This window comes from Enterococcus sp. AZ079, from assembly GCF_050547255.1.
Taxonomy (GTDB): Bacteria; Bacillota; Bacilli; order Lactobacillales; family Enterococcaceae; genus Enterococcus_D; species Enterococcus_D casseliflavus.
Genome location: NZ_CP172955.1, coordinates 1,896,198 through 2,011,540 on the forward strand (window position 1 = coordinate 1,896,198; position 115,343 = coordinate 2,011,540).

The window sequence follows — 115,343 nt, forward strand, 5'->3', positions numbered from 1 at the left end:
ACGATAAAGGATATCGCAGAATCTGTGAAGATCTCGTGAATGATTATGGCTTTCAAGTGAATGACAAGCGTATTCTTCGAATCTGTCGCAAACTTCAAATCCAATCAACCATCAAGCATTCAGGCAATAGTATCACTAAGGCATCCAAGACTCCGTATCATATTGCGAAAAATTATTTGAATCGAAAGTTCTATGCGGATCAACCGAATCAAAAATGGCTAACAGATGTGAGTGAATTCAAGTATTATGAAGGGGCCGAAGTGAAGAAAATCTATTTGAGCGCTATTCTCGATCTCGCCGATCGTCGCATTGTTTCATTTGTCATCAGCGACAAAAATGATAATAAATTAGTCTTTGATACCTTCGATCAAGCAGTCGCCGCCGAACCAACCGCTCATCCGCTATTTCATAGCGATCGCGGATTTCAATATACAAGTAAAGTTTTTTGCACAAAGCTAAAGAAAGCGAAAATGAAGCAGAGTATGTCTCGTGTCGCCCGTTGTACCGATAATGGTCCAATGGAAGGCTTCTGGGGAATGCTTAAGCGAAAAATATTATCGGCGAAAGTTTATCAGTAGAGAAAGTCTCGTTGAAATGATCGAGAAATACATGAACTATTACAACAATGGTCGCTATCAACGATGTTTGAAGAGCAAAACACCGAGCCAAGTTCATCAAGAATTATTAATGGCAGCTTAATCACTCCCCCTCTTGGACAAGCGAATAGAATAAATCCGCTTAACCAAGAAGGAGGCCAGTCGAGCAAAGTTGAGGTTAAACAAAGTAAAAAACATAAAAACTGCCTACCGAATTTCGGTAGACAGTCGTCAAAATAATTTTATTCTATTTCATTGTCCACTTGACGGGGAGCCCAGCATTCTTTCAGTTCCAGCTTTTTTTATTTAGAAACCTGCAACTGCAAGCTTCTTTTATTTCGTAATCAAAGCATCTAAACTAGCCACTGCCAGACTCATCTTCGCGATTTTATCCAACAAGGCAAAACGGTTGCGGCGAATTTGTTCATCTTCCACCATGACCATTGTTTGATCAAAATAAGCTTCGATCAATGGGCGCAATGCCACTAAGCTTTGGTAGTTTTCTTCCATCGTTTGATGTGGGAACTTGTCCTCTACTGTTAAGACCGCTTCATACAAGGCAGTTTCAGAGTCGTTTTCAAACAAGGCAGGATCAATTGCTGCTTGATCCAATTCAGCTTTCTTCGCTAAATTGATCACCCGTGTCAAAGCTTCCATCGAAGGTTTGAAGTCGGTGTCTTGCAGATGCTCCCTTAACATTTGAGCCGTTTCAAACAACGTACTGATGTCTGCTTGACGTGCGCCTAAGACAGCTTCGATGACATCATGACGCGTATTTTTGCTGAGTAAGAATTGACGCAGACGACCTTTCACAAAATCGGTCACTTGTTCTTGACCAGCGGCAAGTTGAATCCCAAAAACTTCTGGTTGGGCATTAACGGCTTCACGAATCTCTTCTTGCAACTGAGCAAATGGGAAGTACCAGCGCTTTTCAGCTAGGATGCGGATAATCCCGTAGGTTTGCCGACGAAGTGCATAAGGATCGTTTGAACCGCTTGGAACCATATCAACAGCGAAGAAAGCAAGTAAGCTGTCTAATTTATCCGCAATCGCTAAAACAGCCCCAATTTTCGATTGTGGCAGCTCGCCTTCTGCTGAAATCGGCATGTAGTGTTCACGAATCGCTTGGGCAACTGCTGGTTTTTCTCCTTGGATCAGGGCATATTTTTCCCCCATGATTCCTTGCAATTCAGGGAATTCCCCTACCATATTGGTCACTAAATCAAATTTATAGATTTGAGCTGCCCGTTGAAGGTCGGTCAGTTCTTCTTGTGTTAAACCAACGGTCTTCCCGATGATTTGCGCTGCTAGTCCGACACGCTGCATCTTTTCATACAAGCTGCCGATTTTTTCGTGGAAGGTGACTTGCTTAAGCTTTTCCACGCAATGGTCGATGGTTAGCTTTTTGTCTTCATTGTAGAAAAACTCAGCATCTTCTAGACGAGCGGTCAGGACTTTTTGATTTCCTTTGATGACATTATCGATCTTCACAGCATCCCCGTTGCGGGCAGAGATGAAGTGCGGCAGCAATTCTCCATCAAGGGTGCGGACATCAAAGTAACGTTGATGTTCTTTCATAGAAGTAACTAATACTTCTTCAGGGACAGAAAGATATTTTTCTTCAAAGTCCCCTACAAAGGCTGTTGGGTATTCAACCAGATTTGTCACTTCTTCTAGCAAGTCTTCATCTAAATCGATCCGCCAGTTGTTTTCTTGAGCGATCGCATTGATTTGTGCAGTGATCATTTGTTGACGTTCGCTTGGATCAGCAATGACAAACTGATGCTTCATTTTTTCCAAATACTCGTCCGCATGATCAAACGTGACTGCCTCACCTAAGAAACGATGACCTTTTGACTCGCGACCGGTAACAATATCAAGGATTTGGAAAGGAATGACTTGCTCACCAAAGAGTGCGACGATCCAATGAATTGGTCGGATATATTCAAAATCGTAGTCTGCCCAGTGCATCGTTACTGGGAACGTCAAACTCGTGATTACTTCCTGCAATCTTTTCAATACCTCAACGGTTGGTTGACCTTGGGTATGTTTTGTTACATAGACATACTCAACCCCTTTTAATTCACGGAAGGTGATGTCATCGGTTGTCAATCCTTGTCCACGAACAAACCCTTGAGCTGCTTTCGACCAATTGCCTGCATCATCTAACGCGATTTTTTTCGCTGGTCCTTTGACCTCTTCTTGCGTATCCGCTTGTTTTTCAGGAATACCGGTGACATAGACAGCCAAGCGGCGAGGTGTGGAATAGGCTTCGATCGTTGTATAAGGCAACGCATGAGCATCTAAGAAAGCTGCCGTTTTTTCTTGTAATTGTTTCATACTTGGGGTTACGACATTCGCAGGTAATTCCTCTAAGCCGATTTCTAATAATAGGTTTTGTGCCATCTTATTTTCCCTCCTCAATCAGTTTTTGCGCCACTTCTGGATCAAGCAATGGATAACCGAGGTTTTCCCGTTCTGTTACAAATAGTTTTGCTACTTGACGTGCCATGTTACGGATACGTGCGAGGTACCCAGCACGTTCAGTGACGGAGACTGCACCACGTGCATCCAACAAATTGAAGGTATGGCTGCATTTTAAGATATAGTCGTAAGCTGGATGAACTAAGCGTTCATCGATACAGCGTTTTGCTTCTTTTTCAAAACGATCGAAGTTCCCTAAAAGCAAATCTTGGTCACTGACTTCAAAGGAATATTTTGAATGTTCATACTCAGGTTGGCGGAAAATCTCACCATATTTGACACCTGCAGACCATTCAAGATCGTAGACACTTTCAACTTCTTGAATATAAGATGCTAGACGTTCTAAGCCGTAAGTGATCTCTGATGTCACTGGCTTACATGCTAAGCCGCCGACTTGTTGGAAGTAGGTAAACTGAGTGATCTCCATCCCGTCTAACCAAACTTCCCAACCAAGACCTGCACAACCCATTGAAGGATTTTCCCAGTTATCTTCGACAAAACGAATATCATGTTCTAATGGATCGATCCCTAAAAGACGCAGGCTTTCTAAATAAAGCTCTTGGATATTTTCAGGAGAAGGCTTCATCACGACTTGGAACTGGTGGTGCTGATACAAACGATTTGGGTTTTCCCCGTAGCGGCCATCAGCTGGACGGCGAGAAGGTTCTACGTAAGCGGCGTTCCATGGTTCTGGACCGATTGCACGTAAAAATGTATATGGGCTCATGGTTCCAGCCCCTTTTTCTGTATCATAGGCCTGCATCAGCATACAGCCGTTTTCGGACCAGAATTTTTGCAGGGTCAAAATCATCTCTTGCACAGTTAGTTTACTCATCTTTTTCTTCCTTTCTTATAACGCATTGACGACAGGATAAAATTCGACAACTGATCCAGGGATCAATTTCACTTCGACCACGACATCTGCTTCTAAAACATCCGATAAGTCGTAAAGCATTTGGTCTGGATTCGTTGTAAATTCATGTAAAAGCTGTTCATCCTTTAAAAGGCGAACTTGCAGTGGAATACTTGCTAATACTTTGAGCTTTTTTTCGGTAAACGCACTTGCTGGAATCGTCATATCAAATAACATAAAAACCCTCCTTTGTTTTTGGCTATTCTTGGTGTGAAACATAAAAAAGTCCCTATATCTATACAAAGTGTATAGATATAGGGACGATAAATTCGCGGTTCCACCCTACTTCCGACAAGTCGGCAGCTTCATTGATCATGCTCACGGACGCCTGCGAAATAAGGTTCCAACTTGGCTTTCACTCTCCCAAGTTCGCTTCATGGAATGGTCTTCTTTCTTTCTTCCGATCATAGCACGGATTCGATTACCCTTATGATAGTAGTTGAAGCTAGGGTTTGTCAATGATTAATTTGAACTTTTATGCTTCTGGGCCTAAATCCGCCTGATCATGAAAGACGATCTCATCAGCGATTTTCCCATCACTTTCAAAAACGATGATCTCATTCATTCCGATTTTTAAAAACGGTGCTGGGACGTACAAGCGCTGCTGCGGTCCTTTTTCCCAAAAACGGCCGATCGTATGACCATTGACTTGGACAAACCCTTTACCCCAGCCTGGCAATTCGATAAAGGTATCTGCACATTCATCAAAAACACATTCAAAGCGTGAGAAACTTGGTTGTCCTTTTTGCCATTTCCCTTGGAAATCAATGGCATGCAAATTATCCATCGGTAAGGGATAGATTTCCCAGTTGCTTTGGAAGGCGCCATTGATGATCACACCGTCTTTGATGCCTTTGTGCTGATGGTTCATTTTTACAGAATAATTGACCCGCCCCATATTCTCCACCAAGATCCCCAACTCGTTTTCTGATTCTGATAAATCGAAACTGTAGGTTTGACCGATTTCTTGATCGTAATCGATGCGCAAAAGTTCCTGGTTGATAAACGTATGGGCACGATCCATCGTATTGATCAGACGGTAGTCGGCAATCTTCCGAGCAGACCCAATCAGTGAGCGATAATAGATATAACCTGTCGCTTGATTGCAGGCTTCCATCGATAAGGGGTAATTACTTATGATCGGTTGACTGATTGTGTCGATCGTCGAAAACAAGGAGACTCGTTCTTTCACTGAGAATGTTCCATAAGCTTTTCGCTCAATTTCCATACTCAAGGGAAACTCTGGAATTTCCGTATAGTCAGCGATCACCTTTTTGAAAGCTTGGTATTTGGCAGTTGGTTCTCCCCATTCTGTCAACAAGGCATCGTAATCATAGCTAGTGACATCCGGCGCTAAGTGTTCATAATAATTTGACCCGTTCATAAAGCCAAAGTTGGTCCCGCCATGAAACATATAGATATTGACAGAACCTAATGCTAAACAATCCTGCAATTCCTTTACTGCATCTTGTGTTGAGGTCGTATGGTGCTGGTCGTCACCCCAGGCATCAAACCAGCCGATCCAAAATTCCATGACCATCAGTGGCCGTTTTTCTCCGTGAAATCTTCGAAGTTTTTCAAAGTTTTCCTTGATGTTGGAGCCGCAGTTGATCGTAGGCAATGCCAAGTCTTTGATACTGCCGTTTTCTAGCATATCGTGCCAAGGTCCGTCAGAGGTCACTAACGGCGTTTCTACACCATGCTGCCGCATCGCAGCCACCATTTTCCGCAAATACTCTTTATCATTGGCGTAGCTGCCGTATTCATTTTCTACTTGCATCATTATAATCGGACCGCCTTGGCTGATCTGCAAATCCCGCACTTGTGGAAACAAATGGGCGAAATAACGAGTGATTTTTTCCATAAATGGGGGATAATCAAACCGAAGCTTCATCATAGGATCTTGCAATAGCCAATAAGGCAACCCACCAAATTCCCACTCCGCACAAATATAAGGTGCTGGTCGCAAAATGACATAAAGCCCTACTTCTTGTGCCGTTTGGATAAATCGCCGCAAATCAAGGATCCCCTCAAATTGATAGACGCCTTCCTGTGCTTCATGGAGATTCCACGGAACATAGGTTTCCACGGTATTACAGCCCATCAAGCGTAGTTTCTCTAAACGATCTTGCCAATATTCAGGAACGACACGAAAATAATGGATCGCTCCAGAGATCACTTTAAACGGCTTGTTGTCTAAATAAAAGTCATCTTCAATAGCAAAAGTTCGCATCAGTTACGCTCCTCTTTGACGATATAGGTGGTGTATTGTGCCAGCATCATTTCTGAAGAAAGAACCTCGCCCGTCAGAAGATCCGTTTTTCCAACAAACATTTCTGGCAGCGGTTGTGCTTCTTCGTGGAAATTGATGATGACGAAAAATTTCGCCTCTGCATTTTCACGACAGGCAATTTCTAGTTTTGTTGCCTCCTCGATCACTGGGGTAATACCGGTTTCTTCGACAATCGTTTTGAAAAGCTGATCTTGCAGCTGAACTTCCAACTGTCCACCAAAGTAATAGACGGTTCCATCGCCAAATGTATTTTTGGTCACTGCCGGCATTCCTGCATAGAAATTGCTCGTGTAATGCGCTAGCGCTTCGGCGTTTTCTAAATGGATCAAATCGCTGACTAAATTACTTGTTCCTGTAAGTTCTTCATTGACTAACGAAACCCCGTTTGATTGTTCTGGGGCTAATGCATCGATTTCTTCCACCCAGATGCCAGCTAACTCCCGCAAGGGGCCAGGGTAACCGCCTAAGTGAACATTGTCTGATTGATCAACGATGCCGCTCATATACGTCGTAAGTAAGGCACCACCTTGCTTAACGAAATCAGTGAGCCGCTCTTGCATCCCTTCTTTGATCATGTAAAGAACCGGAGCTGCGACTAGCTTGTATTTTGATAAGTCAGCATCCACGGGAACCAAATCGACCGCTATATTTTGGTCGTAAAAATAGCGATAGTAGCGATGGATCTGTTCAACATATTTCAGATCAACGGTCGGACCACTCGTGTATTCTAATGCCCAATAATTGTCCCAATCGAAAATCACGGCAACCTGTGCTTGGGTTTGCGTGCCAATGATGTCTGAAAGCTGCGCTAATTCAGCCCCAAGAGCTGCTGTTTCTCGGAAAACCCGCGTATCTTCATGACCGACATGTTCGATGACTGCACCATGGAATTTCTCACAAGCACCAATGGAACGTCGCAATTGGAAGTATTGGATCGTATCTGCCCCATGAGCGATCGTTTGGTAGCTTTGCGCCCGCATCTGTCCTGGTTTTTTTAATGAGTTATAAGGCTGCCAGTTTTGTTGGGAAGGTGTTTGTTCCATCAGCATAAAGGGCTGCTGTTTTAACCCGCGCATTAGATCATGAGTCATGGCTACTAAACTCCATGGCGTATTGTACGATGGATAATTATCCCATGAAACCAAATCCATTTCCTTTGCCCACTTGAAATAATCCAGTCCTTTAAAGGTTCCCATCAAATTCGTTGTAATCGGTGTTGTGGAATCGATTTTCCGAATAGCGTCCCGCTCCATCATGTAGTTTTTTAAAAGACTATCCGAGTTGAACCGTCGGTAGTCAATAGAAATTCCTGCAAATGCCGTCTTGTCATATCCGATTCCTTCTGACAGCGCATTTGGCAGCACGATTTCATTCCATTCATACACGGTATGACCCCAAAATTCCATATTCCAGGCTTTATTCAGTGCTTCGATCGTATGATATTTATCCTTTAACCAGACACGAAACGCTTTTTCACAGTTGTCGCAATAACATTCGCCGCCGTATTCATTATTGATGTGCCAACAAGTCACTTGTGGATTTTCGCCGTAACGTTCGGCTAATTTCGTTGCCAAGCGTTCTGCGTATGTTTGATAAACCAAACTGTTGGGACAGGCATTGTGCCGTTGCCCAAACTTATGATGGCGTCCATCATAATCGGTGCGAGCGACTTCTGGATACTTCTTAAACATCCAAGCTGGCAAAGCAGCTGTGGAAGTGGCTAAGACGATGTCGAAACCTTCCGTACTTAATTTTTCGATGATTTGATCCAATTCCTCAAAATCATAACAATTTTCAGAGGGTTGGATCTTTGCCCATGAAAAAACATTGACGGTCGCGCTATTGATACTTGCTTTTTTAAAGATCCGAATGTCTTCTTCCCAAATCTCTTTCGGCCACTGATTTGGATTGTAATCGCCGCCAAATAGAATTCTATCAAAAAATTTTGTCATGTAAGTGAACGCTCCTTTAAAATAAAATGATTTCTACTCTCTTATTGTAAGGCTTTTCATTCTGTTGTAGTATAATACATGAAACACTATTTTATAACTTTTCGAAACACGGAGGTACACTATGCCTATCTACTTTTATCAAACCAATCAGCAGCTGCCTTTATCTCTGGAAAGCATCGGCAACGATTGGGCGCAAGATGACGTCGCTCGTCCTGATGGCTATCCCTACTTCCATTGGCTGCAAACCGAGCAAGGGGAAGGCCGAATCACATTTGGTCAGGAATCGTTTATCTTACGTCCGAATGAAGGCATTTTGATTTTTCCTTTTACGCCCCATCGCTATTATCCATTGACTAACTGGAAAACATCCTTCGCCACATTCCAAGGCCCTTTGGCAGCTGAGGTGTTAAAGCAGTACACGAATCAGCCCTATATATTAGCTGAAGAGTCAGAAACCTTTTCTTATGTCACCTGGATCAATCAACGGATCAAAGAAGACCAACAAATCAGTTGGGACCCGCTACGGGCTTCTAGCGAATGTTACCGCTTTTTATTGGCGATCATGCAAGAACGCTCAGGGAATCCAACAGAAAAACACCCGCTGTTCCAACAATATCTGGTTCCCGTTATACAAGAAATCGAAACGAATTACGATCAGGCGATCACGATCAAAGAACTAGCAGGGCTCGTCTATGTGTCACCACAGTATCTCTCACGTTTGTTCCAACGTTTTTTGGGGCAATCTACTGCACAATATTTATTGAACTACCGCATGACCCGAGCCAAAGAGCTTTTGGTGGCACAGCCAGATCTGCCCATTCAACAAGCTGCCTTCGCCGTGGGGTTTCAAGATGCAAGTCACTTTACTGCATTATTCAAAAAAAGAGTCGGCTTAACTCCATTGAAGTTTCGCCAACTCTATCATTGATTTTTCGGTTTTAAGACGTCTTGCCATTGCCCCATCTGATCGATAAACTTCTTACTTTTTAAATGAATGCCCACATATTCATCATATAACAAATCAATCACTCGTCGGATCGCGGCTTTCGTTTCTGGCTTTAATTTGATTGAAGCAATCTGCTCGTAGGATATTTGCGAAAATAAGCGAATAAAATGGATCGCACGAGAATCAGCATGATAACGACGTTCGTCCATCCCCCAGTGCTGTTCACATAAAATACCGCTATATTTTGAGGAATAGTCAAACCGACCGTCGGTTTTTCCGCAGATCGCACAATGGGTCCAATTCGGGGTGATCCCGAAACGGTGCAAAATCTGGATCTCAAAGATATTGGTGATGATCTCTGCGTCGTTTTCTTGATCCATTAATTGCAAGGCCTCATGTAAAAATTGGTATAGATGTGGGTCATAGACCCGATCATCAATAGCAGAATCAGCCAAATTCAATAAGTAGGTTGCATAACCAGCAATAAAAATATCACTTTGGATCGTACGAAAAGGATGGATGTCTTTGGCATTGTTTAAAAAGGACAAGCCTTCCGTTTTGATGGTTCCCATGTAGGTGGCTTCAGTATAGGAGAGCAGCGCTGGTGCCAAGGGGTTATTTTTCCGATGGGCACCCTTGACATAAAACATTTGCTTCCCAGCAGATTCCGTAAAGATTTTGACTAGCTTGTCTTTTTCTTTATGGTCTTTTGAAAAAAGTAAGATTCCTTTTGTTTCAACAAGATTCATCGTCGCACCCCATTTCTTTAAAAAAACTGATCCAGTTCGCTGACTGCATCAGTTTTTCCTCATTAAAACAGATCATGTTTTATCTGCATGTCATCAATACTCATCTTTGCGATAGCCATAGTCCGTTAAGAAGGTTTGCTTGTCGCGCCAATCTTTTTGCACTTTTACCCATAATTCCAAGAAGACTTTGTCATCTAACAAGTGTTCAATGTCTAAACGAGCTTTCGTACCGATCTGTTTCAGCATTTTTCCGCCTTTACCAATGATAATGCCTTTTTGACTGTCACGTTCGACAATGATCGTCGCTTGAATATGCACCTTGTCATTGTGGTCTCGTTTCATAGAGTCAACGACGACTGCTACTGAGTGAGGTACTTCATCTCTGGTCAGTAGCAAGACTTTTTCCCGCACCAATTCGGAGACGATAAAGTATTCTGGATGATCCGTGATTTGATCCTCTGGGAAGTACTGAGGTCCTTCTGGCATTTCATCGATCAGTAGCTTCATTAACGTTTCGAAATTATTGCCTTCTGTTGCGGAAATCGGTACGATCTCAGCAAAGTCCATTTGTGAGGAGTAGTCTTCAATAATTGCCAATAAGGCATCTGGATGGACTTTATCAATTTTATTGATCACGAGGAAAACCGGTGTCTGACTTTGGCGCAATCGTTCGATAATAAAATCATCGCCCTTGCCACGCTTTTGGTCCGCACTGATCATAAATAGCGTCACGTCAACTTCTCGCAGTGCACTATAGGCGGTTTCAACCATAAAATCGCCTAAACGGTGTTTGGGTTTATGGATCCCTGGTGTATCGATAAAGATCAGCTGTGCGTCATCCGTCGTGTAGACCCCTTGGATTTTGTTACGGGTCGTTTGCGCTTTGTCACTCATGATCGCGATTTTTTGTCCTACGACTCGATTTAGTAGTGTTGATTTCCCAACATTTGGCCGCCCGACGATCGCAACGAAGCCTGATTTGTGTGTTGTCATTGTTGTTCCCCTTTATCTTGTGTTTTGGTGCGCATCAGAAGAGCTGCAGCAATTTTGGCAAGAAGATGATCGCTGCGACGACTAACGCAAAAACTGCGGTCATCAGCACGGCACCAGCTGCCATATCTTTGATTTTTTTTCCGATAGGATGGAAATGGAAATCTGTAAACATATCTACGACGTTTTCAAAGACGGTGTTGATGATCTCAACGATCCAGACTAAGAAAACAGCTAGCAGCAACCAGAGCCATTCCATTTGACTCAAACGGAAAATAAAGCCTGCAATGATCGCAACGATTCCTAGTGCAACATGTTTACGCATATTGCGTTCCTCTTTAAAGACGGTTTTTATACCAGTGAAAGCAAATTCGATCGACGAAATAAATTGTTTGTTTTTCCCAATATTCTTATCTTTTGAGTCCATAGGCATCCAGTATTTCCTTTTGCAATCCAAACATTTCCTTTTCATCTTCAGGTGTCATATGATCATAGCCATTGATATGCAAGAAACCATGTAACGCCAAGAAACCTAGCTCCCGATCATAGGTGTGCCCGTATTCAGCAGCTTGTTCTTTCGCTCGTTCAATGGAGATCATAATATCTCCAAGATCACGCGGCAGCTCTTCAAGGGCTTCGTCAAAAATGATCGACAGCTCTTCGTCTGTTTCTTCTTCAAAGGCAAAACTGATGACATCCGTTGGTATATCTTTGCCGCGGTACTCCCGATTAATTTCTTGGATCGCCGCATTGTCCATAAATGTGACGGACATTTCAGTATCCTCTGGAAGTTCTAAATGTCCTGCAGCAAATTGCAGCAGTCCTTCGATCTCTTTGATCTTGGTTTCCCCCACTGAATTTGTCTCATCTAAAAAGGTAATCTCCATTAGCGCTCTCTTCTTTCTTGTTCTTCTTTCATTTTCTCTGCTTCCGACTTCATTTTTGGATATTTGATCCGTGAATGGAAGGTACTGCAAAGTCCGTTGACCAGTGATTTTTCAATCATTCGGATTTCTTTCAAAGTCAGGCCTGTTTCATCCAGTTGACCGTCTAAGATCCGATCATTGATGAGATTTGCAACAAATTCTTGAATCTTTTGATTTGTTGGATTTTCCATCGCTCGAACAGCTGCTTCACAACTATCCGCGATACTCACAACGCCAGCTTCTCGTGTTTGCGGTTTTGGACCAGGATAACGGAAATCTTCTTCCGTCACCTCGGGATTACGCTCTTTGGCTTTCACGTAGAAATAACGCATCAAGGTCGTGCCATGGTGTTGACGACAAATGTCGATCACCATGCGCGGCATTTTGGCTTCTTCGAGAATTTCCGCCCCATCGATCACGTGACCGAAGATGATTTGTTTGCTGTCTTCAGGCAACAAGAAATTATGCGGGTTTTCGGCACCAGCAGGTAGATTTTCTACGAAGAAATTGGCATGTTTGACCTTGCCGATATCATGGTAATAACAAGCCACACGAGTCAGTAAGCTTTGCCCGCCGATTTCGGCAACGGCATTGGCACTAAGATTAGCAACCATCATACTGTGATGATACGTTCCTGGCGCTTCTTCCAGCAACTGTTTTAACAATGGATGATTCGGGTTACTCAATTCATTTAACACGATCATACTCTCATCCGTCACCAACAATTCGATGTAAGGATGTAGTCCCATCGTTAGCAAATAGCTTAAGAGAGAGCCTGCTAAACCACAAATGATCGTGGTCCAAGTGTTCCCGCGAGCAAAATCCATTCCTTGGAAAATCACCAGCACAAAACTCAGTAAGAGCGGAAAGACGATCACCCACGCTACTGCCGTTTTCCCTTGACTAGCGATGCGGGCGCGCTTGATCATCGTTCCCATCAAGCCAGAGAACAAATAGGTGACTAAGACGGTCGTCAACAAGTTGGTTCCGCTAGAATCAAAGTAAATAAAGAGTGCACTGATTACTTGGAAAATCGCAGACAAAATCCCCAAACGACGGCTGGAGAAAATACTCAGGATCAACGGTGTAAACGCAGCTGGGAAAAACAGTGGGATAAAGGTCACTAATTCAGATTGGAAAAGTTGGAAAAACTTCATGATCAAAATACTGAATGCCATTGCCAAAATATAAAACGTGACCGCATTCATCCGTTTTTCCACGTCTTTCGTCTGTTTCGTGTAATAAAACACCATCAGCATCTGTAAGACTGTTGCTAACACTAAAGCGATCAATGGAAAAACAGAAAAGGTCTGATTAGTCATTCCTAAAAGCTGCAGCTTCTCTAGGGCATTAGCATCGATCTGCGAGCCCTCACGGACAATGATCTCTCCTTGATAAATCATCACTGGAGGAACAGCATCCATGGCGGTTTGCCGTGCTTCTTCTGTCCGTTTTTCATTTGGGATATCGTTCACGACGATTCCTTGATTGACTAAGAAACGTAAGACAGAAGCCATGTCTGAGCTAACATCTAAGAACTGGATCTTATCTTCCGCCTCAGAACGAAACGTACTTAATTCCGTTTGGCGGATCTGTTTCGCCATTTGTTCATCAACTAATTGTAGCGCATAGGTACGCACTGTATTTAATTCATCATCACTTAATGAGAACATCGTCGTCAAAAAATTATTGGTAAATGACTGATAAAAATCCAGTTCATCATCACTCATTTTTTCAAATTCTTGTTTTAAGGCTGCGATATATTCATCTGTACTAGGTTTAGGGATATTTTCATCCTCATCGGCCTCAGCCACTTTTTTTTCATGGGCTTCATCCACTGATTTTTTGACTGAAGCAACTAAGTCAAATAAATGATCGATACGATCATGCTGCGTTTGCGCCAGTGTATCCTGATACGTGTACTCTGGTGGTACAGCTTCGGCAGCCAGTTTACGCTTTTGTTCCGTCGCAGCGGTATTTTCGATCGTTTTATTGGCACGGATATTTTCTTCCGCCACTTGACCTTCGCTATAATCGACATTGTTTTGTTTGACGCTGGTGTACATGATACCAATCGAAAAAAGAAAGAAAAGGAACATCAAAACTGGTAGATAGAATTTCCCAAGTCTTTCTCTAAATTTCCGTAGTGGTTGAATGATCATAGTTCTCCTCCTAAAAGACGATCAGCGCTTGTCTTTAAGATCTGCTTCTTCATATGCGCGAATGATCTCGGCAACAACTGGATGCCGCACGACATCTCCTGCTTCAAAATTAGCAAAAGCAATTTTAGGGATCTCTTGTAACGTCCGTTCGGCGTGGATCAAGCCGCTTAAAGTCCCTTTTGGCAAATCGATCTGGCTGGTATCGCCATTGACGATCATTTTAGAGTTGAATCCTAAACGGGTCAAAAACATTTTCATTTGAGCGATCGTCGTATTTTGCGCTTCATCTAAAATGACAAAGGCATCTTCTAGCGTACGTCCACGCATATATGCCAATGGTGCGATCTCAATGACGCCTCGTTCCATGAGACGGTTCGTATGATCCATCCCAAAAATTTGATACAACGCATCATAAACGGGGCGTAAGTAAGGATCGACTTTTTCTTTCAAGTCTCCTGGTAGGAAACCAAGATTTTCTCCTGCTTCAACGGCGGGACGTGTCAAAATGATTTTTTGCACTTGGCCTTTCTTTAAAGCTGCAATTGCCATTACGACTGCTAAGAAGGTCTTTCCGGTTCCAGCGGGGCCGACACCAAACACTACATCATGTTTACGGACGGCTTCGATATATTTTTTTTGCCCAGCATTTTTCGCTCGGATCGGTTTGCCGTTACGGTCTTTGATGATCTCTTCTTCATACATATCTTTGAAATAATCAAGACTGCCCTTATTCACCATATTCAACGCAGTGATCACATCAGGGGTACTGATATTGATGCCTCGTTTGATCAACTCTTGCAAAGCCCGAATCACGGATTGTGCCTTTTCAGCGGCTTCAGTTTCTCCTACGATTTGGATCAGCTCACCACGAGTGTGAATGACCGTTTCTGTGGAGTCTTCAATAATTTTGATGTTCTTATCGTGGGCACCTAATAATAAACGAACGTCATCGTTTTCACTAAGTGTTATCTCGATCGTTATTGTTTTGTCTGTCAAATATGTTACAGCTCCTTTTTTGGCGTTCTTATTAATAATAACATAAGATGGAAAAAAGAAAAATTACTTATCAAGCACAACAGTCGTTTCCCCTTGTCCTTATGCTTTTTTTAAGTTTTCGAAATCAGAAAAAAAAGCCGCAAGCATGTCATCCATACTTGCGGCGTGAGCTTACATTTGATCCAATAATTCTTTAACGATCGCATTGACTTGATTGCCGTCTGCTTTGCCTTTAACTTGTGGCATTACAGCACCCATCACTTTTCCAAATTCTTTGGAAGAAGAAGCACCAGTCTTTTCAATCGCTCCAGCGACGATTTGGCGGATTTCCGCTTCATCGAGTTGTGCTGGCAAATATTTTTCAACAACTGCAATTTCAACTTTGACTTTCTCTGCTAGATCATTTCGGTCAGCTTTCTCAAACTCATTTAAAGAATCACGACGCTGTTTCATCTCACGAGACAAAACGGTCAACTCTTCTTCTTCATTCAAGTCAGAACCTTTTTTGATCTGCTCATTTTGAATTGATGCTTTCAACATGCGGATCACCTGCAAGGTTTCCTTGTCTTTGGCTTTCATCGCTGTCTTCATGTCATCATTCAGTGTACTTAGTAGTGTCACACTACCAGCTCCAATTCTCAAAACAGTAGAAAATTAGAATTTTTTGCGTTTTCTAGCTGCTTCAGATTTTTTCTTACGCTTTACGCTAGGTTTTTCGTAAAATTCACGTTTACGAGATTCCTGTAAAGTACCCGCTTTTGACACGGAACGTTTGAAGCGACGAAGAGCATCGTCAAGTGATTCGTTTTTGCGAACGACTGTTTTTGACATGTAAATTCCCTCCCTCCGAGCTTAAAAAGTAACCGTAGTTGTTATTGAAATAAAATCCCAAAAAACACGACTGTCCTTTAAAAATTATAGCTAACCCCTGAAAAAGTGTCAAGGCATTCTGTTAAAAAAGTCTTCGATCCCATCAAGTTTGTTTGGGTTTTCATTGACATTCTTCACAACGGCCCAAAATCTCGAAGCGATGTCCCTCGATCAAGCAGCCAGGAAGCTGTTCTTGGAAGAAGTCCATCGGGCAAATATGCAGTTCTTTTGTTTTGCCACAAACCGTGCAAATAAAGTGATGGTGATGATGGTCCTCTAATTCTGCACAGCAGTTATAGCGAAACTTCATCTCCCCGTTCAGCTCTGTTTCTTCTAAAATACCGATCTCAGAAAAATCATGCAGATTACGGTAGATCGTATCATAGCTCAAGCCAGGATACTTTTCTGACATGTATTCATGAATTTCCTTGGCTGGCAAATAGCGATTGCGTTTCACTAAATAGGTGATGATCGCTTCTCTTTTTTTGGTGTATTTAAAGCCATTTTCTTTCAATGTAGTCATGGCATGCTCAATAAGTGTTTGATTTTTCATCGTAGGCCCTCCTGATAAATCAAAATCATTCCGATTCTATCGATCTTAAGTATGGTATAATGAAATCAATAAAAAAGCAAGAGAGGATTTTTCTTATGAAGCCAACTGAACCTGAACAACCAGACTTGCAAGAAAAATTGCAAACCAGTGCCGCAGTGACGATGTTCGTGTTGTCGGACTCTGCCGGCGAAACGGCATCAAAGCTTGCACAAGCGACAATGGCCCAATACCCCAGCGTCGAATTTAACCTTTTTAGACGCACGTTTATCCACACAAAAGAGCATTTGATCAAAGCTTTGTCTGATGCAAAAAAACACAACGCCATTATTCTTCATACCTTGATCAAAGAAGAACTTGTGGATTTGACGAATCATTTTTGTGAAGAAGCTGACCTTTACCATTTCGACGTATTGACCCCTCCAGTAAGTGAAGTAGAACGACGAACTGGCGTAGCACCTTCACGAGAGCCAGGGGCTTTGCACCACTTAAACGAAAATTATTTCAAACGCATCAAAGCCATGGAATTTGCGGTTATGTACGATGATGGGAAAGACCCTCGTGGCTTCTTGGAAGCAGATGTCGTGTTACTAGGGGTTTCTCGGACGTCAAAAACGCCTTTGAGTCTATTTCTAGCAAACAAAAATTTAAAAGTTGCTAACCTGCCTTTAGTACCGCAAGCCCACATCCCAAAACAGCTCTGGGAAATCGATCCGAAAAAAATCGTCGGGCTAACAAACGATCCGAATGTGTTAAACAGTATTCGCAAAGAACGGATGCGCTCCTACGGCTTGAACCCAGATTCTGCGTATTCCGATATAGAAAAAATCAAAGCGGAGCTGACGTTTGCCAATGATCTTTACGAGAAACTAGGCTGTGTCGTGATCAATGTCGCTTCTCTTTCCATCGAAGAAACCGCCTCTATGATTTTAAATGCATTAAACTTAGAAGATCATAGTTATTACACGTCAGAAACGAAAGACTAACCTCGATGAAGCAATGAAAAACGGTGAGCAGAAAATCTTCTGCTCACCGTTTTTGGTCTGTGGCTCATTTATTATTCTCTTTTAGAACACTTGCAGCCCTTCACGATCGATTTGCAATTGTTCAATATACGCATTGCTCTCCAAGGCGTGCAAAAGTTTTGAGATTCGTTCTGCCCGTTCCTCTGGGACGATCGCTAAGACCGTAGGACCTGCGCCGCTTAAGAAACAGCCATAGCCGCCTTCTTCTTCGCAGATTTGGCGAATGGTCGACAAGTGCGGTACAAGCTTTTCCCGATAGGCTTCATGAAAACGATCCTGCTGCATCAATTTTCCTGCAAGAGGCAGATTGCCATTGATGACCGCTGCGATCATCACGTTGGCGATCGCACTGGCTTCGACAGCTTGCTCGTGAGAAAGGGTCTGCGGCAAGACTTGACGACTTGCTTCAGTCAACAGTTCTTCATGAGGAATATAGGCAATGATCTCGCACTCTGGAAAATGATGCTTGACTAAATACGTATGCTTGTGCTGATGGTCGTAAGCAGCAACCGCAAAATCTCCATAAATTGCTGGTCCAACGTTGTCAGGATGCCCTTCGATGGCAGTTGCGATCTCAAGCTTTTGTGCTGCACTCAGATTCATGTGGGCCATGCGGTTGGCTAGTTCAATCCCGGCGACGATCACCGAGGAACTGCTGCCTAAGCCTCGTGCCAAAGGAATGTCCGAACTCATACGAATCTTCAAAGGCTTCATGTTTGGTGCTAATTTCAATGCCACACGCAAAAGCAAGTTGGTTTCATCCGTTGGGATCTCTGAACCTAGCTCATGGATGATTTCCCACGTATCGTTTTCTTTTAAAACTTCAATGAACAAATACTTTGACAGGGCAATCCCGCAGGAATCAAAACCAGGCCCTAAGTTCGCACTGGTTGCAGGAACGCGGATCTTCATAGATTGGCAACTCCTTCACGAAGATGCTGACGCATTTCTTCTAAATCACTCATCTTATTGATGGTTACTTCTGTCGCTTTGATAGCTGTATTAGGATCCTTCAGACCATTTCCAGTAAAGACGGCAACGACAGTCTCACCTGGTTTGATTTTACCTGCTTTCACGTGCTGGATGACACCAGCCAGCGAGGCAGCTGAGCCTGGTTCAATAAACACACCATCTTGCGCAGCAATTTTACGGTAAGCATTCAAAATTTCCTCATCGGTTACTGCATCGATGTGTCCATTTGATTCATCACGAGCGGCTTCTGCCAACTGCCAGCTGGCTGGATTGCCGATCCGAATCGCTGTAGCAATCGTTTCTGGTTGTTCGATGACTTCACCACGGACGATCGCAGCAGCACCTTCAGCTTCAAACCCATGCATTCTTGGCAACGCGGTGCCTTTTTTCTCATGCCATTCTTTGAACCCTTTCCAATATGCCGAGATATTCCCTGCATTACCGACAGGAATCGCAAGAACATCCGGTGCTTGTCCTAATTGTTCGCATACTTCAAAGGCCGCTGTTTTTTGTCCTTCTAAACGATAAGGATTGACTGAGTTTACTAGCGCCACGGCTTCGGTTTCTGCAATATCTCGTACTGCTTTTAACGCTTCATCAAAGTTTCCTGGGATCGAAATGATGTCGGCTCCATAAACGATTGCTTGCGCCAATTTTCCCATAGCGATCTTGCCATCTGGAATAACAACATAGGCTTTGATCCCCGCTCTGGTCGCATAAGCTGCTGCTGCCGCACTGGTATTTCCTGTCGATGCACAGACGATTGCTTTGGCACCTTCTTCCACCGCTTTTGCCACCGCCATGACCATCCCTCGGTCTTTAAAAGAGCCTGTCGGATTCAGCCCTTCGTATTTTCCATACAATTGAATCCCTAATTCCTTGGAAAGGCTTGGTAAGGGAATCAACGGCGTGTTGCCTTCAGCCAGCGACAATACTGGTGTATTTTCGTTGACTGGCAGATATTCCTTGTATTGATGCAATAATCCTTGATACATGTTTATTCCTCCATCACTTTCATTATTTGTATGTCTTGTGCATCGGTATAAGTTGCGAGTTTTTCTGTTAACTCTTTTTCGCTCATTGGATTGGTGATTCCAGCTATTCGTTGGTCTGCTTCGTTGAACACCGTTTGCTCAAACGCAAACCATTCTGGAAGAGCGTTCCCTTTGATCTCTTGACTTGAAAAAGACACATAATGCTGGCTAGGGACTTCTTCTACAGCTGCTAATGCTGTTTCTTTTTCAAAAGTTAGAAAAGGTTCAACGATCCCAAAGCTTTTATTTTTTGCTAAAACGGTCAAATCCGCTACCACGCTGGTGGCCGTCGGTCGTGATCCTGCTCCTGGTCCATAAACCATTGATTGATCGATGCCTTCACTCTCGATAAAAATGCCATTAAACTCGTTTTGGATCGTCGCTAACGCATGGTTTTTCGGCACTAATACAGGTCCAACTGACACAGTAAGGGAACCGTCAACTGTCTTTTGTGCTGCACCGATCAACTTCACTTCATAACCAAAGGCTTGTGCCTGCTTAATATCTGCCACAGCTAAGCCGCGGATGCCTTTTGTTGCCACATCAGCAACATGGATCGTTTTTCCAAAAGCAAATTTGGTCAGGATCACCATTTTATAAGCCGCATCGATACCGTCAACATCATTAGTAGGATCTGATTCGGCAAAACCTTTTGCTTGTGCTTGTGACAAAGCATCTTCATAGGTCATGCCATCTTCCGTCATTTTCGTCAGCATATAATTGGTCGTCCCATTGACGATGCCAAAAATCCCTGTGATGGTATCAGGCAGATAGTGGGTGCTCAATGTACGCAAGATCGGAATGCCACCACCCACGCTGGCTTCATAATAAAGAGACACCCCGGCTTTTTCAGCGATTGCCAGCAGTTCAGGTCCATGGGTGGCAATCAAGTCTTTATTTGCCGTCACAACGTGCTTCTTATTTTCTAAAGCAGCTGAAATAAACGCTTTTGCCGGATCGATCTTCCCGATCAATTCCACAATTACGTCGATGGTCTCATCTTCAAACAACTCATTTGCCTCATTCGTCAACGCAAACCCGTACTTAGCCGCTAACGCAGACTTATCCTCGTAAGGCGAAGCTAATGCTTTCGTGATTTGCACACTGACTCCTGTGCGTGCCAGAATGGCTTCTTTTTGCTCTGCCAACACTTGGCATACCCCGCTGCCGACAACACCCATTCCTAATAATCCAATGTTCAATTGCTTACCCATAATGCCCCCTAACTGAAAACGTTATTAAAAACCGTTCATCTAATTTTAATATTTCCACTAGCATACCAAAAACAATAAGAAAAAACTAGGACTTTTGAGAAATTCTCGCCCTAGTTTTAACGGTGATGGATATGTTCGAATGTTTTTTGCAAAATATCCACAACATGTTTGTCATCAAGACTATAAAGGATGGTTTTTCCTTGTCTTTCCGACTTTACGATCCGATTATCTTTCAAAAGTTTCAGCTGATGAGAAACTGCTGATTGTTCCATATGTACTTGTTCTGCAATCGAAGTGACATTGCGCTCTCCTTCTTGAAGAGACAACAAAATTTTTAGTCTAGTGGGATCACTAAGCATTTTAAAAATCTGTGTTACTTGCTGAATTTCTTCTAGTTTCGGCGTAGTCATCGCGCCACATCCTCTCTTATTTCCTTTTGCATTTTAGCCCTTGATAGACAGCTTGTCAATCAATGCTCGACGATCAAGGAGAAGAAACGAGCTAAAAGACAAGAATAGATCCAAGCGTCAGAAAATTCCCTTTAGAAGCTTCGGTCCCTCAACACCTGTTTGCTGAGGGAAGCGAAAGCTTCTTTTTCTACCACTCGGATCATTCAGTCAATTGCAATTTTTTTGATTATGAAGACATCAGATGACTTTATTCACCTGTGATTTCTTCGATCGCTGCTTGCAGATCAGCAATTTTTTGTTCTGCTGCTTCTGCCGTATCGCCTTTTACACCAATATAAAACTTGATTTTAGGTTCGGTCCCAGAAGGACGAACAGCAATCCAGCTTTCATCTTCCAAGGTGTATTTCAAAACATCAGAAGGCGGTGTGGTCATTTTTTGTTGGTGACCATCTAAGCCCACACGAGTCAACAATTTAAAGTCTTCTGTTTGCACGACAGGGGTTCCTGCGAAGACGGAAGGTGCTTTTTCACGGAAAGTCTTCATCAAGGCAGCAATCTTAGTTGCCCCTTCCATGCCGCTCATCGTTACAGAAATCGTTTTTTCTGCATAGTAGCCGTACTCTTCAAAAATATCTTGCAGACCATCATACAATGTTTTGTCTGATTGTTTGTAAAAAGCAGCCACTTCTGCTAATAAAACGAGCGCTTGGATCGCGTCCTTGTCCCGTACAAATGGTTTAACTAAGTAGCCATAGCTTTCTTCAAAGCCAAACATGAAAGTTTGAGAATGGTCTTTTTCAAATTGTTGGATTTTTTCGGCAATAAATTTAAAGCCAGTTAAAACATTGATCATATCAACATCGTAGGCTTTAGCGATCGCTGTTGGCAATTCACTAGAAACGATCGATTTTAAGACTGCTGCATTTTCTGGCAATGTTCCAGCTGTTTTATGGGCTTCTAAAATGTAACGGATCATCAATGCACCTAACTGGTTACCTGTCAAGACTTGGTAGTTGCCATCTGGCATTCTTACTGCAGCCCCTAAGCGATCGGCATCTGGATCTGTTGCGATCAATAAGTCAGCACCTTCTTTTTCACCTAAAGCAATCGCATATTCAAAGGCAGAGTGCTCTTCTGGATTCGGTGATTTTACTGTGCTGAAGTTTGGATCAGCAACCGCTTGAGAGGGTTCAATAATGAATTGTTGGAAACCAGCTTGTTTCAACGCTTTCTCGCCAAGCATCCGCCCTGTTCCGTGAAGTGGTGTATAGACAAGTTTCAAATCTTTGCCCACCGTATCGATCAATTCTTGATCGATCGTGACTTCTTTGATTTCTTTCAGATAGGCAGTATCGATTTCTTCGCCAATAATAGAGATCAAGCCGCTGTTTTTGGCTTCTTCTTCACTTAATACAGGAATCTCCAACGGATTTTCAATTTCCCGAACAAATTTTGTCAATGCATCCGCATCTGCTGGTGGCATTTGCCCACCATCTTCCCCATATACTTTGTAGCCATTGTATTCGGCTGGATTGTGAGAAGCAGTGATCATGATTCCAGTAAAAGTTTTTAAGTAACGCACAGCAAAAGATAATTCTGGCGTCGGACGTAAGCTTTCAAAGACGAAGGCTGGAATATCATGTTTTGCCAATGTTTTTGCTGCTTCCATCGCGAACTCAGGTGAAAAATGACGGGAATCATAGGCAATCGCTACGCCACGACGTCTTGTTTCGGGATCTTGTGTATCCATAAAGCGAGCCAAGCCTTCCGTTGCTTGACGAATCGTATAAATGTTCATCCGATTGATACCAGGTCCTAAAATCCCTCGCATGCCAGCAGTCCCAAATTCCAAAGGCATATAAAAAGCGTCTTCTAACATCGCAGGATCTGCTTCTAATGCGGTCAATTGTTCTTTTAATTGTGGATCTAAGTGTTCACTGTTTTTCCATTGATTAAATGTTTGTTCCCATGCCATAAAATAACCTCTCCTTTTTCCGTTAAAATGCTCTAAAATTAGTATAACACTACTTACAGATTTCTCAAAGAATAACCAAACGAAAAATAAAAAAAGCTGCTATCAAAAGTGATTGACACTTTAAAAATAACAGCTAATTCCATTAGATTATTTTGTTAATTGCGCATCCTTTTGTGTTTCAATAAAATCAAACACTTGTTGACCAGCAATACTGCCATCGCCGACTGCCGTTGTGATTTGACGCAAGCCTTTTTCACGAACATCGCCAATCGCGTAAACACCAGGAATTGAAGTTTCCATCTGATCATTTGTTAAGATCCAGCCAGCATCATTCGTGATACCGCTAGCTTTGAATGGTTCTGTCAACGGATCTAAACCAACATAGATAAAGACACCGCCAGCAGCTTCTTCTGTCACTTCATCCGTTTTTACGTTTCTGATTTGCACGCCAGTTACGACCATTTCATTGCCTTTGATTTCTTCTACAACAGAATCCCAAATAAAAGAGATTTTCTCGTTGGCAAATGCGCGGTCTTGGATGATTTTTTGTGCTCGTAATTCGTCACGACGGTGAACGATCGATACTTCAGAAGCAAATTGCGTTAAGTAGATAGCTTCTTCGACTGCCGAGTCGCCTCCACCAACAACGATCAAGCGTTTGTTACGGAAAAAGGCACCGTCACAAACCGCACAGTATGAAACACCGCGTCCTGCGAATTCTTCTTCGCCTTTGACGCCTAACTTTCTATGTACACATCCTGTGGCAATGATGACTGTTTTCCCTTGATAGGTTTTGTCTTCGGTGGCAACTTCTTTGAACTCACCTTGATCCGTGATGCTTTGAACGATCCCATAGGCATTTTCAACACCAAATTTAATGGCACCTTCATACATTTTAAATGCTAATTCAGGGCCTAAGATTGATTCGAAGCCAGGATAGTTTTCAACCTCAGCCGTATTGTTCATTTGTCCGCCAGGTGCTCCTCGTTCAATCATTAGTACTGATAAATTCGATCTTGACGCATAAAGCGCTGCTGTCATCCCCGCAGGGCCTGCGCCGATGATAATTACATCATACATATATTTCCCTCCAATTTGGACTACCCATACTTTACTTTCAAAAGCAAATTCTTTCAACTCATCTGCTTACAAAAAATAATAAGATATTCCTGCTTTTACTTTTGAAAATTACATTGACTTTCTTTTCAATTTTTGTAAAATTTTCACGATACGTCTATTATATAGAAAATAAGGAGTCCTTACAATTGAATAAGAAAAAACTTTTAGGAAAATCAGACCGTGAACTGATTTTTCTCAGCTGGCCAATTTTTGTTGAGCTATTTTTGCGGGTCGTTATTGGGAATGTCAACGTTTGGATGATTTCTCATTACTCCGAGCCAGCAGTAGCGGCCGTCAGTGCTGCCAATCAACTATTGAATTTAACGGTCTTTATTTACGGTTTCATCACCGTGGGTACTCAGATCATTATCGCACAATTGATTGGTGCGAAAAAACGCGACCAGATACCGAAAGTCATCAATACCGCTCTTTTTGGGTCATTGTTCATCGGGATTTTGATCAGCTTGATGTTCCTTTTCGGCTCAACCTACCTTTTGCGATTCATGGGCTTAGATGCTGAATTAGTTGCTTTAGGTCATGGATACTTACAAGTGTATGGCGGAAGTCTGTTCCTTTCATCGATCACGGCGGTCATAATTGCTGTCATGCGTAGCCACAGTTTCACAAAACCTGCGTTATTGGTACCGATGTTTGCTAGTATCCTAGCCGTCATTGGCAATTACTTTGTCTTATACAGCCCCTTTGGTTTACCGAATTTCGGTGTGACTGGATTGGCATTTTCTAGCGTCTTTGGTAATTCGATCGGTTTACTAATTGCCGCCATGTTGCTGAAGAAACATGTGAATTTTTCTGTTTTATCTGCCCGTTTCTCGAATGTCTCTTGGGGCGTGATGAAAAACATTTTGACTTACGGATTGCCTTCTTCTGGCGAGTCTCTTTCCTATCAAGGAGCGCAAGTCGTGGTGACGATGATCGTGGCGCAACTTGGCGCAAGTGTCTTGATTGCAAAATCTTACGTAACAGCTATCACCCAATTTGTTTATTTGATCGCCTCCGCATTAAGTCAAGGAAACCAAATCATGATTGGCCGCAATGTCGGTGCGGGTGAATTCGATCGCGCGCATCAGCGAGGCATGCGCACGATGGTGATCGGGATCATCGCCTCGGTAACGATCTGCTTATTGACCTATCTATTTATTGAACCGATCATGGGGATCTTTACTTCCAATACCGAAGTAATCGAGATTGCTAAAGGTGTCTTTTTAGTAGAGATCGTCTTAGAAACAGCGCGTGCAGTCAATATGATCCTAGTTGGTTCATTAAATGCAAGTGGTGATGTGAAGTTCCCATTGATCTGCAGCCTAATTGTTCTATGGGTCATCAGCTTACCGTTTTCGTACTCACTTGCCATCGTCTTTAAATTTGGCTTGATCGGCGTTTGGATCGCTTATGCCATTGACGAAGCATTGCGCAGTGTCTTAATGATCTATCGCTGGCATTCTGGGGTATGGAAAACTAAATCTGTCGTTCATCCACAAGAAGCAGAACCTGAAGTCTTACCAGAAGCATAATAAGAGTCCAGTGGTCCCAATGGCCGCTGGATTTTTTGTTTTTTATAAGAAATAAAATGCACCAAGAAGTTCGCTTGGTTTTTTTGAAGACTTTGCTCTATACTTATCTCAGAAGCTATTGACTATGATTTACATTAAAAGGAGCGTTTGCTATGTCAATCTATGACTACCAAGCAACATTAGAAAACGGCGAAACTTATTCGCTAGCAAACTACGAAGGTCAACCGCTGGTGATCGTCAATACAGCTACAAAGTGCGGGTTGAGCCCGCAGTTCAAAGAATTACAAAGTCTTTATGAAACCTATAAAGACCAAGGGTTGGTCGTTCTAGGGTTTCCTTCTGACCAGTTCAAACAAGAAGTCGGCTCAGCCGAAGAAGCCGCAGCCGCTTGCCGAACCACCTATGGTGTTGATTTTCCGATGCACAAGTTAACGGTGATCAATGGCAAAGACGCCGATCCCTTGTTTCGCTATTTGGAAGAAGAAGCACCGGGTACACTAGGCAAAGCCATTAAATGGAATTTCACGAAATTCTTGGTGGACCGCCAAGGTAAAGTCGTGGAGCGTTTTGCTCCACAAACCAATCCTCAAAAAATGATTCCAGAAATTGAAAAAGTTCTTTAAAAAATGGATAAAGGCGACCTTAAGGACAAAACATGTCATGCTTAAGGTCGCCTTTTTTTGTAATTGCTGCAACGCAAGCCTTTTACAGCACTCTCATTGTCGGTTATCAATAATCTCGGAGCAGCCATTTCTACTTATAGAAATCATTCGTGATAATAGTTTTTAAAAAGACTTTAAAAAAACTGCAGTCGATCTACTTAGATTTCTCTAAGGGATCAACTGCAGCTTCTTATAATTAGTTATTCGATAAATCTTCACCGTTTGAAGCAATCACTTGTTTGTACCAATCAAATGATTTTTTCTTTGTTCGTTTCAAGGTGCCGTTTCCTTCATTGTCACGGTCCACATAAATGAAACCATAGCGTTTTTTCATTTCACCTGTTCCAGCTGAAACTAAATCGATACAACCCCAAGTCGTGTAACCCAATAAGTCGACACCATCTTGTTCAACCGCATCTTTCATTGCTTGAATATGCTCTGCCAAGTATTGGATCCGGTAGTCATCTTCCACATAGCCATCTGCATCTGGTGTATCCACAGCTCCTAAGCCGTTTTCAACGATGAACAATGGTTTTTGGTAGCGATCATAAATGTCATTCATTGTGATGCGCAAACCAAGTGGATCAATCTGCCACCCCCACTCACTTGCTTCCAAGTATGGGTTTTTCACAGAGGCAAAAATATTGCCAGCCGTTTGTTCTAATAATTCAGCGTCCGTGGTTGATACGCGGGAAGAATAGTAAGAGAAGGAAATAAAGTCTACGGTGTGAGCTTTCAACAGCTCAAGGTCGCCTTCTTCCATTTTGATTTCGATCCCATTGCGTTCCATTTCTTTCAGCGCATATTGTGGATATTCCCCACGTGATTGAACATCAATAAAAAAATAGTTTTCGCGATCTGCTTTGCGTGATTCCCAGACATCTTCTGGTTTGCTTGTATATGGATAGTATGCGCCAGCAGCTAACATACAGCCTACTTTGTTCTCAGGATCGACTTCATGAGCGATTTTCGTTGCGATCGCAGAGGCCAATAGCTCATGGTGAGCCGCTTGGTATTTCACTTGCTCAACGTTATCGCCTTCTTCAAAGTAAAGACCTGCTCCCATAAATGGCGCATGGAGAATCATGTTGATTTCATTGAAGGTCAACCAGTATTTTACTAATCCTTTGTAACGGTTGAAAATCACGTTACACAAGTTTTCATAGAATCCGACCAATTCACGAGAACGCCATGCCCCGTATTTTTCAACTAAATGCATTGGGCAATCAAAGTGAGTGATCGTTACTAATGGTTCGATCCCATATTTGTGGCATTCTTTGAAAAGATCTTCATAGAACTTCAAGCCGTCTTCATTTGGTTCTGTTTCATCCCCTTTAGGGAAAATCCGACTCCAAGCGATCGACAAACGGTAGGTTTTAAAGCCCATTTCGCCAAATAGCGCGATGTCTTCTTTGTAGCGATGATACATATCGATCGCTTCTTTTGCTGGGTAGAAATGTTCGTCATCAAAATCGAACATTTTCATTTGACCAGTAATGACTGGAAAACGATCTTTGCCGATCGGTACCACGTCAACGTTTGCCAAGCCGCGTCCGCCTTCTTGGTAGCCTCCTTCACATTGATTGGCAGCTGTTGCGCCGCCCCATAAAAAGTCTTTTCTAAATGCCATGTTTCTTTCCTACTTTCTCTTTATTTAACTAGTTCGCGATCAAGTTCGCGGGCTACTTCATCTTGTACTTCTACGCCTTCTTTTTCAAGACGTGCGATCGTTTCCTTAAATTTAGGCAAGTGATCTTTGTGGGCAATAAACAGTTCGTCCATGACACGTTTTGCCGTATCACCTGATGGAACCAATGGGTTGATGGTGAAGGCTTGTAATGCGATATTGTAATCCCCCGTCACAGCTGCTTCGATCGTTAATAATTCCATTGCTTTCATTACCTGTAACCAACCTTTTTCAGCTGTCGGTAACTCACCAAAGGCAACATTTCTAGCCCCTTGTCCGCCAACGTAAGCTGTTACTTCGACTACGCAATCGGCAGGAAGATCTGGAACGGCGCCTTCATTTTTGGTTGAAACGACGATTTGGGTATTTTTATTAGCATAAATGGAAGCAATCGTTTCACACGCTGCATCTGAGTAGTAAGCACCACCACGTTTTTGCAGCTGTTCAGGTTTATGATCCAATTCAGGATCTTTGTACAACTCAAACAATTCGGCTTCGGTTTGCTTTACTTGCTGTGCGCGTGTACCGACAGTCTTGTACTCTTCGATCGCATGATTCAACATTTCTTCTTGACGATAGTAATAACGGTGATACCCGCAAGGAATCATCTTCATTTGTTCCAGCTGTTCTTTGTAAAATGGTACATCAAAGATATTCTTCGGTAAGCCATTGTCTTCTTCATACATTTTATCAATAATGTCCATCGTAACGTCATTGCCGTGTGAGTCGGTAACTTTGTGCCAGTGGAAGTGGTTCAATCCTGCAAATTTGTAAATCAATTCGTCAGGTTCTTTGCCAAGCAACGCAGGTTCAACCATCGTTGCCATGACAGGCACGTTACACAACCCGATGACTTTGTCCCATTTTCCGTAACGCACGATTGCTTCAGTCACCATACCGCTTGGATTCGCAAAGTTGATCAACCAGGCATCGGGACACAAGCGTTTCATATCTTCAACGATTTCAAGAATGATTGGAACCGTACGAAACGCCTTGAACATACCACCAGGGCCGTTGGTTTCTTGACCAATCATGCCGTAATAAGCAGGAATTCGTTCATCTTTGATACGGGCATTCAGCAATCCTACTCGGAATTGAGTCGTAACGAAATCAGCATCTTTTAATGCTTCTTCTCGATCCAATGTCATGTGGATTTTTACATCGTAGGGTGACGCATCCCACATCCGTTGTGCCATCGCACCAACGATTGCTAATTTTTCTTTTCCTGCTTCGATATCTACTAGCCAAATCTCACGAATCGGCAATTCTTCATAGCGTTTGATAAAGCCTTCCATTAACTCCGGGGTATAGCTGCTGCCGCCACCAATGGTTGCAATTTTAATTCCTTTTGTCATTGTATTGCTCCTTTGCTATTTTATTTACATTCTTATTATCATTCATAAAAACATTTGATTCAATGTAAATAGCCTATTTAGAAAAAGCGTTTGCAAATCTCGCTTCTTCTTGCAGGTGTTTTGTAAAAAAGATTTACAAAGAGCATCAAATAAGGAATAATTAGGATGTAAACGATTCGCTAGGTACTGAATAAAAACGAATTTCTGTAAAAACCATTTACAAATAATCTTAAAAAAATGTAAAAAGGAGCATACATACCATGTTGTTACAAGAAAAAATGCGCCAAATCAAATTAGCACCAGCGGAACGATCGTTGATCGATTATTTATTAGCCAACCCGACTGCGATGGCGGATCAAACCATCAAGGAATTGTCTGAAAAAACCTACGTTCATCCTTCTACTTTTATTCGGATCGCAAAAAAATTAGGCTTCAATGGTTGGCTCGACTTAAAAACGGCCTTTGTGGAAGAGCAAACTTATATGAGCAGCCATTTTACCGATGTGGATGCGAACTTTCCCTTCTCTTCCCATGACGGCATTATGACCATCGCCAAAAAGTTGGCAAAGCTTGAACAAACAACGATCGAAGATACGCTATCCTTGATCCATCATGATGAATTACAAAAAGCGAAACAATCGTTGCTCAATGCCAACCATATCAGGATTTTCGCCAGCAATGCTAACACCTTGATTTCTCAAGACTTTGTTTTGAAGATGCGGCGTTTAGGAAAAAGCATCCACGTCTGTGATACCTTCGGCGAAAGTGCCTATGAGGCATCGAACTGTACCTCCGATACGACCGCAATCTTGATTTCTTACACAGGTGAAAACAAAATGGTTAAAGAAATCGGTAAGATCCTTGCCGAACGGCAGGTCTCCATCATTGGGATGACTAGTATTGGCGAGAATGCGTTAGCGAAATTAAGCGATTGTGTCTTAAATATCACAACAAGAGAAAGGCTTTATTCAAAGATTGCGAATTTTACGATCAATACCTCGGTTTGCTACTTGCTAGATTTGTTGTATGCAGTCGTCTTTTCGGAGCACTATGAGAAAAATCTGCAGCATTTGATCGATATTGGGATGGCGTATGATAAGCGCCCCACTTCATCAACGATAATCGCTGAACCAACCTATGATAAAAACCTTCATTATAAAGACTCACTATTTCCCAATTAAATGACTGTCAAAAAGCGATCGAGCCTTCACGACCGATCGCTTTTATCCTTATATAGCTGTTTTGCAAGTAAACATTTCCTAAACTAAAGCCGTGATCAAGTCATCGGAACAACCAACTTCTCGTTTGTCAGACTCGATGATATCCAAATAATCCGCTGAGTTGGTCACTAGCACTGGGGTCTCAATATTGAATCCTGCTTTGATCAATGCATCTTTATCAAAGCTGATCAATTTTTGTCCACGAGTGACTTTATCGCCTTGCTTCACATGCGCTTCAAAGAACTCACCATTCAATTGAACAGTATCCAAACCAATATGGATCAAAAGTTCTAAACCATTCTCAGAAATCAACCCGATGGCATGTTTGGTTGGGAACAATGTCATCACAGTACCATCAAAAGGAGCCACAACTTCGCCTTTTGATGGATGGATCAGGATGCCTTTTCCTAGCACTCCTTGAGCAAAGGCTTCATCTTTGGCACTGCTTAGTGGCGCGATCGTTCCTTCTACTGGAGAAGTGATCACTTCTTTTCGAACAGTCATCGCTGGTTGTCCTTCTGCGATTTCTTCTTCCACTGCATCATCTTTCCAGAAAGCCATGGTCAAACCAAAGCCAATCGCTGCAGCAATCAAGATTCCGAAGACAGAGAACCACATGCCACTAGCATCGCCTTCTGGAGTGATATAGTTGAAAATGCCAAAGACCCCTAACCCACCAGAGGTGTAGCTCGTTGTTCCATTGATCATCAAGAAGGCACCTGCGACCGCACCACCGATCATTGAGTAGAAGAACGGCATTTTTTTCGGTAACGTGATCCCATAAATCGCTGGCTCCGTTACACCGAAAAGCCCTGAGATAATAGCTGGTGGACATAGTGCTTTCAGTTTTTTATCTTTCAGTTTAAAGTACATCGCCATCACTACAGCAGTTTGAGCAAAGCTGGCACCAAACGTAGCTACCAAAATCTGGCTATAACCAAGTTGCGTGATTTGCATAATGTGTAACGGTACGACTGACCAGTGAAGACCGAAAATAACCAATACTTGCCAGAAGAAACCTAGCAACAAGCCATAGGCAACTGGTGAGAAGTCCATCAACGCTTCAAATCCTGAGCTCAAAAGATCCGTCAACATACTGATTACAGGTCCAATCACCAAAAACCCAATTGGCAATGCAATCAAGAGAACCAAGAACGGCACTAAGAACGTTTGGACAACAGAAGGAATGATTTTTTTCGCAAATTTTTGAACTTGCGCAGCAAAGGCAATGATAAAGATGACCGGCACCACACTGCTAGTATACGTTGCGCCAACCCACGGAATTCCTAAAAACGTTTCGTACGCAGGCAAGCCTAACAAGCTATACGGTGCAGCAGCTCCCTCGCCAGCGCCTGCAAGAAATGCGGCTTGCAAAGCAGATCCTTGAATTGTTGGGTAACAAAGCGCTGACCCGATCACGATTCCCACCATTGGATTTAAGCGAAACTTTTTCGCTGACGTATATCCTAAAATCACTGGCATAAACATGAAGATCGAATCGCCGATCGCATTGAACATCACATAGGTACCAGTCGTCGTTGTATAATCGATCAAGCCTGTTGTACCAATAAAAAGCAACAGTGCGTTTAGTCCTTTGATCATCCCCGCCGCACACAAAGCCCCTAAGAAGGGTTGGAAGCAGCCGCTCAAAATATCGATCAAACGATCAAACAAGTTGCCACCTGAAGCTGTTTCTTCAGCATCACCACTGATTCCTGCTACATCGATCACTTCTGCATAGACATCAGGTACATGGTTTCCGATAACCACCTGGTATTGACCGCCACTCTTCATGACCGTCACGACCCCATCCATGTTCTTTAAGACTTCATCATTTGCGACGCCTTCATCCTTTAATTTAAAACGCAGGCGTGTGATACAATGCGTCAAGCTATTGATGTTCTCTTTCCCACCAACATTTGCTACGATTTTTTCTGCTAATTCACGATATTTTCCCATTTTTGATTCCTCCAATTTTTTTGTATTGAAGGTTTAGCCAACTGAATGTCACTATCCAAAATGTTTTCTTTTTTTGATTTCTTGCTACATGGTCAGATGCCTTGAAGTTGACGTTTAGTAAGAATCATTGCGAAGAAATACTTCTTTTTCGACATCTTCTCATGAATCAAGAAATCCTTCTCCTTTCTTGTTTTTTTTAAATCAACGATTTTTTTGCACAAGTCTGGCAATATGAATCGTTAAATACAAACTTTCGTCACTGGACATTTGATACTGATACTGATTTTCTAATAGCTCAGCGATTTTTTGTACGCATTGATACGCATTTCGATACTTCACTTTGACCATAGCCAAAAGATCTTCATCGGTTTCATCCACATGAGTAGTATGGTTTTGCATTCTTGAAACAAAAAATTTCAAATGCGTAGTGAAGCGATAAAAATAAACGGACTCTTCATCAAAGGTTGTTTTGAAAAAATATTTAACAATGTTTATGATGTCTTGCATCGTTTGGGTTAGTTCAGCAATATTGCCTTGGTCACCATTCTCAGTTTGCGCATTGACCAGATGCAGAGCAATAAAGCCCGCTTCGTCATCTGGCAGCTGAATCCCGTAATGTTCTTTGATTTTTTCTACTGTTTTGCAGCCTATTTGGTATTCATCGGGGAAAAAACGCTTGATATCCCACAACAAGACATTTTTGACCGTCATTCCTTTTTTCGATCGTTCAATGGCACAGTGCATGTGATCCGTCAACGAGATGTAAATGGAATCATTGATTGGGGAAGACAATTCTCGCCGAGCATACTCAATGATCTCATTGGACAATTCAAGATATTCCAGTGGTAAGTCAGCAAGCAACTCTTGAAATTGAGATAAGATCGTCTGATTTTCTAAGCGATACACTTTATCGACCGTTTCTGAAGAAATTTCATCTCCCACTTTTTTCTTAAATGCAATCCCCCGCCCCATAACAATAATCTCGTTTTGACTTTGATCGGTAGTGATCACAACATTATTGTTTAACACTTTACTGATTTTCATGTCCTACCCCCACTTACTTTATCATTGCGGATATGGTTCATTGCTTGTCTTTATTGCTGAGCCAACAGTCAACACAGAAAAAACCTCATGAAAGCAGCGCAAATACCGCAGCTTCATCAGGTTTAGCTTGTTAAAAATCAACAATCACTATCCATTAGAACCAGTTTTATTATCTTTATCATAGCAAAGGTAGAAAGCGCTGTCAATCGTTGTTCGTTATTTTTATTTTCATCCCTTCTTTCTTTTTTCGTACAAAAAAACCTTAAAAACGAAAGTCTTTAAGGTTAGCGTTACTATTAAAACTATTAAACTTCACTTGCCTGCAAACGGTACATATCGGCATACAACCCTTTTTGAGCCAAAAGTTCATCATGGGTGCCTCGTTCGACGATCGAGCCTTTATCAAGCACCAAAATCAACTCGGCATCGCGGATGGTAGACAAACGATGGGCGATCGCGATCGTGGTTCGCCCTTGACGCATATTTGCCAACCCTTCTTGGATCAGTCCTTCTGTTTCAGTATCGATATTGGCAGTCGCCTCATCCAAGACCAGTACTTTCGGATCGGTCACCATGGTGCGGGCAAAGGAAATCAATTGCCGCTGCCCACTTGAATAGCTGGCGCCCCGTTCAATCACTTTGGCGTGGTATTTACCAGGTAGTTTTTGAATAAAGGCATCTGCTTGAACAAATTTTGCTGCTGCTTCGATCTGTTCCTCACGAATGTCCTGATTCAATAAGCGGATATTGTCAGCGATGTCCCCATAAAACATGAAGGCGTCTTGCAATACGAGTCCGACTTTTTTCCGAAGCTCTTCCATCGTGAAGTCGCGGATATCTTGATCATCGATCAAAATTTGCCCTTCCCCGAATTCGTAAAAACGCATCAACACATTGATGATCGAGCTCTTGCCACTTCCTGTGTGACCGACTAAAGCTACGGTCTCACCTGGATAGGCGATGAAAGAAATATGATTCAATACGTTGTTTTTACCATCATAGGAAAAACTGACATCGCGAAATTCGATTTTTCCTTTGGTGATGGTTTGACTAGCATCGGGGTTTTGCTGGGGCGTGTATTCTTCGTTATCCATAATCTTTAGAATACGGCTGCCGGCGACCATCCCATCAGTAAAGACGCTGAGAAAATCCATCATCTGTGTCATGGGATTAAAAAATCCTTGAATATAGGTCGTAAAGGCGAAAATCAACCCGACTTCGATGGGCGATTCTAAGGCATCAAACCCAAAGACCGTCAACGACAAGGCGATCGCTAAGGCATACAACAAACTAATGATTGGTGATAATAGCAGCGCATTCGTGCGGATCATAGCGTATCTAGTTTTCAAATAATCATCGTTGGTCGCTTCGAATTCTTCATTCAGCCGCGCCTCTTGACGGAATTGCTGAATGATCTGCATACCAGAAATTGATTCATTCAATTTCGTATTCAGTTGACTCAGTTTTTCCCGCATTTGACGATAGATACGAGAGCTGAATTTTTGATAATACCAGATGACTACCATTAGGATTGGCAGAAAAATCAAGTTCAGTAAAGCAATTTTGACGTTGATGCGAAACATGGCGGCAAAAGAAGAAACCACCGCAAAAATCCCTGTCAATACCATCAAGAAGACATACCAAAATTCATACAACGTTTCTGTGTCGTTGCTGACCCGTGAAACGATTGAACCCGCTGGCGTCTGATCGAAATAGCGCATCCCAAGACTATGCAATTTTTCAAATAATTTTGCTCGAATATATTGATAGGTTTTTAAAGAACCCATCGAATAAAGGAACCATTGGAAAAACCAAATCACAGCTTTTACCAACACCCCAAAGAAATACAATGCAGCAAAGAAATAAATGACTTGCTGGGTCGCCGTTTGATTGGTCAAATAATTATCCATAAAGGTTTGAATGATCAAAGGCAACAGGATATTGACGATCGATAGCACAAAAGCAAAAAAGATCGCTGCATAGAAGGTTTTTCGAAATGGCTTGGCAAAAAGAAACATTCGTTTGATGATGTTTTTTTGCTCTTTAAAGGGAATCGATTTACTCCATTCTGATTCTTGCATTAGGCTTCACTCCCTTCGATTTTGGCTTCTAGTTGCTGTTTGTCCCACATTTTTTTATACCAGCCATTTGCAGCCAATAATTGTTCATGGGTCCCGCGTTCACTGATTTTCCCATTGTCGATCACGAGAATTTCTTCTGCGTGCTTGACACTGCTTAGGCGGTGGGCAGCAATGATCGTTGTTTTATTCTGACGAAACGTCCGTAATTGTTGTAAAATAGCTTCTTCCGTTTTGGCATCTACTGCTGAAAGGGCGTCATCTAAAATCAACAATTCTGGATCAGTGATCAAAGCACGGGCAATGGATAAACGCTGTTTTTGTCCACCAGAAAGAGAAACACCACGTTCCCCCACCATCGTTTCGTACCCTTCAGGAAACTGACTGATATCCTCGTGGATCACTGCCAATCCAGCAGCTGCTTCCACTTCTGCTTGAGAAGCCCGTGGTTGAGCAAAGCGGATATTGTCTCGAATCGTCATGGAAAATAAGAAATGATCTTGCGGAACATAACCGATCGACCCCAAAAGAGCATTCAAGGAGTATTGCTTGCTGTCGATGCCCCCGAAGGTGATCACCCCGTCAAATGAATCATACTCTCGCAACAAGAGCTTCATCAAAGAGGTTTTTCCAGCACCGGTTTTCCCGACGACACCTAGTGTCTGACCCGCTGGCAAAGTAAAGTGGATGTCTTGCAGGGCAAAATCATCTCCTTGATAGTGAAAATCATTGATTTGAACGTCAACCGTTCCTTGGGCTGGGGCATCGACCGCATCTTTGGCTTCAATGATATGGGTCTTTGCCGCCAACAATTCGGCAACCCGATCATAACTAGCATTGCCTCGTTCCAGCACATTAAACAGACGTCCGATGGCAAACATCGGCCAAACTAACATACCGATATAACTGATGAAGGATACCAATTGACCGATCGAGATGGTACCGTCCATAACATAATTGCCGCCGACGATGATCGTCAGCACATAGGAGATTCCGATGATGATCGTAATAAACGGATCAAACAAGGCATCCAGAAAATTGACTTTGCGGTTTTTGATGATGGCATGGTCGATTTTGGTTTGAAAATCAGCGATGTCCTCTTTTTCCTGTCCAAAGGTTTTGATGACTTTCATCCCAGTAATACTTTCTTGAGCTTTGTCGTTGATGGAAGAAAATGCTTCTTGCGAGTCACGAAACGCATCATGCAATTTGCTGCCAAGAACCCGTGCCATGACTGCTAAGAAAGGCAGCGGCAATAGTGCAATGATCGTTAACCGCCAGTCGATAAAGAGAACCATCGCAATGATGGTTGCCCCTCCCGAGATGAAGGAATCGGCAAAGGTCAAGATCCCTGCCCCTGCCACATTTTGGATGGCATTCAAGTCATTGGTGGCATGGGCCATCAAATCACCTGTCCGATGCTTTTGATAAAACAACTGATCCATCCTTGTAAAATGTGCAAATAGCTGTCTGCGTAACGTTTTTTCTAGCCGAGCGGCACTGCCCCAGATATGCGTTCGCCAGACAAAACGAAACACGTATTGAGCGATGGCTGAAGCAATCAAGATCATGACCCAAAAAAAGATCGTCTGCATCGAGATCTCTTTTTCCGCAATCTCATCGATGATGATCCCGATAACTTTGGGAGGTGCCAACTGTACCAAGGCGACCAAGACTAAAGAGCCTACGCCTAACAAATAATGTTTCTTTTCTTGTTTAAAAAACCAACCTAACTTCCTAAATATTGACATAACACTCTCCATTTCTTTATGACCTGTTGCCTAAATTTTGCGATTTTTCCGAATATTCATTGGATTCAGTTACAATTGCTACCCCACTATTTACAGAACGTAAACAGAAAAAGCAGCCTGGGGACATTTTTTATCAGTTGGTACGTTTTACCGCAATAAAAAGCGAGCTGATAAAATCAGCCCGCTTCTTAGAAAAAAACCTACTTTTGGTTTTTCATTTGCTGCATCATCTGACGAATTTTTTTCTCAGAAGGTTTTTGACCCATTGACATCATCATCGAGCGAAGCATATCCTCATTAACGGGAGGATTTTTCTTTAGATAATCTTGCATATATTTACGCGCCAAAAAGAAGCCGCCGACAGCGCCTAGTAATGCTGCAACAACAGCGATCACGATTACGATTCCTACACTAACCATTCGAAAACTCTCCTTTCTCTTGTACTCTCAATGAATCATTTTACTAGAAAAAAACACAAAAAGAAAGAGTGAAAGCTGGATTTATCCAAAAACTTTCACTCGTTTCCTCAACTTAATGCGACATCTCTTTTGTTGAATAACCAATTTGTTAAAAGGTAGATTAAAACACTGTAAACAAGGATCCCGATCGCCATTTCCCAATAGCCCAATCCCGGATCAAAGGCAGTCATCTGCATGTCAGGACTATTTAATAAACTCGGTATTTGCTCTTTAATATTCATAAAATTAAATGGATTCCACTTCAGCCATGGGTATTTTTCTTGCGCAAAAAGCATGATCGAGTTGATGATGCTGCTTCCAAACAACATACCCAAGCCTAAGCCTACCGCCAAACTTTGAGAGCGAATGACGGCTGAGATAAAGATGGTCAATGCAATATAAAAGACAATCAATAGCAAGTTGGTTCCCGCAAAAACAAGGGCAACGAGAATCGCCGCTAGCCCGTTGTAGCCAGTAGCAGCAAAAGGTGATTCAGCTGCTAAAAATAAATTGGCGGCTGCTAAACTACTGATCAGTAAAACAGCAGTCCCTAAAAGCGCAAATAAAAACGTGTTGATGGCTTTTGCTGCTAAGATTTGGCTTCTGGAAAAAGGCCGAATCAATAAGAACTTGATCGTTCCACGACTGAACTCTTCTGCTACTGAAGAAGCCGCCACAATCACTACAAATAAGTTTAAGAACGACGTCATATCGCTTAAAGAAGCAAATAAATCATTGGCACCAATTTCTGGACTACCTAAGCGTACAACATAGGTCAAGCCAAACGTCATTAAAACCAATAAAAGCAGCATGATCCAAGTAGAACGCTTTTTGGTTAATTTGATCCATTCATTTTTTATCAATGTCAGCATGCTTACAAACCTCCTTCTTCGGTCCAAGCCAAGAATGTATCTTCCAAAGAAGATTGCTTTGTCCGTAGTTCTTTTAAGCCGATACCCGCCGTCACGATCGCTGCAGCGATTTCTGAACGCTGATCTGATTGCAACGTGACGTGCAATTCGTCTTCTACATGCAAGACCTCGACGTCAAAGGAAGCTTTTAACAGTGCTTCTGTTTGCAAGTTATCATCGGTTTTGATGATCAACACATTTTTCTCTGCTTTCAACTCTGCCATTGCTACTTGATGGGTGACTTTTCCTTTTTGCACCACGATCAAATGATCCGCAATTTGCTCGATGTCGCTTAACTGATGACTGGAAACTAAAACAGAGACCCCTTTTGATCGCAAAGAAAGAATCATTTCCCGAAACTCCCGCATGCCTTTAGGATCCAGACCATTCATCGGCTCATCTAAAACTAATAGATCTGGTTGATGGACCAGCGCCTGGGCAACACCTAAACGCTGACGCATCCCTAAAGAATAGGTTTTGACTTTTTGATGGATATGTCCTTCTAAATGCACCTGACGGATCAGGGCTTCTAGCTCAGAGGCTGTGCCTTTCTTCTTCGCCATACGCTGATACTGCATCAAATTCTCATAACCGGTCATATAATTATAAAACTCAGGATTCTCAACGATCGCTCCGACTGAGGCAATCGCTGTTTTAAAAGAAGAATCCAATAAATTCCCCATAATGGCAATCGATCCTGTGTTGTGCTTCATCAAGCCAACGATCATTCGGATGATCGTCGTCTTCCCAGCCCCATTGGGCCCTAATAAACCAACGACTTGTCCTTGGTCCACCACAAAGGAAACATCATCAATGATTCGTTTGGTTCCAATCAATTTGGAAACATTTTGCAGTGCTAATACTTCTGTCAAAGTTACCCCTTCTTCCTAACACCATTTCTGCAACGATTTTAAATAAAAAACGTTATGATAATATGTATACCATGCCATCTCTGTAAAAAAAAGTCAAGAAGCGAAAAAGGAACATCGATGCTCCTGTTATTGCTTCTTGACAACTTCGTTTATCACTGATGCTTTTCACGTTTGCCCTATTGCTGCTAGTCAAAAGCTTGGCAAAATTATAAGTTCTATTTGCTCGATCTTATAGCTGGCTCACTCCGTTTGGGTGAATGCCAGTTGGGCGAACGCAGCCTTGTTCTTGGCACTTCTGATCTGTTTGATCACTTGCTTGAGCTGTTTCCACTCCTTTGCGCTTGGGTGACCATTCCAATAAAAGAGGTAAGGCTGTTCTTCCTCGGAAAATTCCTGATGGATCGGATAATCGCTAATGACCAAATCTGGTTTTTGAGACAGCGAATAATGGGCCATCGCTCGATGCGTGGCATTCATCAAGCGGTTCTTGATCCAAAGCTCTTGCGTTTTTCCGTATTTCGAATGGATCGAGAACGTGACCGGCTGTTCATATTTGATAAAAATAACTCTCAGTAACATACAGTATTGGAAAATCAAGCGATCATTCATTTGCAGTAATCTACGCAACTCTGGTAAAGAAACAGTCGCTTCCAAAAAAAACCGTTTCATGGTTGGATAAAGCACTGGAAAAGCGGCTTGTAGCTCTTGCTCGTCGGTTGTTTTGCCAAAACTATCGCTTTTTTGTCGCGTACCAAAACAGCCAGAGGCGGAATGGATCATGACCAGATTAACCAGTAAATAGTTTTTTTCGGCCTCTGTAAACGTCAACCGAAAATACACGGCTAGTTTTTCAACGAGCTGCGCTTCTTGCTGGTACGTTGGCTGAGTCAGCCACGAGATGTTGGCAGCATCGAGATCCTCCTCAAGATAGGTGTTCATTACGCCAAACATATAATACAAGAAGCTGCGTTCAACCTCCGAAATTTCAGAAAACGGCAGATGATTCCTGTTAAACAATGGGTTCAAAAAGACCTGATCAAACTGTTTTTTTTCAATTAATGGGTGCTCAAAGGTAAGTACTTCGTTTGGTAAAAACGAAAGCGGATGCTTTTGATGGATTCTTTGCACGGAGATAGCGAATAGATGAAGAAATTTATCGATATCGATTTTTCTCATATAAGAAGCATGGGTTTCAAACAACGCTTCAGCCTGCTCTTTCTCCTTGATCGATGCCAAGACTTGTGAGTCCTTCTCATCAAAAATTTGCCAATAGGTAAGATGATAAAAATAGCGGATCGCATATTCAGCACCTGCCAAAGGATCACCTTTTTTTAAACTATAGGACAAATGATAGTTCGCCAAAACATGATTTAACTCCTGCAATTTTCGTTGAATCGTGCGGGGACTGCTAAAGGTTTTGTGGCTGAGTTGTTCAAGGGAATGATAATCCCCCTGAAAGAGTGCATCCAGCAAGATAAACCCAACGGTTCCCTGCAACAATACACTATAGGCTTGGCTCAATAGAAATCGTGGAGAAAAAGCAATCGACACTTCTTTTTCCAGCCGATCATAGGTCAAAGTAAACTGAGGATAGCGTGCACGAAACACCTCTACTTGCTGAACGATCGACTGCATTTTGTTGGTTTTCCTATCGAAAACACCTGAGAGCTCTTTAATTGTATAGTCTTTCTTGTTCGTTTCGTAACAATAACTTAGAAACGCATAAATTTGTTTTTCTGTCGTATCCAAAAGTGCCTGTAACATGAAATTTCCCTCGCTTGTATAATCAGCAAACGCTGTTTTTATCCTAAATTTGTCATCTTACAAAATTGTAAGCTGGCAGTGTTTGGTGATCGTACCACCGTGCGCTCTTTTCTGTCAAATCACTTTTAACAAATTTTCCTTTCGTTATCTGTATATTTTCATAAAAAAAGTCTGACGCCTCAAAACGATCGTCAGACTTTTTGTTAAAAACGGTAAAACAAAACGTGATTGTGCTTTCTGGGGAAGAAAATTCCAATCGTGGGTTATCAATTCTCTCATTATCCTCGGCTTTTTTCTTTACTGTCTCTCATCAGAAAATAACTTTCGATTCAGCCAGTAAAAGAAGACAGTAAGGATAACCACGCCTAGACCAAAGAGTAAATAGCGAATACTCGTATTTTTGCTGCCGGTTTTCGGTAGTAAGGCTCCATTGACCTCCTTAGCGCTGCTTGTCTCCGTACGTTGTTCCTGTTCCATTTTCACTGAAGACGATGCTTTAGCGAGTTGTTTGCCTGCGGGATCATTGGAGGAAACACTTCGCTTGCTTGACTGACTTTGGTTAGGCGCTAATTTGTTTGGTTTCGTTTCTGAATCTGAAAGATCCTCAGATGCCGCTTCACTAACGGTCGTTGTTCCTGTTGTTTCGGTGGTTTCTTGACTCCTAATTGTCTGACTCGATTCACTCTCACTAACTGGTTGGGTGTTGAAGTTTTCTGACTCACTTGCATTGTGACTACTTTCGATACTTTGAGAATCCTGACTTGTGTTTTCCGTAGTAGAAGTCCTTGGATCCGTCGATTGAGAGTCGCTAAATTTCGGTTCGATACTACTAAAGGAAGAGCCTGTTTCTTCAGACACCTTAGAGCTTGCGCTTATCTCAGAGTTCGTGCGCTCACTAGAGCTCGGGGGTGTTATTACCTGCCATTGACTAGGCTTCAAGTTTTCAGTAATCGTTGTTTCACCGTCATAAATCACAACTAAATCTACTTTATCCACACTTTTGATCTCATCGATGGCCATCTCAGCATAGATCCTTAAGTAGTTTTCAACACCTGAAAACCAATCGACATTTGTTAGATACGTTTCACCAATCACCTTTTCACTGTGTCCATTGCCATCCCAACCATAAGTTAAACGGATACAAACGTTTTGTGAAGTCAGCGTTTTGTTCGGCCGTACCGGGATCGTAATGACTTTCAAGGCTTCATCATAGATCACTCGGTTCGTTTGAACAGAAAACGATAAATTCCCTCCCGCTCGTTCTTTTGCTGAAGTATGATCGAAACCAAACACCAGCAGCAATAATCCCGCTAACAGCAAAATCAACACGATTCCAACCAGTTTTCTCATTTCCTCACTTCCTAAATGAATATTTCAAGATAACTTGATAAGGAAATTATAATAAATTCTCAGAGAAAACATGCGCCGAAAAAAAAAGGAAAGACCCAATAAAATGGCATCTTTAATTTCGAGTATTATATATAGAAAAGATATTTACCACCCTCTTCCGCATTTGAAACTCTCTCGAACTTTTACCACCGCCAATAAAACAGTTTATTACTTATCATTAAATATATATTATATATAATATATGACCATTTTTGTGCTAAAATTCAAGTATAAGCAAATCAACCTTTAGGAGTACGTGATCGATGGAATTAGAGCCAAAAGTAGCAAAATTGATTGTTAAAAGCTTAAAAGATATCATCAACCATGAAATCAATCTTTTTGATACCTCGGGTACGATCATAGCTAGTACAGATACCGTGCGGATTGGTACCAGTCATGAAGGCGCCCGTTTAGCAGCCAAAAATCAACAGACATTAACGATTGAACATGACAATCAATTTAAAGGAGCAAAAAAAGGAATCAATATCCCGGTCCTTTTTAATCAATCTGTTGTAGCAATTATTGGAATTACTGGCGAGCGTACAAAGGTAGAACCTTTGGGGAATATTATCAAAAAAATGACGGAGATTTTGATCCGAGAAAACTGGATTCAATTGACAAATTTCCATCAACGGCAAAACTACCACAATCTAGCTACGATGCTGATCGCTCCTCAAAGAGATGATAGCTTGGCGGCTTATTTAGCCTCGCTCTTGGACATTGATTTGGAACGACCTCGCATCCTCGTGATAGGGAAATTCCTTTTTACTAGAGAAAAAAATAATCTGAATTATGAAAAACTGCTCCATACCATCCAATCGCATTTGCACATTTTTCCAGGTAGTTTCTTCTCGTTGATCAATCAAGAAATTTGCCTGTTTTTCGAAAAGCAGGAAGAAGCTTCGCTGATCCCCCTACTGATGCAAATGCAAAAGGATATTTCTAAGCGTTTTGATCGTCAAATGTCCTTTGGGATCGGCGGTTTAGCAGAAACCATCGATGAGTATTGATCTAGTTATGAAAAGGCGCAAAAAACCGTCAATTGGTTGATCAATCAAAAAAGTGCGACCATCTCTTCTTATCAAAAAATGGATTATGGGTTGCTCTTTGTCGGGATTTCTACAGAAGATAATAAACAATTGCAAAAGAAAGTGCTTGGCAGTCTGACAGTTGAGGAGATTGAGCAGTTCCAATTGATCTTTGAAACGTATAAACGCTACAATGGTAGTATTATGAAGTGTGCCGAGGCACTTTTTTTACACAAGAATACTTTTCAAAACAAACTGAATCGCATCACGGAAAAGACGGGCTACAATCCACGTAATTTGAGTGATTTTACTGTGTTGTCGGCTGCTTTTATGAGTTATCGCTTGTCTAATCTAGAGAGATGATTTGTTGAACAAGCAAATGCTTCAGCGTAACAAACTTCGCATTTAAAATCGATGGTATCATTTGTTGTTCAAGTCATCTGTTTCCAACCAGCGTGATCATCCATCGACAGCCTAACTCATAGCACCAGCAACGTTTCCCTGTTTTCTGTCTTCCAGTTGACGCAAAATTGTTTTTACACTGTATTTCTGAGTTTCAATACACATAACAAAAAGAGCGCTCCTCTGAGAAGAAACGCTCTTTTATTATGTCCTTTAGTTGTGAACAGCTCCGTGCTCTCTTTTCAATGAAAAGTAAAACAAATGACCTCGATTCGTTACTGTTAACCTTGCAATTTTAAATCATTGATCGTTTCATAATAGTTTGCGATTGCAGAATGATCACTTTTTTCTAATCCGTAGGCTTTCAGTGATTGCATAATCTCCATTGCAGATGCTGTAAATGGTGTAGAAACATTACTATCATGTGAGGTGTCTAATGCATTTTGCAAGTCCTTGATATGCAATTCGATACGGAAACCAGGATCGAAGTTGCCAGAAAAAATCTTTTCTGATTTTTGATCCATGACTGTGCTTCCTGCCAAACCTGTGCGAATGGCTTGATAAACTGCTTCAGGAGAAACACCTGCTTTTTTGGCTAGACAATAAGCTTCAGAAATAGCTGCGATGTTGATCGCTACAATCATTTGATTGGCTAGTTTCGTAATATTTCCAGCTCCTACTTCACCCACTCGTGTCACAGAAGAAGCCATCGTATTCAATAAAGCTTCATATTTCTCAAAAACTGCTTTTTCTCCGCCAACCATTACCGCGATCGTTCCATCAATGGCTTTTGGTTCTCCACCAGAGACAGGCGCATCAATAAAATGGACTCCTTGTTCTTTCAAACGAGCTGCAAAGTCTTGGCTGGCTTTTGGTGCGATTGAACTCATATCAATGACTGTTTTACCAGCTGACAAGCCTTCAGCGATCCCTCCAGGATTGAATAGTGCCGCTTCTACGTTTGGAGAATTCGGCAGCATCGTAATGATCACTTCTGCTACTTCTGCCACCTTGGCGCCTGATTCTGCTGCATGTGCACCAGCTGAAACAACTTCATCGATTGCGGATTGGTTAAAATCAAACACAATAACCTCATAGCCATTCTTTACTATATTTTTCACCATTGGTTTACCCATGATTCCTAAACCGACAAATCCTACTTTCATCAATACCATCTCCTACTTTCGTTGATTTAATAAATATGCTCGGATCGCGGTTTCTCCAGCGATCACCACATTTTCCTCTACTTGTGTCATTGCTTCTTGCAAACTCATTGGTCGATGGATGATTGGCAAAATAAGGTCAATTCCAGCGGCATAAGCTGCCGAAACCTCTTTCTCCCGACTACCGACCACAGCAATCACCGGTTTATGGTGCTTTTTGGCTAGCTCGGCAATCCCCACAGGAACTTTGCCATTCAGCGATTGCTGGTCAAGCTTGCCTTCGCCAGTTATGACGAGAGCAGCTTGGGCAATTTTCTTTTCAATTTCTACTAAATCTAAGATCGTTTCAATACCGTTGCACGTTTTGGCTTGGCAAAACACTTGCAATGCAGCCCCTAGACCGCCTGCTGCCCCTGCACCTGGTGCGTCAGCAATATCAATCTGCATCTCTTTTTTGATCACAGAGGCATAATGTTTCATCCACTGATCATAGGTTTTCGTTTGGTCAATCGGAATGCCTTTTTGAGGACCATAGATAGCAATGGCACCTTTTTCACCGACTAACGGATTCGTTACATCCGATAAAATATTGATTTTTACATCCTTTAATCGTGGATCGATTTTAGAAATATCTATCGAAGCAAGCTTTGCTAATCCAGCTAATCCTCTCGGGATGTCCTTTCCTTGATCGTCGTAAAAGGAGACCCCTAATGCTCTTGCCATTCCAGTCCCGCCATCACTCGTTGCACTGCCGCCTATGCCAAGGTAGATCTCTTTTGCGCCTTCATCGAGGGCAGCCAAAAGCAACTCCCCTACCCCGTAAGTCGAAGCGTTTAAGGCATTCTCAGCATTTTGCTCGATTAAAGTAATCCCACTTGCTTCTGCCATTTCTAATACGACGATTTGATTAGGTAAAACACCATATTGCGCCTTCACAGGATTTCCCAATGGATTTTGAACAGTTATCCTTTTTCGTTTTCCTGCCAAGGCATCAACTAAAGCTTCGACTGTGCCTTCTCCACCATCGGCGACTGAAAATTTATCGATAGGACTATGGGGCAAAACCCGACGAATCCCTTTTTCTAACCACATTGAGATATCTTTACTGGAGGCACTTCCTTTGAAAGAATCTGCTGCAATCACAATTCGCTGTTCTTCCATGAATCCACCCCCTTTTCTATAGTTAGGCTTGATTATAAGAAACCCGCCTTCTTCATTTCATCAATCATCTTGTCTAAAACAACGCCCTTACTTGCTTCCGTCGGCAAGATCGAAGGTCCCACATTCAAGCCCATCAAGTTTGCCATATCTTTGGTAGCTGAAGGGAAACTTGCTGCATCTTGCGATAAACGGATTGGGTTCAGGGTAAATTGGTTCTTTAGCGCGCCTTGAAAATCACCAGATACGTACTGGTCATAAATACCGCAAACCAATTCAGGATAAATATTTGCCGTTGAACACACCCCGCCGACTGCTCCCACACAGAGTGAAGGATAAACAATGGTATCTTTTCCTGCAATCACTCGAAAGCCAACATCAGCATTCCGTCGAACCAGTTCGCTTAGAAAGGTCAAATCTCCGCTTGAATCTTTGATCCCTACGATATTCTCAACGGTATGCGCCAGCTTTTCGATCAATGGTTGACTCAACGAATACCCAGCTCTTGCTGGATTGTTATACAAAAGCACCATCGTATCGGAAACCGCGTCTGCGATTGCTTTAAAATGATTGTACAATGCTTCTTCTGTGGGTTTGATGAACATTGGGTGTAAAACGGAAATACCAGCGATCGGCAATTTTGCTGCCTGTTTGGCAAGTGCCACCGCATGTTTCGTACGTATTGGGCCCATCCCAAAGAAAACAGGTACTTTTCCAGCGGCTTCATCTAAAATGATTTCTGTTGCTGCAAGCATTTCATCATGTTCGAACATATAAAACTCACTATTACTGCCAAAAGCCAAAATGCCATGAACACCATGATCGATCACATGCCGTACGATCTTTCGCAACTTAGTTTCGCAAATCATTTCTTCTTCATTCACTGGCGTGAGTAAAGGAACAATGATCCCTTTAATTTTTTCTTTTTCCATTATGGTCAATCCTCTCACTGAAAGCTTCGATTAATTTGTATTCCCTCGATTACTCTCTGACTAAAGCTGGTTTTTTATTGTCAAATGTCCAGCCAGGAATCAGATACTGCATGGCAATCGCATCATTGCGCGCCCCTAAGCCTTCTTTTAAATACAATTGATGCGCCGCATCTAGCTTTTCTCGGTCAAGTTCCAGCCCAAGGCCATGGGAATTTCTTGGAATGGTAATTTCACCGTTTTTGATTTGATGCGGATTTTTGGTCAAGCCTTCGCCATCTTGCCAAATCCAGTGGGTATCGGCGGCATTTACTTCCCCAGGTGCTGCCGCTGCAGTATGAGCGACCATCGCCAAAGAAATATCAAAATGATTATTGGAATGCACACCCCAAGTCAAATCTAAGTCATGACATAACTGCGCCACACGCACACTGCCTTGCATCGTCCAAAAATGCGGATCTGCCAGCGGAATCGTCACACTATCTAAGCGAATCGCTGCTTTCATTTCTCGCCAATCCGTTGCAACCATATTCGTCGCCGTCGGCAATCCTGTTTTTCGGCGGAATTCTGCCATCGTTTCTCTACCAGAGAAGCGACCTTCTGCACCACAAGGATCTTCTACATACGCTAATACGCCGTGAAGGTCTTTGCAAAGCGCAATTGCATCATCTAGTAACCATCCGCCATTCGGATCAAGGGTAATCCGAGCATTGGGAAATTCTTTTTTCAACGCTTTGACGGTTTGTACTTCTTCTTGCCCTGATAACACGCCGCCTTTTAATTTAAAGTCCTCAAAACCATAGCGCTCATAGGCAGCTTTCGCTAACTTGACGATTGCTTCTGGTGTCATCGCTTCTTCACGACGTAGTGCTCCCCATGAATCATCGAGCGTATTGTCAGAAGCATAAGGCAAGTCTGTTTTGTTGCGATCTGCTACATAAAACAGATAACCTAAAAACTTCACTGATTCCCGCACTTGTCCTTCACCTAACAAAGCGGCAACGGGCACCTGCATGTGCTGTCCTAGTAAATCCAACAATGGTGCTTCAACAGCAGTCATAACATGAACCGTCGTTCGTAAATCAAATGTTTGGTTCCCGCGCCCACCAGCATCCAACTGCGCATAACGTTCGTGAATCTCTTTCACGATGTTTTTGTATTCGCCCAAAGTCCGACCCACAACTAATTCACGACAGTCTTCCAATGTCTGACGAATTTTCTCACCACCTGGCACTTCTCCTAAACCTGTATTACCCGTGTCATCAGTTAAAATAACGATATTTCTAGTAAAGAAAGGGCCATGGGCTCCACTTAGATTTAATAGCATACTGTCATGTCCTGCTACAGGGACAACTTCCATTTTTACGATTTTTGGAATCATCAAAATCTCTCCTAGTCAAATTGATAGTTTTTAATATACTGTTTTCCAAAAAAAGAATACAGAGTATCGAGTGCAGACTTTTCGTCGAAAAACAGTGAATTTATGTGCTAAAGAACATTTTTAAATAAAGATCCCCAATAAGATCCCTACTAGCGTCCATGCCAAGCTGATTCCCCAGAATTTAAAGAAGGAATAACGCAAGAATTTTCGTACATTGGTTTCCCCTAAATCACAAGCCATGATGATTTGTGGTTGGGCAATCAGTGAAGCAAACGCACCAATATTAAAGAATAATGTCAAGGCAACAATATCTGGAGCAACGCCATATTCTCCTGCTAAAGCTGCAATGATCGGAATGAGCGCAAAAAACCAAGTATCGTTGGTAAACAACAGCATCAATGGTGTGCTGAAGATAGCGATCGCAATATGAACATAGGGACCAACAGCAGCGGGAATAATATTCACGAGAACTTGAACCATCGCATCCATCATGCCCGTTCCTTGCAAGATCCCGACGACAACCCCAGAAAGCAAAACGATGGGCGCAATCGGATATGTTTTTGAAGCATATTTGCTGATCAATTGATTTTGATCTTTGAAGTCCGGATAGTTCACGCACAAAGCGATGATCAAACCAGCTGCGAAAATATAGTAAGAAGGCAGGTTTGAAAACGACAAAGCGATCACTAAGAGGATGGTCAAGATCAGATTGAACCAAAATAGCTTGGGACGAGCAAGCGGTCCATAGTTTTGCTCTTTCGCTAATGAATCAGCGATCCCTTCAAACTTTTCTCCATTTGCCATATGCTTTTTATGGACACCTAAACCTAAGAAATAACCAAGGATCATCGTTCCGATAAAGACAGTGATCCAAACAGGTAGCAAGGTGGTAAATAAGGTCATCGGTGCATTGGGTACATCCGGAAGCAGACTTGCAGCCCGTAAGATCCGCGCGTTCCATGGTGTGATCGATCCTAACATGATACCGACTGAGCAAAGAAAGACGAGTATCACCGGATCGATTTTCAACTTCTTAAATAGCGGCAAAAACAACGGGATCGCAATTAGATAGGTCGACATGACACTTCCATCTAATGTGGTGATCACAGAAATAAACACAGTCAAGCTGCAGAGAATCGGCGCTTTGATTTTTACTTTTTTCAAAAACTTGAATACCATAATATCGAAAACTGCTGCATCAGATATCAGAGAAAAATAAGGTAATGAAAACATGATCATCAAAAAGATGTCTCGTGTCATATCAAGACCGTCAGCGATATATCCTTCCGTCGCTGTCCAGCTTGCCCCGCTTAAAAAAGAAAATGCGACAGGTATCAATGCAAAACAGACAAGTATATTTATTTTATTTCTTAGTAATAAACCCGTGATCAATGTCATCATGACAAAGCCAAGAATAGCTAAATAGCTCATTTTTTATATCCCTCCGAATAATAGATCAGTCAAAGAGGAATATAGCCGAAACTTCAAGCAAAAATTTCAGCTATATCTCTGACATCAAGTAGTCCTTCAATAAATACCTTTAGCGCACAAAGCAAGGTTTTTTTGAGTCAAACTGCCAATCTTCAATAAAGTATTGCATCGCAATTGAATCATCACGATCACGGTATTTTGGGTCCATTGACTGGTACAATTGATGTGCTTCCAGCAATTTCTCCATATTGATTTCAATACCTAGGCCAGGTTTATCGGTGATTTTGATCACGCCATCTTGAATCAAGACAGTGTCATCGCAAAGTTCTTGTCCATCCTGCCAAATCCAGTGTGTATCGATTGGTGTAATATTTCCTGGTGCAGCTGCGGCACACTGTGCGAACGTTGCCAACGTAATATCAAAATGGTTATTGGAGTGAGAACCCCAAGTCAATCCCCAGTCATTCAAAATTTGGGCCATGCGAACACTTCCGTTTAATGTCCAGAAATGCGGATCAGCCAGAACGATATCTACTGCTTTTGAATTTAATGCATGATAAAATTGTCGCCAGTTGGTCGCAATCATATTTGTTGCCACTTGATGTCTCGTGGCTGTTTTGAATTCATTCATGATCTCACGACTTGAAAAACCTGCTTCAGGGCCACATGGATCCTCCACATAAGAAATCGTGTCTAGTTTGTCTTTGCAAAGCTCGATTGCCTCTGCTAACGACCAAGCACCATTAGGATCAATATTGATCCGCGCTTCTGGAAACGCCTCATGTAAAGCAACTACTGCTTCCATTTCCTCTGTTCCCTTCAGCACGCCACCTTTGACTTTGAAATTTTTGAACCCATAGCGTGTCTCAAGTGCTTTTGCTTGCTGCACCATTCCCTCAGGTGTTAATGTTTCCTGTCTTCTAATGCGCTCCCACTCATCTTTTGGCTCTTCCTCTATGCGATAAGGCAGATCGGTTTTCCCTGCATCGGCGATATAAAACAAATACCCCAACACTTCAACTTCATTACGCTGCTGACCATCACCTAATAACGCACACATTGGTTTATTTAGAAACTTACCAAGCAGATCCAGCATCGCACATTCAACCGCTGCCTCCGCTTGGACGACAAATTTCAGATTTTTTAAATCCAACCCTTGAAGTCCTTCCCCATCGTTTCCTTTCATCGCCGCTGCATTTTTGCGAATCGTTGTAATCACATTACGATAATTGGCAATTTCTTGCCCCACGACAAAAGGAATGTAACTCTCCAGCATTTTGGTGATGTCTTCACCGCCATGGATCTCACCAATGCCTCTATTCCCAGTTTCGTCTTCTAATACAACAATATTCCTCGTAAAATAAGGTGCATGACACCCGCTTAAGGTAAGGGTCGGACTGTCATAACCAGCAATCGGAAACACCTGCATCTTTGTCACTTTTGGAGAACCATTTTTACTCATATTCATTCCACCTTCTCTATTATTTTTGGTTTGTTCAGTTTGAAGAAAAAACATGATTCGTAATCAAAACGCTTTAGGTTTTTATAAATTGCTTCCTGTGCATACCACTGAACCCTTCTTCGCTCATTCTTGTTAACAAAATCACAATCCATTGGTCAGTAAATGTTTTTGAAGAATTCTGCTCATTTTTCGAGCAATCGAAACAAAAATCAGTTTCTAGAAAGAAGGGTCCGAAACACTAACTAGACTAAGGGAACTTCTGATATTTCTCGCACATTTCCAGTCATATGTCGAAAAAGCGTCAGCGTATGGAAGCGGTTTATGATCATTAACTTGCTCTAAGAATACAAATATTCTTCGCGAATAAAAAGGGTATGTGAGATAGTTATCCGCATCGTTTCTGCTTGATAAATGTTACAGAAACCATTTTAAGAATTCCAAAAAAGCCAAATTTTTTCTGTAATCGGCGGGCTACAAGCGAAAAAACTGTAGGTCACCCATCGAGAAAATAGCAAAAAAACCGATAATGCCCTTGATGACCTCTTTCAGTAAAAAGAACTAAATTTTACTGAATCAGTCGATCAAAACACATGAACGGTTTTGTCACTACTTTTTATTCTTTTTTCTGCTAACCCAAGTCCCCATTGGATAATTATGTTTGTTTTTGCCCGTTATAGACTTTTGTTATCTGTTGAAGGGACTTTTCCCCATTGATTTTTTTAGCGTCACATAGGTAACGATAGACAGTATGACTATTCCTAAGAAAATCAACCGATCATTCAAGACTTCATCCGTCTGCGGGAGAAGCTTCTGCTTATTATGGTTGGCATCATCACTTCTTGCCGAGCTGGAAGAGTGACTTGACCCACTATTATTTAGCAAACCTTCCAGTGTATTGCTTGTACTACTTGGTTCGGTAGTACTACTTGTACTGCTTTCGCTACTTGGTTCCGTGCTGCTACCTGTACTACTTTCGCTACTTGGTTCCGTGCTACTACTTGTACTGCTTTCGCTACTTGGTTCCGTGCTGCTTGTATTGCTTTCGCTACTTGGTTCCGTGCTACTACTTGTATTGCTTTCACTACTTGGTTCGGTAGTACTACTTGTACTGCTTTCGCTACTTGGTTCCGTGCTACTACTTGTATTGCTTTCACTACTTGGTTCGGTAGTACTACTTGTACTGCTTTCGCTACTTGGTTCCGTACTGCTACTTGTACTGCTTTCGCTACTTGGTTCCGTGCTACTACTAGTGCTGCTTTCGCTACTTGGTTCCGTACTACTTGTACTGCTTTCGCTACTTGGTTCCGTGCTGCTGGACTCTCCTGGTTCACCGGTTCCGCCACCACCGCCACCATAGCGTGGCGTATAGCCAGTAATACTGCTTGTTCTTGGCACATCATTGACCAAAGCATCAAGGATGCCCCGATTGGTATATTGTTCCAATGAACCATCCGTTTCTGTTTTGTAGGTAATGTAGATCCGTTCCTCCGTATCCCGCAAAGGAATTTCAAAGGACCCATCACTATTTAAAACGATCGGTACTTGCTCGACATACGTTGGGTTGGAAACGCTGGGTCCATAGACCACTCGAGCACTCGTACTAACTAAAGTCTGATGAGGACCTACAAAGTCAATAAACGTTCCATCTTTGATCGTCACTTGGTCCGTGTCAAACGAGTTGATATACACACGCCAATCAATGATCCGTTTGGGTTCTTGCGTACCTAAATACAGTCCTTGTTTGGTGAGTAAGGCACCCTCCCCTGTGTCATCCACTGCTTGAATAAAAATAGGCACCGATTGCGTCCCATTTGCCGTTTCAAAGTTGATGTTGTTGATCTGATTTTCTATCACGTCATCACTGAACTTTGTCCAAAAATAAAAGTCCCCATGTACATTGGTATTTTGTTCGACAAATTCTGTGAAAACAAAGATCAGCTGATTGCCAACTTGGGTAACATTGACCACTAAGTTGTTATTTTCATCGTATAAAGCATACGTATTATTAACGCCTTCAATCTCAGCTGGCAAGGTGACGGTCGCTTTGTCACCTGCTTTTAAATCACCTAAGTCCTCCAAACTCCAGGTCATATCTATTTTGAAGGAATCATCCTTTTCAATACTTGTGATGACCTCGTTGTGGCTATTAACGATCGATACATTTGTAATCAGCTTGGCACCCACATCGGTTTCCCCATAAACTACCCGCATACCAGCAAAAACAGGAATCAACAGCAGCAAGACAGCAAATGCTTTTCCTAAACGTTTGATCATTGGTTTCCTCCCTTAAGTGAGCGCTTAGCTAACCCCATCGGTCACAGCAATTACTGTACTCGACATGAATATTGTCATTAACAGTTGTCTTTTCGTTTCACGGTGAGAAAAATAGACTTCCAGTTGCCACATTCTTGCAGCGTATCAGCGACTGCCTAATAGAATCAGTGTTAACTAATTTTATCTGCTTTTCGGTGATTTACACAATTAAAACGCTTCATTGGTGAAAGAAAATAACAATGCAGCAAACAAAAAAACCAAATCCCAATCCGTGTTGATTGAAAGGGATTTGGCTAAAAAATAAATCACTCTGTCGGATCGGCGATCCTATCAATTTGCTGGAAGTACCGATACTGACAAACAAAGTAAAAAACGATTTGGAAAATCAAAAAGAGACTAACGATCACACCATAGTATTGCCAAACAGGCAATTCTACTAAAATACGCAGAGCGGTCATTGCCACCGCAAAATGGATCATTGCAACGACTGTTGGCAAGAAGTACATCACTTGCAGCTGGCGTCTCAGAACGTTGTGACGCTCCTTGGGCGACACACCTAAAATATGCAAGGAACGATGGTACGCCCCATCTTTATCTAAATCTGCAAATAAACGGAAATAGATAATCGAAGCGGAGAAAATAAAGAAAACCGAACCTAGTAATACCGTGATCATTAAGATGATGCCATTTCCTTGACGATTTTCTTGGAAAACTTGGTATTTTGAGGTATAAGACGTACGCATCGGAATGTCTTTTGCAGCTTCTGACCACTCTTCATCTGTATAGTCACCTTTGGCTTCAAACTCCCGACTGAGTTCTTCGTATTGCTGATCGATCAAGGCATTTTCTTTATCTAAATTCCCATTGAAATCAGATACCAATTCAGGTGTTTCAGCCCATTCTGGATAGTCTAACCAAATAAAACCAGATTCCATATCATCGTTAAATTCTTGTAAGAGAGCTTGCCATTCCTCAAAGGTCTTATCTGTCACAACTGACAATCCAAAGTAATCCAGAGAAAGCATTGAGGGGCTGTGGACAATCGTAATATCCTTTTTTATACCGGTTTCTGAACCTAATTCAAGTGGATAGATACTTGTGCGTTCGTTCTCAGGGACTTCTAGAAGCTGTTTTCGACGTGAATAATTAGCACTAAGTGTCATTATTTGATTATCTGCAACGGAATCAGCTTCCTCACCGATTTGTTTCATCATTTTCTGATAGTCGCTTTCTCGCATAATTGAAAAGCCATTCGTCGTATAAAATGAATCATTCATAACTGCAGATTCATCAAGATTCGCATAGGCCCATAGTAAGGAAACACTATCCGTTACAGGCGCATACCCTTTTTCTTCTATGGCAGTTTTAATTTCATTCATTTTCCCCTCAGAATGATCGAGGTCTTCTGGCCCCGACCACGGAAACACATAGGCTACACTGATTCCTTGGATCGAAGAAAAAGAAGAACTGCCGATCGCCAGCATCACGGAAATCCCAACGAATGCCACGGAGGTACTAATAGCGATCAGACTATACATCGCCGCATTGTCTCGCATGCGAAAGATCCATTCGCTGATAGTCAGCATCCGAGTCCCCCGTAAGAAGGTTGGGCGTTTCTTTAATCGTTTCAATAGAAATACGCTGAACTGATGGAATGACAAGATCGTGCCTGCAACAGTCAACAAGACTCCTAGCATAAGTGGCAGCATTGAGTAGGTTTGGTAGCTAAAATAAAAGACCGATCCATAGCCAACTAGTAACAGCACAATTCCTGAAAATGCCAATGCCCAATGACTTTTTGGCTCAGGACGTGGTTTTTCATTTTCCTTGATCAATGAGATGATCTGTTCTCCTTGCAAGGCGCGAGTACTGAAAAAGGAGATCAAAAGAAAAATGAAGACATAGATCCCAAAGGTCAATCCTAAAGCTTCCAGAGGAACCATAAATTTCAGTCCTTCTGTTAAGTACATGACATTTTGCGCAATCAGCAGCAACAATTTCGTCACTAAAATCCCCAACCCAATACCGGTCACTGTAGCGCCGGTCCCTAAGAAGGCATTTTCGACAAATAAAATCTTTCGCAGATCTTTTTCTTCGATCCCCAAAATCAAGTAGATCGCCAGATCACGTTTGCGTCGTTTCAAAAAGACCACAAATGTATACCATAAAAACAACAGCGACAGTAAGGCGATCACCACGAGTGCGACGGATAGACCAACCTTAGCTAAGCTTGAAAGTGTATCGCTATTAGATAAGTTTTCTTCCAATTGCGGATGAAAGAGCAAAAGACTAAAGATATAAAACACCATCGCCGCAAAGGCACTGCTGACGAAGTAGGCCGCATAAGTTCGAAAATTCCCCCGCAGATTACGATTGATCAACTGTCTGAAATTCATGACGGCGACCTCCTAAATGTGCTAGGACTTCAAGAATTTTTTGATAAAATTGCTGTTGATCAGCACCACGATAGACTTCGTTATACAGCTTTCCGTCTTTGATGAAAACGACCCGATCAGAAAAGCTGGCGGAATACGGATCATGGGTGACCATCATGGTAGTGACTTTGCGCTGCTTGTTCATCTGACTTAGTATTTCCATGACATCTCGTGCTGCCTTGGAATCAAGATTACCCGTCGGTTCGTCTGCTAAAAGCAATTCCGGCTGATGAATCAAAGCTCTAGCAATCGCAACTCGCTGCTGCTCTCCACCGGAAAGCTGATAGATGCGTTTGTCTTTTTTCTCATAGATCCCAAGTTCACGTAATAGCTGCTCCGAACGTTCTTTCATCTCAGGAACCGGCACCCGATCCAATGTCAGTGGTAAAATCACATTCTCAAGCACGCTCAATGGCGAAAGCAAATTGTAGTTTTGAAAAACAAAGCCTAATTGTCGACGACGAAACTCCGCGAGTTTTTGCTTAGATAATTCCAGTGGCTGCTCTCCCTTGAGGATCACCGAACCTGAAGTCGGTTTATCCAATGTTGCCACCAAATTCAGCATGGTGGTCTTGCCACTGCCAGATGGACCCATAATGCTGATAAATTCTCCTTCTGGCACTTTGAGATCGATTTGCTGTAAAACCTCAACAGACACTTCCCCTGTATAGGTTTTCGATACATTTTTCAATTCTAGTAAAGCCATCATCTTCACTCCTTTGCTACCAGTTTAGCAGGCGGCACCGCAATCAGTTATCGATTTCGTGATAGAAAGCTTACAAAATTGTAAGAAAGACTTCACCTCCGAAATGTTAAGGTAACCGTCGTGCCTTGATTCTCCTTAGAGGCAAGCGATACATCGATATCTAATTGCGTACTGATCGTCTCAACTAAATAAAGACCGATCCCAGTTGCCTCTCCTGTTTGCCGCCCATTCTGACCTGTATAAAAGGGGCGAAAAACCCGCGGTAGATCCGCTGCTGCAATCCCGCAGCCTTCATCTGCGATCGTTAAGCTTCTAGAAAAAGGATCGATCTCAAAATAGACCTTACTGTCTGGCTTGGAGTACTTGATGGCGTTGCTGATGAGTTGAAAGAGCAGAATACCTAGCCATTTTTTGTCTGTTGTCACCGTGATATCTGCTTCACTCATCAGCTTCGGATAGACTTCACTACGAATAAAATTCCGCTTCTGGTCACCGATACTGCGTTTTAACAATTCCAACAGTGAGGCTGACTCGATAACGAAGTCCTCCGTGAAATCTTCCAAGCGCACAAAATTCAGCGCAGTCGCCAAGCCACTTTTTAAGCGATCTGTTTCAGCCAAAAGATCATAGCTATCGACTTCTTCACTTTCAGCCATTAGCGCCAAAACTGAGACAGGTGTTTTCATTTGATGAACCCAGATATTCATGAAACGAATATGATTTTTATGGTGCTGATCTAGTTCTGTCAGCCGCTCTTGCTCTTGCTGTTCATGTGCATCGAACTGCTTGCGCCATTGCTTGGAAAGGTAGCCATTGCTTCGATGTGTCGCTCTTCCATGCTTGATATACTGATAAAACGCAGTATTGGAAAGGTAATCTGCCAAATAAACAAGAACAATGAACAGCCCGAATAGAAGCAGACCATAACCAATTACGAGGTAATTTCGATAGCCATCCAACCAAATCACTAAAACGAACAATGAAATGGCTAGGACGGTAACGAGTAGTTTAGGTAAATGAACACTTGCATATGCTTTCATTCTTCCGTACCTACCACTGATAAAGCGTAGCCCTTTCCGCGAATCGTTTGGATCGGATCATTGATGCCCATTGCCGCCAATTTTTTTCGCAAACGGCCGACATTGACAGAAAGCGTATTGTCATCAACGAAGCGCTCATCATCCCATAATAGATTTAAGATCCGTTCCCGTTTGACCATCTCTGGGTGTGCCGACATTAACAGGGTCAATAATTCTCCTTCTCGAACAGTCAGCCATTCACTGGCTTCACGATAGACCATCTTCAATGCTTCGGGATAGTAGATCAATTCGCCAGCTTTCAAACTTCTCGCCCGATCAGACTGTGCATAATCCCCGTAGACTCTACGAATGTGGCTTTTTACTTTTGCCAGCAGCAAATCATAAGAAAAAGGTTTGACTAGATAATCATCAGCACCATATTCTAGAGCCATCACTTGATCCATATTGCCGTCACGGGCGGAGATGAAGAGAATTGGAACCAACGAGCGTTCCCTGATTTTTTGGCACCAATAAAACCCATCATAATAAGGAAGATTGACATCCAACAAAACCAAATCAGGTTGGATCATCAAGAATTCATCTAAAACCGCAGCGAAATTTTCTGGAACAAAGGTTTGATACGCATAGCGGGATAATTGATTTTCCATCATTTTGACTAACGATTTGTCATCTTCGACCACGAATATTTTCATATAAATCCTCCTGTTTTCTCTAAAGTTTACCAAATCTGTGTGAAAAAAACTGCAAAATTCCAGCTTTTTTAAAAAAAGTGTACTTATTTATTGTAAGCAAAATTATTTTATAGTATACTACATTTTGTGATTAAAACTTACTTAAAGTAAAGGTGGAAAAAAATGAAAAATATTTTAGTTGTTAAAGCCAATAACCGTCCTGATGGAGTATCTGCAAAAATGTTTGATACGTTCGTTGAAAATCTTGATACCAACAATGTGGACGTTGTAACCTTTGATGTGTACGCACAACCAATGCCTTATATCGGTCAAACGTTATTTGAAGCATTTGGCAAACTTTCACAAGAACAAGAATTAAACCAAGAAGAACAAGAATTGATGACTGTCCGTCAAGACGTGATGAACAAATTCGCAGCAGCGGATACCATCGTTTTCGCTTTCCCAATGTGGAACTTAACGATTCCTGCTGCCTTGCACACATTCATCGACTACATCTTCCAAGCTGGCTTTACTTTCTCTTATAACGAAGATGGTTCAATGAACCAATTATTGAAAGACAAAGAAATCGTTCTATTGAATGCCCGTGGTGGTGTTTACTCAGGCGAAATGAGCGCAATGGAAAACGCTGTAACCTTTATGGAAAAAGTTTTCGGTGGTATGTTCGGCATGAACATCACAGAAGAAGTAATCATTGAAGGCCACAATGCAGATCCTTCTAAAACAGCAGAAATCATTGCTGAAGGTTTAGAACGCGTAGCAGCTGCTGCGAAAAAATTCTAATCATTGCTATCGATCAACTCCTCAACAAAGCGCTATTGCTTGTTGAGGAGTTTTTTTATCCAAAAGCGTAGCTCGTCTATGGGATCGATAAAACAAAGAGGCCCCATAGAACACAGCGGTCTAAGGGGCTAAATCTCTTTTATTTTGATGCTTTCCAATCAAAAGGCAACAGCTCTTCTAGCGTCATGATTTTTCCTGCTGCGATCATGACCTGCGTGTTATGGTTGGCAGGATCCAGCTGGCTGATAAATTCACGGCAACGACCACAAGGTGGGATCGGCTCACCTGCCGTATTGATTGCAACCATCTGTAACACCCGCTGCTGACCATCGGTGATCATTTGCGCAGCCGCAGCCTGTTCGGCGCAAAAACCCATAGAACAGCTGGTATCGATACAGATCCCTGTATAAATCTGTCCATCTGCAGTAGCCAGAGCTGCCGCGACACTCCCTGCTTCTGCAAATTGAGAGAGCTGTCTGAATCCCAGTTTTTGTTTCGCGGCATCGATCAGCAACTGAAAGTCCATTTTTCTTCCTCCAATAATAAGCTGGCTCATGGTTAAATGAACCGTTTAAGCACCCGCCATGATTTTCGTCAATAGCTCAGGATCAAATGTCTTTTCCCGCAGCATCTCGATTTCATAGCCATAAGGGGCTTTTTTATTCTTTTTGTCTTCGCCGACATAGGGTGTTTCCAAAATTTTCGGTAACGCTGATAATTGCTCATGATGAACGATCTTATTCAAGGCTTCAAAGCCGATCGTGCCAAAACCAATGTTCGCATGTCGGTCTTTGTGGCTGCCCTGTGGATTTTTTGAATCATTGACATGGATGACCTTCAAGCGATCCAACCCGATGATTTTGTCAAACTCGTTTAACACGCCGTCAAAGTCTTCTTTGACATTGTAGCCAGCATCGTTCGTGTGACAAGTATCTAGTGTAACGGATAATTTTTCATTTAAGGTGACACCATCGATAATTGCTGCCAATTCTTCAAAGCTGCGACCAATCTCGGTGCCTTTACCTGCCATTGTTTCTAATGCGATCTGAGCAGTTTGATTTTTTTCAAGGACCTCGTTTAAGCCTTTAATGATCTGCTTGATCCCAGCTTCTGGTCCTGCACCGACATGGGCACCGGGGTGCAATGTGATTTGAGTTGCACCTAAAGCTTGGGCTCGTTGGATTTCTTCTTGTAAGAACGAAACAGCAAAGCCAAAGTTTTCTGGTTTGATGGTATTGCCTAAATTAATGATGTACGGGGCATGGACGACGATATTCGAAATTCCTTTTTCCGTCATAAAATCTTGTCCAGCTGCGATCTGCATCTCTTCGATCGGTTTGCGCCGCGTGTTTTGCGGAGCTCCGGTATAGATCATAAACGTAGTAGCTTGATAGCTAGCTGCCTCTTCTGCTGCTCCTAAAAGCATTTTTTTGCCGCTCATTGAAACGTGTGAACCAATCAACATTTTTCTTTTCCTCCTAAATCTAGTCTTCTCTATTATCGATAAAAGCGCCTTGTAAAGCGATTATTTTGCTCATTGCCGTATTTTTTTATCAAGCGAGTCCAAATAACATCAGAACACCCGTCATTAGCGGCATACTTATCAAAAAGCTAATGGAAGAAACGAACCCCACCGCTTCTTCCTCCATTCCAGCAATCACGGAATTAATGACACCGAATAAAGGAATTGGAGCAAACATTAACAAACAAAGAACTGGCTTTAATAAAACTGGGATTGGTAAAACATAGAAAGCTGCGAACAGCACGAATGCCAGTCCGTACCGCAAGCTTAAAATTTTGATCACTGTTTGGGTGGTGTGCTTCGGTAAGCGGAAATCCAAAAATAAGCCAATCATAAACATGGACAAAAACGTATTTGCGATCCCGATTGGTTGGACAAGCGCCAATGCCGCTTCGGGAATCCTCCAATCCGCACTGCGGATAATCAGCATCACTAGATAAATAGTAAACGTTGGCGAACGCAGGAGATTCAAAAAGATTTTCCCTGGTTCAAACGTCGTCCGCTTTCCAATCAAGAATTCGATGAAAATCGTCGTTCCCCCTGCCAACATGATACTGTTCCCCATATCAAACAGCGAAATCAGCGGAATCCCTAAAGGATAAAAGCTTTGGGCAAAAGGAATCGCAAAATTGCCGATATTAAAGCCTGAACCGCAGTACATCGCAAACTGCTGCAGCGTGTTCGATTCTTTTTTGGTCAAGAAAAATGCGAAGAGGATCTGGACGATCGTAATGATCAACGCGATCACAATCAAACTAAGCGCACTGACTTGTACTTGCATTGAAGCTAAATTCAAAATGATTGCTGCCGGTAACGTCACATTCAAAATAATTTTGGATAAGATCGAGCCATCCGCTTTTGAAAGGACATTTAGCCGCTTAAGAAAATACCCTAAGAAGATCATGGCAAATAAACCGGCGGCATTCAACACTATATTTCCCATTCCAACAAAAACCCTTCCTCTACAAAAATTTGAAAAAAGCGAACCAACAAGGCGGTTCGCTTTTTGCGATTAAAATGTTAATAAGAAATATTTTTTCTTGCCACGACGAATCACGACGTATTTTCCACCGATCCGATCACTTGCTTGGAGCTCGTACGTTAGGTCTTGGACGCGTTCCCCATTGATGTAGATGGCACCATTTTGTACATCTTCTCTTGCTTGACGTTTTGATGGTTCGATTTTAGCAGTCGTCAACACTTCAACGATGTTCAAAGAATCATCCGCTGTTACCTGATGACTAGGAACCCCTTTAAAGCCTTGTTCGATCTCTTCAGCGTTCAATTCTTTGATATTGCCGCTGAATAAACTTGCTGAGATGCGTACGGCTTGTTCATAAGCCTCTGCCCCATGAACCAAAGTAGTGACTTCTTTTGCCAAAGCTTTTTGTGCTGCTCGAGATTCTGGTGCAGCGTTAAATTCTGCTTCGATCGCAGCGATCTCTTCTAATGATAAGAAGGTGAAATATTTCAAGAATTTGACTGCATCACGATCATCCGTATTGATCCAGAATTGGTAGAACTCGTAAGGCGTTGTTTTCTTGGCATCTAGCCAAACCGCATTGCCTTCTGTTTTCCCAAATTTCGTTCCATCTGCTTTTGTGATCAATGGCATAGTCAAACCGAACCCTTGAACTTCACGCTCACGACGTAATAATTCGATCCCAGAGGTGATATTGCCCCATTGATCGCTACCGCCCAATTGTAATAAGCAACCGTGGTTGTCGTAAAGGTTCAAAAAGTCATAGGCTTGTAAAAGCTGGTATGCAAATTCCGTGTAGGAAATTCCTGTTTCGATCCGACGTTTGACACTTTCTTTGCTCATCATGTAGTTGATGGTAAAGTTTTTCCCCGTGTCACGCAAGAAATCAATCAGTTTCAATTCCCCTAACCATTCATAGTTATTGGCAATGATGGCAGGATTTTCTTGGTCATCAAAATCAATAAAGCGAGATAATTGGCTCTTGATACTTTGGGACCATTCTAAAACGGTATCTAGTGTGTTTAATTGACGTTCTTGATCTTTAAAGGATGGGTCACCGATCATTCCGGTACCGCCGCCTACTAATGCGATCGGCACATGTCCGTTTTGTTGGAAACGGCGCAACATTAAAATAGGCAATAAATGACCAATATGCAGGCTATCTGCGGTAGGATCAAAGCCGATATATAGTTTCACAGACTCTTCATTTAATTGTTTGGTCAAGGCTGCTTCGTCTGTGGTCTGATGAACTAATCCGCGTTGCTTTAGCTCTTCAAAAAAGTCTGTACTCATTCTTTCTCCTCCTAATAATTGCTTCATTGTTCATCTTAACTGAAAAAGAGGTCAATGAAAAGTCTTTCTCTCAAAGTCCTTTACCAAAAAAGAAACTTTTAGGCAAATCCGTTCATTTTCCTTTATTATCGCTGGTTCAATACAAACACCAACTGGCATTTTCTCCCACACTTCTTTCGATAACAGATAGGGTGCTACCCAAGCGCCTTGTTTTTTGCTATAATTACACGGAATCTATTCTAATTTATTGAGGTGACTCTTTTTGTCCCAGAAAACGAAAAATCAAAAGAATACAGAAAACAAAAATAGAGGCTGGTTCTATTTCAACATCAGTCTTAGGGTTTTACATGCCTTGTTCTTAGTTGCTATTTCTTTGCTGGTGCTAGGCGGTTCTTTAGCCTTAGGGATCGGTGCCGGCTACTTTGCTTTTCTTGTGGAAGATACCGCAGCTCCTTCTAAAGATGAGTTACAAAAAGAATTGACCGACATCACAGAGACTTCTCAACTCGCATACGCTGATGGCAGCAAAATCGCAACGATTCGCTCGGATCTAATGCGAACATCGGTTAATTCCGATCAAATTTCAGATTATTTGAAAAAAGCGATCATCGCAACAGAGGACGAATATTTTAATATTCATAATGGGGTCGTACCAAAAGCAGTCGTGCGGGCATTATTATCAGAAGCGACAGGCTTTGGCGGCAGCGGGGGTTCCACTTTGACCCAGCAGCTGGTAAAACAACAAATCCTTTCCAGTGAAACGACCTTCAAACGCAAAGCCAATGAGATTTTATTAGCCATGGAAGTGGAGAAATTTTTCGATAAAGATGAGATCGTCACCATGTATCTAAACATCTCCCCTTTCGGTCGGAACAATAAAGGGCAAAATATCGCAGGTGTGCAAGAAGCGGCGCAAGGAATTTTTGGCGTCAACGCAGCTGACCTATCTTTACCACAAGCAGCCTTTATTGCGGGTCTGCCACAAAGCCCGATCGTCTACAGCCCTTATACAAATACGGGTGAGATCAAGGAAAACTTGACCGCTGGCTTAGAACGGAAAGACTTCGTGCTCTTCAGTATGTATCGTAACCACGATATTACGAAAGAGGAATACGAAGAGGCGCTTAATTATGACTTGAAGCAAGACTTCAAAAAACAAGAAGCCATTGAACAAACGGATCAAAGCTTCCTTTATTACACTGTGTTAAATGAAGCAAAAGACATTATTGCCAAACAGCTGGCAGATGAAGATGATGTCAGTGACGAAGAATACGCCAAAGAGGAAACCTATCAAAAATACTTCGAATTGGCGCAGCAAAAACTTGTTAATGGTGGCTATACCGTCACATCAACGATCGATAAAGATATTTATAATGCGATGCAAGATGCCGTCGACAAATACGGCTATATGCTAGACAACTGGGGTGACTCCACCATCGAAGTCGGCAATGTCATGATGGACAACGCCACTGGGAAAGTACTAGGCTTTATTGGCGGTCGTAACTATGCTGACAATCAATTCAACCATGCCTTTGATGCCAAACGCCAAGCTGGTTCAAGTATCAAACCCATGCTGGTTTACGGACCGGCAATCGAAAGTGGCTTGATGGGCTCTGAATCAATGGTTTCTGATTATGCTGCAAAATGGCGAACAGGAGAAAACGCCGGTGAGCCGATCGTCAATGCCACAAACCGTGGAACCAATACTTTTATGTCGATTCGTGAATCATTGGAGGTTTCCAGTAATATCGCAGCGACAAATATTTTCCAAGATCTTTGGGAAAAAGAAGGCGATCATTTTTATGCCTACACAAATTATTTAAGCAAAATGGGCTATCCCGAAGACAATAGCTGGGCGTATGAATCAGCGCCATTAGGGGTTACAGATGTCACAGTCTTGAATCAAACGAATGGCTTCCAAACATTTGCCAATAATGGTGTTTATCAGCAAGGCTATATCATCGAATCAATCAAAGACAATGAAGGCGAAGTGCTTTACCAGCATGAAGCCAAACCTGTCCAAGTCTTTTCAGAAGCGACGGCTTCCATCATGACCGACATGATGCGTAGTGTCATCGATGAGCAAAAAACCAGTTCCTTTAAATCGGTTATCAGCGGATTGGATTGGAACCTCGGAAATGCCGATTGGGTCGGAAAAACTGGTTCCACCAACAACTGGTCGGACTCTTGGCTAGTCGTCTCCACCCCATCGATCACCATCAGCAGCTGGTCAGGTCGAGATGACAATAAAGGGACCGATAGCGCTGCAGGAACTCGGACAGCTAACTATATGGCTTACTTGATCAATCGTATTTATCAAACAAACCAAGAAGTCTTTGGTGTGAATCAGAAGTTTGAACTTTCTAGTGATGTCAAAAAAGCTCAAGTTTCCAAGTTTACTGGTACCCAACCAGGAGGAACCGTGCGAGTCGATAATCGAACCTATACGAATCCAAGCAGTACCGTTACTTCGTATTGGGCCACTGGCGGACCAGATACGGTCGATTTCAAATTTGGACTCGGTGGTTCAGATACAAACTATGCTGACTATTGGAAAAAAGCATCTTCTAGCCGTTCAACCAATCGTTCGTCGAATACATCATCGAATAACGGATCCAACAATGTTACACCTACGGCAAATGATGAAGATGACGATGAGGAACAGCAAGACAATAATCAACAAAATACCAACAATAATGATGACTGATCAGCCTTGTGCTGATCAGTTTTTTTATGCAAAAAAAAAGTGTGAGGAGAAAATCCATAGATTTTCTCCTCACACGAACGATCGTTGAAGCAAAAAGTGGAACAACAAGGCGTTGTTCCACTGATCGTTTGATCAAATCGCTGCTTATTTCGTAGAACTTTTTTCTGAAATACCGTAAGGCAAGACGATCGTTTTTTGTTCTACATCTTCTTTGTTCATCATTTTTGTCAATAGACGCATCGCAACGGCACCCATATCATACAATGGTTGCGTCACACTTGATAAGCGTGGACGAGCGGCTTCAGCCAATAATGAATTGTTGCTGGTGATGATCTCGAAATCTTCAGGAACTTTAACACCTTTGTCTAACAAACCATCTAAGACGCCGATGGCTAACTCATCGTCTGTGACATAAGCTGCTGTCGCACCACTGTTGATGATGCGATCAACTAAGGCTAAGCCTTCTTTAAAGCTGTATGGTGATTCAAAGATCAACCCTTCAGAATATTCAAGGTTGTTTTCTTTCAAGGCTTCTTTATAGCCTTTCAAGCGGTTTTGGCCATTGATTGGATCGATCAAAGCACCGCTGACAAAAGCGATTTTTTGATTGTTTTTCGCCAATAATGAAACAGCATCTTTGGCAGCTGCTGTGTAATCGATATTGACACTTCCTACTTGTTCATCAGGATCGATCGAACCAGCTAAAACGACTGGTGTTTTTGAGCGAGAGAATTCCCCGCGAATTTCATCCGTGATGCGATGACCCATGAAGATAACGCCGTCCACTTGTTTTGCTAACAAGTTGTTCAAAACGTTGACTTCTTTCATAGTATCGCCATCAGAGTTGGCTAAGATGATATTGTATTTATACATGGTCGCTACATCATCGATCCCACGAGCAAGTGATGAGAAGAACATATTGCTGACATCAGGAATGATGACACCAACAGTCGTGGTCTTTTTACTTGCTAACCCTCGAGCAACTGCGTTTGGACGATAATCCAAGCGGTCGATCACTTCCAGCACTTTCTTACGAGTTGCTGGTTTTACATTTGGATTTCCGTTGACTACCCGTGAAACAGTTGCCATCGATACATTCGCTTCCCGTGCAACATCATAAATCGTAATTGTTTGTTTTTCCATGATATATCTCCCTTATTCTATTTTCAGAAAATCTTATTTACATTTCTTTGTTAGGATAGCAAATTTTTTCCGTATTTGCAACCGTTTTAATTTTGTTTTCATGAAAACTTAGCAATTTCCTACTTTCCCCGCCCCTATTCTCTTCGAAAGCATGATAAAATAGAAAAAGAATACTTGAAAGAAGGTTTTTTCAAATGAATGATAAAAAAATCAATGAGTTAAATGGCTGGTTGAAAACCAATGGCGCAGATGTTGCCTATATTTCTAATCCAGCAACGATCGCTTATTTTTCAGGTTTTAAAAGTGAACCTCATGAACGGGTCCTTGCTTTGTTTGTCGCACCTGGAAAAGATCCCTTTCTTTTCACACCAGATCTGGAAGTAGAAGAAGCAAAAAATAGCGGCTGGCCTTTTGACATTATCGGTTATCTCGATAGCGAAGACCCTTGGGCGAAAATCTGTCAGGAATTGACCTCTCGTTACCAAGTTTCTTCCTTGGCACTAGAAAAAAATGACCTTTCCGTCGAGCGCTATGAAGCATTGAAACGGTTTTTGCCACAGACCGATTTTTCTTTAGATGTGACTCCGGTCATTCAAAAAATGCAGTTAACTAAAACGGCTGCTGAGATCGACACCTTGCTAGAAGCTGGCAACTGGGCAGATGTTGCTTTTGAGATTGGGTTTGCTGCCATCAAAGAAGGCGTCAGCGAAATGGCAATCGTGGCAGAAATTGAGTACGAGTTGAAAAAACGTGGGGTTTCCCATATGTCCTTCGATACGACCGTATTAGCTGGTGCCAATGCAGCAAGTCCTCATGGCGTACCTGGTGACCGCAAAGTGACTGCCAATGAACTCGTCTTGTTTGACCTAGGGGTCGTTTGGAAAGAATACTGCAGTGATGCAACCAGAACGGTTGCCTATAAAGAACCGACTGCCTTACAAAGAAAAATTTATGACATCGTTCTTGAAGCTGAACTAGCAGCGCAAGCAGCGGTCAAACCTGGGATTACCGCTGGAGAATTAGACAAGATTGCTCGTGATGTGATTACTGGCTACGGCTACGGCGACTACTTTAACCATCGTCTAGGTCACGGCATCGGGACCACGGTTCATGAGTTCCCCTCTTTGATCACTGGCAATGATTTAGTGATTGAAGAAGGCATGTGCTTCTCTATCGAACCGGGCATTTATTTACCAGATCAGGTCGGTGTCCGCATTGAAGACTGTGTGTATGTCACAGCAGATGGCTGTGTACCTTTTACCAAAACAGCAAAAGAATTGTTGGTTTTATCTTGATTTTCTAATAAAACGGCACAACATGTTGGAATTACATGAAAAGGAGTGTTCTTATGAGTAAAAAAGTGTTGGTTTTAGGCGGCACGCGTTTTTTCGGTAAATATTTGGTCCAATCACTAATTGATCAAGGATTGGACGTGACGATCGCTACCCGAGGGAACACGAAAGATTCCTTTGGCGATCAAGTCAACAGAATCATCTTCGATCGTATGGAGGAAGAAAGTATCAAAACGGCATTAACAAAAGAAACCTATGATGTCATTTACGACAATATTGCTTATACTTCCAACGACATTGAGATTCTACTGCGTCATGTCACACCGAAGCGCTACATCGTTACTAGCTCAATGTCTGCGTATCATGAATTACACTTCGATTTGAGTGAAGCGGATTTTGACCCTGCTAAAGAACCCTTCAGACTGGTCAGCTCTGAGGAGGTCGATTATGCACAAGGCAAGCGAACCGTGGAAGAGATCCTGACCCAAAAATACAGTCAGATCCCATCCGTTTTTGTCCGCTTTCCTTATGTGATCGGTGCAGATGATTACACAAAACGTTTTACCTTTTACATTGACCATCTGATAAAGCAAAAGCCAATGGCTGTCGATAATCTAACGCATCAAATGGGCTTTGTGGATGCCCAAGAGGCTGGTGAATTTTTAGCGTTTCTAGGTACTAGCTCATTCACAGGACCCATCAATGGTGCGTCAAAAGGTACGATTTCTTTAGAAGAAGTGCTGCAATACGTATCGAAAAAAACCGGTCTTTCCCCGCTCTTTTCAGAAACAGGCGATCAAGGCTCTTACAATGGTACACCTGCTTATTCGATCAATGTGGAGCTCGCTGAGGAAATTGGTTTTTCATTCAGTCACCTGCAGGATTGGATCTACCAACTTTGCGATTGGGAAATCGCCCAAGCATCAAACGAATAACTACTGAAATCACAAAAAAACGTTCGCCGATTTAATTGGCGAACGTTTTTATCTTTTAAAGCAATCAAGTTTTATCCTTACTTATGCTTCTGGGTTGTTTTTTTCTAATGTGTCTTTTAATTCTTCTTTGGCATCTTCCAAGTCAGCTTTAGCTTCTTTTGTTTCTGCTTTCGCTGTTTTTTTGGCATCATCCGCTGCTTTTCCAGCTTCTTTTTTCAAATCAGCTGCGGCTGCTTGACCGTCTTTTTTGGCTTCTTCAACTACAGGTTTTGCTTCTTGTGCCCCTTCTTTGACGGTTTGTTTCATATCCGCTGCAGAAGATTTTGCATCAATAATGATATCTTGGACTGTATCATCTGCATCTTCTTTGGCATCTTTCGCTGTTTCTTTCACATCGCTCGCTGATTTTTTGAAGCGTTCTGATAGATCACCTGCTTGTTTCTTTAACTCTTCAACGGTTTCTTCGGATGAACCAGCTGCTGTTTCTTTTAAGTCATCGACTTTCGCTGTTAAAGAACCGGTAAAGTCAGATGCTTGCTCGCTTAGTTTTGCCGCTTTATCTTTAGCAATATCGACAAGATCCGTACTTCTTTCTTTGGCTAAATCACCATAATCAGATGCTTTATCTAATAAATCGTCTGCTTGTTTTGCTAATTTATTTCTTAATGTTTTACCAGATTCTGGCGCCAACAAAAGTGCTGCTGCTGCTGCTGCTGTTCCTCCGATGATTGCTCCTAATAAAAATCCGCCTTTTTTACTCATTGAAAGTCCTCCTTTTATTTTTGGTTATTTTTGTCTTTGAAAAATTTCATGGCTGTTTGACCGACTTTTCCAGCTACCGTTGCTTTGGCAGTGGTCCGGCCAAGACTACCCACGCGCGTAATTAAATTTTTTCCAGAAACATTTAGTTCTGAAACACTGGTACTTAGATCTGCAACTGCTGTGAACAAAGGATCGATGGTTGCGACTTTTCCGTTCACATCTTGTAAAAGCTCATTCGTTTTTACCAATAGACCTTCAACCTCTTTTGAGAGAATATCAACGTCTTTGGTAATGACACGGATGGTTGTGTTTGCTTCTTCGACCGTTTTGTCTACTTTGGTCATTGTCTTGCTGACTTGCATCAACAAACGAACGACGAAAATGACCAATACGACAAATGCAATCGCAGCAATCAATGCAGCTAGTTCTCCTCCTGACATAGAATGGCTCCTTTCCCCATTTACTTATATTAAGAATAGCATTTCACTGCACTTTCTACAAATAAAAGACTGCATTTTTAAGAAAATTATCCGCTTTCAACGAGAAATAATAAAAAAACAAAGCAATTTCATCAGAAATCGCCTTGTTTAGGAGTTTTTGTTATTTTTTTGACGCTTTCGGTGCTTCTTTGACTTCTTTTTGAGCCGGAGCTAGTTCTTTTCCTAACTCGATCAAATACTCTTTCAAGCTGTCTTTGACTTCAGGGTGCACTAGACCATACTCGATACTTGTTTTTAAGAAACCGAATTTGTCTCCAACATCGTAACGCTTGCCGGTAAATTGATGAGCAAACACGCGTTGGGTTTTATTTAATGTGTCGATGGCATCCGTCAATTGGATCTCGCCACCAGCACCTGGTTCTTGATTGGCTAAAATATCAAAAATTTCAGGGGTCAGCAAGTAGCGGCCAATAATTGCTAAATCACTTGGCGCATTTTCTGGCGCTGGTTTTTCAACAAAGTTTTTGACATTGAACAAGCCTTTTTCAACTTCCATACCAGGATCAATGATCCCGTATTTTGATGTATCTTCATGAGGAACATCCATGACAGCGATCGTTGATGCATGCGTTTTTTCATAATTATCGATCAACTGTTTCGTCAACGGTACTTGATCTTCCATCAAGTCATCACCAAGCATAACTACAAACGGTTCATTTCCGACAAATGCCCGAGCCTGTAATACGGCATGACCTAATCCTTTTGGATGAGATTGGCGAATGAAGTGAAGATTTACGTCAGTTGTTTCTTCCACTAATTTCAAAAGCTCCGTCTTGCCTTTTTCTTTTAGATTCATCTCTAATTCTAAATTGGCATCGAAATGGTCTTCGATTGGACGCTTTGCTTTCCCTGTGACGATCAAAATATCTTCGATCCCTGATTGTAATGCTTCTTCCACGATAAACTGGATCGTTGGTTTGTCAACGATCGGCAACATTTCTTTTGCCATTGCCTTTGTAGCTGGTAAAAATCGGGTACCTAGACCAGCTGCTGGGATAACTGCTTTTTTAACATTCATGTGACTCGCTCCTTTAATCATAATGATTGATCTACCGAAAATTCGTTTTCTTCTTTGCCGTCTCGCAGCATAATATCTTTAGCTGCTTGCTTGATGTCTTTGCCTTCATACAAGACCGAATAAATCGTTTCTGTGATTGGCATTTCCACCGACAAAGCTTCTGCTAATTCGCGGGCAGCTTTTGTGGTTGAAACTCCTTCAACGATCATCCCCATATTGTCTAATACTTCATCTAAGCTATGGCCTTTTCCTAATAGGTTTCCTGCACGCCAATTCCGCGAATGGACACTGGTACAAGTGACGATCAAATCGCCAACCCCACTCAATCCGATAAAGGTTAAAGGATTGGCACCCATTGCCACACCAAGACGACTGATTTCCGCTAACCCACGGGTCATGATCGCAGCCTTCGCATCATCCCCAAAGCCCAGTCCTGCGATAGCACCGGCACCAATGGCGATGATGTTCTTCAAAGCGGCGCCAGTTTCGACACCGATCACATCGTTATTCGTGTAGATTCTAAAGTAATCATTCATAAATAGCTCTTGTACATACTTAGCAGCCGCTTCATTTTCTGAAGCTGCCGTGATCGTCGTGATATCATGGACAGCGACTTCTTCAGCATGAGATGGTCCTGACAAAACAACGATTTCTTGCCGTTTATCAGCTGGGATCTCTTCGGCAAGTACTTCTGAGATTCGTTTATGACTGCCTTGTTCTAACCCTTTTGAGGCATGGATAATGACTGGCTTGCCAGTTGTTTTCTTAGTGAATTCTTGTGCCACGGCACGAATCGCTTTGGTTGGTACGACAAACAAGACGGCATCTGCCCCTTGGATCGCCTCTTCTAAATCTTTACAACCTAGAATATTTTCAGGAAGCTTCAGATCTGGCAAATAATGCCGATTCGTATGATACGTATTGATTTCATCGATTTGGGCGGGATTGTTCCCCCAAATAGTCACTTCATGTCCATTTTCAGACAAGACTTGTGCCAAAGCAGTCCCCCATGATCCGGGACCTAAGACGGCGATTTTCTGTTTCACTATGGAAACCTCCTCTATCCTTTTCGCAAATTCATGCACTTCATCATTTTACCATAATTTCGATAAAATAACTGTTTAGATAATCGCTTGGTTCTTACCAAAGCTGCGGTTGTAATCCTTTAACGCTTGTTTTTTCCTGCGCCAGATCATTAAAGCGATCGCTCCGAAGAACAATAAAGCGGAAAGTGCCTGTGACACACGGATTCCACCAAATAAGTATAAACTATCGGTACGCATTCCTTCAATAAAGAAGCGCCCGAATCCATACCAAATCAAGTAGCTCAAGAAGACTTCGCCTTCTTTTAATAACCCAGTTTTCTTACGCAAGAAGATCAAAACGATAAATCCAATCACGTTCCAAACCGATTCATAAAGAAAAGTCGGCTGCCGATACGCTTCATCAATATACATATTATCGATAATAAATTTCGGTATATACAAACTTTCTAAGAAGGAGCGGCTGACTTCAGCGCCAAATGCTTCATGGTTCATAAAGTTGCCCCAACGCCCGATGCCTTGTGCCAATAAGACACTTGGTGCGGCGATGTCTAAGAAGGTCCAGGGAGAAATAAAATTTCGTTGGCAGAAAAAGTATAGCCAGATCCCCCCGGCGATCAGTGCGCCGTAGATCGCGATCCCACCAGAGCGAATATTGAAAATTTGACTTGGGTCATCAATGTAGTATTGCAAGTCAAACAGAATATAATAAAGCCGCGCACCAATGATCGCTACTGGCAATCCAATTAACATAAAATCAGTCACATCATCTGGCTTGAGCCCGACACGAACCGCCTCTCTCGTGCTTAACCACATAGCAATGATCACGCCTGATACGATAATGATCGCATACCAATAAATCGGCAAACCAAATAGTTCAAATGCGACTCGATTTACTAAACCTAACATCTATCTTATCCTCTCTAGTTTCCAGAATTTTCTTCGATCAATTGCGTCAATCGATTTTCAAAGGTCTTCGTTGCATCGTAGCCCATCGTTTTCGCTCGGAAATTCATGGCAGCGACTTCGATAATGATCGCAACATTTCGACCAGTTTTTACCGGGATCTTGATTTGTGGTACATCGACGCCACCAATTTCAACCGTCGTATCATCGGTTCCTAGTCGATCATACTTTTTGTCTTTCGCCCAAGCTTCTAAATACACCGCTACTTGAACCTGCATATACCCTCGTACGGCACTGGCACCAAAAAGATTCATGACATCGATGATCCCGATCCCGCGGATCTCGATCAAGTGCTGCAAGATTTTCGGCGGTTCCCCTACCAAAGTCAATTCATCTTGCTTATACACATCCACCCGATCGTCAGCGATCAACCGATGCCCACGTTTGATTAACTCTAAGGCTGTTTCGCTTTTCCCAATTCCGCTATCGCCTTGAATCAAAACACCTAGCCCATAGACATCCACTAATACCCCATGGACACTGGTTCTTGTGGCTAAGCGCCCATCGAGGAAACTAGAAAGCTCTCCTTGCAGACGTGACGTTGAGATGGGCGAACGTAGAATCGTAATCTCATGTTCTTTGCAGGCTTGAATCATTTCTGCTGGTACTTCCAAGCCGCGAGAAACGATAAACCCTGGGGTATCCTCGGCACACATTTTGCGCATCACCATCAAGCGTTCTTCTGGCATCATTCGTTCCGCAAAGGTGATCTCTTTGCTGCCGAATAATTGCAGACGATCATGGGAATAGTAATTAAAATAACCCGTCAATTCCAAACCAGGTCGGGAAATATCGCCGGTAATGATTTCTCTTTCTAAACTGTTTTCAGTTCCTTCAACTATCTCTAAATTTAAAGCCTCCGCCAGCTCGCTGACTTTGACGGTTTCTGCCATAGGTTTTCCCTCTTTTCTCAATGATTCTTGCCGCTGTTTCTTGTAAACGACACTCTGGTTCTATTTTATCATTCTATCAGTAAAGTTACTACCTTCGCCAATAGAAGTCCTCATTCTTTTTCGTTTGTGTTATTATTTTACTAAGGAGGGATTTTTAATGAAATTTTCAGCATACAAGTATCAACGCCCTGATTTTCCAGTTTATCAAGAAACATTCAAAAAAGCATTAGCAAACCTTCAGTCAGCCGATACCTTCTCGGAGGCGAAGCAAGCCCTTGATGCTTTGAACGAACTAAGAGGAACGATCGATACCGCAATGAACTTGGCTTCGATCCGCTATTCGATCGATACTAACGATGCCTTTTATGAAGCAGAAGACACCTTTTGGAATGAATACCAACCTCATTTTGAAGCTCTGGATTTTCAATTCTATCAAGCACTCCTGGCTTCACCTGTCTTAGATGAATTAAAAGCCGAATATCCAGAAACACTTTTTTTATTTGCCGAAAGCCGTGTGAAGCTTTTTGATGAGGCCTTGATCGAATTATTTCAAAAAGAAAACCAATTGGCTTCTGATTACAGCAAATTGGTCGCTTCTGCCCAAATCGACTTCCAAGGAGAAACCTATACCCTCGCACAACTGCGACCATTTACCGAAAACAAAGATCGAGGTGTTCGAAAAGAAGCGTTTGAAAAACAAACGGCTTTCTTCACGGAAAATGAAGACCGTTTTGATCAAATTTATGACGAGATGGTCAAGGTTCGTACCGAGATCGCCCATAAGCTCGGCTTTGAAAATTATGTTGCCTTTGCGGATACCCAAATGAATCGTTGGGACTATGATCGTTCAATGATCGAAACCTATCGTCGGGAAATTTTAGAAAAAGTCGTCCCAATTACCCAAAAACTGTACCAAAGACAGGCGCAGCGTAATCAATTAACTCAGGCAACCTTTACCGACCTGCCGCTTGTTTATCCTAGTGGTAACGCAGAGCCTAAAGGAACTCCTGAAGAACTAGTAGAAAAAGCCCGTGTGATGTATCAGGAACTATCCCCTGAAACTGGCGAATTTTTTGATTTTATGGTCGAGCATGACCTACTTGATCTACTAAGCAAAAAAGGCAAACAATCTGGCGGCTATTGTACGTTTATCCAAGACTATCAATCGCCATTTATCTTTGCCAACTTTAACGGCACTTCTGGCGATGTCGATGTTTTGACCCACGAAGCTGGCCACGCGTTTCAAGCCTTTCGCTCTCGTTGGATCAAAGAACCGGAAATTCTCTTTCCCAATTATGAGTCTTGCGAGATCCATTCAATGTCGATGGAGTTTATCGCCTGGCCATGGATGGATGCTTTTTTTGAAGAAGAAACAGAAAAATACAAATTTGCGCATCTTGCTAGTAGCCTGCAATTTTTGCCTTATGGCGTTTTAGTGGATCACTTCCAACAAGACGTTTATGAGCATCCTGAGTGGTCACCAGCACAGCGCAAAACCCGTTGGCGGGAATTAGAGCGCCAATATTGCCCAGAACGGGATTATTCAGAATATCCTGACCTTGATCGTGGCTTGTATTGGTTTAGACAAGGGCATATTTTTGAATCACCTTTCTATTATATCGATTATACATTGGCGCAAGTGTGTGCGTTCCAATTTTGGTATCGATTCATCGTGGCAAAAGACGAAACCGCTTGGCAAGATTATTTGGCCATCTGCGAAGTCGGCGGCACAAAAACATTCCTTGAGATCCTGTCTCTTGCTCATTTGCGTTCACCTTTTGAAAAAGGGGCGCTTGATGAGACGTTACAGGCAGTAGATACGTACCTTGCTGCTATCAAAGAAGAACAGTTAAACTAAAAAAGACGTTTCCGTTTCTCCACTAGCTTGAAAGCTAGTGGGAGAAAACGTGAAACGTCTTTTTAACGTGAATATTTTTCGATATGGTGTTCGGTCACGATCATATTGATCACTGACATGATCAGTGCCACTAATAGCGCTGCCCCAAACGAGGAGAAGCCGAAGTTGGCTGACCCAACAAAATATGAAGTCAAATTCAGCATGAGCGCATTGATCACAAAAGTGAAGAAACCAAGCGTCAGTAAAGTCAATGGAAATGAAATGACGATCAGAATTGGTTTAATCAAAGCATTCAGGATCGACAGTACGAAACTGGCGATCACTGCAGTCATAATGCTTTGAACATGGATCATATTTGGTAATAGAACCGCCAATGTGACAAACGTCAATGTATTCATGATAAGCCGTTGAAAATAAGACACTAGAAGTCACTCCAGTCCTCATCCTCCACCTTTTCCGCTTCTTTACGGGGACGATTTGCTTCATTGTATTTGTTTTGCTTGTAGTAGTGATTGTCGTGGCCATATCCTGAGGTACTCTTGCGACCAGAAGGAATCAAGACCGCCATGATGATATATAAAGTGATTCCAGGAAACGCAGCAGTCACTAAAGATAGAAAGACATAGATCACGCGAACGATGGTTGGATCAATTCGCAAGTATTCTGCCAGCCCCCCTAGAGTACCTGTAATGACAACGTTATTGGCTGATTTTGTTAATTTTTTGTTCATTTATCTACACCTTCCTTCTTTTCTTTAATGAGTGTAAACCCAGCGATTCTTATTTGTCTGTATCTTTGATAAAGACATTTCCTGTTGTTGTAGATAGATCGATTTGAGCGACTTTATCGGCAACCCGACGGAATTGCAATAGTTGGTTTAGGCGTTCTTTTTTCTCACGCACAACTTCCATCTCGCTTAAACGATTGTTGATGCTACCTAAACTTGTTTTTGCGATCCCTTCAAAACCGATTCCTGTCGGTAATGCTACTTTGACATTCCCATTTACAGAGCTGGCGTTTAATTTTTGGACCGTTTCTTCTTTGTAGGTCACACGGATGTTGCCGTTAACTAAAGAAATACCGGTATTTTGTGGCGTTGCTGTCAACGTAACGTCGCCGTTCACCGTTTCAATAATGGCATCTAAAATCTCACCCTCTTGAACAGTGATCGTTCCATTCACGCCTTCAATCTCTAACATCGATGCGTTTACTTTGCGGAAATCGATATTGCCGTTTGTTGATTTTGTATAGACATCTTTCGCATCCAATTCATTGAATGTAACATTGCCGTTCAGCAATTTCACTGCCACATGATCATAGGTACGTTTTGGCAAGTAGAAAACGAGATCGGCACGAATGCGTTTGTTGGGAATTTGGAAAGAGATGCGTTCATCATCGACATTAATTTGGCTTCTTGCTTCAAAAGCATCGAAAGGCTCCGCCGCATCCATTTTACCATATAGTTTGATTTTGGCATCTACTTTGACACCTGGTTCATCCCATAATTGGAAGGAAACATTGCCGTTTGCCAATTTCACATCGATCAATGTCGCTGCCGTTTCATCATAGCTGAATGTGTGCTCAAATTTTGTCGCTGCAACACCAGGAACTTTCAAGTTGATGTCTTTCCATTCCATGTTGTCATTGACTGACTCTGTCACTGCCCGAACTGTTTTCTTCAAGAAGTGTCCGAAGTGTGTGCTGGCATCGACCATTTTTTCACTTACTTGGTTAAAGGTGTCAGTCGCTTGCTCTTTCCAATCCTCTGGAATATCTAATTTTTGAGAAATTTTTTCTTTTGTTTGAGACCATTGGTCTTTGCGAATATTTTTTAATTTTGCTTCCAATTCTGCTTTTTCTTCAGATAAACCATCTAAGGTTTCTTCCAATGCAGTAATGGTCGCTTCTGTTTCGTGACGCGTAGCCAATTCATCTTCTGACAATTGATCCAACTCTTCTTTGGTGTTCAATTGCATCAATGTTTCTTGTGCTTCTTTTAATTCTTCTTTGACGCCAAGAATTTCAGCATTGATTTCGTCCAACTCAGCAGATGCTTGGTTGGCTTCCGTTGCTAAACCATCGAGAATCTTTTCAAGATTTTCTTTGTCTTGCGCTTCGTTTTGACGAAGTTTTTCTTCGCTGTCAAACGTGAACATCTCATCGTCGTTTTCAGTATCATCAAATGGGCTTGTCGCATTCTTATCCGCGGTTACCTCAGCAGCAGCTTTGTTAATTTGTTTTTCGTCTTTGGCTTTTGCCATACCTTCTAGTAAATCTAAGGCTTCTTCTGTAGAAAGCACACCTTTTTTTACTAGATCCAATATACGTTCTCTTTCGTTCATGGAAATTGCCTCCTTCAGCAAATGTGTGATTGCAAGTTTAGCTTACGAACCTATTATGCCTTGTTTTTGCAAAAGTGTCATAGGTCTTAAGTACCAAGTTTTTCTCAATCTGCAGATTGGCAAGCAAAACCGACACTTTTTCTTCATTACACTAGGCTCAAAACGATCTTCCTATTATTAACAGTACCACGAAAAACCAATAGAAACAAAAGTTTCAGCTAGTAGCAGCCTTGAGGAATAGGCCTGCTAGAGCAAATGAGCGATTGCTCCTTTCACTGCAGGTCGGCGACGAAAAGAATAGACGGCTCAACTAGTAAATTTCAGGGACGATAGAATCGATTTCCATTGGCCATCTTTATGGTGGAGCCATTTTCTAATTTGCCTATCCTGTTCACGTCATCGATTGAAGCGATTCTTCCAAATCAAAAAGACCGCCGAGAGAAGTTACTCCTTAAAGGACAACTTCTTTCGACGGTCCGTCCCATCTCTTTTAAAAGAGATATGTGATCAAGAACCCAAGCTGGTTTCTTAAATCATTTCCGTACGGTTTGTATTCAATTCACTGATTTTCCCAGTAGCAAGATACACGATCCATTCACAAATATTCGTTACGTAGTCACCGATTCGTTCCAAGTATTGAGCAACGGATAAATAATCGGTCCCACTGACAACTGTTTCTGGATTTTCTTTCATACTCTCGATCGTTTTGTAATAAATGTCTTTGTAATATTCATTGACCCGATCGTCCATTTGAGCGATCATACGGGCATCTTCTTGGTCGGTCTTTACATACGCCACTAAAACATTATCAACCATTTTTTTGACGTAATCCGACATATCTGAGATTTCTTTTTCGATTTCGGCGATCCGCGTTTCGCCTTTGACCCGTATCGTTGACTTCGCGATGGATACCGCATGGTCCCCCATCCGCTCCAAGTCAGAGCTGGCTTTCATAACGGTAATGATCATTCGTAGATCGGTCGTTACTGGTTGTTGCAAAGCAATCATCTCAAAGCTCTTTTTTTCTAAACGAACCTCCATATTGTTGATCGCCAAATCATTTTCAATTACTTCCTGCGCAATTTCTTTGTCATGTCTGACATATGCTCGCACAGATTTATGAATGGCACTGCTGACTAGCATCCCCATTTCATAAAATTGATTGTGTAAATTTAATAACTCTTCTTCAAATTGTGTACGCAACATCCCTTTTCCTCCTAACCAAATCTTCCTGAGATATAATCTTCTGTTTCTTTTTTGCTTGGACTTAGGAACACTTTTTTCGTGTCATTGAACTCGATCAAGTTGCCGTCCAAAAAGAACGCGGTTTTATCTGAGATTCTTGAAGCTTGTGACATGTTGTGAGTCACGATGATCATGGTGTAGCGTTCTTTCAGCGCTAGAAGGGTATTCTCGATTTTCCCTGATGAAATGGGGTCTAACGCACTGGTTGGTTCATCCAGCAAAATGATTTCTGGATCGACAGCCAATACCCGAGCGATACAAACCCGCTGCTGTTGTCCACCTGATAAAGAAAGCGCACTTTGGTGAAGTTTGTCTTTGACATCTTCCCAGACAGAAGCTGCTTTCAGGCTTTCTTCTACCGTCTTATCAAGAATCTCCTTGTCCGTGACTCCTTTTAATTTTAACCCATAAATCACATTTTCGTAAATTGAAAAGGGAAAAGGATTCGGTTGTTGAAAAACCATCCCGATTTCTTTGCGCAAATCAACGATGTCTTGCTTTGGACTATAAATGTCTTTCCCTTTATAGACAACACTTCCTGTAATTGTCACACCAGGGATCAAATCATTCATTCGATTAAGAGAACGCAAGTAGGTCGATTTCCCACAACCTGAAGGTCCGATCATTGCAGTGATCTCGCCTTTTTTGATGGAAAGGTCGATTCCTTTCAATGCTTCTTTTTTTCCATAGTATAAATGCAGATCTTTCGATGTAATAATTTCTTCTGCCATTGTTTTGCCTCCGTTTACTGATCGAATCGGCTCAGCCAAAATGACCGGATACGTAATCTTCTGTTGCTTTAATTTTTGGACGAGTAAATATCTTACGGGTCTCATCGTACTCGATCGCATTTCCTAAGTAGAAAAAGGCAGTATAATCGCTGATCCGAGCAGCTTGCTGCATATTATGGGTCACGATGATGATAGAATAGTCGTTTTTCAAGTTGATGAGGGTTTCTTCCACTGTCCCGGTCGAGATGGGGTCAAGGGCGCTGGCTGGTTCATCTAGAAGTAAGATATCTGGTTTCATCGCAATTGCTCGAGCGATACACAGACGTTGCTGCTGTCCACCAGACAATGCCAAAGCACTTTTATCTAAACTGTCTTTTACTTGATCCCAAAGAGCCGCTTGTTTCAAGCTGGTTTCAACTGCTTCATCCAATTTCTTTTTGTTTCTTTCTCCATGACGGCGTAAAGCAAAGGCGATATTGTCATAGATCGATTTACTGAAAGGATTTGGTCGTTGGAAAACCATGCCGATCCGCTTGCGCATTTCGAAGACATCGACTTCTTTTGTATTGACGTCGACTCCTTTATACATGATGTTTCCTGTGACTCTCGTGTTTGCGATCCCGTCATTCATTCGATTCAAAGAACGCAGATACGTTGATTTTCCGCAACCGGAAGGTCCGATCAATGCGGTGATTTTATTTTTTTCAAATTGTAGATCAATGCCTTTGATGGCTTCATTTGATCCATACCATACATGCAAGTCAGTGGTATAAAGCGCCACATCTTCTGGTTTATCGAAGGTAATGATATTTCGATCGTCCCAATTGTAATCGTTCATACTGTCATTCTCCTTATGCTGACGTCATTTTCTTGTACAACCGTTTGCCAGCTGCACGGGCGCCAAAGTTAAATAGCAAGACGGCAATGATCAATACCGCCGAAGCCCCGGCTGAAACTTGAGCGCCATCAGGCATCGTACCTTCTGTATTGATTTTCCAAATATGGACTGCCAGCGTCTCCGCTTGTCGGAAAAGACCGATCGGGCTGGAAACACTCAATGGATTCCAGTTTGTAAAATCAAGGGCCGGTGCACTTTGTCCTGCAGTGTAGATCAGCGCTGCCGCTTCACCAAAAATCCGACCAGAACTTAGAATGACCCCAGTCAAAATTCCTGGTGTTGCTTCTGGAACAATGATGCGTGTGACAGTTTCCCAACGGGATAAGCCTAAAGACAAGCCCGCTTCACGCTGCGTATAATGAATCGCTTGTAGAGATTCTTCCACATTTCTAGTCAATAGTGGCAAATTGAAGAAAGTCAATGCCAAGGCACCTGAAATGATCGAAAAGCCATAACCAAACTGGATAACAAAGACCAAGAAACCAAAAAGACCGACAACCACAGAAGGCAGTGAACTCAAGATTTCGATCGATGTCCGAATGATATCCGTCAACCAGTTTTTCTTCGCATATTCTGATAAGTAGATCCCCGCTCCTAAAGAAATCGGAAAACTAATGATCATTGTCACTAAAAGCAAGTATAGGGAATTGAACAATTGGATGCCGATCCCGCCACCTTCTTGATACGCTTTTGAAGAAGAAGTCAGAAACTCCCAATTGATATGGGGAATACCACGTACCAAAATGTACAATAGTAAGGAAGCCAAAATCAAAACAATGACTCCAGCAACAGCATACAAGACGCCGGTAGCAATTTTATCTGAACGTTTTGCATTCATTATTTCAATGCTCCTTTCTTCCCAATAAAGCGAATGACAATGTTAAATAGTAAGGACATCAATAAGAGAATCAAGGCTAATGACCATAGAACGTTGTTTTGGACTGTTCCCATGATCGTATTCCCAATACCCATGGTTAAGATCGATGTCAATGTTGATGCAGGTGTCACTAAGCTCGTCGGCATCAATGCCGCATTACCGATAACCATTTGGATCGCCAATGCTTCCCCAAATGCGCGAGCCATTCCGAAAACAACTGCCGTTAAAATCCCAGGGACAGCTGCTCGTAAAACAACTTTATAGATCGTTTGCCAGCGTGTTGCACCTAAAGCTAAGGATGCCTCACGGTAGTGCCGAGGGACTGCCCGTAACGCATCGACAGTCATCGTAGTCACTGTCGGCAAAATCATGATAAATAGGACAAAGGTCCCCGCCAAGATCCCAAACCCTGTACCGCCAAAAACCGAACGGACTGCTGGTACAATGACAGACAAACCGATAAAACCATAAACTACAGAAGGAATACCGACTAATAGTTCGATGACGGGCTGTAAAATCTTCTCTCCGTTACGAGGGGAGATCTCCACCATAAAGACTGCTGCACCGATCGCAAATGGTGTTGCGACGATCGCTGATAGGAAGGTTACGAAGAACGAACCAAGGATCATCGGTAAAGCACCTACTAATGGTTGGCCATCAGGACCAACAGCACTTGGATTCCATTGCGTACCAAACAAAAAGTCGAAAACATTGACTTTGTCTACAAAGAATGTCGCTAATCCACGGCTAGCAACGAAATAAAAAATGGAGATCACAACCAATACAATCAACGCAATACATAGAAAGCTAACCAGCTTTCCTCTTTGTTCCATTCTTGCGCGCTTGGATTTTTTTGTTAACACTTCTTTTACATTTTCCACGAGGGTTCCTCCTCAAAAATCAAACTAAACTCATAACCATTAGTTTATCGGTTCAACATCAATTTCTGTTAAAGCTTGTGTAAATTTTGTGTAAAGATTATTCGACGATGTTGCCTTCCCAATCTCTTTCCACCTGCATGATGGAAATTGGAATATAACCCAAATCCCCAACAATATGCTCTTGTACTTCATCAGAAAGCATATATTCGAGAAATTCAGCGGTCAATCCCGTTGGTTCTCCTTTTGTATACATATGCTCGTAAGCCCAAACTTTCCAATCATTGGTCGTTACATTTTCAATCGTTGGTTGAACCCCATCGATCGAAAGGACGTTGACTTCATCCGTTACATAAGAAAATGCAACATAACTGATGGCGCCTGGTGTATCTGAAACGATCGAACGGACCATCCCACTAGAATCTTGCTCTTGGGAAGGAATCGCTGTTTCGCCATCCATGATCCATTTTTCAAACGTACTTCTCGTGCCGCTTCCAGTCGCCCGATTCAACAAAACGATGGGCAGATCATTTCCGCCAACTTCACGCCAATTTGTAATATTTCCTAAGAAGATATTTTTTAAGTCCTCTGTTGAAATATCCGTGATCCCGACGCCTTTGTTGACGATCGGTGTGATACCCACCGTTGCCACTCGGTGGTCAACGAGTGCATCCGCATCGATCCCTGGCTTTTCTTCTGCAAACAAATCAGAATTCCCAATATCGACTGCGCCTGCTTGGACTTGACTTAACCCAGTGCCGCTCCCGCCTCCTTGGACATTGATAAATCGCCCAGGATTTGAGTTTTGAAATTCTTCCGCAACGGTTTCTACGAGTGGCTGCAAGGCAGAAGACCCGACTGCTGTGATCGATTCTCCTCGATCTGCCCAGCTTGCACATCCTGAGAGTAAAATAACCAATCCGATGATAGGACTTAGAAGTTTTAATTTTTTCATCATAACGCTCCTTGTACTTTCGAAAGTCATTGATTGTAAAAATCAATTATTTTCATTTTACCATTAGTTGAAATCAATGAAAATTATTATTTGCTTTTTTTTCTTGAGCTGAGTCTGTCCCTTTATTTAAAACGCTTTTTTTCTTTTACAAAATAACTATTTTGTAAATAAAATGACAAGATTTCTTAATTAAATTACGTGCATCCAGAAGGTATGCTGTGCTATACTGTGAGAGGAAACGTATTTTAAAAAGAACATAATTATTAATCTTGCTTCCCCAATCAAGTACAATATGTTGTTATGTTCAGCGTTTTCACGATTTCATCAACATTTCCCCAAAATGTCTGTTGAATCGAAACGGCAGAAAGAAGCATTCCTATGCATCTTCTGCCGTCTTTTTTTATTCTAATTCACTTAACCATGCCGCCATCTGCTCAATGATGGCTTCTTGCTGTGCTTCATTTGGTAGATCCGCTGCTGCTTCTCCTTTTTGTAACCCATAGGTACCAAAGCCAGCATGATTGCCGCCTTCGATCGTTTCAAACGTCGTAGTTTCTGGAAGGAGGCTGCGGGCAGCTTGCCAATTTTCTTGGTTCACTACTTGGTCTTGACTGCCTGAGAGTGACAACACAGCAATCGATTGATCAGCTAAGGATCCTTTTTCATCTGGGTAGCTAGCAAAGAAAAAGACGCCTTTTAACTCGTTGTCATTTTCAGCCAACTGATTCGCTGCAAAACGGCTTGCCATGACGCCACCTAATGAATGACCGCCAATGACATAGGAGCTATGGGGAATTTCTTCCAAGACCTCTTCTGCACGATTGCCTGCTAAAACAGCCATGTTAAAGGGCATTTTAACGATCGCGACAGGATAGCCTTTTTCCGCTAAAGCTGCTGCCCATACACTATAGCTTTCGGCATCGACAAGCGCACCAGGATAGAAAATAACCAAAGGCTTTTCTTCATCTCCAGCAAAATAGAGGACATTTCCCTCATCATCTGCCTCTTTCGCAGCTGTAACTGCAGCATCCACTGCTGGGTAATGCAGTTGTTGCCAACCGAACCAACCGGCAACAGTTAAAATAACAACGGTGATCAATACACCGATCAAGACTTTTGTTCTTTTTCTCATCATGTCCTCCTGCAAAAAAGAAGATCAGGAAAGGATGGCAGACGAAACTTGCGGGTCCATCATCTCCTGAATCTTTTTATAAGTGTTTCCAATTTTTATCGGTGAGCCAGCGCCAATAGTTCTCGTGCATGTTCGATCGTTAAATCGGTGATTTCTGCACCTGAGAGCATACGGGCGATCTCAGCCACTCGTTCTTCTTCTGATAATTTACGGACATGGGTTTCTGTCCGACCTTCTTGAATTGCTTTTTCGATAAAATATTGATTGTCCGCCACAGCCGCTACTTGCGGCAAGTGGGTGATACACAAGACTTGCGAATTCGCAGCGATCTTGGCGATTTTTTCGGCGATTGCCTGAGCTACTCGGCCACTGACCCCAGTATCCACCTCATCAAAGACAATACTAGTGATTCCTTGCTTGCGGGAGAAAATCGATTTAAGCGCTAATAAGATCCGAGAAAGCTCTCCTCCAGAAGCAACTCGCACTAACGGTTTCATGCCTTCACCGGGGTTGGTGGTCAAATAAAACTCCACGGTATCAAAGCCGCTGCTGCTTAATTGTTTTGAGCCAGATGCAAACCGTACTTCAAATTGCGCGTGCTCCATATACAGCTCTTTTAACTCTTGAACGATTTCTTTTTCTAAACGATGAGCCAGTTCACGTCGTTTGACGTGCAAGGCTTCCGCCAGCTGCCAAACTGCTTCAGCTTTTTGGGCAAGCTCTTCTTCTAATTGCTCCAACTGACCTTCCGTATAGGCTGATTCGCTGATTTCTTTGCTGATCTCGTCATAATAAGCAAGGATCACAGGAATCGATTCCCCGTATTTGCGCTTCAATTGACGAATCGTTTCTAGTCGTGAAATGACTTCTTCCAGTCGGCCTTCATCTAATTCAAGGTTGTCGACTTGCCGCGAAATATCAGTGGCTGCATCTTGCAACAAGTAATACGCACTTTGGATCGCTTCACTGATTTTTTCATACGCAGGATCAAGATGGGCGATCGACTGGATCTCTGATAATGCCACACTGACTCCATCTAGGCTATTAACTTCTTCGGCGGATAGAGCGCCATAGCTTTGCCCTAGAGCATCCACGATTTTTTGATAATTGGTCAGTTTTTCTCGTTCATCGATCAGCTGCTCTTCTTCATTTTCCATCAATTCCGCTTGGGCGATCTCTTCTTGTTGAAAACGCAGCATGTCCATTCGCTGCACATAGAGCTGCTCATTTTCTTGAATGGTCCGCACATGTTTTTCTAAGGAGCGATAGGCTTGATAGGCTTGACGGTAACTTGCAAGTTCTGCTTTAAAGGCATCATCTCCAAAACCATCCATCAACGCCAAATGTTTTTCTGGCTGCAGTAGCTCTTGATGCTCATTTTGTCCTTGGATATCAACTAAAAACAAGCCGATTTGGCGCAAAACCGACAAGGTAACGGTTCGACCATTCACACGACAAATAGTTTTACCCGATTGAGAGATATCCCGTTGTACGATCAGAACTTCTTCTTCATCAATACCCAGATCGGCAGTCAATTCTTTGAACTCCTGCTGATTCGGCCATTCAAAAATCCCTTCCAAACGGCATTTTTCTGCGCCTTGACGCAAATAGTCACTGGATCCTCTGCCACCTGCTAGTAAGCCCATCGCATCGATAATGATTGATTTTCCAGCACCTGTTTCACCTGTTAGAGCCGTCATCCCCTCATGAAAAGACAGGTGCAAGTTGGAGATAATCGCAAAATTTTGGATCGACAATTCTAAAAGCATCCCTTGCCTCCTCTTTTATACGTAACGTTGGAAATCCTTGAATAGGTTCTCGGTATCTGCTTCTGTTCTGGTGATCATCAAGACGTTGTCATCATCGTTTAGCGTGCCAAATAATTCTTTGGCATAACGCTTATCGATCAAATTCGCCAAAGCCGAAGCATTGCCAGGCAGTGTGCGCAGGATCACAAATTTGTCCATTCGATCGACAGAAACAAACGCCGTTTTTAGGATTTTATCTAGTTTACCACTCACGTCTTCCGTTGTCTCTTGTGGAATACTATAGCGATAGCCGCCTTTTTGGGAAGGAACTTTCACTAACTTCAATTCCTTGATATCCCTTGATATGGTTGCTTGTGTGACTGAGACGCCGCGATCTTTTAACAACTCGACAAAATCTTCTTGTTTCTGAATATCTTGTTCACTTAACAATCGTGTAATCAAGCGATGCCGTTCTTTTTTTCTCATCTCTTGTTCCTCCTGAATGAATTCCTACTAATTTTATCCTATTTTGTGCAAGAAAGAAAGAGAGCCGACAAGTAAAATGTCCACTCTCTTCCATTCTTTATTTTGGTTGATGAAAGGTCTCATGTGCTGATGCAACAACTTTCGGGATGTCGATCCCTGCTGCGGTGCCTTCTTGCAGGCTTTTCTTTAAATGTACGATAAACTCGATATTCCCTTCGCCACCAGTGATTGGTGAAAAACTTAGGTTTAATACATCGAATTTTGTTTTCTTAGCGAATGCCAGTACTTCCTGCAACACTCGTTCATGGGTTTTGGGGTCACGAACGATCCCATTTTTTCCGACCGCTTCTTTGCCCGCTTCAAATTGTGGTTTGATCAGCGCCATCACTTCGCCATCCGCTACCAAAATATCATAAAGGGGAGGTAAGATCAGTTTAAGTGAAATAAAAGAAACATCGATCGTAGCAGCTTCAGGAAGACCATCCAGGAAGTCTGTTGGTTTTGCATAACGGAAGTTGACCCGTTCCATTACGATCACTCGCTCATCTTGCCGCAGCTTCCATGCCAATTGATTGTAACCGACATCCAGTGCATAGCTTTTTTTGGCGCCATTTTGCAGCGCCACATCAGTAAAGCCACCGGTGGAAGCGCCGATATCTAACATGATTTTATCGGTTACGTCAAAATCAAAAACTTTGAGTGCTTTTTCTAACTTGAGACCACCACGAGAAACATAAGGCAGCTTCTTCCCTTTGATCTGCAGCAGTGTATCTGCGGCAATTTTTTCTCCAGGCTTATCTAGGCGCTCATTGTTTTTTTCTTTGTACACCAATCCAGCCATCACTCCTCGTTTGGCTTGCTCGCGGGTCTCAAAGAGGCCTTGCTGGACTGCTAAAACATCTACTCGTTCTTTCTTCATGCGTTCCCTCGAATCTCAAATCGTTCCACAAATGCTAATAAAACATCCTGCGTAAATTGACCGTATCGGCTTAACTGTGCCAGAATTTCTTTGGCTTTGCTCAATTCTTCAGTCAAGGCTTGCTGCGCGCCTGCTAAACCAAGTAAAGCAGGATAGGTACTTTTCGCCAACTCGTCATCTCGGCGGACAACTTTGCCTAGCTCTTCGGTCGTACTAGTGGCATCTAACAGATCGTCGCGAATTTGAAAGGCTAACCCAATATGCTGGGCAAAGCGATCCAATTCATGCAGAACCTCTTCCGTCTGATCGGCTAAGACACCACCAGCAATCACCGCAAAGCGGATCAATTCTCCAGTCTTACGTTCATGGATTGACATGAGCTCCTCAAGACGAAGGGCTTGGTTCTCCCCTTGAATATCAGCTGCTTGGCCGGCGACCATCCCTTGCGTGCCCGCTGCTTTACTCAACTGCTGCAGCAGCAAGACTTTTTGATTGGCTTCGATTTCCGCCATAGCGACTAATTGAAACGCAGCCGTCAAAAGACCATCTCCAGCTAAAATCGCTAAAGCTTCACCAAAAACCTTATGGTTGGTGGGTTTTCCTCGACGCAGATCATCGTTGTCCATTGCTGGCAGATCATCATGGATCAGCGAATACGTATGCACCATTTCTAGGGCTGCTGCACACTGGTACACCGCGGTATTGATGGGTTTGTGAAAAGCGGCGACTGTTGCTGCCAATAAAAGCGGGCGAATACGTTTGCCGCCGGCTTGGATCGAATACTGTATGCTTTCAAATAATCGTTGATCAGAAGTGTGTTCTTTGACAAAGCGTTCCATGACTTCTTCGATCAATGGGGCGTGTTCTTTTGTGAATTCTGTTAAAGCACTCATTGGTTTTCCTCTTCAAAGGGGACTTCTTCATTGGATTCAGTCATCATTTTTGTTAAGGATTTTTCCGCTTTACTCAAGGTGTCCTTGCATTGCTTGCTCAAAACCATGCCTTTTTGAAAAGCATCTAACGCTTCTTCCAATGGAACATCGCCTTGTTCCAAACGGGTTACGATTTGTTCTAATTCTTGTAATGATTCTTCAAATGTTGGATTTGCCATGATTAACTCCTTCTGTACTAATAACTTCGACCAGTGCTTGGCCATCTTGGTAATGGATCGTCAGCTGATCTTCTGGCTCGATCGCATCAATCGATTTGATCACCTGCTCATTTTTCGTGGTATAGCTGTAGCCGCGCCCCATGATTTTCAGCGGGCTTAGCAAATCAAGGGATTGGACTGCATTTGCAAATTGATTTTCTTTTGCTGCATAGATATCTTTCATGGCTTTCGTTAAGCGTTGAGAAAGATAGCTGACCTCTTGATTGCTGGCTTGTAATCGCGCTTTTGGTTGTTGTTGTGCCAACCGTGAAATCAATTGCTGTGCTTGGCGATCCTTGTCATAAAGCAAGGTTTGCAAGCCTTGCTGCATCCGCTGCTGCAACTGATCGAGTTTGATGGACTGTGCCTCATACAAGCGCTCTGGTTGTCGAAAAACATACGATCCAATCACTCGCTGATAGCGTTCTTGTTTGTACTGGATCTGGTGCATAAATGCTTGCTCTAATCGGGCTTGTCTTTCTTCGATCCGCAAAATCTCCTCCGACAGCACTGGCACCGCTAATTCGGCAGCGGCGGTCGGAGTTGCCGCCCGCACATCCGCCACTAAATCGGCAATCGTCGTATCGGTTTCATGCCCCACTGAAGAAATAATGGGGGTTTTTGCATCAAAAATGGCTCTTGCCACTCGTTCTTCATTGAAAGGCCAGAGGTCCTCGATCGATCCACCCCCACGTCCGATGATCATAGTATCAAAGGTCCCATCGGCTTCGACTCGTTGGATATTTTTCACCACATCATCCGCAGCTTTATTGCCTTGTACCACGGTTGGATACAAAACGATCTGAGCAATGGGGTAACGCCGCTGTGTCGTCGTGATGATATCTCTGATCACCGCCCCACTAGGACTGGTCAAAACCGCGATGCGTTTCGGGTATTTCGGCAACGACTGCTTCGGTGCAGAAAATAATCCTTCCGCTGCCAATTTCTGCTTTAATTGTTCATAGGCTTGATAAAGAGCGCCGACACCGTCTGGTTCCATATGATCGATCACCATCTGGTAATTTCCGCTTGCCTCATACAGAGTGATACGCCCAACCGCCATGACTTTCATGCCCTCTTCTGGTTGAAAGCGCAGCTTGTCAAAAGCGCCTTTGAACATGACGGTCGAAATTTTTGCACCATCATCCTTCAAACTAAAGTATTGGTGATTGGGGCGCCGACGAAAATTGGAGATCTCCCCCGTCAAATAAACCCGCTCTAGATACGGATCGACGTCAAACTTACACTTGATATATTTTGTTAATGCGGTTACCGTTAAATATTCTTGCGCCATTTAGTTTTTCATTGTCTCCTTTGCTGCCTCGATCGTTTGGGCCATCAACATCGTGATCGTCATTGGACCTACACCTCTAGGTACCGGTGTGATATAGCTAGAGATCGGTTCGACTTCATCAAATTTCACATCGCCGATCAACTTGCCGTTGGCATCACGATTCATCCCAACATCGATCACCACAGCCCCTTCTTTTACGAAGTCTTTTGTGACAAAATGACCGCGGCCGATCGCCACGACTAAAATGTCCGCTTGTTTTGCCAACTCGGGCAGATTTTTGGTTTTTGAATGAGCAATAGTCACGGTGGCATTTGCCCCCAAGAGCAAGTGCGCCATTGGTTTTCCGACAATGTTGCTGCGACCGATCACTAAGGCATTTTTCCCTTCCAATTCGATCCCATACGCAGCAAACATTTTCATAATGCCATAAGGGGTACAAGGAATTCGGTCAGGTACACCTGCGAATAATTTTCCTAAATTGATTGGATGAAAGCCGTCGACATCTTTTTCTGGTTTGATGGCTAACAGTACTTTTTCTTCATTGATATGTTTTGGCAAAGGAAGTTGAACCAAAATTCCATGAAAGGCATCATCGTTATTGAACTGTTCGATTTCTGCTAATAATTCTGCCTCAGTAATGGATTCAGGGTAGCGGGCAACACGGGAATTGATGCCGATTTTCGCCGCAGCTAGTTCTTTATTTTTCACATAAGTCTGACTTGCTTTGTCTTCTCCAACAAGCAAAACAACTAATCCCGGTGTCACACCCTGCTCTTTTAGTGTTGCTGTCTCTGAAAGAAACGCTGCTTGCATTTTTTCAGCCAATTCTTTTCCATTGATTAATGTACCCATTCTGACAACTCCTCCAACCTGATTATACGGACTTATTTTGTAAAAAGAAACGCACCAATCGTTTGTCGATATGCTTCTTCATGTTTTCTATCATAGCATTTTCTGAAAAGAAAAACACCGTCTAACGCTCCCTTTTTTCGGAAAAAACGAGGGCAAACCGACAAAGTGTATGCAAAAAAACCGAACGATCAAGCAGGACCGTCAAAACAAGGCGGTTGCTCAAAAATCGTTCGGTTTCTGCCTCGATCGAAAAAAGGCTGTTTTCTTTTGATCGATAGTGTTAAGGCTAAAAATTACTCACTTACTTGGTTGTTTTTTGTTTCTAGCTCTTGATTGACAGTCGATAAAATACCGTTGACAAACTTTCTTGACTGATCGTCACTAAAGGTTTTCGCTAATTCGATCGCTTCATTCAAAGCCACACGATTCGGCACATTATCCACATAGATCATTTCATACAAAGCGATTCGTAAAATCGTCACGTCCATTTTTGATAAACGCTGGATTTTCCAACCGGCTTTTAGATGACTTTGAATGACTTCATCCAAGGCTTCTTTATAATGACAGACACCTGCCACTAATTGATCTAAATAAACAGGGACAAAATGCTCTTGTTCTTCATCAATCAATTCATGGTGTTCCAACTCGATGGCATGCATGATGGCATCTTGTTTCGTTAAATCTTTGTTAAAGTCTAGTGGAAATAAAGCTTGTAACGCCATTTTCCGTATTTCATGCCGTGATAATTCTTTACTCATTTTCTTCCTCGTCGTTTCCAAATAATTCTTCGATGTCTGGTAAATCTACTTTTTCTGGCACGACTGCCACAACATGAACATTTACTTCAGCCAGTTGCACATCTGTCATAAATAAGACTTGCTGTTTGACCCGTTCTTGGATCTCCATTGCCACTTTAGGCACTGACATCCCATAAGTGATATAGCAGTAGATATCCACTTTGATCCCTGTTTCATCGATCGTTAAGTAGACTCCTTTGCCATGAGCTGCGCGGCCTAGTAATTCAGTGACACTGTTTGCCAGTGTTCCTCGCATCCCATAGACACCTTCCACTTTAGAAGCAGCGATCCCAATAATGATCTCGATCACTTCTGGCGCGATGACGATCTCGCCTAATTCAGGACTTGCATTTAATACAAGGTTTTTATCTTCATTCATACGTTTTTGCCTCCATTCTAAACAGCTGTACCGTATTGTTTGTAAAAAAATCGCTCGTTTTTTCCGTTTGAAGCAAGCCAGCGCTTGATTCAATCAATAACATCCATGGCACAGTGTTTCTTCTCGCTCTAAGTTTATCATTTTCTGCACTGAGAATCTATAATAACCCACTATTCTCAATGAATTTTCTGAAAAACAAGGTCGATGAATCAGAGAATGATCAATTCTTTCGGTGAATGTGTCAACACTTTATTACCAGTTTCGGTGATCAAAAGATCATCTTCGATACGAACGCCGCCAATTCCTGGAAGATAGATCCCTGGTTCATCTGTAATGACGTTTCCGACAACAAATGCTTTATCAGCGCGGAAGGATACATTTGGTCCTTCGTGGATCTCTAAACCAATCCCATGGCCTGTTGAATGACCAAAGGCATCTCCGTAGCCAAAGGAAGCAATGTGATCCCGGGCGATCGCATCTAGTTCAATTCCGGTCATTCCAGGTTTTGCTGCTGCCAAGACTTTTTCTTGCGCTTCAAGTACGATTTGATAGATTTCCTTCAATTTATCGCCAGGATCTCCTACTGCAAAGGTTCTAGTCATATCAGACACATAGCCTTGATAGTAACAGCCAAAGTCTAACGTGATCAGATCGCCTTGTTCGATCACTTTTTCACTGGCAACCCCATGGGGCATTGCTGAACGCAGCCCACTAGCAACGATCGTTTCAAAAGATACGCTTGTGGCACCTAATGAACGCATAAAGAAATCTAACTGATTAGCCACTTCGATTTCTGTCATTCCTGGGCGGATCATTTTCAAAATATGTTCGAATCCTTGATCGGCGATATGGCAGGCTTGTTGGATCAATGCGATCTCTTCCTCATCTTTGACTTCCCGCAAAGCCTCGATCACCCCCGATACAGGGGCAAGGGATGATTCCTCAATCAAGTCTTCTAAGACGGAGTATTCGGCAAAGCTGACGAAACTTTCTTCAAAAGCTAAGACATTGATTTCTTCACTTTGGCAGATGGTTGCAACTTCTTCAAAAATCGGTCCGCTATTTTTTACGATCTCAAAACCTTGAGCTTGGGCAGCTGCTTGCTCTGTATATCGGAAATCTGTTACAAAAAAAGCTTTGTCCAACGTAATGACTGCTAAACCAGTTGTCCCAGTAAAGTTTGTCAAGTAACGCAAATTGTATGGGCTGGTGATCAAGAACCCATCAATCGAATCTTTTCTCATTGCTTCACGTAATTTTTCAACTCTTAACATGTATCGTTCCCTACTTTCTTGTTCTATACGATAGTATTATAACAAACTTCCAGAAAAAGCGGAAAGCAAGCGAAAAGTTTTCTAAAAAATCAAACAATATGAAAAAAATATAGAGTGCTTTAAAAAGACTGCCGTGTGATCTTTCGTTGTTCTCTTCTAAATGATGGCTTCCGTGCACAAAAAAAGCAATTCAATCAATGAATTGCTTTTTTGATAATTATCTTTTACGTCCCAAAAAGAACGATACGACCGCCACGAAAATGACCGCGCCGATAATCGCAGGCACGATAGCCATTCCTGCTACTTGCGGTCCCCAAGTGCCAAAAAGGCCTTGACCAATCGATGCGCCTACAAGTCCTGCAACGATATCAAAAATACAACCGCGTTTTTCGCCTGCAATGGCACCACCTATTGAACCAATGACCGCTCCAACGATCAATGTCCATAAAAAGTGCATACTAACCCCTCCTAAACTTTCTTATAAAAAGGGTACCATATTGAGAATCAATTGGAAAAATATATGCTCTCTTGTTATTTTCTGCGAGTGAAGGCTCGTTTCAATACATCAAAAAAGCCTAATGAATGCACCATATGGTCAGGATCGACGTATTCACGAATCGCTCGCAAGACTTTTTTTGGTTCTTTTGAGGAGAAGGTATACGTGCCATTCTTTTTGGTGCGGATCGCATAGCGTGGTATCCAACGGCCTTTGAACATGACCGAAGCGATCACATAGTCGACATCTTCCCATGGGATCTGAATAAACTTGCGTTTGTCACGGTCATTGTAAAACTCAAAGGCTTTATCGCCGATCATGATTTTGCCGTACTCATTGATCCCTAAAAAAGACGTAGCATCGATCGTCAAATCCACTTTTGTATTAAGAGATTGTACCATTTGCGCTTACTCCATTCTATATCGTCTTATTATCTTATTATACGTGTTTGCAGCAGGTTTGGCGAATAAATAAAAAGGTACTTGGGTTGCCCCAAGCACCTTTCATTGAAAAGATTATAACAATCCGATCAAGTGTCCACCGATACCGACTAAGAATAGACCGATAATAATGATGATTGGAGAAACTTTTTTCTTCAATAACCACATACATAATAAAGTAAGCAATAGTGCAGCTAGACCAGGAATCAATTGATCCAAGTTGTTTTGCAATGTTGTTACTTTTGTATCAGTCAACGCACGGCCTTCAGCAACTTGTTGGAAGGCTTGTTGCAAACCAGCAGAGCCAGAAGGCAAGTTCGCCCAATCGACATAAGCACCTTCATCAAGCGGTACGCTTGAGACAACTGGCGCAAATGAGATCGATACCCAACGCTGAACGAGTGACCCTAATACGAACATCCCTAAAATTGAAGCACCTTTTGTTACATCTTGCAACAATCCGCCTGAAAGGTCATCAGTGATTTTTGAACCAGCACGGTAGCCGAATTCTTGTGTGTACCACATAAATGCCCAACGGATGATGTTCCATGCAACGAAGAAGATGATTGGACCTAAGATGTTTCCAGCTAAAGCAAGAGAAGCACCTAGAGCACCTAACATCGGACGTACAGTAAACCAGAACACAGGGTCACCGACACCGGCTAAAGGACCCATCATCCCAACTTTTACCCCTTGGATCGCTACGTCATCGACAGGCGCGCCATTGGCACGTTCTTCTTCTAACGCTAAAGTTACCCCTAAGATTGGCGATGCGATATATGGGTGAGTGTTAAAGAATTCTAAGTGACGCTTCAATGCAGCGGCACGGTCTTCTTTTGTTTTGTATAATTTTTTGATTGCTGGAATCATTGAGAATGCCCAACCACCATTTTGCATACGTTCATAGTTCCATGAACCTTGAATGAAGGTAGAGCGCCATGCTACGGCTAAACGATCTTTTTTATTTAATTGAATTTTTTCTGCCATTTTTTTCTCCTCCTTCGATTCTAATAGTCATTCAAGATATCGCCTAGAGGGTCGCCAGTGTTGCTGCCGCCGCCTCCATTTGATGATCCGCCCATTTTAGTTAGGTTCAAGTAGATCAATGCGATTGCTACTGCCAAAGCACCGATAGCGATCAATGTCAATTGAGAAATAGCTGCGATAACGAAACCGATAATGAAGAATGGCCATACTTCGCGAGTTGCCATCATGTTGATAACCATTGCATAACCAACGGCAACGACCATACCACCACCGATAGCCATACCATCAGTTAACCATGCAGGCATTGATTCTAAGAAGTTTTGAACAGTTGCAGCAGGAATTGCCAACAATGCAGCTGCAGGAATCGCAATACGAACCCCTTGCATACATACAGCGATCACATGCCACATTTCGATTTTACGAATGTTGCCTTCTTCAGCAGCCGCATCCATAAAGTGAACGATTGGCACAGCCAATGTACGAACGATCATTGTCAAGAACAAACCAGCAACAGCTAGAGGGATCGCAACGGCAATCGCTGTATCAACACCAGCAGTTCCTTGTCCACCTAAAACTAAAATAATTGCAGATGCAACAGACGCCAATGCAGCATCAGGTGCAACAGCGGCACCGATATTTGCCCATCCAAGTGCGATCATTTGTAATGATCCGCCCAAAATGATACATGCTTCCAAATTACCGGTCACTAAACCGATCAAAGTACACGCGACTAGCGGTTGATGGAATTGGAATTCATCCAAGATTCCTTCCATACCAGCTAAAAAGGCAACGAGTACTACTAATACCATAGATATAATAGTCATGATAGACCTCCTATTTAGTTGAATACGTTTCTATTTATTCGCCAATTCATTTTTGGCTTTGCGTAAGATTTCGTCCATGTTGTCTCGAGAGTCATTTGGCACTTTACGCACATCAAATTTGATGCCGCGTCCTTTTAGATCTTCAAATGTCTTCACATCGTCCGTACCCATCGACAATACTTTACTTACAACAACTTTCCCAACAGAGTGAGCCATTGAACCAACGTTCACTTCAGTGATGTCAACGCCACCTTCAACTGCACGCAATACATCTTGTGGGTTTTCAAATAATAGTAAAGCTTTCGTATTCCCGAAACGAGGGTCTTTAGAAACTTCGATCATTTTGTCCACTGGAATGACGTTCGCTTTTACTCCTGGAGGAGCTGCTTGTTCGATCAGTTTTTTACGCAAATCATCTTTTGCCACTGCATCAGAAACAACGATGATCCGAGATGGATTGACTGATTTTGTCCAAGCTGTAGCGACTTGACCATGTAGCAAACGAGAATCCACACGCGCAAGCACGATTTTGATTTTGCCATCGCCTAGAACAGTTCCCGGAGGAAGTGATCCTTTAGGTTGATCGTCTTGCACAGCTTTTGGTGCTGTCGCTTCTTCTGGTTCAAGCTCTTCTGGTTTGACCTTAACCCCTTCTTTAGCTGTTTCAACGATGTGCGCAGCGATTTCATGCGCAGTGTTCATTGAAAAACGTGAAGCATAGGCTTCGATCACCATTGGTAAATTCATACCAGCAACGATTGCCCATTTGTCTTTGTGATCTTCAAACAAGCTGTTTGCTTGGTTGAAAGGAGTACCACCCCAAAGATCAACTAAGAATAATACTTCTTCTTGATCGTCAAATGTAGCAATTGCTTCTTGCATTTTTGCCTTGATGTCATCTGGACCTTCACTTGGCATCAATGTAACAGCTTTAACATTTTCTTGTTCGCCGAAGATCATTGAACCAGATTGCAAAATGCCGTTAGCAAATTCTCCATGACTTGCTAGGATAATTCCTACCATCTTTTTACCTCCTATATCAAAATTGAAAAATGTGACACGAATACGAAAGAAAAAACAACATCGAAAAAATTAAGGGTGACTACCTTCTTTTTCCAAAATATCCTTCAAAAAGATTTTACGATCAGCTGGAACTTTGCGTATCTCTACTTCTATGCCTTGATTTTGCAAATAAAGCAGCGAAGCAAGATCTTGATCATTGACTGACACGAAATTAGTGATCATCCGTTTTCCCATTGAAAAGCTCATGCCGCCGATATTGACGGAACGAATGTCAATGCCTCCTTTGACCAGAGTCACGACATCTTGAGGGTTGGTAAATAATAACATGACTTTTTGGGTATTAAATAATGTGTTATGCGCCACCTCAAGCATTTTTGCTACTGTCACCACATTGGATTTGATTCCTGGTGGAGCAGCTTCTTTCAAGAGAAACTTCCGTAATTGGTCATTTGCGACCTCATCACTGACCACGATGATTCGATTGATACCAGTCATTTTCGACCAAGCTGTGGCGACCTGACCATGAATCAACCGATCGTCGATTCGGGCAAGACGTATATCCATTCCCATTGTGCAAGCCTCCTACATCCATCGATCCGCTTTTCATATTGAGGATCTGTTCTTTTTTCAATCACCTCCTGTATCCACTTATATAGAAGCAAGAAGCGTGCCAAGTTTTTTCGATACACTATTCTAGAAAAAACCTTAAGAATCAGCATTCGTACAATACACTAAAAAAGATACACTAAAAAATACTGTATCTTTTTTAGTGTATCTGTATTATTTGCAGGATTTAAAAATACATTTCTTTTTCGTGATGGTTTTTGATCAGCTCCAGCAGGTAATACTCTTCTGTCTTCGGCACTTCGATATTCATCAAGCGCGAAAATGATTGGACATGCACATGCAATTGGCCGTAAAGAGGATTCTCCTCCATCGCTGCTAAATCAATTTCAGAAACAGTCAATGGTTGACGCAATAAGATCCGCTCCAGCATACCTGCGCCATGCATCACAAAATTGATCTGAAAGCCTTGCTGCGCCCCTACCAAATCCAAATCGTGAATGATCTCTTCGCCAAATTTCCACAACGGCTCTACCACTTTTTTCGCATTGATATAGGTAAAGTTTTCCTCTAAATACCGAACACAGATTTCCTTTGCCTGCCGATCATCTAGCTGCACTTCATCTTCAAAACTCAAATCGTTTTCCAATAAGATATCATCCAACAAAAGATCAACATCTTGGTCGATAAAACGTTCTAATGAAATAAACGGTGCATCGATATGCGGATCAATGATCCCCGTTGCGGCAATCAGCCGATAGCGCTGTTGAATCTGATCCAAGTCCGTTCTCAGATCCGCCACCGATAAGGTCACTACGTCAACATTTTGATTTTGGCGTTTTGACAATGAGCTTTGGATCAATTCTTTGATGCGCTGCGCTGTCCCTTTTCCCGAAGCGCAGACCGCTAGAATCGCTTTAGGGTGGTGGTTTTGTGTCACTGGTTCTTCCACAGTGACCGCTCCATATCCGCGGAACTTCCGTAATGAATCATAGAGCTGATCGAGGTCCGTGCCGATCACTGACGCTTTACGGACCGTCTCTAGGACGATGGAGGTGGTCACCATATCGACTGTTCGAACAGCCACACCCGTTTCTCGCTGGATTTCATTATTAAAGGTCGCTAAGGACCCCATATCGACTAAGAGGATCACCCCACTGCCATCATTGACTGCTCGTACACTATCCACGATTTTTTTCAACGCCACAGCCGGTGGCATATCTAATGGCATGTCCACCGCTGTCACTTGATCGACTTCCAGCAGCTGCTTGACTACTTGTACCATGCTACTGGCTGTGCTGTTGCCGTGGGCTGCAACGACGACGCCAATTTTCCCAGAGGAATGTGTCGTACGCAGTGAAACCAATAGAACTGCCAAGTAATAGGATTCACTTTCAGGAATCGCCACGTGAAAGCTGTCGCCGATGAAGTCGCGGACTTCTTTGGCAACTTCGAACTCTTGCGGGTAATCCGCCACCATTTGACGAATGTTGTCGTTGGTTTGCCGTTCTTCTCCTAGATGGATCTTTTTCAAAAAAGAACTGATGTGCAGACTCATCGCGTAAATAAAGTTTTGCTGGAAATCGTAATTTAACCGTTTCCGAACCATCTCATAAATTTGATTTGTTACACTGATCACTTTCTGATCGACAAATTCACTTAGTTTATTGACAGAATTAAAAGAGAAGCCGTGATCTTTATAAAAAGATTTCAAATGAACATTGATATCGGTTGAAATAAAATGATTGATTGCTTCTTGATCCAAACCATCTGCTTTTAATAAGGCTGCTTTATCCCCGATGATGTCGTAGAGATTGTAAGGCAATTCATAGGAATCTGATTGAATATTGTTTAAGTTTTGATTCGGTTGAATGCTGATCTTCGGTTCAAGGATCTTAGAAAGCTCCGCCAGCTCATTGCGGCGATTCCCCAAAACGATCAATCCTGAACGAATCCCTTCTGGCAAATCGATCAAATCGATCTCAATCTCATCTTGTTGCATATGATTCAAAAAGCCCCGGGCACAGACGAGCTGGACATTGGATTTCAATTGACCGATATTCCCAAAACTGACACTGCCGATCAACGCTTTGACTACATCTTCTGTCAAGGTGATCGTCCGCTGAATACGGGACGCCTCTTGCCCGACTAACACCCGAACGAGATCGACTTTTTCTGATGCGGGTCGTTTCTCAAAGAAGGGCAGTTGAATATTGATAGGAATGCGTCGGGTAAAGGTATCTAATAGCGTTGAGTTGGGGTCTTCGGTAGTCGCTCCAACGATTCGGACATTCGCTTGATGATTTTTGCCCGTCTCCCCTAAACGACTAAACGTTCCATGGTCCATAAAGTAAAAAATCATTTCTTGCCCTTCTGGCGGTAATCGATGGATCTCATCGAGAAACAACATACTCTCATCCGCTTGATCAATAATACCGATCTTCTCTTGATCGGCACCCGTAAATGCCCCCCGTACATAACCAAACAAATGACTCATCAAAAGCTCTGGGTTATTTGCATAGTCGGCACAGTTAAAGACGATCAATTCTTTGTCATCGGCAATTACTTGATTGCTTTTGGCAAACTGGAACATTGCATGGGCAAAGTAGGTTTTCCCAGAACCAGTAGGCCCTGTGATCAAGCAGTTTAGCCCTTTTGGCGGATACAAGATCGCTGCTTTCGCCTGCTCAACAGCATTTTTCATACTTCCGTTGGCACCGATGATCGTCGCAAAAATATCTCGGTCAGAGGGGTTTCCTTGTACCCGTTGAGGGAAGGCTTTTTCTCTTTGCGGGCGACTTTCTTTGTAGCTTGGCACATACTTTTCCCTACTGCTGGGATCGACCCCTGCCGCCCAGTAGCGAACAGGCCGCGAGTCGCTTTTTTCGACGCGCCCTTCTTTGACAAGCTTATTTAAATCCTTACTGGCATTACTGCGCTGAATGGCTAAATGATCGGCAACTTCTGAAGTAGACAACCCTTTCTTTTCCCCTAAGCCGCTCATCGTATTTTCGACGATATATTGATAAATCCGTTCGATTCGCTTGCCCAACAGCTTCGCCTCCTTGTTTTTTCCACTTGAATACTTTACTCATTTTTCTATAAAAAAGCAACTTTTTTTCCGCACAGAAAAAGCAAAATACTTTGTTCGAAAGAGCAATAGAACGTCCTATCACATGCTACTCTCAGCATAAAGCATTTTACCAAAAAAAGATATTCAAAAGTCAGGATGCGTTAGGCTTTTTCATTAGGAATGAACGCTGGTACCTTCTCAGGAAACCATTGCAGTTCTTTTTGCATCCAAATCACATCGTGCCATTGATTGAACTTATAGCCGACATGCGCAAAATCAGCAACTTTCCGATACCCAAGATTCTCATGAAAAGCCTCGCTTTGTTGATTGCCTCCTGTAATGCATGCAGTCAGATTGACCACGTTTTGCGCTTTTAATTTTTCTTCAAGCGCTTGATAAAGAGCGGTGCCGAGCCCTTTTGCTTTGGCATCCGGTGCTAAATAAACGGTTACTTCAACGGTCCAATCATACGCCGCCCGTTCTTTATAGGCTGACGCATAGGCATAACCGACGATTTCACCAGCCTCTTCTGCAACGAGATACGGGTAGCGTTTCAAGGTCTTGGCGATGCGTTCCGCGAATTCTTGAACCGATGGCACCTCCGTTTCAAAGGTAATCGGTGTATTTTCTACATAATAAGCATAGATTGCTGTCAAGGCTTGGGCATCTGCAATCGTGGCAGAACGTATCGTCATAGAATCCCTTCTTTCAGTAAATTTTTTCCCAGTATACTCTTTCTGAACAAAAAAAACAATCCGCTTTTGACGGATCGTTTCCTAGTGATAAATGATTTAGCGGGCTTTTTCAGCTCCGCAATACACGGTAAGATGTTGTGGCAGCACCGCTACTGTGATTGGCAATTCAGGTCCAGGATCACCATCGACATTCGTTTCGATCGTTGCCCCATCCGTCAAACGAATTGCAGCTTTATCAAAGGTTTGATAGCCAAGAACATCATTTGATTCTGTCACCCCTTTGAGAAGCTCTGGGACACTTTTGACGGTTTCCCAAAGATTCGTATCCTTCAAGTAGATCAGATGCAATTTGCCGTCATCGGTACTCGCTTTAGGCAAAAGAGATTCGAAACCGCCGATCGTATTGGATGACCCAACGATCATCGTACTGCTTTCCACAGCGATCGTCGTTTTTTCGCCATTATTTTCGGCGGTCACTTCAAACGGATGACTTTCATTTTTACGCACTTCCCGTAGACCAGAAACAAAATAGGCCATTTTTCCCAGCTTGGTTTTTTCTTCAACTTCCACATTGTTGATCGCCGCTGGAATCATACCGATCGCCACCACATTGGTAAAATAGGCTTGATTGACCTGACCAATATCGATTTTACGGGTGTGATCCACTGCAAATGATTCGATGGCTTCCTTAGGATCTAGTGGAATCGCTAATGCTCTGGCTAAATCATTTACTGTTCCCAGCGGGAAGAAACCAAAATTTGGTCGTTTGTCATGAGGGGCTAAGCCATTGACCGCTTCATTGACGGTACCATCACCGCCCATTGCAAAGACACTGTCAAATTCTGCTGCCGCTTCAGAGGCAAAACGTGTGGCATCTCCTTCTTTTTCGGTATGTTTGACCACGATTTCTGAAAAAGCTTCCCGCAACTTTTCTTCTGCCAGCTGCTCATATTCTTGGGCCTGTTCCCCACCAGAGCTTGGATTGACGATCAATAATGCTTTCATAAAACAGCCTCCTTGTTTGGGTTCATTTTCTATGAATCCAGTATAACAAGTTTCACGAAACCTGTCTTAAACGACCTCCGCCTATCCCCCTACAAAAAAAAAACACAGCCTAATCAGACTGTGTTTTTTCGGCTCTATAATTTATGGGACTGATGAATCAGAATTGATTCTTCAGCCCCATTTTCATTTTAGGTATTAAAAAACATATCGTTCTCTAGTATGATTAAATCACCACAAAATAAACAACTGAGAGGACGATATGCTATATGAATGATTCTATCAAAAAAATGCTGAGAATAATAGAGAAAGATTTGATGATTACAGAGGTCTCTTACGAGACCCTTCAGAAGAAAAAGACGTTGGTCGTCGATGCTGTTCTCTCGCCTACTCCTCGTGCTTGTAGAAGTTGTGGTTCTACTGTGGTAGATGGAAACGGGAAAGCAATTATAGTGAAAAATGGGAAGAAGGAAACAATTGTCCGTTTTGAACAATACAATCATATGCCTTTGGTTATGCGCCTAAAAAAGCAGCGCTATACCTGTAAAAACTGCCGAACCCATTGGACGGCTCAAAGTTATTTTGTCCAACCCAGACATTCAATCACAAAATCATGTTAGATATAAAATTGCTTCTTTACTTACTGAAAAAGTATCTTTATCTTTTATTGCGAAAAGCTATCAGGTATCTTTGACCACCGTTATTCGTACATTGAAAGAGTTTAAAACCTATTTGCCAAAGCAATCTAAGAAGATTCTCCCCAGAGTATTGATGGTTGATGAATTTCGTTCGCACGCTTCCATAAAAGATAAAATGAGCTTTATTTGCGCAGATGGCGAAACAGGAAAATTAATTGATGTCTTGCCTACGCGCGAATTGCCTCGATTAACAAGCTATTTCTTAGGCTGTACCAATCCAGAAGAAGTAGAATTCTTGGTGACAGACATGAACGCCGCCTACTTCCAGCTCACCAAACGTGTTCTGCCAAATGCGAAAATAGTGATTGATCGGTTTCATATTGTCAAACACATGAATCAAGCGTTCAATGAGTTGCGTATCCGTGAAATGAATGAACTTCGTAAAGCAGGACAGAAAAGCCAGGCAGAAAAACTGAAAAAGAACTGGCGCTTTTTGCTAAAAAATCGTGCAAACATCAACCATTATGAATACAAAACATGGAAAAGTTTCCGAGCGCCAAAATACCCGTTTCTCACTGAAGCAATGCTGATTGATCGATTACTCGGCTTTTCTACGCCCCTAAAGGAGGCGTATCGCTTTTTTCATGAATTAGTTGAAGCCTTTCGAGACAAAGACCCTGACTTATTTTTCTCCTTATTGGCAGAACTTCCCGAAACGTTAGATGACGGCTTTCGGGAAAAGCTTCAAAACCTTCTGACCTATGAAGAAGGCATCACCAACGCAATGATCTATCCTTATTCCAATGGAAAAATAGAAGCGAAGAATACCCACATAAAGACAATGAAACGAGTATCCTACGGATTTAAATCATTCGAGAACATGAGAATTAGAATCTTTTTGATCAATCAATTAATCAATGTAAGATAACAAAAAATCTGAGCCAGAATCTGGTTCATTCTGACCCAGATTTGATTTTGCACAACTCATCAGTCCTTATTGACAAAGAGCCGTTTTTTCGAGTACTCACTTCATTTTATTAAACCAATCGTTTACGCAAACGCCCAGAAATAAAATCAATGATCGTGACCGTCACCACGATCCCTAATAAAATGATTCCTACACGGCTCCATGAACGCGCATTGATGGCAAAGATCATCGGTGTACCGATCCCACCTGCCCCTACGATCCCTAAGATCGAAGCTGAACGGACAGCCAGTTCAAATCGATACAAGGTAAAAGAAAGAAATTCTGGGATCAGTTGCGGCAATGTCGCAAAGCCTAATACATCCCAGCGGCTTCCTCCCGCACTAATGACGGATTCCGAGGGACCGTGGTCCATGTTTTCGATCGCTTCGCTGTAAAGCTTTGCCAACATCCCAATGGAATGGACACTGACCGCCAAGACGCCAGCAAAGGAACCCGGACCTACCGTTTTGATAAACATGATGGCTAAGACGATTTCTGGAAACGTTCGAATCGCCGTCAGCACGATTTTCCCAAATCCCGATAACCAGCGAGGGCTGTTTTTGCTGCGCGCCGCCCAAAAGGCAAAAGGAATACTTAAAATCGATGACAAAAAGGTCCCAACAAAGGCAATCGCGACGGTTTCGATCATCAGACTGATCAAATCTTCGCCATCACCGGTATAAACATAGCCCCAATCAGGATGGATCAGGCCATAAAAGATCGAGCTGACAATTTGACCGACATTTTCTTTAACACCAGCAAAAGGCACGCCAGCAAAAGCCCAGATATAAAGGAGGATAACGACTACAGCGATCAGCCAATTCCGTATTTTTTTCTTTTTCGGTTCTGCTGGCAACATCATAATAATCGCTCCCTTAATCTATTACTAATGGTATCAATCACCAAAACAACTGCAAAAATCACTAAGACGATGATCGACGTCTGGTCATATCGAAATTGGCTTAAAGATCGTTGTAAGAAAACACCGATTCCGCCTGCGCCGATATACCCAAGAATCGTCGATGCCCGCACATTGATCTCAAAGGCATAAAGCAAGTAACTAAGAAAATGACTCATGACTTGCGGTACGACTGCATAGCGGATGATATCAAACTTCGATCCTCCAGAAGCCGTGATCGCTTCGATCGGACCTTCATCAATCGTTTCAATCGATTCATAAAACAATTTGGTGATCATCCCAAAAGAAAACACAGAGATGGAGATCACCCCTGCAACGGGACCAATTCCGACAATGGCGACAAATAAAGCCGCCAGCATCAAATCAGGTACCGTCCGAATGATATTCAAAACAAAACGGAAACAACCACTGATCCAATGATTCGTCATGATATTTCGTGCTGCTAAAAGTGAAAACGGAAAGGCCGCCAGTGCACCAAAGGTTGTGCCGATGATCGCCATTTGGATCGTTTGCAAAATCGGCTCAACAATGATTTTGGCATATGCCCAATCAGGATGAGCCATCTTTTGTAAGATGACATTCATTTGACTGCTATTGCTAAAGAACCGTGCCAAATCAACACCTGAAATAGAGCCGCTAACGAACAATACCACTAAAAAAATGACGAGCCAAAGAACATTTTTCCATAGTCCGCTGCGTTTCGGCAACGTATTTGTCGTCATTGTCCCGCCCCTTCCTGCTCTTCCATGATCTCGCTGCCATAAATCTGTTTCAATCGCTGATCGGTCGCTTCACTGACAGGACCATCAAAAACCAAGCCTCCGTCTCGCAACCCGATGATCCGCGTGCCGTATTCTCTAGCCAATTGGACAGAATGTAAATTGACTACGATTGTGATCCCCAGATCTTGATTGATCCGTTTTAAGTCATTCATGACTTTTTCAGTGGTTAACGGATCCAATGAAGCAACTGGTTCATCCGCTAAAATAATCTTCGGCTCTTGCGTCAACGCCCGGGCAATCGAAACCCGCTGCTGCTGACCGCCAGACAATTCATCGGCTCGGGTATAGACTTTTTCTGCTAAATTGACCCGCTGCAGTGATTGATACGCCAACTCTTTGTCCGCTTGCGGAAACAGACCCAGCAGCATTTTGAGCGTGGGATGATAAGCCACTCGCCCCGTTAAGACGTTTCGCAAGACACTCGAACGTTTCACCAAATTGAAGCTTTGGAAAATCATGCCAATGTCTCGACGAATCAAGCGCAGCTCTCTTCCTTTTGCTTTTGTGATCGACTTGTTATCGATTAAAATCTCGCCGCTTGTGATCTCGTGCAGTCGATTGATGGAGCGCAGCATCGTCGATTTACCTGCACCGGATAAGCCCACTACGATGACAAATTCCCCTTTTTTGATATCGATGTTCAAGTCCTTCAACCCCAACACCCCATTTGGGTATTGCTTGGTCACATTCTGAAATGAAATAATCGTTTCGTTCTCTAGAGCCATGATTCTCCTACTTTCTTTCCATTAGGTAAAAATTGCTGTCCATTCGAAAAGGGTACCTCAACTACCGGTACCCTCCCGATCTATTCATCTATTAATTATTGTCCGACCTGCTCCGCATACTCTCTTACGATGTCGAAATTGCTGTCTTGTGAAACAACGTATCCTTCATGAGAGTAAATATCAGAGATGATTTGTTTTCCTTCTTCATCTTTTCCGATCGCGATAAAGGCATCTTGGATTTTTTTATCCCACTCTTCACTCATATCGCTGCGAACACTGATCGTATCGTTCGGGATCGGTTCGGTAAAGTACATTGGTTCTACCTCATCCATGATTTCTGGGTAATCATTTTTGACCGTGTTACGGGCATCTTCAAAAACGAACGCCGCATCAACGTCGCCATTCAAGACAGATAAGACCGCTTGGTCATGGCCTTTGACTTGAACAGTCGTCACATCCGTATTGATATCGATGCCTGCTTTTTTCATTTCTGCTACTGGCCAAACATAACCGGCAGAAGAAGTAACATCTTGTGTGGCAATCGTTTTGCCTTTTAAATCTTCCAACTCTTTGATGTCGCTGCCGCTTTTTACGACGATCATTGAACGATAGCTATCAACCAATTCATCCGTTGATTCGCCACCAGGCTGCTTGATGCCATAACGCTGTGCTTGCAACAGTACCTTAACATTGCTTTGTTCATTTGCTAAAACATAGGCATTCGGCGGTAAAAAGCCGACATCTACTTGTTTCGAAGCCATTGCTTCGACGATTGTATTGTAGTCAGTGGAAACACTCACTGTGACTGGAATCCCTAATTCATCACTTAATAATTGCTCAAGTGGTTTTGCTTTTGCTTCTAATGTTTCTGCTGCTTGTGATGGGACAAATTGAACGGTCAACTTTTCTGGTACATATCCTGCGTCCTCAGCCGCCGAGTCAGTACTTGCTCCACCTGAGCCACATGCCGCCAGCGTAACTGCTGCCACCAAACCTAAACCAAACATTGCCGTTTTCTTCCAAACTTTCATCACTTTTTCTCCTTTTCATATAAAAAATCGAACTCATGGAATTCCGAACTTTCCTTTTTGATTATAAAAAACCAACGAATTAAAAACAATCTTTTTCGAATTACGAACGTTTTCTTTTTTGATAATGTTCGTGTTTTGACCAAAATCATTCGTGAGCACATTCTCAATAATCAACGTTTTTCGAAAGTTTCTTTCCATTTGTTCTACTTCCTCAGAGTATCAAATGAATATAAGGTTTGTGTTGTCAACGTGTAAAGATTCTGTTAACAGCAAAAGGAACTTTGTGAACAACAAAGCATGGATATACTCGTCATTCTTACTCTAAGTGCACAAAATTTCTTGAAACGTCTAACCAGAAGATGACCGCACACTTTTTTTTACGAAACAACACAAAAAAAGCAGAGGATTCCCTTAAGAACCTCTGCTTTTGACCTCATTCTCTTACTGTAGAAAGAGTCATTTACCCTTGCTCCGTTGGCAGCTGCAACAAGAGTACATGCTCGTTCTCAATCATTTCACCCGTCAAAACAAAGCCATTGCGTTCGTAAAGCTTCGTTGCGATCTCGTTGCCATCCACAGCGGAGATCCTTAATTCTTGCGCTTGGATATGGGTTTTGAACCAATCTAACCCAGCAAGAAACGCCTGAGTGCCTAACCCTTGATTTTGGAATTTCTCTGCGATCATAAATCGCTCGATCCACCACGAAGCTTTTGGATAATCCTCATCTGCCTCGTAAAAACTAAATAGCATAAAGCCGACCATTTCCTCACCATTGTATAGGGCAAATGCCTGACGAGGTTCCTCATAGATCGCCTCTAACATTGAGTACCAATTGGGCGCAACAAAGTCTTCTTGCTCCTTCGTTGTCTTCAAATTCATGCACGCACGATAGTTTTCCTTCGTGATTTCTTTCAACTGAATCATTGCTTCGCTCCTTATCTAAGCCATTATAAATAACTATTTCGTTAAAACGGTTTCATTGGTGTATAAAAAAACACCCAGGTTACTTTTACGTAATCTGGATGTCATTTTCTTATGCTTCTTGCGCTACTGGATACACAGATACTTGTTTTTTGTCGCGGCCTTTACGTTCGAAACGAACAACGCCATCAACTTTTGCAAACAATGTATCATCTCCACCGATACCTACGTTTACCCCTGGGTAAATTTTAGTACCGCGTTGGCGATAAAGGATTGATCCGCCTGAAACGGTTTGACCGTCAGCACGTTTCGCACCTAAACGTTTTGATTGAGAGTCACGTCCGTTAGAAGTAGAACCCCCACCTTTTTTGTGAGCGAAGAATTGCAAATTCATTTTCATCAACATGAGATGCACCTCCTAGTTTTCTTTAGTAGTTTTGATTTGGATATAATCGTTGTACTCTTCTTGAACTGATTGCAAGCCGATCAACAAATTTTCTAAAAGAATTTGTGCGATATTCGACTGCTCTTGGGTCAAACGAGAAGGCAGTGTGACTAATAAGTACCCCCCATTTTCGTTATCTGCTTCAACTTTTGGCGCAACGCCAGCCAAAGCATCGATCCCATTGACTGCACTGATCGCTAAAGCGGATGCTGCAGCACAGACGATGTCTTTGCCGTATTCTCCTGCTTGTGCGTGTCCAGCTAGTTCAAAAGAAACAATCCGACCAGAGTCATTTCGTTTGAATGTCCCTTTGATCATATTCGTTACCCTGCTTTTCGTAAGAATTAAGCGTTGATCGCGTCAATAACAACTTTTGTGTAAGGTTGACGGTGACCTTGTTTACGGTGTGAATGTTTTTTAGGTTTGTATTTGAAAGTTACGACTTTCTTTTGTTTGCCGTGTTTTTCAACAGTCCCTTCAACAGTTGCTCCTGCAACGATTGGGGCACCAACTTTTGTTGATTCGCCACCTACTAAGATAACTTCATCAAAAGTAACCTTTTGTCCAGCTTCAACGTCCAATTTTTCAACGTAGATTGCTTGACCCACTTCAACTTTTACTTGTTTCCCACCAGTTTTGATAATTGCGTACATGCTCTACAGCACCTCCTTATAATATACTTAGACTCGCCATCCCAAGTGACTTTCGTACTTACTACTTGTTCTGTGCGGTTGTAGCTGTGGAGTCCACAATTACAACAGATTAACTTTATCAAAATGTTTTCCTAAAGTCAATCACTAATTAAGGAAAAGACAGAATTCTTTTGCTACTAGTCATTTCCTTTTGTGCATTTTTTATTTTCTATTACTATAGAAGAAAGAGCATAAGTGAAACAGAATTGGAGGAGTTTTCATGCAATACCCCAAAGAATTAGCCACTGCCGTTCAACAGGCGTCCCGCAGTTATCCGTTGGAAGGATTTGTTCCCGGTCAAGGACCGCTGCAGCCCAAATTGATGATCGTCGGGGAAGCCCCTGGTCGAACCGAAATCGAAAATTTTATTCCTTTTAGCGGACAAGCAGGAAAAGAATTGATGAAATCGTTGGCTTTAGCCGGTTTGACCCGTGAGGATGTTTACATCACCAGCGCTGTCCGCAGCCGTCCATATTCCGTCAAAGAACGAATCAACAAACGCAGCGGTGCCCATGAGATCGTCCATCCCAATCGGACACCTACCAAAAAAGAAGTCTTGCTACACGCACCGCTGCTTGACTACGAGTTGTCCGTTGTAGATCCGCCTGTCATTGCAACTGTTGGCAATATCGGACTGCAGCGATTATTAGGCAACGCCTATTATATCAAAGATCACCATGGCGAAGTGATCCGTTCCAAAATACAAGAAAGCAATCCAACAAAAGATGGCTATCAATGGTCGGAAAAAGAATATTTGATCGTGCCGATGTATCATCCCGCTGCGATCTTTTACAATCGAACGTTGACTCCGCAAATCGAAGCCGATTGGCGAGGGTTAAGAAACATTCTCTCACAAATACCCGCCGACGAATAACGACCAGTCCCCTAGCCCTACTGCCAATACGCTGGAATCGTCTGCTCATAGGCGGTGATTTTCGCCTCTTCCTGCAACGTGATACTGATCTCATCGAGACCGTGGATCAATTTGTGTTTCCATGTAGCATCGATTGCAAAGAAATGCTCCTCCCCCGCAACGGTCACACATTGCCTTGGCAAGTCAATGCTGATTTTTTCTGAAGCAGGCAGCGAAGCGATCCTTTGGCGAACAGTCAAAGGCAGCTCGATGGGCAGCAGCCCGTTTTTGGTGGCATTCATATAGAAAATATCACCGAAGCTGCCAGCAATCACGGCTTTAAAGCCGTAATCCAACAGCGCCCATGCCGCGTGCTCTCGAGAAGAGCCAGAACCAAAATTATCACCAGTGACGAGGACTTGAGCGGTCTGATATGCTGGATCATTCAAGATAAATGCTGGATTAGGCTTGCGTTGCGGCAAATAGCGCCAATCGTCAAATAAAAATTCGCCAAAGCCCGTTTTTTCAACGCGCTTCAAATAATTTTTCGGTAGGATTTGATCGGTATCGATATTGTCATTCATCAAAGGCAGCGTCGTACCTTCAAATTGCGTAAAAGCTTCCATTAACCAACACCTCCAACCACTTCTCGTACATCGACAAAGCGCCCATGAATCGCAGCTGCTGCCGCCATCGCTGGACTACAGAGGTGCGTCCGCGCGTTTTTCCCTTGCCGTCCAACAAAATTGCGGTTTGATGTGGAGGCACAGTGGACGCCTTCTGGTACTTTATCAGGATTCATTCCTAAGCACATGGAACAGCCAGGCTCCCGCCATTCAAAACCAGCGTCAATAAAGACTTTGTCTAAACCGATCGCTTCCGCTGCTTTACGAACAGGGCGTGAACCAGGAACGATAATACCAGTGACCCCTTCTTTGATGGTCTGACCTTTCAAAATCGCCGCTGCCTCTTTCAGATCAGACAAACGACCATTGGTACACGATCCAATAAAAATGTATTCAATGGGGATATCAGCAGCTGTCTGTCCAGGTTGCAGCGCCATATATTCATAGGCTTGCTGATCATTGTGATCCCGCACTTCAGGAAACGCTTCGCTGACTGGCACCCCCATTTCTGGATTGGTTCCCCAAGTGATATAGGGTTCTAAGGTTGTTGCGTCTAGGGTGATCAGGGCATCATAGTTGGCATCTTCATCGGTATAAAGGGTTTGCCAATCAGCCACCGCACTGGCAAACGCTTGTGGCGCAAAGCGTCGATCCTTCACATAAGCAAAGGTCGTTTCATCAGGTGCGATCAAGCCCATTTTCGCCCCACCTTCGATCGACATATTGCAAATGGTCATGCGTTCTTCCATCGTCAGGCTACGGATCGTTTCGCCAAAGAATTCTACGGCAAAGCCACCACCAAAATCAGTGCCATGGGTCGCGATCAATGCCAAAATAATATCTTTGGCGTACACTCCCGGCTGCAGGTGACCGGTGATCTCAACTCCCATGCGTTTCGGTTTTGTCTGCCAAATCGTCTGTGTCGCAAAGACATGCTCCACTTCACTCGTACCGATCCCAAATGCGATCGCGCCGAAAGCACCATGGGTGGCAGTATGAGAATCACCGCAAACGATCGTTTTCCCTGGTTGGGTCAAGCCAACTTCTGGACCAACCATGTGGACGATTCCTTGATTGGCAGAGCCATTGTCACACAATTCGATCCCAAAATCACGACAGTTTTTTCGTAACGTGTCCATTTGCTTTTTTGCAACCAGATCGGTGATGGTAAAAATATCTTTAGTAGGCACGTTGTGATCCATCGTTGCGAAGGTTTTTTCGGGACAACGGACTGTCCGTCCCGCTTGCCGCAAGCCTTCGAAGGCTTGCGGTGTCGTCACTTCATGGATCATATGCAGATCGACATAAAGCAGCTGCGCTTGCCCTTCTTCTCCTGTGATGACATGCCGATCCCATAGTTTATCAAACAGCGTTTTCCCCATAATTGCTCACTCCTAACTGTGCAATAACCGCTTCTGTAAAGGCAGTTGTCGTTGCTGTACCACCTAGATCACGGGTCAAGATTCCCGCATTCATTACCTCGTAACAAGCACTTTCGATGGTATCCGCCAGCTCTTCCTCTTGAAAGGACTCTCTTAGCATCATGACGACAGATAAAATCATGGAAACCGGATTGGCGCAATTTTGCCCAGCGATATCAGGTGCAGAGCCATGAATCGGTTCATATAAAGAAACCCCTTCTGCGCCATGACTTGCGCTAGGCAGCACCCCTAATGACCCTGGCAAAACCGAGGCTTCATCACTTAAAATGTCGCCAAAGAGATTTTCTGTCACGATTACATCAAAGTCTTTGGGATTTTGGATGATTTTCATAGCGGCGGAATCAACATATTGATGGGTCAACTGACAATCTGGGAATTCCTGTGCCGTTTCTTCCGCTAATCGGCGCCAAAGTCGGCTAGTCGCCAACACATTTGCTTTATCGACAGAGAGAACCCGCTTCTTCCGCGTGCGGGCAATCTCAAAGGCTTTACGCAAAATCCGTCGAATCTCTGCTTGATGATAATGATTGATGTCGTAGGCTTCTTCAGGTTTTTCTGCTTTTTCGCCAAAATAGATACCGCCAGTCAACTCACGAACGATGACAAAATCTGTCCCCCGAAGGATCGCTTCTTTAATGGGAGATAAAGCAATCACCGCATCAACTACTTTGATGGGTCGAATATTGGCGTATAGCCCTAACGCTTGACGCAAATTCAAAAGTCCTTTCTCGGGTGTTATCGGTGCGTTTTCCCAAACTGGATCACCAATGGCTCCTAAAAGGATCGCATCCGCCTGCTGGCAAGCTTGTAGTGTTTCTTGCGGCAATGGCTCTCCAGTAAGTGCCAGCGCCGCACCACCAAATGGCCGCTGGTCAAAATGAAAGCGTTGAAGATGGTCTGGACAAGCCGCTTTCAATACCGCAAGCGCACTGGCCATAATTTCTGGTCCGATGCCATCTCCTGCTAAAACCACGATCTTTTTCAAACAAGGACACCTCGATTCTTTAGAGCTGCGCTAGCCTGTACATAAGCTTTAGCTGACGCCTGCAAGACATCAAAGTCTAAGCCGATCCCGCTGATTTTTTCATTGGTTTCCTGACATTCAATAACCACGTGCACTTCCGCTTGCGCATCTTCCCCACTGGTCAAGGCAGTGATCTCATAGTTCAACAACTTCGGCTGCTGCTGGAAAATCTGATCGATCGAGTTGTAGATTGCTTGGATACTGCCGGCACCGATGGCTGATGCCACTTGTTTTTCCTCGTCTTTGATGATAGAAACCACCGCTCCTTGATGGCCATTGGACACGTATTGCAGCTGAACTGACTCCAACTCACAGCCATCTTCTTGGCTGCGGCCCTGGTCAGCCACCAACGCTAACAAATCTTGTTCGGTCACTTGCTTTTTCTTATCTGCCAACTCTTTGAAGCGTTTAAACAATTCATTGGTTTCTTCTTGGTCAAACTGGTACCCCAGCTGCTGCATTTTATCGACAAACGCATGGCGGCCAGAAAGTTTGCCAAGAGGCAGTGAGTTGGTTTGTACGCCTACCAGTTGCGGGGTAATGATTTCGTAAGTTTCAGGATT

General features: G+C 42.6%; 109 protein-coding genes, 1 pseudogene and 1 other annotated feature (2 of these 111 cut by a window edge). Of the genes and pseudogenes, 16 read left to right on the forward strand and 94 right to left on the reverse strand.

Annotation, left to right across the window (positions count from 1 at the left end; translation table 11 throughout):
• Positions 1-578: the 3' portion of an IS3 family transposase gene (locus IGJ15_RS09120; RefSeq protein ID WP_311902439.1), read on the forward strand. 157 nt of this gene lie to the left of the window's left edge; only the last 578 of its 735 coding nucleotides appear in the window; the start codon falls outside the window, past its left edge; it ends in the stop codon at positions 576-578.
• A gap of 16 nt (positions 579-594) precedes the next feature.
• Positions 595-699, forward strand: coding sequence for an IS3 family transposase (locus IGJ15_RS09125; RefSeq protein ID WP_311902430.1), 105 nt, complete (start codon positions 595-597; stop codon positions 697-699).
• Between the two features lie 230 nt (positions 700-929).
• Here IGJ15_RS09125 and glyS read toward each other — a convergent pair whose 3' ends face one another.
• The 5 genes from glyS to IGJ15_RS09150 all read right to left on the reverse strand — a co-directional run bounded on the left by glyS (position 930) and on the right by IGJ15_RS09150 (position 8,238).
• Positions 930-3,002 carry a glycine--tRNA ligase subunit beta gene (glyS, locus tag IGJ15_RS09130; RefSeq protein ID WP_010748052.1) on the reverse strand — a complete coding sequence of 691 codons (2,073 nt, stop codon included), beginning with the start codon at positions 3,000-3,002 and terminating at the stop codon, positions 930-932.
• 1 nt (position 3,003) lies between these two features.
• Positions 3,004-3,915 (reverse strand): glycine--tRNA ligase subunit alpha, encoded by a 912-nt coding sequence (gene glyQ / locus IGJ15_RS09135; protein ID WP_010748051.1) that lies wholly within the window; start codon positions 3,913-3,915, stop codon positions 3,004-3,006.
• A 15-nt stretch (positions 3,916-3,930) separates the two neighbouring features.
• On the reverse strand, positions 3,931-4,170 hold the full coding sequence (locus IGJ15_RS09140) for a hypothetical protein (RefSeq protein WP_010748050.1): 240 nt from the start codon (positions 4,168-4,170) through the stop codon (positions 3,931-3,933).
• 298 nt (positions 4,171-4,468) lie between these two features.
• Positions 4,469-6,226, reverse strand: a complete 1,758-nt coding sequence (locus tag IGJ15_RS09145; RefSeq protein ID WP_010748049.1) for a glycoside hydrolase family 35 protein — start codon at positions 6,224-6,226, stop codon at positions 4,469-4,471.
• A complete protein-coding gene (locus IGJ15_RS09150) occupies positions 6,226-8,238 on the reverse strand; it encodes a beta-galactosidase (protein ID WP_194186206.1) in 2,013 nt (670 codons plus the stop codon). Before IGJ15_RS09150 ends, IGJ15_RS09145 begins: the two co-directional genes overlap by 1 nt.
• A gap of 121 nt (positions 8,239-8,359) precedes the next feature.
• Between IGJ15_RS09150 and IGJ15_RS09155 the strand changes: the two genes are divergently transcribed.
• The gene (locus IGJ15_RS09155) at positions 8,360-9,166 is read left to right on the forward strand and encodes an AraC family transcriptional regulator (RefSeq protein ID WP_005225848.1); all 807 of its coding nucleotides are present in this window, start codon (positions 8,360-8,362) and stop codon (positions 9,164-9,166) included.
• Here the strand turns inward: IGJ15_RS09155 and recO are convergent.
• From recO to IGJ15_RS09200, 9 genes are all read right to left on the reverse strand, one after another.
• Positions 9,160-9,933: a DNA repair protein RecO gene (gene recO, locus IGJ15_RS09160; RefSeq protein ID WP_005225847.1), complete on the reverse strand. Its 774-nt coding sequence runs from the start codon at positions 9,931-9,933 to the stop codon at positions 9,160-9,162. The two genes, IGJ15_RS09155 and recO, sit on opposite strands and share 7 nt — an antisense overlap.
• Before the next feature lie 93 nt (positions 9,934-10,026).
• A complete protein-coding gene (era, locus tag IGJ15_RS09165) occupies positions 10,027-10,926 on the reverse strand; it encodes a GTPase Era (RefSeq protein ID WP_005225846.1) in 900 nt (299 codons plus the stop codon).
• Positions 10,927-10,960: 34 nt separating this feature from the next.
• The gene (locus IGJ15_RS09170; RefSeq protein WP_016610244.1) at positions 10,961-11,350 is read right to left on the reverse strand and encodes a diacylglycerol kinase family protein; all 390 of its coding nucleotides are present in this window, start codon (positions 11,348-11,350) and stop codon (positions 10,961-10,963) included.
• Positions 11,334-11,810 (reverse strand): rRNA maturation RNase YbeY, encoded by a 477-nt coding sequence (gene ybeY / locus IGJ15_RS09175; protein ID WP_430599027.1) that lies wholly within the window; start codon positions 11,808-11,810, stop codon positions 11,334-11,336. The genes IGJ15_RS09170 and ybeY overlap by 17 nt, the downstream gene beginning before the upstream one ends.
• Positions 11,810-14,011, reverse strand: coding sequence for an HD family phosphohydrolase (locus IGJ15_RS09180; RefSeq protein ID WP_010748045.1), 2,202 nt, complete (start codon positions 14,009-14,011; stop codon positions 11,810-11,812). Before IGJ15_RS09180 ends, ybeY begins: the two co-directional genes overlap by 1 nt.
• 21 nt (positions 14,012-14,032) lie before the next feature.
• Positions 14,033-15,007, reverse strand: coding sequence for a PhoH family protein (locus IGJ15_RS09185; RefSeq protein WP_010748044.1), 975 nt, complete (start codon positions 15,005-15,007; stop codon positions 14,033-14,035).
• 171 nt (positions 15,008-15,178) lie between these two features.
• Complete coding sequence (locus tag IGJ15_RS09190) at positions 15,179-15,628, reverse strand: GatB/YqeY domain-containing protein (RefSeq protein WP_005225841.1); 450 nt, start codon at positions 15,626-15,628, stop codon at positions 15,179-15,181.
• Between the two features lie 33 nt (positions 15,629-15,661).
• Positions 15,662-15,838 (reverse strand): 30S ribosomal protein S21, encoded by a 177-nt coding sequence (gene rpsU, locus IGJ15_RS09195; RefSeq protein WP_002356740.1) that lies wholly within the window; start codon positions 15,836-15,838, stop codon positions 15,662-15,664.
• 160 nt (positions 15,839-15,998) lie between these two features.
• The gene (locus IGJ15_RS09200; RefSeq protein ID WP_005225833.1) at positions 15,999-16,430 is read right to left on the reverse strand and encodes a Fur family transcriptional regulator; all 432 of its coding nucleotides are present in this window, start codon (positions 16,428-16,430) and stop codon (positions 15,999-16,001) included.
• A 95-nt stretch (positions 16,431-16,525) separates the two neighbouring features.
• Between IGJ15_RS09200 and IGJ15_RS09205 the strand changes: the two genes are divergently transcribed.
• Positions 16,526-17,413: a pyruvate, water dikinase regulatory protein gene (locus IGJ15_RS09205; protein WP_010748043.1), complete on the forward strand. Its 888-nt coding sequence runs from the start codon at positions 16,526-16,528 to the stop codon at positions 17,411-17,413.
• 81 nt (positions 17,414-17,494) lie between these two features.
• On the opposite strand, the gene thrB is transcribed toward IGJ15_RS09205, so the two are convergent.
• The 6 genes from thrB to trxB form a co-directional block, all read right to left on the reverse strand.
• Positions 17,495-18,364, reverse strand: a complete 870-nt coding sequence (thrB, locus tag IGJ15_RS09210; protein ID WP_005225831.1) for a homoserine kinase — start codon at positions 18,362-18,364, stop codon at positions 17,495-17,497.
• Positions 18,361-19,419: a threonine synthase gene (gene thrC, locus IGJ15_RS09215; protein WP_010748042.1), complete on the reverse strand. Its 1,059-nt coding sequence runs from the start codon at positions 19,417-19,419 to the stop codon at positions 18,361-18,363. Before thrC ends, thrB begins: the two co-directional genes overlap by 4 nt.
• 2 nt (positions 19,420-19,421) lie before the next feature.
• On the reverse strand, positions 19,422-20,672 hold the full coding sequence (locus tag IGJ15_RS09220) for a homoserine dehydrogenase (protein ID WP_010748041.1): 1,251 nt from the start codon (positions 20,670-20,672) through the stop codon (positions 19,422-19,424).
• Between the two features lie 116 nt (positions 20,673-20,788).
• On the reverse strand, positions 20,789-21,082 hold the full coding sequence (locus IGJ15_RS09225) for an ArsR/SmtB family transcription factor (protein WP_005225828.1): 294 nt from the start codon (positions 21,080-21,082) through the stop codon (positions 20,789-20,791).
• Positions 21,083-21,329: 247 nt separating this feature from the next.
• On the reverse strand, positions 21,330-23,057 hold the full coding sequence (locus tag IGJ15_RS09230; RefSeq protein ID WP_005225827.1) for a phospho-sugar mutase: 1,728 nt from the start codon (positions 23,055-23,057) through the stop codon (positions 21,330-21,332).
• A gap of 147 nt (positions 23,058-23,204) precedes the next feature.
• On the reverse strand, positions 23,205-24,137 hold the full coding sequence (gene trxB / locus IGJ15_RS09235; RefSeq protein WP_010748040.1) for a thioredoxin-disulfide reductase: 933 nt from the start codon (positions 24,135-24,137) through the stop codon (positions 23,205-23,207).
• Between the two features lie 185 nt (positions 24,138-24,322).
• On the opposite strand from trxB, the gene IGJ15_RS09240 reads away from it, so the two are divergent.
• Positions 24,323-25,708, forward strand: coding sequence for an MATE family efflux transporter (locus IGJ15_RS09240; protein ID WP_010748039.1), 1,386 nt, complete (start codon positions 24,323-24,325; stop codon positions 25,706-25,708).
• Positions 25,709-25,860: 152 nt separating this feature from the next.
• The gene (locus IGJ15_RS09245; protein ID WP_010748038.1) at positions 25,861-26,331 is read left to right on the forward strand and encodes a glutathione peroxidase; all 471 of its coding nucleotides are present in this window, start codon (positions 25,861-25,863) and stop codon (positions 26,329-26,331) included.
• Positions 26,332-26,566: 235 nt separating this feature from the next.
• Here IGJ15_RS09245 and IGJ15_RS09250 read toward each other — a convergent pair whose 3' ends face one another.
• Positions 26,567-28,000 carry a 6-phospho-beta-glucosidase gene (locus IGJ15_RS09250; protein WP_008378424.1) on the reverse strand — a complete coding sequence of 478 codons (1,434 nt, stop codon included), beginning with the start codon at positions 27,998-28,000 and terminating at the stop codon, positions 26,567-26,569.
• 20 nt (positions 28,001-28,020) lie between these two features.
• Positions 28,021-29,412 carry a 6-phospho-beta-glucosidase gene (locus IGJ15_RS09255; protein WP_005225822.1) on the reverse strand — a complete coding sequence of 464 codons (1,392 nt, stop codon included), beginning with the start codon at positions 29,410-29,412 and terminating at the stop codon, positions 28,021-28,023.
• A 260-nt stretch (positions 29,413-29,672) separates the two neighbouring features.
• Here IGJ15_RS09255 and IGJ15_RS09260 point away from each other — a divergent pair, with 260 nt between their 5' ends.
• Positions 29,673-30,593, forward strand: a complete 921-nt coding sequence (locus tag IGJ15_RS09260) for a MurR/RpiR family transcriptional regulator (protein WP_010748037.1) — start codon at positions 29,673-29,675, stop codon at positions 30,591-30,593.
• A 78-nt stretch (positions 30,594-30,671) separates the two neighbouring features.
• On the opposite strand, the gene IGJ15_RS09265 is transcribed toward IGJ15_RS09260, so the two are convergent.
• From IGJ15_RS09265 to IGJ15_RS09305, 9 genes are all read right to left on the reverse strand, one after another.
• Positions 30,672-32,591, reverse strand: coding sequence for a beta-glucoside-specific PTS transporter subunit IIABC (locus IGJ15_RS09265; RefSeq protein WP_074535726.1), 1,920 nt, complete (start codon positions 32,589-32,591; stop codon positions 30,672-30,674).
• 201 nt (positions 32,592-32,792) lie between these two features.
• Entirely contained in the window at positions 32,793-33,635 is an 843-nt protein-coding gene (gene licT / locus IGJ15_RS09270) for a BglG family transcription antiterminator LicT (protein ID WP_005225819.1), read from the reverse strand.
• Positions 33,636-33,940: 305 nt separating this feature from the next.
• Positions 33,941-35,716, reverse strand: a complete 1,776-nt coding sequence (locus tag IGJ15_RS09275; RefSeq protein ID WP_010748035.1) for an ABC transporter ATP-binding protein — start codon at positions 35,714-35,716, stop codon at positions 33,941-33,943.
• Positions 35,716-37,464, reverse strand: a complete 1,749-nt coding sequence (locus IGJ15_RS09280; protein ID WP_201688961.1) for an ABC transporter ATP-binding protein — start codon at positions 37,462-37,464, stop codon at positions 35,716-35,718. Before IGJ15_RS09280 ends, IGJ15_RS09275 begins: the two co-directional genes overlap by 1 nt.
• 200 nt (positions 37,465-37,664) lie before the next feature.
• Positions 37,665-37,883, reverse strand: a complete 219-nt coding sequence (locus tag IGJ15_RS09285) for a YneF family protein (RefSeq protein ID WP_005235432.1) — start codon at positions 37,881-37,883, stop codon at positions 37,665-37,667.
• Between the two features lie 107 nt (positions 37,884-37,990).
• Complete coding sequence (locus tag IGJ15_RS09290; protein ID WP_010748033.1) at positions 37,991-38,794, reverse strand: ABC transporter permease; 804 nt, start codon at positions 38,792-38,794, stop codon at positions 37,991-37,993.
• 2 nt (positions 38,795-38,796) lie between these two features.
• Positions 38,797-39,705 carry an ABC transporter ATP-binding protein gene (locus IGJ15_RS09295; RefSeq protein WP_010748032.1) on the reverse strand — a complete coding sequence of 303 codons (909 nt, stop codon included), beginning with the start codon at positions 39,703-39,705 and terminating at the stop codon, positions 38,797-38,799.
• Positions 39,706-39,945: 240 nt separating this feature from the next.
• The gene (locus IGJ15_RS09300; protein ID WP_010748031.1) at positions 39,946-41,469 is read right to left on the reverse strand and encodes a helix-turn-helix domain-containing protein; all 1,524 of its coding nucleotides are present in this window, start codon (positions 41,467-41,469) and stop codon (positions 39,946-39,948) included.
• Positions 41,470-41,766: 297 nt separating this feature from the next.
• On the reverse strand, positions 41,767-42,819 hold the full coding sequence (locus tag IGJ15_RS09305; protein ID WP_010748030.1) for an LPXTG cell wall anchor domain-containing protein: 1,053 nt from the start codon (positions 42,817-42,819) through the stop codon (positions 41,767-41,769).
• A 302-nt stretch (positions 42,820-43,121) separates the two neighbouring features.
• Here IGJ15_RS09305 and IGJ15_RS09310 point away from each other — a divergent pair, with 302 nt between their 5' ends.
• Both IGJ15_RS09310 and IGJ15_RS09315 read left to right on the forward strand, forming a co-directional pair.
• Positions 43,122-43,868: a CdaR family transcriptional regulator gene (locus IGJ15_RS09310; protein WP_430599031.1), complete on the forward strand. Its 747-nt coding sequence runs from the start codon at positions 43,122-43,124 to the stop codon at positions 43,866-43,868.
• Between the two features lie 36 nt (positions 43,869-43,904).
• The gene (locus tag IGJ15_RS09315; RefSeq protein WP_430599032.1) at positions 43,905-44,249 is read left to right on the forward strand and encodes a PucR family transcriptional regulator; all 345 of its coding nucleotides are present in this window, start codon (positions 43,905-43,907) and stop codon (positions 44,247-44,249) included.
• A 320-nt stretch (positions 44,250-44,569) separates the two neighbouring features.
• Here the strand turns inward: IGJ15_RS09315 and garR are convergent, their stop codons facing one another.
• From garR to IGJ15_RS09370, 11 genes are all read right to left on the reverse strand, one after another.
• Positions 44,570-45,454, reverse strand: a complete 885-nt coding sequence (garR, locus tag IGJ15_RS09320; protein WP_010748027.1) for a 2-hydroxy-3-oxopropionate reductase — start codon at positions 45,452-45,454, stop codon at positions 44,570-44,572.
• Between the two features lie 12 nt (positions 45,455-45,466).
• Entirely contained in the window at positions 45,467-46,612 is a 1,146-nt protein-coding gene (locus IGJ15_RS09325; RefSeq protein ID WP_010748026.1) for a glycerate kinase, read from the reverse strand.
• A 32-nt stretch (positions 46,613-46,644) separates the two neighbouring features.
• Positions 46,645-47,541, reverse strand: a complete 897-nt coding sequence (locus tag IGJ15_RS09330) for a dihydrodipicolinate synthase family protein (RefSeq protein WP_010748025.1) — start codon at positions 47,539-47,541, stop codon at positions 46,645-46,647.
• Positions 47,542-47,590: 49 nt separating this feature from the next.
• Entirely contained in the window at positions 47,591-48,919 is a 1,329-nt protein-coding gene (locus IGJ15_RS09335; protein WP_175445283.1) for an enolase C-terminal domain-like protein, read from the reverse strand.
• Positions 48,920-49,039: 120 nt separating this feature from the next.
• A complete protein-coding gene (locus tag IGJ15_RS09340) occupies positions 49,040-50,350 on the reverse strand; it encodes an SLC13 family permease (RefSeq protein ID WP_010748022.1) in 1,311 nt (436 codons plus the stop codon).
• 109 nt (positions 50,351-50,459) lie between these two features.
• A complete protein-coding gene (locus tag IGJ15_RS09345; protein WP_010748021.1) occupies positions 50,460-51,812 on the reverse strand; it encodes an enolase C-terminal domain-like protein in 1,353 nt (450 codons plus the stop codon).
• Between the two features lie 684 nt (positions 51,813-52,496).
• The gene (locus IGJ15_RS09350; RefSeq protein WP_016249836.1) at positions 52,497-54,086 is read right to left on the reverse strand and encodes an Ig-like domain-containing protein; all 1,590 of its coding nucleotides are present in this window, start codon (positions 54,084-54,086) and stop codon (positions 52,497-52,499) included.
• A 305-nt stretch (positions 54,087-54,391) separates the two neighbouring features.
• Complete coding sequence (locus IGJ15_RS09355; RefSeq protein WP_010748019.1) at positions 54,392-56,482, reverse strand: ABC transporter permease; 2,091 nt, start codon at positions 56,480-56,482, stop codon at positions 54,392-54,394.
• Positions 56,454-57,230, reverse strand: a complete 777-nt coding sequence (locus IGJ15_RS09360) for an ABC transporter ATP-binding protein (protein WP_010748018.1) — start codon at positions 57,228-57,230, stop codon at positions 56,454-56,456. Before IGJ15_RS09360 ends, IGJ15_RS09355 begins: the two co-directional genes overlap by 29 nt.
• 89 nt (positions 57,231-57,319) lie before the next feature.
• The gene (locus tag IGJ15_RS09365) at positions 57,320-58,267 is read right to left on the reverse strand and encodes a sensor histidine kinase (RefSeq protein WP_010748017.1); all 948 of its coding nucleotides are present in this window, start codon (positions 58,265-58,267) and stop codon (positions 57,320-57,322) included.
• On the reverse strand, positions 58,264-58,959 hold the full coding sequence (locus IGJ15_RS09370; RefSeq protein WP_010748016.1) for a response regulator transcription factor: 696 nt from the start codon (positions 58,957-58,959) through the stop codon (positions 58,264-58,266). The genes IGJ15_RS09365 and IGJ15_RS09370 overlap by 4 nt, the downstream gene beginning before the upstream one ends.
• A 162-nt stretch (positions 58,960-59,121) precedes the next feature.
• Here IGJ15_RS09370 and IGJ15_RS09375 point away from each other — a divergent pair, with 162 nt between their 5' ends.
• On the forward strand, positions 59,122-59,739 hold the full coding sequence (locus tag IGJ15_RS09375; protein WP_005225804.1) for an FMN-dependent NADH-azoreductase: 618 nt from the start codon (positions 59,122-59,124) through the stop codon (positions 59,737-59,739).
• Between the two features lie 139 nt (positions 59,740-59,878).
• On the opposite strand, the gene IGJ15_RS09380 is transcribed toward IGJ15_RS09375, so the two are convergent.
• From IGJ15_RS09380 to tyrS, 4 genes are all read right to left on the reverse strand, one after another.
• Complete coding sequence (locus IGJ15_RS09380) at positions 59,879-60,265, reverse strand: cytidine deaminase family protein (protein WP_010748015.1); 387 nt, start codon at positions 60,263-60,265, stop codon at positions 59,879-59,881.
• A 45-nt stretch (positions 60,266-60,310) separates the two neighbouring features.
• On the reverse strand, positions 60,311-61,204 hold the full coding sequence (locus IGJ15_RS09385; RefSeq protein WP_010748014.1) for a deoxyribonuclease IV: 894 nt from the start codon (positions 61,202-61,204) through the stop codon (positions 60,311-60,313).
• Between the two features lie 88 nt (positions 61,205-61,292).
• Positions 61,293-62,204, reverse strand: coding sequence for an AEC family transporter (locus IGJ15_RS09390; RefSeq protein WP_167822875.1), 912 nt, complete (start codon positions 62,202-62,204; stop codon positions 61,293-61,295).
• A gap of 69 nt (positions 62,205-62,273) precedes the next feature.
• The gene (tyrS, locus tag IGJ15_RS09395) at positions 62,274-63,536 is read right to left on the reverse strand and encodes a tyrosine--tRNA ligase (RefSeq protein ID WP_010748012.1); all 1,263 of its coding nucleotides are present in this window, start codon (positions 63,534-63,536) and stop codon (positions 62,274-62,276) included.
• Between the two features lie 262 nt (positions 63,537-63,798).
• Here tyrS and IGJ15_RS09400 point away from each other — a divergent pair, with 262 nt between their 5' ends.
• Complete coding sequence (locus IGJ15_RS09400) at positions 63,799-66,243, forward strand: transglycosylase domain-containing protein (RefSeq protein ID WP_010748011.1); 2,445 nt, start codon at positions 63,799-63,801, stop codon at positions 66,241-66,243.
• A 144-nt stretch (positions 66,244-66,387) separates the two neighbouring features.
• Here IGJ15_RS09400 and ccpA read toward each other — a convergent pair whose 3' ends face one another.
• A complete protein-coding gene (gene ccpA / locus IGJ15_RS09405; RefSeq protein ID WP_005225798.1) occupies positions 66,388-67,386 on the reverse strand; it encodes a catabolite control protein A in 999 nt (332 codons plus the stop codon).
• A gap of 194 nt (positions 67,387-67,580) precedes the next feature.
• On the opposite strand from ccpA, the gene IGJ15_RS09410 reads away from it, so the two are divergent.
• Together IGJ15_RS09410 and IGJ15_RS09415 are read left to right on the forward strand one after the other, a co-directional pair.
• Positions 67,581-68,681: a M24 family metallopeptidase gene (locus IGJ15_RS09410; RefSeq protein WP_010748010.1), complete on the forward strand. Its 1,101-nt coding sequence runs from the start codon at positions 67,581-67,583 to the stop codon at positions 68,679-68,681.
• 53 nt (positions 68,682-68,734) lie between these two features.
• Positions 68,735-69,613 (forward strand): NAD-dependent epimerase/dehydratase family protein, encoded by an 879-nt coding sequence (locus IGJ15_RS09415; RefSeq protein ID WP_010748009.1) that lies wholly within the window; start codon positions 68,735-68,737, stop codon positions 69,611-69,613.
• Positions 69,614-69,694: 81 nt separating this feature from the next.
• On the opposite strand, the gene IGJ15_RS09420 is transcribed toward IGJ15_RS09415, so the two are convergent.
• From IGJ15_RS09420 to hprK, 6 genes are all read right to left on the reverse strand, one after another.
• On the reverse strand, positions 69,695-70,375 hold the full coding sequence (locus IGJ15_RS09420; RefSeq protein WP_005235400.1) for a YtxH domain-containing protein: 681 nt from the start codon (positions 70,373-70,375) through the stop codon (positions 69,695-69,697).
• Between the two features lie 14 nt (positions 70,376-70,389).
• Entirely contained in the window at positions 70,390-70,815 is a 426-nt protein-coding gene (locus IGJ15_RS09425) for a DUF948 domain-containing protein (RefSeq protein WP_005235398.1), read from the reverse strand.
• A 160-nt stretch (positions 70,816-70,975) separates the two neighbouring features.
• Complete coding sequence (gene galU / locus IGJ15_RS09430; RefSeq protein ID WP_005225793.1) at positions 70,976-71,893, reverse strand: UTP--glucose-1-phosphate uridylyltransferase GalU; 918 nt, start codon at positions 71,891-71,893, stop codon at positions 70,976-70,978.
• 17 nt (positions 71,894-71,910) lie between these two features.
• Positions 71,911-72,939 (reverse strand): NAD(P)H-dependent glycerol-3-phosphate dehydrogenase, encoded by a 1,029-nt coding sequence (locus tag IGJ15_RS09435; RefSeq protein WP_005225792.1) that lies wholly within the window; start codon positions 72,937-72,939, stop codon positions 71,911-71,913.
• A 75-nt stretch (positions 72,940-73,014) separates the two neighbouring features.
• Positions 73,015-73,845 carry a prolipoprotein diacylglyceryl transferase gene (gene lgt / locus IGJ15_RS09440; protein WP_010748008.1) on the reverse strand — a complete coding sequence of 277 codons (831 nt, stop codon included), beginning with the start codon at positions 73,843-73,845 and terminating at the stop codon, positions 73,015-73,017.
• Positions 73,846-73,859: 14 nt separating this feature from the next.
• On the reverse strand, positions 73,860-74,795 hold the full coding sequence (hprK, locus tag IGJ15_RS09445; protein ID WP_005225790.1) for an HPr(Ser) kinase/phosphatase: 936 nt from the start codon (positions 74,793-74,795) through the stop codon (positions 73,860-73,862).
• A gap of 157 nt (positions 74,796-74,952) precedes the next feature.
• Here hprK and IGJ15_RS09450 point away from each other — a divergent pair, with 157 nt between their 5' ends.
• A complete protein-coding gene (locus IGJ15_RS09450; RefSeq protein WP_231434872.1) occupies positions 74,953-76,653 on the forward strand; it encodes a M3 family oligoendopeptidase in 1,701 nt (566 codons plus the stop codon).
• A 62-nt stretch (positions 76,654-76,715) separates the two neighbouring features.
• Here the strand turns inward: IGJ15_RS09450 and IGJ15_RS09455 are convergent, their stop codons facing one another.
• The 29 genes from IGJ15_RS09455 to IGJ15_RS09595 form a co-directional block, all read right to left on the reverse strand.
• Positions 76,716-77,075, reverse strand: coding sequence for a phage holin family protein (locus IGJ15_RS09455; RefSeq protein WP_005225788.1), 360 nt, complete (start codon positions 77,073-77,075; stop codon positions 76,716-76,718).
• Positions 77,075-77,383: a PspC domain-containing protein gene (locus IGJ15_RS09460; protein ID WP_010748006.1), complete on the reverse strand. Its 309-nt coding sequence runs from the start codon at positions 77,381-77,383 to the stop codon at positions 77,075-77,077. Before IGJ15_RS09460 ends, IGJ15_RS09455 begins: the two co-directional genes overlap by 1 nt.
• Positions 77,384-77,432: 49 nt before the next feature.
• Positions 77,433-78,995, reverse strand: coding sequence for a daptomycin-sensing surface protein LiaX (gene liaX / locus IGJ15_RS09465; protein WP_010748005.1), 1,563 nt, complete (start codon positions 78,993-78,995; stop codon positions 77,433-77,435).
• A 528-nt stretch (positions 78,996-79,523) separates the two neighbouring features.
• Positions 79,524-80,201, reverse strand: coding sequence for a phosphate signaling complex protein PhoU (gene phoU, locus IGJ15_RS09470; RefSeq protein ID WP_010748004.1), 678 nt, complete (start codon positions 80,199-80,201; stop codon positions 79,524-79,526).
• An 11-nt stretch (positions 80,202-80,212) separates the two neighbouring features.
• On the reverse strand, positions 80,213-80,971 hold the full coding sequence (gene pstB / locus IGJ15_RS09475; RefSeq protein ID WP_005225784.1) for a phosphate ABC transporter ATP-binding protein PstB: 759 nt from the start codon (positions 80,969-80,971) through the stop codon (positions 80,213-80,215).
• Between the two features lie 31 nt (positions 80,972-81,002).
• Positions 81,003-81,809, reverse strand: coding sequence for a phosphate ABC transporter ATP-binding protein PstB (gene pstB, locus IGJ15_RS09480; RefSeq protein ID WP_005225783.1), 807 nt, complete (start codon positions 81,807-81,809; stop codon positions 81,003-81,005).
• Between the two features lie 13 nt (positions 81,810-81,822).
• Positions 81,823-82,707: a phosphate ABC transporter permease PstA gene (gene pstA / locus IGJ15_RS09485; RefSeq protein ID WP_005225782.1), complete on the reverse strand. Its 885-nt coding sequence runs from the start codon at positions 82,705-82,707 to the stop codon at positions 81,823-81,825.
• Positions 82,707-83,627 carry a phosphate ABC transporter permease subunit PstC gene (gene pstC / locus IGJ15_RS09490; protein WP_005225781.1) on the reverse strand — a complete coding sequence of 307 codons (921 nt, stop codon included), beginning with the start codon at positions 83,625-83,627 and terminating at the stop codon, positions 82,707-82,709. Before pstC ends, pstA begins: the two co-directional genes overlap by 1 nt.
• Before the next feature lie 97 nt (positions 83,628-83,724).
• On the reverse strand, positions 83,725-84,579 hold the full coding sequence (locus IGJ15_RS09495; protein WP_010748000.1) for a phosphate ABC transporter substrate-binding protein PstS: 855 nt from the start codon (positions 84,577-84,579) through the stop codon (positions 83,725-83,727).
• Positions 84,580-84,979: 400 nt separating this feature from the next.
• Positions 84,980-85,711, reverse strand: a complete 732-nt coding sequence (locus IGJ15_RS09500) for an alpha/beta hydrolase (protein WP_201688939.1) — start codon at positions 85,709-85,711, stop codon at positions 84,980-84,982.
• A 95-nt stretch (positions 85,712-85,806) separates the two neighbouring features.
• Entirely contained in the window at positions 85,807-87,480 is a 1,674-nt protein-coding gene (gene recN, locus IGJ15_RS09505) for a DNA repair protein RecN (protein WP_016610293.1), read from the reverse strand.
• Positions 87,481-87,495: 15 nt separating this feature from the next.
• Positions 87,496-87,945, reverse strand: a complete 450-nt coding sequence (gene argR, locus IGJ15_RS09510) for an arginine repressor (RefSeq protein WP_005225777.1) — start codon at positions 87,943-87,945, stop codon at positions 87,496-87,498.
• A 97-nt stretch (positions 87,946-88,042) separates the two neighbouring features.
• Positions 88,043-88,864, reverse strand: a complete 822-nt coding sequence (locus IGJ15_RS09515) for a TlyA family RNA methyltransferase (RefSeq protein ID WP_201688938.1) — start codon at positions 88,862-88,864, stop codon at positions 88,043-88,045.
• Positions 88,861-89,757, reverse strand: coding sequence for a polyprenyl synthetase family protein (locus tag IGJ15_RS09520; RefSeq protein WP_201688937.1), 897 nt, complete (start codon positions 89,755-89,757; stop codon positions 88,861-88,863). Before IGJ15_RS09520 ends, IGJ15_RS09515 begins: the two co-directional genes overlap by 4 nt.
• Positions 89,754-89,975: an exodeoxyribonuclease VII small subunit gene (locus IGJ15_RS09525; RefSeq protein WP_005235356.1), complete on the reverse strand. Its 222-nt coding sequence runs from the start codon at positions 89,973-89,975 to the stop codon at positions 89,754-89,756. The genes IGJ15_RS09520 and IGJ15_RS09525 overlap by 4 nt, the downstream gene beginning before the upstream one ends.
• The gene (gene xseA, locus IGJ15_RS09530; protein WP_201688935.1) at positions 89,956-91,308 is read right to left on the reverse strand and encodes an exodeoxyribonuclease VII large subunit; all 1,353 of its coding nucleotides are present in this window, start codon (positions 91,306-91,308) and stop codon (positions 89,956-89,958) included. The genes IGJ15_RS09525 and xseA overlap by 20 nt, the downstream gene beginning before the upstream one ends.
• The gene (locus IGJ15_RS09535) at positions 91,309-92,160 is read right to left on the reverse strand and encodes a bifunctional methylenetetrahydrofolate dehydrogenase/methenyltetrahydrofolate cyclohydrolase (RefSeq protein WP_266166873.1); all 852 of its coding nucleotides are present in this window, start codon (positions 92,158-92,160) and stop codon (positions 91,309-91,311) included.
• 293 nt (positions 92,161-92,453) lie between these two features.
• Positions 92,454-92,918: a transcription antitermination factor NusB gene (nusB, locus tag IGJ15_RS09540; protein ID WP_005235350.1), complete on the reverse strand. Its 465-nt coding sequence runs from the start codon at positions 92,916-92,918 to the stop codon at positions 92,454-92,456.
• A complete protein-coding gene (locus tag IGJ15_RS09545; RefSeq protein ID WP_005225770.1) occupies positions 92,911-93,336 on the reverse strand; it encodes an Asp23/Gls24 family envelope stress response protein in 426 nt (141 codons plus the stop codon). The genes nusB and IGJ15_RS09545 overlap by 8 nt, the downstream gene beginning before the upstream one ends.
• 209 nt (positions 93,337-93,545) lie before the next feature.
• Positions 93,546-94,610 carry a M24 family metallopeptidase gene (locus tag IGJ15_RS09550; protein WP_010747993.1) on the reverse strand — a complete coding sequence of 355 codons (1,065 nt, stop codon included), beginning with the start codon at positions 94,608-94,610 and terminating at the stop codon, positions 93,546-93,548.
• A gap of 217 nt (positions 94,611-94,827) precedes the next feature.
• Positions 94,828-95,067: a GlsB/YeaQ/YmgE family stress response membrane protein gene (locus tag IGJ15_RS09555; RefSeq protein ID WP_005225767.1), complete on the reverse strand. Its 240-nt coding sequence runs from the start codon at positions 95,065-95,067 to the stop codon at positions 94,828-94,830.
• A gap of 74 nt (positions 95,068-95,141) precedes the next feature.
• Positions 95,142-95,507, reverse strand: coding sequence for a DUF956 family protein (locus tag IGJ15_RS09560; protein ID WP_005225766.1), 366 nt, complete (start codon positions 95,505-95,507; stop codon positions 95,142-95,144).
• A 114-nt stretch (positions 95,508-95,621) separates the two neighbouring features.
• The gene (locus tag IGJ15_RS09565; RefSeq protein ID WP_005225765.1) at positions 95,622-96,533 is read right to left on the reverse strand and encodes a PTS system mannose/fructose/sorbose family transporter subunit IID; all 912 of its coding nucleotides are present in this window, start codon (positions 96,531-96,533) and stop codon (positions 95,622-95,624) included.
• A gap of 20 nt (positions 96,534-96,553) precedes the next feature.
• The gene (locus IGJ15_RS09570; RefSeq protein WP_005225764.1) at positions 96,554-97,357 is read right to left on the reverse strand and encodes a PTS mannose/fructose/sorbose transporter subunit IIC; all 804 of its coding nucleotides are present in this window, start codon (positions 97,355-97,357) and stop codon (positions 96,554-96,556) included.
• A gap of 30 nt (positions 97,358-97,387) precedes the next feature.
• Positions 97,388-98,380 (reverse strand): mannose/fructose/sorbose PTS transporter subunit IIA, encoded by a 993-nt coding sequence (locus IGJ15_RS09575; protein WP_005225763.1) that lies wholly within the window; start codon positions 98,378-98,380, stop codon positions 97,388-97,390.
• Positions 98,381-98,449: 69 nt separating this feature from the next.
• A complete protein-coding gene (locus tag IGJ15_RS09580) occupies positions 98,450-98,944 on the reverse strand; it encodes a PTS system mannose/fructose/N-acetylgalactosamine-transporter subunit IIB (RefSeq protein ID WP_026008065.1) in 495 nt (164 codons plus the stop codon).
• Between the two features lie 229 nt (positions 98,945-99,173).
• A complete protein-coding gene (locus IGJ15_RS09585; protein WP_154694649.1) occupies positions 99,174-101,948 on the reverse strand; it encodes a sigma-54-dependent transcriptional regulator in 2,775 nt (924 codons plus the stop codon).
• 230 nt (positions 101,949-102,178) lie between these two features.
• Positions 102,179-102,712, reverse strand: coding sequence for a GNAT family N-acetyltransferase (locus IGJ15_RS09590; protein WP_010747990.1), 534 nt, complete (start codon positions 102,710-102,712; stop codon positions 102,179-102,181).
• Between the two features lie 96 nt (positions 102,713-102,808).
• Positions 102,809-103,717, reverse strand: coding sequence for a diacylglycerol/lipid kinase family protein (locus IGJ15_RS09595; protein ID WP_010747989.1), 909 nt, complete (start codon positions 103,715-103,717; stop codon positions 102,809-102,811).
• A 266-nt stretch (positions 103,718-103,983) separates the two neighbouring features.
• Here IGJ15_RS09595 and IGJ15_RS09600 point away from each other — a divergent pair.
• A pseudogene (locus tag IGJ15_RS09600) lies at positions 103,984-105,280 on the forward strand (ISL3 family transposase).
• 109 nt (positions 105,281-105,389) lie between these two features.
• Here the strand turns inward: IGJ15_RS09600 and phnE (IGJ15_RS09605) are convergent.
• The 8 genes from phnE (IGJ15_RS09605) to rplU all read right to left on the reverse strand — a co-directional run bounded on the left by phnE (IGJ15_RS09605) (position 105,390) and on the right by rplU (position 110,796).
• On the reverse strand, positions 105,390-106,181 hold the full coding sequence (phnE, locus tag IGJ15_RS09605) for a phosphonate ABC transporter, permease protein PhnE (protein WP_430599037.1): 792 nt from the start codon (positions 106,179-106,181) through the stop codon (positions 105,390-105,392).
• Positions 106,178-106,960 (reverse strand): phosphonate ABC transporter, permease protein PhnE, encoded by a 783-nt coding sequence (gene phnE, locus IGJ15_RS09610; RefSeq protein ID WP_005235330.1) that lies wholly within the window; start codon positions 106,958-106,960, stop codon positions 106,178-106,180. Before phnE (IGJ15_RS09610) ends, phnE (IGJ15_RS09605) begins: the two co-directional genes overlap by 4 nt.
• Positions 106,957-107,745, reverse strand: a complete 789-nt coding sequence (gene phnC / locus IGJ15_RS09615) for a phosphonate ABC transporter ATP-binding protein (RefSeq protein ID WP_005225755.1) — start codon at positions 107,743-107,745, stop codon at positions 106,957-106,959. The genes phnE (IGJ15_RS09610) and phnC overlap by 4 nt, the downstream gene beginning before the upstream one ends.
• 95 nt (positions 107,746-107,840) lie before the next feature.
• Complete coding sequence (gene phnD, locus IGJ15_RS09620) at positions 107,841-108,776, reverse strand: phosphate/phosphite/phosphonate ABC transporter substrate-binding protein (protein ID WP_015509497.1); 936 nt, start codon at positions 108,774-108,776, stop codon at positions 107,841-107,843.
• Positions 108,777-109,236: 460 nt separating this feature from the next.
• On the reverse strand, positions 109,237-109,701 hold the full coding sequence (locus IGJ15_RS09625) for a GNAT family N-acetyltransferase (protein ID WP_010747985.1): 465 nt from the start codon (positions 109,699-109,701) through the stop codon (positions 109,237-109,239).
• A 109-nt stretch (positions 109,702-109,810) separates the two neighbouring features.
• On the reverse strand, positions 109,811-110,104 hold the full coding sequence (gene rpmA, locus IGJ15_RS09630; protein WP_003126181.1) for a 50S ribosomal protein L27: 294 nt from the start codon (positions 110,102-110,104) through the stop codon (positions 109,811-109,813).
• Positions 110,105-110,116: 12 nt separating this feature from the next.
• Positions 110,117-110,461 (reverse strand): ribosomal-processing cysteine protease Prp, encoded by a 345-nt coding sequence (locus IGJ15_RS09635; protein WP_005225752.1) that lies wholly within the window; start codon positions 110,459-110,461, stop codon positions 110,117-110,119.
• 26 nt (positions 110,462-110,487) lie between these two features.
• Positions 110,488-110,796, reverse strand: coding sequence for a 50S ribosomal protein L21 (gene rplU / locus IGJ15_RS09640; RefSeq protein WP_005225751.1), 309 nt, complete (start codon positions 110,794-110,796; stop codon positions 110,488-110,490).
• Between the two features lie 19 nt (positions 110,797-110,815).
• Positions 110,816-110,886, reverse strand: a sequence feature (ribosomal protein L21 leader region).
• Between the two features lie 169 nt (positions 110,887-111,055).
• Between rplU and IGJ15_RS09645 the strand changes: the two genes are divergently transcribed.
• A complete protein-coding gene (locus IGJ15_RS09645; protein WP_010747984.1) occupies positions 111,056-111,709 on the forward strand; it encodes a uracil-DNA glycosylase in 654 nt (217 codons plus the stop codon).
• Positions 111,710-111,726: 17 nt separating this feature from the next.
• On the opposite strand, the gene leuD is transcribed toward IGJ15_RS09645, so the two are convergent.
• The 4 genes in view from leuD to IGJ15_RS09665 are tightly spaced (each overlapping or abutting the next) and all read right to left on the reverse strand, a layout consistent with a single transcriptional unit that may run on beyond the window.
• A complete protein-coding gene (gene leuD, locus IGJ15_RS09650) occupies positions 111,727-112,314 on the reverse strand; it encodes a 3-isopropylmalate dehydratase small subunit (protein WP_087627315.1) in 588 nt (195 codons plus the stop codon).
• Entirely contained in the window at positions 112,314-113,696 is a 1,383-nt protein-coding gene (gene leuC / locus IGJ15_RS09655; RefSeq protein WP_010747981.1) for a 3-isopropylmalate dehydratase large subunit, read from the reverse strand. The genes leuD and leuC overlap by 1 nt, the downstream gene beginning before the upstream one ends.
• Positions 113,677-114,741 carry a 3-isopropylmalate dehydrogenase gene (gene leuB / locus IGJ15_RS09660; protein WP_010747980.1) on the reverse strand — a complete coding sequence of 355 codons (1,065 nt, stop codon included), beginning with the start codon at positions 114,739-114,741 and terminating at the stop codon, positions 113,677-113,679. The genes leuC and leuB overlap by 20 nt, the downstream gene beginning before the upstream one ends.
• On the reverse strand, positions 114,738-115,343 hold the end of the coding sequence (locus tag IGJ15_RS09665) for a 2-isopropylmalate synthase (RefSeq protein WP_010747979.1). The gene runs 915 nt beyond the window's last position; 606 of the gene's 1,521 nt are visible here — the last part of the coding sequence; its start codon lies beyond the right edge, outside the window — the gene reads right to left on this strand; it ends in the stop codon at positions 114,738-114,740. The genes leuB and IGJ15_RS09665 overlap by 4 nt, the downstream gene beginning before the upstream one ends.

Bases quoted from the DNA above. Each gene is read 5' to 3' on its own strand.
- IGJ15_RS09125 (WP_311902430.1), top strand. From the start codon at position 595: ATGATCGAGAAATACATGAACTATTACAACAATGGTCGCTATCAACGA.
- glyS (WP_010748052.1), bottom strand. From the start codon at position 3,002: ATGGCACAAAACCTATTATTAGAAATCGGCTTAGAGGAATTACCTGCG.
- glyQ (WP_010748051.1), bottom strand. From the start codon at position 3,915: ATGAGTAAACTAACTGTGCAAGAGATGATTTTGACCCTGCAAAAATTC.
- IGJ15_RS09140 (WP_010748050.1), bottom strand. From the start codon at position 4,170: ATGTTATTTGATATGACGATTCCAGCAAGTGCGTTTACCGAAAAAAAG.
- IGJ15_RS09145 (WP_010748049.1), bottom strand. From the start codon at position 6,226: ATGCGAACTTTTGCTATTGAAGATGACTTTTATTTAGACAACAAGCCG.
- IGJ15_RS09150 (WP_194186206.1), bottom strand. From the start codon at position 8,238: ATGACAAAATTTTTTGATAGAATTCTATTTGGCGGCGATTACAATCCA.
- IGJ15_RS09155 (WP_005225848.1), top strand. From the start codon at position 8,360: ATGCCTATCTACTTTTATCAAACCAATCAGCAGCTGCCTTTATCTCTG.
- recO (WP_005225847.1), bottom strand. From the start codon at position 9,933: ATGAATCTTGTTGAAACAAAAGGAATCTTACTTTTTTCAAAAGACCAT.
- era (WP_005225846.1), bottom strand. From the start codon at position 10,926: ATGACAACACACAAATCAGGCTTCGTTGCGATCGTCGGGCGGCCAAAT.
- IGJ15_RS09170 (WP_016610244.1), bottom strand. From the start codon at position 11,350: ATGGACTCAAAAGATAAGAATATTGGGAAAAACAAACAATTTATTTCG.
- ybeY (WP_430599027.1), bottom strand. From the start codon at position 11,810: ATGGAGATTACCTTTTTAGATGAGACAAATTCAGTGGGGGAAACCAAG.
- IGJ15_RS09180 (WP_010748045.1), bottom strand. From the start codon at position 14,011: ATGATCATTCAACCACTACGGAAATTTAGAGAAAGACTTGGGAAATTC.
- rpsU (WP_002356740.1), bottom strand. From the start codon at position 15,838: ATGTCAAAAACAGTCGTTCGCAAAAACGAATCACTTGACGATGCTCTT.
- IGJ15_RS09200 (WP_005225833.1), bottom strand. From the start codon at position 16,430: ATGAAAAATCAAACACTTATTGAGCATGCCATGACTACATTGAAAGAA.
- IGJ15_RS09205 (WP_010748043.1), top strand. From the start codon at position 16,526: ATGAAGCCAACTGAACCTGAACAACCAGACTTGCAAGAAAAATTGCAA.
- thrB (WP_005225831.1), bottom strand. From the start codon at position 18,364: ATGAAGATCCGCGTTCCTGCAACCAGTGCGAACTTAGGGCCTGGTTTT.
- thrC (WP_010748042.1), bottom strand. From the start codon at position 19,419: ATGTATCAAGGATTATTGCATCAATACAAGGAATATCTGCCAGTCAAC.
- IGJ15_RS09220 (WP_010748041.1), bottom strand. From the start codon at position 20,672: ATGGGTAAGCAATTGAACATTGGATTATTAGGAATGGGTGTTGTCGGC.
- IGJ15_RS09225 (WP_005225828.1), bottom strand. From the start codon at position 21,082: ATGACTACGCCGAAACTAGAAGAAATTCAGCAAGTAACACAGATTTTT.
- IGJ15_RS09230 (WP_005225827.1), bottom strand. From the start codon at position 23,057: ATGGCATGGGAACAAACATTTAATCAATGGAAAAACAGTGAACACTTA.
- trxB (WP_010748040.1), bottom strand. From the start codon at position 24,137: ATGTATGATGTAATTATCATCGGCGCAGGCCCTGCGGGGATGACAGCA.
- IGJ15_RS09245 (WP_010748038.1), top strand. From the start codon at position 25,861: ATGTCAATCTATGACTACCAAGCAACATTAGAAAACGGCGAAACTTAT.
- IGJ15_RS09250 (WP_008378424.1), bottom strand. From the start codon at position 28,000: ATGGCATTTAGAAAAGACTTTTTATGGGGCGGCGCAACAGCTGCCAAT.
- IGJ15_RS09255 (WP_005225822.1), bottom strand. From the start codon at position 29,412: ATGACAAAAGGAATTAAAATTGCAACCATTGGTGGCGGCAGCAGCTAT.
- IGJ15_RS09260 (WP_010748037.1), top strand. From the start codon at position 29,673: ATGTTGTTACAAGAAAAAATGCGCCAAATCAAATTAGCACCAGCGGAA.
- IGJ15_RS09265 (WP_074535726.1), bottom strand. From the start codon at position 32,591: ATGGGAAAATATCGTGAATTAGCAGAAAAAATCGTAGCAAATGTTGGT.
- licT (WP_005225819.1), bottom strand. From the start codon at position 33,635: ATGAAAATCAGTAAAGTGTTAAACAATAATGTTGTGATCACTACCGAT.
- IGJ15_RS09275 (WP_010748035.1), bottom strand. From the start codon at position 35,716: ATGCAAGAATCAGAATGGAGTAAATCGATTCCCTTTAAAGAGCAAAAA.
- IGJ15_RS09280 (WP_201688961.1), bottom strand. From the start codon at position 37,464: ATGTCAATATTTAGGAAGTTAGGTTGGTTTTTTAAACAAGAAAAGAAA.
- IGJ15_RS09285 (WP_005235432.1), bottom strand. From the start codon at position 37,883: ATGGTTAGTGTAGGAATCGTAATCGTGATCGCTGTTGTTGCAGCATTA.
- IGJ15_RS09290 (WP_010748033.1), bottom strand. From the start codon at position 38,794: ATGCTGACATTGATAAAAAATGAATGGATCAAATTAACCAAAAAGCGT.
- IGJ15_RS09300 (WP_010748031.1), bottom strand. From the start codon at position 41,469: ATGTTACAGGCACTTTTGGATACGACAGAAAAACAAATTTATGCGTTT.
- IGJ15_RS09305 (WP_010748030.1), bottom strand. From the start codon at position 42,819: ATGAGAAAACTGGTTGGAATCGTGTTGATTTTGCTGTTAGCGGGATTA.
- IGJ15_RS09310 (WP_430599031.1), top strand. From the start codon at position 43,122: ATGGAATTAGAGCCAAAAGTAGCAAAATTGATTGTTAAAAGCTTAAAA.
- garR (WP_010748027.1), bottom strand. From the start codon at position 45,454: ATGAAAGTAGGATTTGTCGGTTTAGGAATCATGGGTAAACCAATGGTG.
- IGJ15_RS09325 (WP_010748026.1), bottom strand. From the start codon at position 46,612: ATGGAAGAACAGCGAATTGTGATTGCAGCAGATTCTTTCAAAGGAAGT.
- IGJ15_RS09330 (WP_010748025.1), bottom strand. From the start codon at position 47,541: ATGGAAAAAGAAAAAATTAAAGGGATCATTGTTCCTTTACTCACGCCA.
- IGJ15_RS09335 (WP_175445283.1), bottom strand. From the start codon at position 48,919: ATGATTCCAAAAATCGTAAAAATGGAAGTTGTCCCTGTAGCAGGACAT.
- IGJ15_RS09340 (WP_010748022.1), bottom strand. From the start codon at position 50,350: ATGAGCTATTTAGCTATTCTTGGCTTTGTCATGATGACATTGATCACG.
- IGJ15_RS09345 (WP_010748021.1), bottom strand. From the start codon at position 51,812: ATGAGTAAAAATGGTTCTCCAAAAGTGACAAAGATGCAGGTGTTTCCG.
- IGJ15_RS09350 (WP_016249836.1), bottom strand. From the start codon at position 54,086: ATGATCAAACGTTTAGGAAAAGCATTTGCTGTCTTGCTGCTGTTGATT.
- IGJ15_RS09355 (WP_010748019.1), bottom strand. From the start codon at position 56,482: ATGAATTTCAGACAGTTGATCAATCGTAATCTGCGGGGGAATTTTCGA.
- IGJ15_RS09360 (WP_010748018.1), bottom strand. From the start codon at position 57,230: ATGATGGCTTTACTAGAATTGAAAAATGTATCGAAAACCTATACAGGG.
- IGJ15_RS09365 (WP_010748017.1), bottom strand. From the start codon at position 58,267: ATGAAAGCATATGCAAGTGTTCATTTACCTAAACTACTCGTTACCGTC.
- IGJ15_RS09370 (WP_010748016.1), bottom strand. From the start codon at position 58,959: ATGAAAATATTCGTGGTCGAAGATGACAAATCGTTAGTCAAAATGATG.
- IGJ15_RS09375 (WP_005225804.1), top strand. From the start codon at position 59,122: ATGAAAAATATTTTAGTTGTTAAAGCCAATAACCGTCCTGATGGAGTA.
- IGJ15_RS09380 (WP_010748015.1), bottom strand. From the start codon at position 60,265: ATGGACTTTCAGTTGCTGATCGATGCCGCGAAACAAAAACTGGGATTC.
- IGJ15_RS09385 (WP_010748014.1), bottom strand. From the start codon at position 61,204: ATGTTGATTGGTTCACACGTTTCAATGAGCGGCAAAAAAATGCTTTTA.
- IGJ15_RS09390 (WP_167822875.1), bottom strand. From the start codon at position 62,204: ATGGGAAATATAGTGTTGAATGCCGCCGGTTTATTTGCCATGATCTTC.
- tyrS (WP_010748012.1), bottom strand. From the start codon at position 63,536: ATGAGTACAGACTTTTTTGAAGAGCTAAAGCAACGCGGATTAGTTCAT.
- ccpA (WP_005225798.1), bottom strand. From the start codon at position 67,386: ATGGAAAAACAAACAATTACGATTTATGATGTTGCACGGGAAGCGAAT.
- IGJ15_RS09410 (WP_010748010.1), top strand. From the start codon at position 67,581: ATGAATGATAAAAAAATCAATGAGTTAAATGGCTGGTTGAAAACCAAT.
- IGJ15_RS09415 (WP_010748009.1), top strand. From the start codon at position 68,735: ATGAGTAAAAAAGTGTTGGTTTTAGGCGGCACGCGTTTTTTCGGTAAA.
- IGJ15_RS09420 (WP_005235400.1), bottom strand. From the start codon at position 70,375: ATGAGTAAAAAAGGCGGATTTTTATTAGGAGCAATCATCGGAGGAACA.
- IGJ15_RS09425 (WP_005235398.1), bottom strand. From the start codon at position 70,815: ATGTCAGGAGGAGAACTAGCTGCATTGATTGCTGCGATTGCATTTGTC.
- galU (WP_005225793.1), bottom strand. From the start codon at position 71,893: ATGAATGTTAAAAAAGCAGTTATCCCAGCAGCTGGTCTAGGTACCCGA.
- lgt (WP_010748008.1), bottom strand. From the start codon at position 73,845: ATGTTAGGTTTAGTAAATCGAGTCGCATTTGAACTATTTGGTTTGCCG.
- hprK (WP_005225790.1), bottom strand. From the start codon at position 74,795: ATGGCAGAAACCGTCAAAGTCAGCGAGCTGGCGGAGGCTTTAAATTTA.
- IGJ15_RS09450 (WP_231434872.1), top strand. From the start codon at position 74,953: ATGAAATTTTCAGCATACAAGTATCAACGCCCTGATTTTCCAGTTTAT.
- IGJ15_RS09460 (WP_010748006.1), bottom strand. From the start codon at position 77,383: ATGAACAAAAAATTAACAAAATCAGCCAATAACGTTGTCATTACAGGT.
- liaX (WP_010748005.1), bottom strand. From the start codon at position 78,995: ATGAACGAAAGAGAACGTATATTGGATCTAGTAAAAAAAGGTGTGCTT.
- phoU (WP_010748004.1), bottom strand. From the start codon at position 80,201: ATGTTGCGTACACAATTTGAAGAAGAGTTATTAAATTTACACAATCAA.
- pstB (WP_005225784.1), bottom strand. From the start codon at position 80,971: ATGGCAGAAGAAATTATTACATCGAAAGATCTGCATTTATACTATGGA.
- pstB (WP_005225783.1), bottom strand. From the start codon at position 81,809: ATGAACGATTACAATTGGGACGATCGAAATATCATTACCTTCGATAAA.
- pstA (WP_005225782.1), bottom strand. From the start codon at position 82,707: ATGAATGCAAAACGTTCAGATAAAATTGCTACCGGCGTCTTGTATGCT.
- IGJ15_RS09495 (WP_010748000.1), bottom strand. From the start codon at position 84,579: ATGAAAAAATTAAAACTTCTAAGTCCTATCATCGGATTGGTTATTTTA.
- IGJ15_RS09500 (WP_201688939.1), bottom strand. From the start codon at position 85,711: ATGAGAAAAAGAACAAAAGTCTTGATCGGTGTATTGATCACCGTTGTT.
- recN (WP_016610293.1), bottom strand. From the start codon at position 87,480: ATGCTTTTAGAATTGTCGATCCAAAATTTTGCGATTATCTCCAACTTG.
- argR (WP_005225777.1), bottom strand. From the start codon at position 87,945: ATGAGAAAAAAAGAACGGCATCGCTTGATTACACGATTGTTAAGTGAA.
- IGJ15_RS09515 (WP_201688938.1), bottom strand. From the start codon at position 88,864: ATGAAGAAAGAACGAGTAGATGTTTTAGCAGTCCAGCAAGGCCTCTTT.
- IGJ15_RS09520 (WP_201688937.1), bottom strand. From the start codon at position 89,757: ATGAGTGCTTTAACAGAATTCACAAAAGAACACGCCCCATTGATCGAA.
- IGJ15_RS09525 (WP_005235356.1), bottom strand. From the start codon at position 89,975: ATGGCAAATCCAACATTTGAAGAATCATTACAAGAATTAGAACAAATC.
- xseA (WP_201688935.1), bottom strand. From the start codon at position 91,308: ATGGCGCAAGAATATTTAACGGTAACCGCATTAACAAAATATATCAAG.
- IGJ15_RS09535 (WP_266166873.1), bottom strand. From the start codon at position 92,160: ATGGGTACATTAATCAATGGAAAAGAATTGGCTGAAAAAATGCAAGCA.
- nusB (WP_005235350.1), bottom strand. From the start codon at position 92,918: ATGAGTAAAGAATTATCACGGCATGAAATACGGAAAATGGCGTTACAA.
- IGJ15_RS09545 (WP_005225770.1), bottom strand. From the start codon at position 93,336: ATGAATGAAGATAAAAACCTTGTATTAAATGCAAGTCCTGAATTAGGC.
- IGJ15_RS09550 (WP_010747993.1), bottom strand. From the start codon at position 94,610: ATGTTAAGAGTTGAAAAATTACGTGAAGCAATGAGAAAAGATTCGATT.
- IGJ15_RS09555 (WP_005225767.1), bottom strand. From the start codon at position 95,067: ATGCACTTTTTATGGACATTGATCGTTGGAGCGGTCATTGGTTCAATA.
- IGJ15_RS09560 (WP_005225766.1), bottom strand. From the start codon at position 95,507: ATGGTACAATCTCTTAATACAAAAGTGGATTTGACGATCGATGCTACG.
- IGJ15_RS09565 (WP_005225765.1), bottom strand. From the start codon at position 96,533: ATGGCAGAAAAAATTCAATTAAATAAAAAAGATCGTTTAGCCGTAGCA.
- IGJ15_RS09570 (WP_005225764.1), bottom strand. From the start codon at position 97,357: ATGACTATTATATCTATGGTATTAGTAGTACTCGTTGCCTTTTTAGCT.
- IGJ15_RS09575 (WP_005225763.1), bottom strand. From the start codon at position 98,380: ATGGTAGGAATTATCCTAGCAAGTCATGGAGAATTTGCTAACGGCATT.
- IGJ15_RS09580 (WP_026008065.1), bottom strand. From the start codon at position 98,944: ATGGATATACGTCTTGCCCGAATCGACGATCGGTTGATTCATGGTCAG.
- IGJ15_RS09585 (WP_154694649.1), bottom strand. From the start codon at position 101,948: ATGAGCGGCTTAGGGGAAAAGAAAGGGTTGTCTACTTCAGAAGTTGCC.
- IGJ15_RS09590 (WP_010747990.1), bottom strand. From the start codon at position 102,712: ATGACGATACGTTCTGCCACGATTGCAGATGCCCAAGCCTTGACAGCA.
- IGJ15_RS09595 (WP_010747989.1), bottom strand. From the start codon at position 103,717: ATGAAAGCATTATTGATCGTCAATCCAAGCTCTGGTGGGGAACAGGCC.
- phnE (WP_430599037.1), bottom strand. From the start codon at position 106,181: ATGATGTTGCCAGCAGAACCGAAAAAGAAAAAAATACGGAATTGGCTG.
- phnE (WP_005235330.1), bottom strand. From the start codon at position 106,960: ATGACGACAAATACGTTGCCGAAACGCAGCGGACTATGGAAAAATGTT.
- phnC (WP_005225755.1), bottom strand. From the start codon at position 107,745: ATGGCTCTAGAGAACGAAACGATTATTTCATTTCAGAATGTGACCAAG.
- phnD (WP_015509497.1), bottom strand. From the start codon at position 108,776: ATGAAAGTTTGGAAGAAAACGGCAATGTTTGGTTTAGGTTTGGTGGCA.
- IGJ15_RS09625 (WP_010747985.1), bottom strand. From the start codon at position 109,701: ATGATTCAGTTGAAAGAAATCACGAAGGAAAACTATCGTGCGTGCATG.
- rpmA (WP_003126181.1), bottom strand. From the start codon at position 110,104: ATGTTGATGAAAATGAATTTGCAATTCTTCGCTCACAAAAAAGGTGGG.
- IGJ15_RS09635 (WP_005225752.1), bottom strand. From the start codon at position 110,461: ATGATCAAAGGGACATTCAAACGAAATGACTCTGGTCGGATTGTTTCT.
- rplU (WP_005225751.1), bottom strand. From the start codon at position 110,796: ATGTACGCAATTATCAAAACTGGTGGGAAACAAGTAAAAGTTGAAGTG.
- IGJ15_RS09645 (WP_010747984.1), top strand. From the start codon at position 111,056: ATGCAATACCCCAAAGAATTAGCCACTGCCGTTCAACAGGCGTCCCGC.
- leuD (WP_087627315.1), bottom strand. From the start codon at position 112,314: ATGGAAGCTTTTACGCAATTTGAAGGTACGACGCTGCCTTTGATGAAT.
- leuC (WP_010747981.1), bottom strand. From the start codon at position 113,696: ATGGGGAAAACGCTGTTTGATAAACTATGGGATCGGCATGTCATCACA.